This is a genomic window from Nostoc sp. UIC 10607 (assembly GCF_047228265.1).
Taxonomy (GTDB): Bacteria; Cyanobacteriota; Cyanobacteriia; order Cyanobacteriales; family Nostocaceae; genus Nostoc; species Nostoc foliaceum_A.
This window is the reverse complement of sequence record NZ_JBIQNW010000001.1, coordinates 246,168-361,510: the sequence shown is the minus strand read 5'-3', so window position 1 is coordinate 361,510 and position 115,343 is coordinate 246,168. Positions and strand designations below refer to the sequence as shown.

The window sequence follows — 115,343 nt, the reverse complement described above, 5'->3', positions numbered from 1 at the left end:
CCCAGATGATGCAGCTTTTTGTGAAACTACACCTTACGCTCCCAATAGTCCCTATTCAGCCTCGAAAGCCAGTAGCGATCACTTAGTGCGTGCTTATTACCATACTTACAACCTCCCAACTATTATCACAAATTGCTCTAATAATTACGGCCCTTATCAGTTTCCTGAAAAGCTAATTCCTTTGATGTGCATCAACACTTTGATAGGTAAGCCATTACCTGTTTATGGTGATGGTAAAAATGTGCGCGATTGGCTTTATGTGGGTGATCATTGTCGTGCTTTAGATGTGGTAATTAATCATGGTCAACCAGGAGAAACATACAATATTGGTGGTAACAATGAGGTAGAAAATCTCAATCTGGTGCAACTTTTATGTCAGATGATGGACGAATTAGCGCCTGATTTACCAGTGCGTCCGGCAAAAGAATTGATTACTTTTGTCAAGGATAGACAGGGACATGATCGGAGATATGCAATTAATGCGAACAAGATTAAAACTCAGCTTGGTTGGACACCTTCAGTAACGATTGCTGAGGGTTTACGTTTAACAGTTGAATGGTATCTCAATCATCGTGATTGGTGGGAACCTCTGCTGTCTGCGGAATATCAAGCTTACTATCGCAAAAATTATTTTTAACCCACATTCTGCACCCAATAGTGTCACAATCGGTAATTACTGTTGTGATTCACTCTGAGATACTCCTTTTAGTAAGCTTTTGCGTCCTCAATGTCCTCAACCTGTGTGCTTTTGTCGCCTCCACACAGTATGACAACAACATTTTCAGCATCTTCGCCGAAATAGACACGATAACCGGAACCAAAGGAAATTCGCACCAATCTTCTAGGGAACCTCAAAGTTGAAATTCTCAACTGCTTTCAAAAAATTATCTGGCTCCCACAGTTTCTCTAGATAATGACTATCCTTGAATAGTAAGGGAATCAGAGTAAATTGCCAGCAGGTGTAAGATGCTGCAACCAGAACAGATATTACAAGATCGTTATCAAATCCAACGCCAACTAGGCAACAATGGAATTCGTCAAACTTGGCTAGCATTGGATTTACAAGCCTCTAATGACGAAAATTCGACCGTTGTGGTCAAACTTTTGGCCTTTGGCGGTACTGTACAGTGGGATGATTTGAAACTTTTTGAGAGGGAAGCACAAATTCTTAAACAGCTAAATCATCCCCGAATTCCCCGGTATATTGATTATTTTTGTATTGACGATCGCACACTCTGGTTTGCCTTAATACAAGAATATATCCCTGGTGAATCACTCAAGGATAAACTTGCTGTTGGCAAAAGATTTAGTGAAAAGCGAGCTAGAAAAATTGCTGTTGAGGTTTTAAATATTCTCACGTATTTACATGAGTTGAATCCAGGGGTGTTACATAGAGATATTAAACCGAGTAATTTAATCTGGGGCGAAGATAACCGGATTTATTTAGTCGATTTTGGCGCAGTTCAGGATAAAGCGGCAAAAGAAGGCGTTACTTTTACTGTTGTGGGTACTTATGGTTATGCCCCAATGGAACAATTCGGTGGTCGAGCGGTCGCGGCTTCAGACCTCTATGCACTGGGTGCAACCTTAATCCATTTGTTAACTGGAACTTGCCCTTCTGATTTACCGCAGCAGGATTTACGACTGCAATTTACAGACCGAGTTAACCTGAGTCCCAGTTTTGTCAGTTGGCTACAAAAGCTGATAGAACCCGCTCCAGAACAACGATTTACTAGTGCCCGCGAAGCGCTGAATGTTCTCAAATCTGGTCTGGCTGTCAAATCTGCAAACAGAAATCGACTTTTACCCCTAAAAGAAATAATCAACAATTCTGGATGCGGGATCAATAATTACAATGAAACAGTTCCAGAGGAAATTCTCGGTTGGAATTGGGGGGCATTTTTGATGCCTTGGTTGTGGATGTGGCCTAATCAAGTGTGGTATGGGCTATTCTGTTTTATACCCCACGGATGGTGGTTAATGGCGATCGCACTTGGTGCTAAAGGCAATGAATGGGCTTGGAAAAGTAGGCCGTGGCGCAGTATTGAACAATTCAGAGCGCATCAAAGAGGTTGGGCGATCGCTGGTATTCTACTGGGAGCGCCTATTAGTATTATGTTGTGGATTCGCGCGATCGCTGTACTCAAATCTGTATTTTAAGGTAGGAAGCGCACAGATGTGCGCCCTACTCTATTTTTAACTACTAACTTGCGATTCAATTACACCCACGGGACAAGATACGTTTGTCCCTCCTAAACCACAATATCCATTGGGATTTTTAGCTAGGTATTGCTGATGGTAAGCTTCTGCGTAGTAGAATTCCGGCGCATCCAAGATTTCCGTAGTAATCTTGCCATAACCTGCATCGTTGAGAGCTTGCTGATAAGCTTCCCGCGATGCTTCTGCTAACTGCTTTTGACTTTCGGAATATACATAAATTCCCGAACGATACTGAGTGCCAGCATCATTACCTTGGCGCATCCCTTGGGTAGGATTGTGGCTTTCCCAGAAGACTTTGAGCAGTTCAGAATAACTAATTACTTTGGGATCAAACACAACCAATACCACTTCATTGTGACCAGTTCTCCCACTACATACCTCTTCATAGGTTGGGTTAGGTGTGAACCCAGCAGCGTAACCTACTGCGGTGGTGTAAACTCCTTTAAGTTGCCAAAATTTGCGTTCTGCACCCCAAAAACAGCCCAAGCCAAAGATTACCTTTTCTAATCCATCGGGATAAGGAGGTTTTAAAGGATTCTTGTTGACATAATGAGCAGCGGGTACTGACATAGATTGTGCCCTTCCTGACAAAGCTTCCTCAGGCGTGGGCATAACTGCCTTTTTGCCAAATCCGAATAGTCCCATTGATTTTGACTCTGATATATATCTTTACCTTATTTACTATTGTAAAGATTCTAGCGATCGCTTGGGGTTTTCTCAGAGTCCTCACTGGACTGTGTTGACCTTATGGCGGTAGTCCATGCTATTCATCAATGTTATGAATACTTTTCAAGGGTAAATTGCCGTCAGAAGATACTCATGGATAAAATACCAAAAATTGATCGTCAAAGGGAGCATCAAGCGAACGAACGTACCTTTCTGGCTTGGCTACGCAGTTCTATTTCATTGATTGGCTTTGGTTTTGCTATTGCGCGGTTTGGTATATTTCTGCGCCAGCTTAATATTGCTATTACTCAACAAGAAACTCCGGTAAATCCATTATCCAACTCTGAAAATTTGGGTCTTGCTTTGGTGATTTTTGGAATTTTGGCTGTTGCGTTAGCTGCGTGGCGATACAACCAAGTTTTCTGGCAAATTGAACGAGCAGATTATAAACCAAATAGGTTAATGGTTTGGATAATGACCGGAGTAGTAATTATTTTGGGACTTCTCAGTATTCCTTTGCTCTTAACGCGTGATAAAGTCCCTTTTGGTTTTCCTGTTCCAACTCAACCACAGTCCCGAAATTTGCAAAGATTAATCCCAAAACCCAATGCAAAAAAGGGGACAATTACTACTTTATACAAACAAATATTTTATAATATCCCCGGCTTCTTAAAGAAGTCGCGGATCTGAGCTTTGCCAAAGTAGAAGAGACTCAATTAACAGTAGTCTCAGAAATAACAGTTACACAAGCATTTACTAAGGGTAACAGCGGTCCTAGTTGCTCTTGTCCATTTACGGCTAAATCGCTGTGACACAAATAAACTCTCTCGGATACACGAGACAGTAAATCTGTCAAAATCCTTCGCAGTCTTTGTTCTTCTGCCAATTTCTCATCTTCTGCTGTCCAAGGTTCACCTAACCTGTCTTGCAGGAAAAACGGCGCACCGAACAAAGTCGCCGCACCACCTTTTGCCCATAGAGGTGAACCAGCATCTAGCCAAAAATGCCAGCGGTGCGATCGCCTACTAGATCGGTATTGAAATATAGTTGCTAGTGTGACGGACTTTCTCGCTCCACCGATGGGGCGCACAGGGTAAGGGTTGGCGGTAATCGTACCACGTCGTAGTAATTGAATGAATTCGATAATAGTTGTGTGAGGCGTTGTCTCCACTGGGGCAATTTGTCGTAATCTGGTGTCAATTTCCCAGTAGTGTTGGGCGGTTTCTAATAATTCCCGCAGTGCGGCTAGTTGTTCGTAGGGGAGATTGCTACCATTCCACAAAAAGCGCTGAATTGCTCTGTCTAACAGGGAAATGGGACTAGGAATTAACCGCAGTTCTTGTTGCGATCGCTGCTGTTCTAACCACTGTAATATGTCATTATAGGCTGTAGTAGCCGCATAGCCGATTCTATCCCAGCGCTCGAAGGCTGATACTGGTAGCAAGTTGGGGCGATCGGGATGGGGTACAAAGCAGTAATCTGCAATCAAACCAGCACGTACCGGGTCAATATCAGTAGAGACGCGATTAATCGCGTCTGTATAGTTTTCTGGTGGTTGTTGCTTTCTACTCAATACAACCAGCATTTCTGCGACGGCATCCCGGTCTACGAGTCGTCCCAAGCCGGGATAAACTAGTGCCAGCATGGTGAGTAATGCGCGAATGACGGGTGAACTAACTAAGGGACGTTGGTCATTCAGCGATTCTACTTGGATATTTTGCTTAACGAGGATTTCTACTAGAGTATAACGAGCGATCGCATCTAAACCTGGTGCAATAATCGCCACTTGTTCTGGTTGTACTTGCTGTGATTGGATAGCATTAGCAATTACCTCTGCTGTTTGTCGCAATAGTTGAGCGCGGGAGGTGGTTTGAATTGAATGCACAATTTCAGGTAAACTTGACAGCACCATCGGTTCTGTGACTAATTCCACCATCTGTTTAGCTTGCTCTCCAAGGGACTCTGGAGGTGGCCCGGTCAAGATTTCTACCCGACAACGTTCTGCTAACCCTTCTAGATAGTTGGGGTCTGCTCCCAATCCCAATCGCACTGCACCATCGGGATTGTAACTAAACGCCCCGATTGCGCCTTGATCTAATAGCAAGTCAAACAAAAGACGCGCTACGCTGGGATAATCATCTACATCATCAGCTAGTACCGCCTGATAGCGTTTAGTTAGGTGCTGTTGGTAATTGCGATCGCTTAACAAGTGCTGACTATAAAGTTCAGTAATAATGCCATAAGTTAGTAACCCCCTTTCTAAACACCAGTTACGCCAATCTAGCAACAAAGATGCCAAAAATTCCGGCTCTAAAGTTGTAGTATTTTCCCCAAGACCCCTTGCCAAAATCGGGGCAATATCTTCGCAAGGTACACCACTGTAAGCTGCTAATTGCAATAAATCTAGGATGCGACGCACCAAGCGAGACTCATTCACTCCCGCAATCCGTAAAATTTCTTCGTCTAATTGGGGATGCCAGAGTTTGCTTGCTAACTCTTGTTCGGTTTCTGGTCGCAATCTTACCGGAAACTGTGCCTTCAAGTTCAACGAGTTAATTAGCAACGGCCAAAATAAAATAACTTCATCCTGGAAAAAACCTAGCGGCGTCTTGGCACGCACGGGATATTTTCCTAAGGTAGATGTAACAATTATATCTCCCAATTCTCGCCGATTATCATCATTGGCAGCTAAGACTAAAACTCCTGGCTCTGTTTGTTTAAGATATAAAAATTCGGGTATATGAATGCCTTTTTTACGTCCTGGTATTTTAGTATAAAATGATTCAGTATATTGCTTTTCAGGTTGTACCCAACTACAAAATTGCTCTACCAAGCGAGCCGTTTTACCAGTGCGGCTAGTGCCAACAATCCAAACCGAATGAGAAATCACAAACTTTCTCCTTATAGATTTGCTAGTATACTTCGTGCGTTAACTTAAGGTTAAGAATCACCAAATAATGCTGGATGATTGTCTCCAATGAAAAACTCTGTTTTTAGCCAAAAAATCTATTCTTTCTTACTTGATACTTACCGATGGTACTTACAGACTCCTGAACGTTCTTTACATCAAGCTTACGATGCAGCATTAAAGATTAAGGAAATAGAAGATAAGCATTTCAATGGTAATAAAATAGACATTGACTCAGCCATATACAGTAACAGCGTGATGGATTATTTTGAGTCAGACCTAAATAAGCTATTAAAAACTGCCAAAATGCGGCTGACAGAGTTTAGAGCAAGCCGTTGGTTTCTAAATGAAGAGAATCAAAAAGCTGCTCAGAAAGCAGGTATAGAGCATCCCAGTCCTTCTTTGGTTTTGGAAAAGCTAAACTTTATTGATCAAGTTATATCCAAATACACAACAATTCCTGATCAAATAACTTCTAAAGCTTTAGTAGTAAAACCTCAAAATCCGCCAGTTAACTCTGCGATATCTGATGAAAAGTCGCTGCTTGTAAATACTCCAACAGTACCACCAAAAATACCAACTCAAGACTCGGATAACAAACCAAAACTAAAACGTAAAGCTGATACAATGGGCGTTTTACCCCGCTCTATTTTAAGTACTATCAATCGTTTGCAAGTTGAATTAGACCCTAATTCTGAACAAGAGGTAATTCATAGTTTTCGTCAAGCTCAAAGAAGAACAATAATATCTATCAGGTTTATTTTACTATTAATTATAGTACCATTACTAACACATCAGATAGCAAAAGCTTTCGTAGTAGGGCCGCTTGTTGAGAACTTTAGAGACAATCAGCAAATGCAGATATTCCTCAATTCAGAAATGGAAGAAGAAGCCCTTGTAGAATTACAAAGATTTGAAGAAAAGCTCAAGTTTGAAAATCTTCTTAGAAATGCCCCCCCACTCTTGCCTGAGCGGATGGAAATTGAAATGAAAAAGAGAGCTATTGAACTTGCTGAAGAATTTCGTCACGAAAGTTCTAATGCTATCAAAAATGTTTTTGCAGATATTTTTTCAGTCGCTGCGTTTATATGGCTTTTAGTCGTTAGCAAGACTTCTATTGCTGTGATTAAAGATTTCTTTGATCATATTGTCTATGGACTTAGTGATAGTGCCAAGGCATTTATCATCATTTTGTTTACCGATATATTTGTAGGTTTCCACTCTCCTCATGGTTGGGAAGTTCTCCTAGAAGGAGTATCCCGGCATTGGGGATTACCAGCAAATCGAGATTTTATCTTCTTATTTATTGCTACATTTCCAGTGATTTTAGATACCATTTTCAAATACTGGATATTCAGATATTTGAACCGAATATCACCTTCAGCAGTTGCTACTTATCGTAATATGAATGAATAAGGATTGGGGGCTGGGTATTAGTAAAAATTTTTGTGTTGAGAAATTAAATTATTTTTGTTTTTTGAATTTGAGGAAAATGGGATAATATCAAAGATTTTAAATTTTGATGAACAAGACACTTGCTAGGTTAGCAAAGTTTAATAAAGTTATCGCTATTAGCTTACCTGTGGTTTTGTCGATTTTGCTGGTGCGGATGCAATCTTTGACGCATCAGGAACTTAGTCCGCCAGAATGTCGCGTAAAAAAGTGGAATATACCAGTTTCGTTGACTGCTGAAAATCAAGATGCATTTACACAAAAGCAAAAAACACCATTGATTCAGAGGCTACCAGTTACTTGTTGTCAGGATGATGCTTCTTGTTTAGATGAGGTTCTATATGGAGAAATAGCAGACAAAAAGGCGCTAGTGAGTGCGATCGCTCGCAGTCTCCAATACCTGCAAACGGCTAATGCTGTGGCTACTTATCAAAACTATCAGGTGGCTGGGATTAAGCGCGATCGCGTCATCAAAAGCTTGAAAAGATTCCGCGAACTTTTATTAAAAACTAATTCTGCAACAGAATTACATCAAGCCATCGAGCGGGAATTTGTTCTTTACCAGTCAGTTGGTAACGATACCAAAGGTTCTGTTTTATTCACCGCCTATTATGAACCGCTTTATGCAGCCAGTCGTGTTCCCACAGCAGAATATCGTTATCCTGTTTATCGATTACCTCCTGATTTAAACTCCTGGAGTAAGCCTCATCCTACACGCGAAGAATTAGAAGGAGCAGATGGTTTACAAGGCGCAAAAGGGAAATTACGAGGATTAGAGTTGTTTTGGTTTCGCGATCGCCTCGAACCATATTTAGCTCAAATTCAAGGTTCAGCGAAACTTCAGCTTCCCGATGGGACTCAGACAACAATCGGCTATGCGGGTAATATCGCTTATAACTAAAAAAGCATTGGCCGAGAATTAGCGAATGATGGCAAATTACCGCTAGAAGGGATGACTATGCCAATTATCCTCGACTATTTTCAAAAGCATCCCCAAGAATTAAATATTTATATTCCGCGCGATCGCAGCTTTGTCTTTTTTCAAGAAAACCATGGTGAACCAGCCCAAGGTTCTATCAACGTACCATTAACAGCAGAGCGTTCGATCGCTACAGATAAATCTCTCATGCCTCCTGGTGCTTTAGCGTTGATTCGCGCTTCTATTCCCTTTGCTAATCCTACCGGAAAAATGGAGGAGCGCATCGTTAGTCGCTATGTTCTTGACCAAGATGCTGGAGGCGCAATTAAAGGTGCAGGTAGGGTAGATTATTTTTTAGGTACTGGGAAATTAGCAGGCGATCGCGCTGGTGTCACAGTCAGCAATGGACAATTATTTTATCTATTACTCAAGTCCAAAAATTAAACACACTCACATTTTAATACTAAGAATCCCGACTTATCTAAAAAGTCGGGATTCTTAGCCTTTCAGCGTAAATTAAGTACAGATTCCAAATCAATGAAACCCTTCAGGTAAGTAATTACGAATTACGAATTACAAATTACGAATTACGCTACTAGGCTTCTATATCCATGTCAGAATCGTCATCGTCATGATCGTAAGGAATATCGTCAAGGTCTATCATTTCTGAAATTTCTTCTACTTCATTTAGATACTCAGATTCTTGATGTTCCCGCTCTATCAGACGACCAGTTGACTTTAACCATTCTAAAAGAATAAATTCATTACTTGTACGAATTACAGGCGCTCGCTGGTTACGAGGTTCTTCACGCAAAGGACTTGTAGGCATAAAAAAAACTCACTTTGAATTATGGATCACTGTGCAAAAAGGGTTAAAAGTCTTGTTATACACGACTTTTTTCAACAGATGAAGTATGAAGCATTGAGTTTTTAATCTCAAGTCCGTCTAGTTACTTACCATTAAAATCTCTTTGTGTCAGTCCTAAATAATAAATATTCAAGCGGACGCAATATTACAAGGCATTTGGTAGCTTGGCGAGAGTTTCATACATATTAGAGGGTAATGCAGACAATCTGTTTGCTACAGCGACTGCATCAGCTAAGTTGCTAAATTGACACCGGACAATCTCTTGTCCGTTTCCTGAGGGGAATCGCTTCCTAGCTTTGTTAGATACAGCACAAATAATCGCTAAAGCTTTGGCGAAGCCATCTTTTGTCAATATTGTTTCTTTAGCGAACCCTTCAACTGGGATCAGGCAAACCTCAAACCGATAGCCAGGTCTGGGAGAAACAGCTATATCGATATAGGGTTTATCTTCTTTCCTGATTCTGCGTAAATATTGGGCTGTCGAATTAGTATCGTGCAAATCAGTCCCAAGGGCATAAGTAAAGAAGCAATCTTCTGTAAGTGACTCAGGACGGGTAATTATATCCGTTGGCATAAGTTCAAGTAGTAACCGTATATTATCTGGGCTTGTGACACACTAAACTTGTCCGTTCCAATAGCACATCTTGGGACAGTTAGATGTATCAGTTTTACACTAAATATTCCAATACAGTTTGGCTAACTAAAAATTTCAATTTTTGCAATGCTGAAGACTCTCATCTCTAAAGGATAGATTGGCAATATAAACTGACATAAAACACCCCCAGAATCAAAGGGTGTAGAGATTTAGATTCGGAGAGGTGTCTATAATAGTCAGTTACATGACCGAAAATATTTCTCAACTATCTAATTATAACATAGTTGACGGGTGAACTTTTTTTAACTATTCTGACCCATAGATATTAGGGATATTAGACCAGCAACAACAGCAAGGTTGTATTGAATTCCGACTTTTAGACAACTAAATACGCTTATTAACTAGTTTTAATTTTTACCAATTCTAGGTAAAAGAAGAGAATAAATACTTAATTTGATAGCATTATGTAATAGTGTTCATATAACTTAAGATATGTCAGGATGAGATATAACTATCTTGGCGCAAATTTCTGTATTAATTCTGTATGAATAATGCTGCTAACCTTGCTAGGACTTACTTACATGGTCTTCTGAAGGTTAAATATAAAACTCACACTTTAATATGCTCCCAAACATTATCTCCCGTTTTTACTGCATTCCCTAACCTCTAAGTGAGGCTAAATCGCTAGCAGGGCAAAACTTGAGGAGGACTGTAGGAGCGAGTTCTGGTTTGAGGCTCACAACCTAGCTTCTCAAATGACGCATACTTGCTTTTAAATAAATATTAATATTTATTTAACTTAATAATAGTTGTATATAATGTAAGACTTTACTGCAAGTTCAGAAATTTGGTTAAAAATAAATGTTAAATCATGTTAAATTGATTTAAACATTGTAAATTTTTAGACAACCAACACTCAAGTACATCATAGGAAAATTAGCAAATGTCTAGACAAAGTTCTCATGGGAGAAACTTTTTCAAAGCTTTAACTGGTAGCACAGTCAAAGGATCTCATAAGTTAAGACTGGGGCTGAAATCCAGCTTGATGATTCTGGTTGAATCTATACCCTTTTTAATTGCTTGTGCTGTACTTGTAAGCGTTATCAGCCTAAAAAGTCCTATCCTGCTTTTTTGTTTACTAGTTGGTAGTTTAATTACAGTCATCACCCAGCAAATTGGGCAGCAGGTGAATTTACCAAGGCGATCGCTAATATTATTACAAATTTTAGCAGCAGCCATCATTCTGAGTTTATATTGGTTAGACTGTTTTGCAGCCCCTGCACAAGCACAGTTTTTTGGGGAAGCTGAAAAGTTTTTCAAAAAAACCTTACAAGATGGCTCGTCAACAAATGCTGGTGGTAGCGACACAGCAGTAAGTTTGATATTTAATGTGTTACGGGCAATTTACTTACTCTATATTGCAATTTCTTTGGTTGGTGTGATTAACGCAGTGCGTAAAGATGAAGATTGGCAAAGCATTGCCAGAACACCCTTATTAGTGGTTGTTGCTGTTACCATTGCTGATGTACTCACACGCTTTGTAATTGGCGATAGCAGTAAATAATTCAGATATTTCAAATGTCTCAAGAGCGGGAACAAGAATTTCGTCCAGTCAACCAAGTTCTGGGAAGCCAACCCTCACTAGGCCCAATTCCGGCCGATCAAATTCTTCCTTGGACAGTAATTGCCTTAGCCTCCTACTTTATTATCAATGGAATTTTTGGGGGTCTTTTTGAAGAAGAGTTTCAAAAATGGTTGTGGACAGTACTAATGACTGGTTGGGGAATAGGAACTTGGTGGATATTAACTGGTGGTAGGAGTTGGAGTTTTTTAAGTAAATTTATTGGTGTTCCCGCTTGGACAAGAGGCTTTGCTCGTTATCAAAGCTTACTGGAAGTTAACCATGAAGCAAAAAATCGGAAAACAAAGCGTCGGCGTCGTCGGAAATGAAAGTAGATTAACGCCATTTGAAGATGCCTTACACTTGGCGACAATGCTACGTGTAGCAATGAATGGGCGTGATATTGGTGCTTACCTTTTAGCAAAAGGCACTCAAAAAGATCGGTTCTGCTTTGTTTTTGGTTTTGACTGTAAGGGAATTCATACCACTTTAAGACCCGAACAAATCGATACACTCTTTAATAACATTGAAGCCGGATTGAAAGACATCCCTAGCGGTGAAAGAATGACGCTGCATTTGGGATCTTTTAGTTCCGACAAAGAGCGCCAAAAAGAATTAGCATCGCTAATCAAGAATGCGCCATCACGAGATATCAAATATTTGTTGATGGCAGAGAGAGCTAGAATCAAAGAACTGACTATTTCTGGTGTTCGGAAGCCAAAATTCTTGCGGATTTATGTCACTTACACCGTTGAATCTAACTCCGCAAATGCAGATGATTGGATAGAGAAGCTTTTAGTCAAAGCTGAATCATGGTGGTTGAAATTTAAAGGTGAACTCTCTGAAGTAGAAAACCAACGCATCGAAACCCTGATTACAAATGCTTACAAACAGGGTTTCCTCCGCTGGGAACAAATTTTATCTAATCAAATGGGATTGGATGTAAAGCCTTTGACAGCTGATGAACTCTGGGAGGACATCTGGAAAAGGTTTAATGATACACAGCCAATAGAGATTCCCCAGTTAATGACTTTAGATGAACAAGGACTGCACGAGCAAGTTAATTCAGATTTAGCTAGTAGTAAATTGCTGATAGACAATATCCACGGCACAACTTTGCTGATGGAGTCTAGCGTACCTTGTGCCGATCGCCGCTGGGTTAATGTTAACAATCGTTATATTGGCGCACTCTCATTTCTCGAAAAACCCGGAGGTTGGCCAAATAAATCTGCTCAACTGCGCTATTTATGGGAACTGTTGGCTAGAGAAACAGTAGTAGATACAGAAATTTTTTGTGAGTTGACTGCGGCAAATCCAGCATTGGTGAAAACTACTTTGCAACGAGTGCTGAAACAGTCAAACATGACGACAATCATGGCTCAAGAAAAAAGCAAAACTATTGATGTCAACGCTCAATTAAAGTTGAAGAAATCGGTAGCAGCACAAGAACAATTATTTGAAGGTGCAGTCCCGATTTATACGAGTATAGCTATTTTGGTACATCGTCCAACTGTCGATAAATTAGATGAGGCAACAAGATATATTGAAAACTGTTTTCAACGTCCAGCAAGGGTAATTAGGGAAACCGAGTATGCGTGGAAAATCTGGCTGCAAACTCTACCGATAGTTTGGGAAGGTTTGTTAGCAACACCCTTTAATCGTCGCCAGCTATATTTAACAAGTGAAGTTCCCGGATTGATGCCTTTAGTCTTAACTAAACGGGGTGATAAACAAGGCTTTGAGTTGATTGCTGAAGAAGGCGGAACACCCATACATTTAGATTTGTTTAATCAACACAAAAATTTGGCTTTGTTTGCTACAACTCGTGCTGGTAAATCGGTGTTGGTATCAGGGATTTTGACTCAGGCGTTGGCGCATGGTATTCCTGTAGTGGCGTTAGATTTCCCTAAACCTGATGGTACATCTACTTTCACAGACTATACAGAGTTTATGGAGGGGAATGGAGCTTATTTCGATATCTCCAAACAATCGAATAACTTATTTGAACAGCCAGATTTACGATCGCTAGATCCAGAACAACAGCGCGATCGCTTTAACGACTATACCGCCTTCCTAGAATCAGCATTGATGACAATGGTTTTAGGATCATCGACTGAAAGTCAAATTTTATCGCAAACCGTGCGATCGCTGCTCAACTTAGCATTAGAAGCCTTCTTTGCTGATGAGGGTATACAAGAGCGATATCGACAGGCGATGGCGGGAGGATTTGGTACTCAGGCTTGGCAAAAAACCCCTACTTTAAAAGATTTTCTCTATTTTTGTTCCCCAGAACACTTGCAGCTAAGTACTTTAACTGGCAGAGTAGAAGACGCTCTCAGTCAAATTCAACTCCGGTTGCGGTTTTGGCTTTCTAGCCGTGTGGGACAAGCTATTTCTGCACCATCCAGCTTTCCTACCGATGCACAACTTTTAGTTTTTGCTCTCAGAAACCTATCAGATAGTGAAGATGCAGCCGTACTATCTTTGAGTGCCTATTCAGCAGCACTACGACGCGCATTAAGTAGTCCAGCTTCTATATTCTTCATTGACGAAGCACCAATTCTATTTGAATTCGAGCAAATTTCCGACTTAGTTGGGAGAATTTGCGCGAACGGTGCTAAAGCCGGCATCAGAGTCATCTTATCAGGGCAAGATCCTGATACCATTGCCAAATCTAAAGCTGCATCTAAAATTTTGCAAAACCTGACAACGCGATTGATTGGACGCATTCAGCCAGTTGCAGTGGATAGTTTTGCAGATATCTTAAAGTATCCCCGCAACATTATTGCTCGTAATGCCTCAGAAAGCTTTTTTCCTCGGAAAGAAAGTGTTTATAGCCAATGGCTATTAGATGATAACGGTATTTATACATTCTGCCGTTACTACCCAGGTTACGAACAATTGGCAGCAGTTGCTAATAACCCTTATGAACAAACTGCACGCAGCAAAATGATGGAACTTCACAGCGATAAATATGAAGCAATTTCTGCATTTGCACGTCAGTTAGTGGCTACCCTACGTAGTAGTTGATCGTGTATTTTAAGCAGTTAACAATGGGTTAAAAAGTTATAAATCATAGTTAAAAAGCTAAATTTACGACTCAATAACTTAATTTAGTCTACCTTTTTCAGGCATAGATGTATGAGAAAAACAACCATTTTTACTTTTACGCTGCTATCCCTGGCAATCTTACCAGCAATGGCACAAGTTCAGACGGGATTAGGCCAGGTTTGGACTGATTTTCAATCATATTCCACAGATTTACAAAACTATCTTCAATATAATCTGAGCGACAACTTAAAGCCTGTAGAAGTACAGAGTCAAAATGCTCTGAGTAATTCTAGGGGAGAATTGAATATACCTAACCCTGTTGATGCTGGACAAAAGGTTCGTGATAATTTGATTCTCTATTCTAAATCAGACCGCTTTGAAAATAATTCCGCTGTGCATGGAAATTTAGTTAGTAATGAACTCAATCGTGTAATCACCCGTGGAGCAGCGGAAGGCGTACTCGGTGAGAATGGACAAGTTCGGACAAAAGTAAAACTAGAAAATATTCAACAAGCTCTTGAGAGCGTTACAGATGTAAATCAGGACAATGAATTAATCAACGAAATTGAGAAATTTAGGCAAAGTGTTCTAGGTGGTGTTAAGGATAAAAATGGTATTGTTGACACTGTAGCAACAGTCCTTTCTCAGGGTTTAGCACCATTGTTAATTACCAACCAAGAATCACTGAAAATCCAAAAAGAGCAGATAAAAATTGTTGGAGAATCATATGCAAAGTCTACGCAATTAGAGCAGTCTTTGCAATATTCCAACTTAAACTTGGCAAACATTTCTCAACAGGCAGAAGAGGCGAATCGCGCTCGGAGAGTAGAAACATCTACAGAAGCTGCGGGACTTTTACGCGCTACTTCTCAACTAGATTTGTTTGGGAGAAAAGTTGATAAATAAGATTTCATGATTAGCCAGAGGCTTGGAACGAGACAAAGCTTTTTTGCTTACTGACTTTCACCTGAAGTTGAACAATTTTGTCTCTTTGTGAAAGCAAAAAAATCTAAACAATATTCAAAAACGCAAAATGCAACTTGCTATTCAACTAATTTTTGCCCAAGTAGGTATTCAAGTAGGCATTGATGAGATTCTCGATAATGGTACTGCAACTTCCCAAAGTATTGCTGAAGGTTGGGACAAACAATGGCTGGATTTATTACAAAACAACACCAGTGATAACTTGTATGGAGCGCTGACAAATCTGGGTATTTTTTTTGCGGTAGGTACCCTGTTATTTTTTATGTTACAATTCCTCAAAGACTTAATATCCTACGAATATACCCGTCCCATATCAGCTTTAATCTGGCCTTTTCTAGTGGTGATCCTGTTAAGTAATTCAGGTAATGGAAGTATACTTTCTAATTTGACATTGGGAATGCGGAATTTTTTAAACAGTGTGAATCAGCAAGTAGTGGTATCAGCAGATGCAGATAAAATGTACCAGCAAGCACTGAATATGAGTGTTGCTGAAGAAGTAGCTGGTTCTTTGCTGCGCCCTTGTCAATCACTTACTGGTGAACAACAAAATCAATGTTTTGCCAAAGCTGCCGAAAAAGTTAACACTCTCTGGCAGAAATATAGAGATACATACGGAAATAAAAGCTGGATAATTAGACTACAAACGAAGGTAGATAGTATCAGATATGGCACTGGTTTTGTATCAGAAACCTCATTTAATTCTTTGTTAGGTTCTACAGTCCAAACGAGCATCAAAAACTTTTTAGTTTCCTTACAATATGCCTTCCAGAATTTGATAGAAGCTACTATGTTGCTGATAGCAGCTTTAGGGCCAATAGCTGTAGGTGGATCTTTACTACCTGTAGCTGGTAAACCAATTTTTGCATGGCTGACCGGATTTTTATCTATTGGAATCGCCAAGATTTCATTCAATATTATCGCTGTACTAACTGCCGCAGTTATTGTAAATGGGCCAGGTCAAGATGCTAATGTTGATCCAGACTTAATGTGGTTTATAATTTTTCTGGGAATTTTAGCACCAATTTTATCCTTACTTGTGGCTGCTGCTGGCGGTTTTGCGGTCTTCAGTGCTATCAGCAATACGGCTTCTTTAGTAAAGGAAAGGATATAAGTAATTCAAAATTCCCTAAGAAGAATCTAGTATTGGCTAGTTTCCTGACTGCTGAGTATATGCAAATCATCATATATAATAGCTGAATTTTTTTGCAGGAGGAGATGAGTAAATGGTGCGTTTACTAGAAAAAAGACAAAGAACAGGAAGTGTTTTGACAATTTTTGCGATCGCTACCTTTAGTTTACATATCTTAGTTTTACTTTTATTCATATTCCAAGGGATAAATATTCGCCAACTTAGTCTGAGAAAGCCTCCCAACTTTGTGCAATTAATAGATGGGAAACCAGTAGCTGATATTGATGATTTAGAAAGAGAACCGGAAGCAATTCGCCGATTCATCAGCAAAACGATGATATCAATGTTTAGTTGGTCTGGAACCTTGCCAGCACAAACTATTGAAGAAGTTGCAAACCCCAAATCAGATTTAGGAATTCTTATTAGAACACCTCAAGGTAGTAGCCAAAAAATTAGTACCAGCAGTTGGATAGCGAGTTTTGCCTTATCAGAAGACTTTCGCAAAGGTTTCTTAAGCACAGTTGCAGAAATGACACCGCCAGAAGTTTTCTCTGAAAATGCCAACCAAGTTATGACATCACAATTAGTTATTAAGCGGGTTTATCCACCAAAACAAATTGCCCCAGGTAAGTGGCGAGTGGGTATGGTAGCTGACTTAATTCAAAAAAACCGAGTTGGTGGTGCAGAACTCATAACTCCTTTTAATAAAGATTTACTTGTTCGTGCAACAGATTATTTTGCTAATTCACAAGCAGGCAATGGTACTACCCTGCAAAAAGCAATTTATAGTATCCGTGCTGACAAATTAGAAATTTATGAAATTCGTAATCTATGTTTGCTAGATGACTACAACAATCTGAACGAAGATAAATTAAAAGAATGCGGAAGTAGAACATCTGATAACTTTATAAGATAAACGATTTCTAATTTATTTGATGATAGTTCAATCTATATACTTAATAAAATATTAATGCAGTTACTTAAACCAGAAAATAAGAAAAATAACCCCTTACCACTGTTGGCAGTAGGAACATTTGGTTTAAATGTGTTTACCTTACTGTTATTGATATTTCACGGGTCTATGCTACAACAGTTAGGTCGGCAACTCACACCTCAAAGTTTAGTACAACTTGTTGATGGTCGTGTTATAACCGTAGACCCCCAGCAAAATTTAGAGCGACAACCAGAGACTATTCGGCGCTTTGTTGGTGAAAGTATGAGCTTAATGCTTACCTGGTCACCGCAGCAGCCACCAACAACAGTCTGGGAAATTAGTTCCCAACTTGTAGCTGCTGATTTTCAGCCAAAACTTAAGTCACAACTGATTAACTTAAATCCAGATAGTCAATTTGAAAATGTTAATAGAGGAACTGAAAATGTATTAGTCATACAAAAAGTTTCACAACCTACAAAAGTAGGCGATGGAAAGTGGAAAGTGGAGATGCTTGCCAATCAATTAGTTTTTAGCGGTTATGATAAGTTGGGAAAATCAATTTCGTTTAATAAACAAATTTTAGTTAGAGCAATAGATGAACCAGCAACTTCACTACCAAATGCAGCACTCCCATCGCACTTCGCAGCTTACCGCCTCGGTGAAGCCAGGTTAGAAATTTATAATGTCTGTGAAATCCAAGATAAAAATTGTTCTGGAAATCCAAACCAAGGTCTACCATGACTCGATATTCAATTCCCACAGAAACTCCTCCACAAAATCTATTGACTCTAACTACCGACGATCGCCAACAAGATGTAGAATCTTTTGATTGGGAATCGCGGATGGCAAGGTTGGTCGGCTTTGAAGAAGAATCTTCTACCGATACCCAAGCATCAGAAGACTCTGCAACACCGCAAGAGTCGCTATCTCTTCCACAAGAAGTTCAGACTAAGCAACCCCTATCATCTAACCCCTTTGCAAAATTAGGCTTGGTAGGGGCTGCTACCTTAGCCATAGTTTTGGTTGGTGGTGTGTTTTTGTCCCAGTTGATGAACACCAGCAGTCAAAAGCCAAAAAATATTGTTTCTGAGCAAGTGCGATCGCAGCCAATTAATCAATCTAGCTCTCAACAGCTAGAAGGTGAAATAGATACTCTAAAAACGAAATTAGCCCTAACAGAACAAGCAGAGTTGGTGAAAGCCGCCCAACAAAAGCTCAGAATTGCAAAATCAACACCGACAGTAGCCGTACAACCAGAACCGTCAGTTTCTTCTAGAGGTAGACAGAGAGTGATACCAACACCCCCACCAACAGCTTACGTGCCTCGAACAGTTACAGTTGAGCGCATCGTTAAAGTTCCTGCTTCTCAACCTTTGCCAATAGCCCAGCTACCAGTTGTGAAGCCAGACACTCAACCCGTAGTCAGTACAACTCCACCACCTCCACCAAGTCCACTTGAAGAGTGGGCAAGGTTAGCAAAGCTAGGTAGCTACGGTCAAGTAAATGTCGATGATAAAGCTAATACCGTTGCAGGTAGTTATCCACCTCCAAGTGATACCCAGGTGCAACAACAAACACCAAACCCCAATCCTGAACAAACACCAAACCCCAATCCTGAACAAACCCCGCAACCTGAAACTCCTGCCCCTGCGGTCAATCAAGTGCAACAGCAGGGAGAGAAATCCGTAGCAGTAGGAACTAGTGCCAAAGCTGTGTTGGCAACAGCGATATTTGGGGAAACTTCTAGAGGAAAGAATGGCGAAGGAGACGAAGAGAAAAACATATTTGTTATCCGGTTGAAAGAACCTCTAAAATCTACGGATGGTGAGATCGCTGTACCTGCGAACACCGAATTTCTCACTGAAATTCGTTCACTTTCCGAACAAGGTCTTTTGCAGATGAGCGTAGTTAAAGTTATCTCGCAAAATGATGGCAACCTTACAGAACGAAGCTTACCCAACAATACAATTCTTGTTCGTGCTTCCCAAGGTAAACCTTTAATAGCAAATAGATTTCCTAGTCAAAGTTCCTCCATAGCATCAATGGATGCAGGACTATTTGTTTTGGGAGGTATTAGTAAAGCCGCAGAGTTAATAAATCGTAGTGATACTGAACTCCAACCACTTACTTCACAAACTACCGTTGACGGCAATACCAGTAGCAGCACAACTCTTACTACTGTCACCAAGAACAGACGCAACCTTGCAGCCGGGATTGTGGAAGGTGGTTTGAACTCTGTAGTACCCCAAATTGCCCAACGTAATCAACAGGCGATCGCCCAAATGTCACAACAAACTAATGTTTGGTTTTTGCCAGCAGGCACAAATATTGAAATATACGTTAATCAAGCAATGCAATTTTAGGAGGTAGTATTTACACCAATTTTTGATTTTTGATTTAGTAATGGTAATTGGTAACTAGTTTGATCGCCATTTTTTGCATCTCCCCTTGTTTTCTCTACCAATCTCCCCATTTGCAACCATGAAAAAGAATACTAACTTGTCAGGAAATACCCCAGATAATTATTATTTCCTACCGATAGCTTCCTTTGTTTTCTCGGTTGCTATGTTGTTTTTGGCAGGTCGCGCTGTAGCTAATAACGCCGTTCTGCGTTCCATGTTTTCCTGCCAAGCGCAAGGCTTAGGGGGGCTAATACCTACGATCAATGTTTCCTATCAGCAAGGAACAAACTTAAGCTTTATTCAGGCTGGAGAAGTAATTAAAAAAGTTTGGTTAAACGATCCATCACAAGTAACTATGGATTTTGATGGACCAGTATGTATGCAGTTTGGCCCAAAACCTAATACTAGTACAGGAGATTGCAAAAACTCAGCAGCCAATGTAATTCAACTCAGACGAATTAAAAAACTGAATATTCCTGGACTTCCTAACACTAGTAATACACTTTTAACAGTTGTTACCGAAGGGCAAGGTAAAAATAAGTTGTATACTTTTCGAGTGATATATGGAACAGATAACCCCGGATATCACACTTTAGCAATTTTTCCCGATCCTTCTGGACAAGAAGCGTCTTGTGTAATACGTTCAAAATAAACTTCTATAGCAATCCGAATTGAAACTTGAGAAAATACGGAGAGAAAAATTACGTATTTATTAAGCATGACAACGATTTTGTCTCTCACGAATGATTTAGGATTGCTATAGTAAAAGTACTCAATAGTAAAAACGACTGAAGGTTGATTCCACAAAAAGCGCTGATTGACGTATGTCTGCATTGTGGTTTTTCAAAAGCCTTGTTCTAATTCTCTTCTTGTGAAGGCTACGGTATACACACAAGTCCTAAAAACCTAGCTTGATAAGGCTTGACTCGTTCCCAGTCGGAGACTGGGAATGCATTCATTGAGTCAGAGACTCAATGTCTGACTGGAGGCGGCAGCCCCTAATAACCCATTCCCATGCAGAGCATGGGAACAAAAGAAATCCACCTTTTTCGCCTGGAAACTAGCTCTGGGTCTACTTGCAATACTTTTCGGTTAAACCCAATAATCTCTCTTTTAGTCTGGGGAAAGGTTAAGGGGGAAAGGGGAAAGGGAAATTCAAACCCTTTCCCTTTCCCCTTTCTCCCTTAACCGAAAAGTATTGGGTCTACTTGTGTGTACACCGTAGCCTTGTGAAGGAGAGTTGGAGAGGATAATAATGTCTGACAGCAATTTTCTTTCTTTATAGACCACAGGCAGGGAATGGGGAGTGTTGTATTTCAATCAATTGAAAAACCGCCATAACTTAACTGTATTGGCTTACTCAGGCATTTTTAGCTTACATCTTTATAAATCTTCAGATAAAAACTAACCACAAATTCCAAATCTGTGTAAATATAAAGAAAAGCTTAAGAGGTTACAGACTCATGGTCACTGCCAAAATGATGCAACAGCTTTGGGCTGTAATCGAGTCTACCCAGGTCAACACCCTGCTCCAATTTGACGATGCTGCTTTAGTACAATTGCTCCTCCAGCAGTTAAAAGCGAAGCAGGGGATTGATGCCCAGGCAGATAGCACGCTTAATACTTATATAAAATCTAAACTACCCCTCATTCGTGATACGGCCGAAGGTAGGTTATCGTTCGGGCAAGGCGGCAATCATTAGCACGATAAATAAAATGATTGCTCATTGCCAAGTATACGCTCAGAGTTCAAACAGTTGAATATTATGAATAACTGGCTAGTAATTGCCCTAGTAGCTTATCTAATTGGAGCAGCGATTGAAGGGGTGAGTACAGCCAGTCAGCTATCTCATTCAGTGCCAGAATTAGCTAAAAGTACAGAAGCTCATCCTTCAGAGTCTGCTAGCGAGACTAGTTCGACTTGGCGAGTTGTGGCCGCCATCGCCTCAGTAAGTATTTGTGGAGCTTTTTTATGGCCTTGCCGCCTTTTCCACCGTTTAATGAAAGGCAAAGTTAGTTCGTAAGCTTAACCCCCGCTGAAGCAGACGGGCAAAAAAATATCTATTTGCAGTTAGTCAATTATGCCGTTTGTTCTGGTTCCGTCGCTACATTTTGCCCAATTTTTGGCTCAGTACCAGCAAACAGCCGTTCAATATTAGTGCGATGGCGCAAAATTACATATAGTCCACCAGCAATACCAAACAGAATATAGGGTAACGGTTGATGTAAAAGTACCATGAAAATGGGAACAGCGATCGCACCTGCAATTGAACTCAAAGAGACAATCCGCGATATTGCCACGACTACGGCAAACACACCGACTGTTGCTAAACCTACTTGCCAACTCATGGCCAACAAAATCCCTAAGCTTATAGCAACTGATTTCCCACCGGTAAAGCCCAAAAAAATCGATTTACTGTGTCCCAGAATGGCGGCTAACCCAGATATTGTTACGAGCCACGGTTGCCAAAGTTGTGCATCTACCCTTGGTGGGATATAATTTTGAATTGGGTCAAAATTGAATAACCAGTAAACTAGAGCGATCGCTAATACTCCCTTTAAAGAATCAAGTACTAAAACGAATGCTCCTGGCCCTTTCCCCAAGGTTCTTAGTACATTAGTTGCTCCAGTGGAACCTGAACCAACTTCCCGAATATCAATACCTTTTAACTGCTTTACAGCGATGTACCCAGTGGGAAAAGAACCCAGCAGGTAAGCTATAACAACAATTACGCCGCACAGAGTTAACCAAATAGCCATAATACAATTCAAAATTCAAAATTTAAAAAAGTCAAGAGTAATACCTCTTGACCAATGACCAATGACTAATGACTCATTTAAAAGTCATCATCATAGTTTCTCACGGTTTTGGGGTCAGGAGCAAAGGCTAACCACAAGGGAAATTGCAGCAGTGATAGACTGATTTGCTCCTCTGAATCGTCAATGATAATTAAGGGCAATTGATTGGCTTTGGTCAATCGCTCTGCTTTCTGAGCCAGAGCATCAGACGCCTCAAATAATACCACGCCTCGGTCTGGCCCGAAATCTGGGCGACCGATTCCCAGGCAGTCTTGCAAGCCGCGCCGCCATTCACCCAATCGCTCCGGTGTATTAGCTAAGACTAAAGTACGGACGCGATCGCCATACAGCTTGTGTAATATCGAAATTGCAGCTGAGGCAATCAAAATATTCTGTAAGCGGCTACCCATTGTCCGCAAACCACCCCGTCCCCCTTGGGTAAAAAACCAGTTAGAGACTCGTTCCGCGTGGATTGGTTCAAAGGTACGGCGTAGTTGCCACGCTGGCCCGTAATAATCTGGTTTATTCCGGTATTGGTCAATTAGGCGGCGAATTTGCTTTGTAGTATCTTGAAACTGCTGTTGGGCAAATTGCGGTATTCCAGGTTGGGTTTCAACTGGTTTAACCTCTTTTACAGATGGTTTTTCTCGTTCCACCACAGTTGGCGTCAGTTGCAACTGTTCAGCGGCAACGGCCAAATCCTGTAAGCTACCCGTGAGATAGTCTTTAAAACCCTGCACCCGAATTGCCAAGTCTTGGGATGTACCAGCAAAAGTGGTTCGCATCTCGTTGCGGATACGTTCTTGACGGCGTTCTAGTTGTTCTACAGAAATTTGCAGGGTTTGTTTGCGTTGTTCTAACTGCACTAGCGATTCTTGCACAAGTCGTCCCAGTGAGGTTTGAGTTTCACTCACTTGTGCCTGAAGGTTTTTGTATGAAGCTTGCAGCTTGGCTATTTCTTCCTTGAGAGCAGCTTCAGCGCTCTGCAACTCTGCTACTCGTTGCTGTGCTTCTGCATATAATAAATGGTTTTCTGATCCCAGTGCGGTATTTTCCGCTTCCGACTGCGCTACAAACTCGCCATTTGAATTTTCTGTTAGCTCTACTGTAGAATCTACCACTTCTGCATTGGAAATGAGTGGCTCAATAGTTGTGTAGTCTTCTGATGAGCTAATGGCTCCTGTTTCTACCACTGACTCAACAGATGGATTGACTGGATGTTCAACTGCATTGTTCTGTTCTTGTTTTTCTGCCAACCGCTCATCAATTGGTTCTGGGGTTTGAGATGCCTCTGGGTTCATAAACAATAGTGTAATTCCTATGACGCGAATAAATAGCTTTCAGAAATATTACAATTGACCTGCCATAAAATTCTTGAGTTACAAGTGCTGAGTTATGAGTTTAGATCAAAACGGACTCAGCACAGATGGAACTCAGCACTAAATACGCGGACAACGTTGTTCCAAGCAACTTTTCAAGGTGTTGGGGTCAAATAAAATTGGCAAAAAGTGAATACTTTTAATTTCTTTAAAGTAAAACAGTATGGGGACTCCATTCCAGAAGATCCGCCAGTTTTGCCATTCCTGGTAGGGAAAGCGCCGAATCAATTTTTCGCCTCTGTAAATATCTAAGTCGGTGGCGGTAAATTGCAAACGCAGCGTTAACGCCTGAAACATAAGAAACAAACCAAACAGTGTGAAAACGGAGCCTACCCACGGTTGTACCAACAGTAGTGGAATAGCGGCAATCACCAACACTATAGGTATATTGTAGCTAGGCTTGAGTTCCACAGTTGATGTGGAGTTAGGAGCAAATGAACTGGTCACAGTCTTAAATCCTGCTTTATTAGTAGGCATCTCTCCTATTTTAGGAGTCAGGAGTTATGAGTTATGAGTTATAAGTTAAAACTCCTCACTTATAACCGGAACCGGAGACGCTTTGCCTCCGCTCTTTACTCCTAAATCATCAGTTTTAGAAGCCTAAGAAGGCATTGCCAGTCCCTTGAAACATTAACCAAGAAAGGAAGAAGTTGCTAACAAATATAATCAGCAAGGCAGTCACAACAGCAGTTGTCGTTGACTGTCCTACACCTTTGGCTCCTCCTGTTGTCGTTAACCCCCAACTGCAACCAATTACGGCAATTAAAATGCCAAAGCAACACGCCTTAATCATGGCGCTAACAATATCCCAGATACCAAGAAAGTTACGGGCTGAGTCTAGAAATACCGTATCAGACAGGTTGTAGATATTTGTCGCAATTATTAATCCCCCGAACATCCCTGTTACCAAAGACAGGAGGGTTAAAATTGGTAGCATTAAACAGCAAGCAAGGACGCGCGGGATAACTAAGTAATCGATTGGATCTGTTCTTAACATCAACATGGCATCGATTTGTTCTGTGACCCTCATGGTACCGATTTCGGCTGCAAAGGCAGAACCGACTCGCCCCGCCAAAATCACTGCTGTCAACACGGGAGAGAGTTCTCGTGTCAACGCTACAGAAAGCACTCCGCCGATAATGTTTCCTGCGCCAAAGTTGATAAATTCCCGCGCCACCTGAATGGTAAACACCGCGCCGACGAAAATAGCCGTCAGTAGGGCAATAAATAGGGAATCTGGCCCAACTGCTGCCATTTGTTCTAAGGTGTTGCGCCGATGGATTTTGCCCCTCAATAGGTGAACTAGTACTTGCCCACCCAGAAAAATCGCCGCCAGCAACCGCTGACTCCATTCTCCTAAACTGGATTTGGATGTAGTCTGGTTCAATGTTCTGTAGCTAACTCGGTAACTGCCTTAAGAATAGCGGAAGTCATTGGGATAGGGAATGGGGAATGGGGAATAGGGCATTGGGCAGAAGAGAAAGATTTGCTGTAACCTTTCTCCCCTGCTACTTTGCTCCTCATCTCGCCCACTCCCAATGACGCTGAATATTAACTTAGATTAAAGATGCTCTCAGAAAATGAAGCTGTTATTAAACGTGCTGTAAACCAATAAGGAGGTGCTAATCTAGGCTATAACCTTTATTTTGCAAGGGTTTTGTAGATGAAAATTCTTTCTGATATCACCAGCATGTGCTGTAACTGGTAGCCGTTTATTTTAATGAAAACTTAAGATTTTTGACAGATTGGTTGGTCAGGAGCGATCGCACGTATTGTAGAAATTGACAAACTGCTATCCAGCTATTGTCATCTCTACTCACGGAGTTTGTCCTAAATGACTATTTTTACTAACTTTCTCCGCTCTTTACTACTTACAATCATTTTTAGTTTTGTCGCTCCCATATTCCTAGTTGGTGGCGGACTGCTCCTTCTATCCCTCATCGGTCACTTCCCTGGCTTACAAGAGTTACCTGAGGCGATCGCTACTCAGATTATCCATTTTCTCGCCACCTTTGGCAGTGGGACTCCCCTGCGTGGATTATTTGTGATTAGCTTGACCTGTAGTTTCGTAGGGGCACTGTTTGATATGTACGCTTATTATCGGTGTCAAATTTTACGAATAGATTCATAACTAGTGGAAATAGCTTCCTCAGGTTTTCTATAGGCTGCACAAGAGAAGAAAAAGTAATATTTCCAAAAGCGAAAGTACTACTGGTCTTAACCTAAATAAAGATTAGTATTGCGGAATGAAATTTTATTAATTAAATTGATGACCGAAGTTATCGATTAAATACTTAATTGTAAATTAGTTATTAGTTATTAATGACTGACAACTAGCGCAGGTGTATTACTGTAATAAAGCAATCCTAAAAAATCCAAAAAGGTTAAATAACCAAGGCTTTTAGAATTTTGAATTATCCAAAACAGCTAAAATAATCTGTGCTAAGTCATCACATTGGGCGCTAGACTAGAGTTTGGCATTTTGTGTTGGATGCAATATTCAAGGGATTGATTAGTATCCATTGAGAATATCAAAAAAAACTCTCTGCAAAATATAAAAATTTCCTTAAAATCCTGATTAGCACCATGCCTGCTCATGTTTCTTAACAGAGCAAAGCAGGTCTTCTGACCGCTGGGCATCTTATATTAAGTTTATTACGAGGTATGTTGACAGATCATGGTTTGGCCGTTTAAGCCCAAGTTTAGAAAACAAATTGCGCGGATTGAAATTACTGGTGCGATCGCGGGTGCTACTCGCAAACGCGTCCTAGAAGCCCTGAAAACTGTAGAAGAAAAAAAGTTTCCGGCATTATTGCTACGGATCGATAGCCCTGGCGGTACAGTCGGAGATTCCCAAGAAATCTACAGCGCTCTGAAGCGTCTGCGCGAAAAAATTAAAATCGTCGCTAGCTTTGGCAATATATCGGCTTCTGGAGGCGTCTACATCGGCATGGGAGCCGAACACATCGTAGCTAACCCAGGTACTATTACGGGTAGTATTGGTGTGATTCTGCGTGGGAATAACTTGGAACGCTTGCTAGAAAAAATCGGTGTTTCCTTCAAGGTAATTAAGTCTGGTCCTTACAAAGATATATTGTCTTTCGACCGGGAACTGACTCAACCAGAAGAAAGCATCCTGCAAGAGTTGATTGACACAAGTTATCAGCAGTTTGTCCAAACGGTAGCTGATGGTCGTTCTTTAACAGTAGAAGCTGTGAAAAGTTTCGCCGATGGCCGGATTTTTACTGGACAGCAAGCCCTAGAATTAGGTGTTGTAGATCGCCTGGGCACAGAAGAAGATGCCCGCCGCTGGACAGCCGAACTAGTCGGACTTGATCCAGAAAAAACTCTCTGCTATACCCTAGAAGAACGTAAACCCTTATTGAGTCGCCTTCTACCAGGGAGTCGTCAGTTTTCATCAGGAATTGGGGCTGGTATTGATTGGCTCGAATTTGAAATGTCTACTAGTGGTTTACCGTTGTGGTTATATCGACCTTAATATGAGTTAGGAGGAGCCAGTGCGGTCTTCTCCCTTGGCGCTAGCCTCTCCCTTTGGGAGAAGGGGAGACGCTAAAAGCGATGGGGTTTCCCCAAGTGGAGCAACTGGCGTTTAGGAGTGAGGAGTTAGGAGTTAAAACTCTCAATTTCTTACTCTTAACTCCTAATTCCTAACTTTTATGTTTTAAGGAGGATTTGGGCGTGGAGTGGCAAATGCGGGCTATTCGCGGGGCAACAACCGTTTCAGAAAATACTGTTGAGGCAATGCAAGAGGTAGTGACAGAACTACTAGATGAACTAGAAAACCGGAATCAATTCCAGCCGACGGACATGATTAGTGTGACTTTCTCAGTTACACGCGATTTGGATGCTATTTTTCCAGCTGCGATCGCTAGAGCGCGTCCTGGTTGGGATAATGTGGCCATGTTGGATGTGCAGCAAATGCATGTCGAAGGCAGCTTACAGCGCTGCATTCGGTTCCTAATCCACGCCTATTTGCCAGCCTCCGCCTCAATTCATCATATCTATTTACGCAAAGCCGCTAGCTTGCGTCCCGACTGGAGTTTGCCCCAGCCGTTACAAGCATCACAGCAAGCTGTTAAGTCAAAAGTGTAAATTACTTGAATTAAATATATGTAATAAACAGCACAAAACTATTATTGTGTGCTGATGCGGCTGCTCAACCTGTTGCTGGTGGGAGAATATTACTAGTTTGTCATAGTGATTTGAGGTCATTGGTGAGGCGATCGCACCCAAAATCAAGATGTTGAATTGTGAAGGTAGTTTGCAATGAATCATCAAAAACAACTCACTGCAATGCTTGTTCTGTTCTACTTAGGGGAGCAAAGAGATTCAGAAGGTCGCATGATTCAAGATATTTGGACTTGGAATTTTGAAGAATTAGAGTGCGTCCACAATTACATTCAGTGGTTGTTCCCTTTACCTGAGCGAAGTGCATTCAATCGTGATGCACCCATTGTTGATGAGGAAGTAATTCAAGCATTTCAAAGCAACCCACACCTACGTCAAAATTTGCTGCACTCCTTCACTGTCATGCTTGAGTTTTATGGATTGCAACGCCACAATAATAATGACGGAAAAATATTTGTCAGCGAGTCAGAAGACTATCCAAATCGGAAACGCGAATGGGTCTGTATATTTGACCACAATTATCTTCGGATCACTCACATCTTAAAGTGTTTAATGACATTTGGATTGGAGAATGAAGCCCAAGCCTTTTATGAATGCTTGCGGCAAATCTACCGTGAGGATAGCGATAAGATTGGAGGTGAAACATTTCAGTATTGGACAAATGCAGTCAAACCCAATCTGACAAGGTAGCGAAACATCTGGGTATTATATATGCTGAAAATAATTATTCAAATTTGGAATATACAGAATAAAATTACTTAATATTTGACAATCTAATTTATATGTCTCAATAAGAAATTAATTAATTCTATGAGGCTGTTTTAGAAGCAATTACTAAGTTTGTTATAGAATTAATTCTAAAAAATCATAGAATATAAACTTTTTTAATTTAATATTTAACAAGACTCACCCGTAAAATTGAATTTTAACAAATAGTTGATTTAGTTAAACATTTGATTGACAATGATTAAAAAATCTCAAGTATTCTATGTTTAAACTAGTCAGATATATTACTATTTTTTTCATTACTGCCTGTTTGCTATTTGCTTGTCATGCTTGGGCACCGACCGAATTAAAACGCCCTCCCTTGAAAGTGATATTTGGATCTTTTATTGGGGAGTATCCAGGCATCATTGCTCAAGAAAAAGGATTCTTCAAAGCCCAAGGAGTAGATGTGGAACTAATTTATAAACTATCCCCCCAATTGGAACAAGCAAATTTCAGTGCGGGTAAGTATGATGGTATGACATCGGCCTTGGGAAGTTTTATAATCTTGAGTGCCACAAATCCAGATATACAAGGCGTGATTGTTATAGATGAATCAACAGGAGCAGATGTAGTAGTCGCCCAATCACAAATTAAAACCGTTGCTGAATTGAAAGGGAAAAAGCTGGGTGCAAATCTAGGCGGTTTTAGCGAATTTTTCGTGACTGAAATGTTGAAAACTGCTAACTTAACCAGCGATGATGTGAACTTAGTTAAATTAGAGGCTTTAGAAATTCCTCAACACCTGAAAAATAATGTTATTCAAGCTGGACATACTTGGGAACCTCATGTTTCTAAAGCTCTTAAATTAGGGGGACATGTCCTATTTACCAGCAAACAAACCCCTGACTTGATTTTAGATATCATTGTTTTTCGCGGTGAGACAATCCGCGATCGCCCCGAAGATATTCGTGGATTTGTGCGGGGATGGCTGGAAGCTGCAAGCTACTGGAAAGAAAATATTCAGGAAGGAAACGCGATCGTCAGCAAAGTATTAAAAATTCCTAGCAATACACTCTCTCTGGAGGGAGTAAACCTAACTGATTTAGGTGAAAATAAAAAATTATTTCAATCTAGCAACCCTAACTCCATCTACAAAACTGCCAAGATATATGCAGACTTTTTTATTCGTTCTGGAAACGTGACGCGCATTCCTGAGCTAAAAAGTTTGTTCAATTCTTCCTTCTTGAACCCTCCGTCCTAGTTTAAAGCCATGCAGCACAATCTTTTGGGCAGCATCCGTACAAGATTGATCGCTTCGTTTCTCATTGTTACTTTGATTCCTTTGCTGTTATTGGCATTTATCAACAAACAGACAACTGAAAAAGCGCTAACTGACAACGCGAAACAAGCGCTATCTGCGGCGGCTAACGAAACCGCTAACAGAATAGATGCCTTTATTGATGGAAATCTCAATGCCGTGCGCGTAGAGGCGATTTTACCAGGTTTGGCACGCTATCTCAGCCTCACTCCAAAACAGCGAGATGACAGTCCCGAAATGCAATTAGCGATAGAAACATTAATCCGTCTCAGTCGCAAAGATATGCTCAATGTTCTCTCATACGCTTTGCTCGACTTAAACGGGAAAAATGTATTGGATACACATACATCGAATATTGGCAAAGATGAATCAGTTCAAGATTATTTTAAAAACCCACCGCAAACTGAGTTATCCTTTGTTTCTAGCATGAAGCGATCGCCGACAATTCCTGACCTTGTTACCCTCTTTTTTAGCAGTCCGGTTCGCAATGCCAAGGGTGATATATTGGGTGTGTTGCGTGTTTCATACAATGCTACTGTTGTCCAACAGTTAGTAACTCGACAAACTGAACGAGCCGGGGCAAAATCCTTTGCTATTCTTTTAGATGAAAATAATATTTATCTGGCACATAGCACTGCACCAAATCTACTTTTTAAATCAATTGTGCCTCTGCCTTTGGATGTTGTAACTCAACTGCAACGTGAAGGAAGTTTGCCTAATTATCCTGTCAAAGAATTGGTAACTAATGAGTCAAAGCTTAAGCAAGCATTGGATCAGAAACAGTCAGATTTAATTGCATCTTTAAAAGCAACAGGTAATCAGGTTAATCTGATTGCGATCGCTCGTTTAAAATATAAACCTTGGTCTGTGTTGTTCGCACAACCTCTTGCTGTTGCCCTAGCACCTGTAGAAAAGCAAATTCGTGACGCAATGTTTCTATTTGCAATTATCGCTTCAGTAGTGACAATCATCGCTTTTGCTATTGGGCAATTGCTAACAAAGCCAATAATTTCCCTTACCAATATAGTTTTCCAGTTTACCGCAGGTAACTTAGATAGCCGCGCCAAAATTAGCTCAAAAGACGAAATAGGTCAACTGGCAAAATCATTTAACAATATGGCACTTCAGTTACAAACATCTTTGGAAACTTTGGAACAACAGGTACAGGAGAGAACAGCAGAGTTACTAATTGCTAAAGAAAAAGCAGAAGATGCAAATCAGAAACTAGAACAACTGGTAAATCTAGATGGTTTAACTCAGGTGGCTAACCGTCGCTGCTTTGATGGACGACTGCAAGCAGAATGGAAACGCCTTGCACAAGAACAACAACCCCTGTCACTGATTTTATTGGATGTTGATAAATTCAAATCTTACAACGACTACTATGGTCATCTTGGAGGCGATCATTGTCTAATCATAATAGCGCAAACAGTGCAACAGACAGTTCATCGTCCTGCTGATCTAGTAGCGCGTTACGGAGGAGAAGAATTTTCGATACTCCTTCCCAATACTGACTTAGTAGGAGCGATCAAAGTGGCACAAAGGATTCAACAAGCAATTCACGATCAGGCAATTCCCCATGCACAGTCTGATATCAAGGATATCGTCACACTTAGTTTCGGTATTACTTCTGTCATACCCACTTGCGACATCAAGCCAAATGCACTCATCGCTTCAGCCGATAAAGCACTGTACAAGGCTAAAGAAAAGGGGCGCGATCGCTATTGTACGTTTGGCTGATTTACTTCCAATTGATACCCTGTCTTAGGAGTGTTCTAGCAGCGATCGCTCCAGGTGTGGTTATTGAAATCAAAGATTTTTGACGCGTTGGCGCAGCCAAACCTAGACATCGCTTCATACAACAACTCTATTCTTTGTCTACGACGGGCTACGCCTACGCCGCTCTCGAATTAGCAAAGGAAATGCTGCAATAACTCTATTCTTTTTGATGATGAAACCGAATTCCTAAAAATATGTCGTAAACAAACTCAAAAAAGTCCTTTTTCTGCAATAATCCTGAAGTTTGGTAACAGCCTTTTTCATCTAACAGGGGCTTCATGACATAGTATGCAGGCTGGTAATTATACCAAGGAATAGAAGGCCACAAATGATGAATTAAGTGGTAATTCTGTCCCATAATTAGGATATTGAGAATCGGGTTAGGATAGACACGAGCATTTTTCCAGCGATCGCGCTCCGCAAAAGGACGATGGGGCAGATAGTCAAAAAATAATCCCAGTGCTATCCCCACCACAAAAGCAGGTATAAACCAAAAATTCAGAATGTAACCCAAAAAGTGGTATTGCACTGATATATAAACAATTACACCGACAATTAAGCGGCTGATGAACCATTCTAATAGCTCATATTTACGCCACAACCGCCGTTGAAAGAAAAACACCTCATGGTACAAAAACCGTACCGCAATCAGCCACAGCGGGCCACCCGTAGAGACATAATGATCTGGGTCGTCCTTGGGATGATTGACATGTCCATGATGCTGTAAATGCACCCGCGTAAATACAGGAAAAGCAAAAGCTAGCATCAACGCACTACCATGCCCTAACATCGCATTCATTACCCGGTTGCGATGGGCTGATTGGTGACAAGCGTCATGAATTACCGTCCCAGCACAATGTAAGGCAATAGTATTAACGCAAAAGCATAGCCAGTGCGGCCATTCCCAAAGCCAGTAACCAAAGTTGGATAACACCAGCATTGCCACAGCTACAGAAAACAGCAGCAGCGTGGGATTAAAATCACCAGGAGGCGCTAAAAATTCCTTAGGCGGGATTGTCAGTGGCTTTTGTGCCTCCGATGTGATCATCTCTAACATTGACTCCTTCTTAATCAAACATTACGAATATACGATAAAGATTAGGGAAGAATAAAGTTTTGCAAACTTTTGTATAGCAAGATTTATCCACAGCTTTGCATATCAGTAGATGAATAACGCTATGATTCCAGACGTAGCCTAGTCTTTACTGATAAGTGGGATATGACAATTGGCAAGAAGTGATGGGATAAACTCCTTCGTGGGGAGGATGGATACAAGATTGATGTACTATATCTAGTCTATCCCACAGCCCCCACTCTCCCATAAACCCTCTCTAACTGCTTATATCTTTGATTGATATAGCAGTGACTGAAAAGGAGATGCCACTTAAGTTACGATGACTTCCCAGATAGCTCCCTAACTTCAGCCCCTATGCAATTAAGAGATTCTCTGCGCCGGACAAAAATTGTCGCTACTATTGGCCCCGCCACTAGCAGTCCTGAAATGCTCAAGGCGATTATTGAAGCGGGAGCCACGACGCTGCGGCTAAACTTCTCCCACGGAACTCATGCCGACCATCAGCGTAGTATTCGCTTAATTCGGCAAACCGCTTTTGAATTAAATCAGCCAGTGGCTATTCTCCAAGACTTGCAGGGCCCAAAAATTCGCTTGGGGAAGTTTGACAACGGGTCTATAGTTGTGGCAAAAGGCGATCGCTTCACCTTGACAAATCGTCCGGTGGTCGGTACTCAGGAAATTAGCTGCGTCACCTACGATTATTTAGCCGAAGAAGTCCCAGTTGGTGCAAAAATCCTCCTCGATGATGGACGAGTAGAAATGGTTGTGGAGGAGATTAACCGGGACAAAGGTGATTTGCATTGTCGCATTACTGTACCGGGTAAACTTTCTAACAACAAAGGCGTAAACTTTCCCGGCGTTTACCTATCAATTAAGGCAATGACCGACAAAGACCGAGAGGATCTGATGTTTGGTCTAGATCAAGGTGTCGATTGGGTGGCACTTTCCTTTGTTCGCAATCCGCAGGATTTGATCGAAATTAAAGAGCTAATTTCCAGTACAGGCAAGCAAGTGCCAGTGGTTGCCAAAATTGAAAAGCACGAAGCCATCGAACAAATGGAGGCAGTTCTGGCTTTGTGTGATGGCGTGATGGTTGCCAGAGGCGACTTAGGGGTGGAATTGCCAGCAGAAGATGTTCCGGTACTCCAAAAGCGGCTAATTGCCACAGCAAATCGCTTGGGGATTCCCATCATCACTGCTACTCAGATGTTAGACAGTATGGTGAGCAATCCCCGTCCCACTCGCGCTGAAGTGTCGGATGTGGCAAATGCGATTTTAGACGGCACAGACGCGGTGATGCTTTCCAATGAAACCGCTGTCGGTAGCTACCCTGTAGAAGCAGTGGCGACGATGGCACGAATTGCCGAGCGCATGGAGCAGGAAGAAGCTCAACACTTAAATTTACGTTCTTTGAGAGATTCCCGACGCTCAATTCCCAATGCGATTAGTCAAGCTGTCGGTCAAATTGCCGAACAACTAGGCGCAGCGGCAATCATGACCCTAACGCAAACTGGGGCCACAGCTCGCAATGTCTCTAAGTTCCGTCCCCAGACACCAATTTTGGCAGTGACACCCCATGTGAATGTGGCGCGCCAGCTACAAATGGTGTGGGGAGTAAAACCCCTGTTGGTGCTAGGATTACCTTCTACTGGTCAGACATTTCAAGCTGCGATCAACGTGGCTCAAGAGTTGAAATTACTGTCTGAGGGAGATTTAGTAGTAATGACCGCTGGCACACTCCAGGGAATTTCCGGCTCCACAGATTTGATTAAGGTAGAGGTGGTAACGGCGGTACTAGGGCACGGAATTGGATTAGGACAAGGTTCAGTAAGTGGTCGCGCTCGGGTGGCTAATACTGGCATGGATGTTAGTAACTTTAATCCTGGAGACATATTAGTTGCACCTCGCACTAGTGCCGATTTTGTTGAGGCAATTCGCAAATCTGCCGGGATTATTACGGAAGAAGAAAGTCTTACAAGTCATGCAGCAGTGATTGGCTTGCGTCTCGGTGTGCCAGTGATTGTCGGCGTGAAGCAGGCAACGCAGGTGATTCGGGATGGGGCGATTATAACGCTGGATCTGCAACGGGGTTTGATTTACTCTGGGGCGGTGAGAACATCTTAGGATTGTAGACACGGGGAAGAGTTTTCCCCATGCCCACTCCCAATCCCTTTATTAAACAGTTGCGATCGCTACCCCAAGCCATCCAGCAAAGTTTTGCTGCTGTGTGGAGTCAGGATGCTCAACAGGTTTTACCTGATACCGAGTGGGACGTGGTGACGCGAGGGTGATGGAATAGGTACGCAGTTCGTCTTGGTGGAAAACTACGAATTTGATTGTATCGTTTGGTTGGTAATCTTTAAGGCGATCGCTTAAACTATTCCCCGTTACCTTAATCCCATCAATTGCTAACAACTCATCACCTGCATCAATTCCCCCTACTTGTGCAGGTGAACCAGTCTCCACAAATTTAATGATCTCCCGCCCATTCTCTGTATTTATTCTCACGCCCAAGTAGGGTTCTTCCTGCTGTTCAGCTACCAACTGCAAGCCAAAGGGTTGTAAGTACTGATTCAAGGGCAAATCATCAGTGCCATCAATGTAGCGTTTAAAGAAATCAGTCAAATCGATTTCTGCGACAGATTCTATAACTTCCTGTAACTGTTCTGGGGTATAACCAATTTCAGCTTGACCAAATTGCTGCCACATTTTCAGCATCACGTCATCGAGGGATCGCTGATTGTTGTGAGTAGAGCGAATCAGTAAATCCAGCAATAACGATACCATTTCTCCCTTTAAATAGTAGGAAATTTGGGAATTACCGCTATTGACATCCGGGCGATATAGTTTAATCCAGGCATCAAAACTTGACTCAGAAACGGGTTGTACCTTGCGCCCCGGTGTCATTTCATATCTGGTAATTTCTTTGCCCAAATTATTCAAATACGATTGAACATCATAAATTCCCGCCCGCAAAGGAATTAACAAGTCATAGTAACTAGTAGTGCCTTCGCAAAACCACAATGATGGTGTGTAGTTTTCTTGGTCGTAATCAAAAACTTCTAATGCTTTGGGGCGAATTCGCTTGACATTCCACAAGTGAAAGAACTCGTGTGCTACCAATTGGATAAAGCGATCGTACTTTTCCTGAGCGCGAAATCCAAAACGTTGGTAAATTAAGGAGCAAGAGTTTTTATGCTCCAAACCGCCAAAAGCTTGGCTAAATAAATGTAGCAGAAATACGTATCGTTCGTAGGGCAAACCGCCGAACATCTGCGCTTCTACCTGGATAATTTTCTGGATATCAGCAATCATCTGCTGGGCTTGGAAATTTCCCTGTCCCCAAATTGCTAGTTCATGAGGTTTTCCCAAAACCTCAAATTTATACAATTGGTGGCGACCAATCTCAAACGGAGTATCCACCAGAGTATCAAAATCGCCAGCCAAGAAAATATTCGTTTCCTCATCAACGGGTGGTAGGGCAGTAGTTACCTGCCATTCCGGGCGTGGTGGTACGATGGTGACGCGAATGGGTTGCTTCTCCCAGCCCGGTATTCTAAAAAATAGTGCCGCACCATTGAAATAACCGTGGGTAGTATCCAAGTGATTTGTCCGTACCGATAGCTCATTCGCAAAAATGCGGTAACGTACAGTTAATTCCGAAACACCCGTTTTGTCTACCTGCCAGTGATTTTTACTTATCTTCCGCCACAGTAAAGGCTTATCCTCTGCAAAAGCCACAAAATCCTGTAAATTCTTGGCGTATTCCCGAACTAAGTAGGAACCGGGTGTCCACACCGGTAGTTTTAAATCGAGAATCGGCGAGTGGTAATTCACAACGCGTAAAGTCACCTCAAACAGATGGGTTTCTGGTTGGGACATTGCCACTAGGTAATGAATCGTTGGCCCGGTTTCCTGGACGTAGGTATTGGGACGAGTTGCTGTTGCTTCAGTCATCTTGTGTGCTGAGTTAATAGTCTATAGGTAATTTCTCCCATCATGACAAATTTGCCTTTTAACTTTTGACTTTTATTTGCTGTGGCTGGTTGGCTGTTTGCTCCCATAAATTCTCATCTTAATTCCTCGGCTCAGAGTTATCCCCGCAAGGCTCTTTGAAGTAATACCAATTTTGGATGTAAATTTATATCAGATAAAGCAATCAGACTTTGCCAGCCAAGTTCATCAACTGTTTGAAGTTCACAAGGTAAATGATGTTGTTGGTGCTATCAATGTTTATCCACCCTTTTTCATGCAGCTTTTCCATGATTTTGGTGGTTTCTTCAACCCCGATTTCTGTCACCTCTGCTAAATCTTTAAAGGGAATGTTAAAAATTTCTCTTCCTAAGTCTGATTCCTGCCCATAACTTTCGCCTAAAGTCACTAAGGTATGGGCGAGTTTAACCGCCGGTGGTGAAGACCGCATTTGTAAACGCAGGTTAATTTGCCGCAATCGCCGCACCATCAGTTGCAACATGCGGTGATGTAACTGCGGGTCTTTAAACAATATTTGAATAAAACGCTCCCTGGAGATACTAAGCAATTTCACGGGTGAAAGGGCAATGACATCAGTTGAGCGGGGAGATTCATCCAAAATTGCCATTTCTCCAAAAAAATCGCCACGGCCAAAAATTGCCAGAGCTACTGAATCTTCTCCGACAGTACGCCGGACTTTGACCCAACCAGAAACCACGAAGTAAACGGCGTTACCCCAGGCATCTTCCATCACAACAGCTCGCCCAGATGGGTATTCATGTTCAATTGCAACGTTGAGCAGCCATTCCAAAGTCTGTGGATTGGCTGTACTCATCAAGGGGAAAAGTTCACTAAAAACCTCAGTTAGCATGAAATATTTGCAAGAAATGGATTCAAGAGCGGGAAAGTAACTTTGCTACTATAAGTTTGTTTAAACCGTAATCTTACTCAGAATACGATCGCAAAATTTGTATTTATTTGAGATGAAGCTCTAAGGTTTATCAGTCTAGAGTTCCATTACAACATAACAATTATGTATGTGATCGAAATCAGCGGTTTCACTGACAGACCTATGATTTGCTGTTTGTTGGTGGATTGCTATCTAGTGCCAGTATTTTGACCTGTTGGTCTAAATTTTTCACTAGTTGATTCAGGGTAACTAAAGCCTCTAATTGCTGAGAGTCAAGGCTGGGATTCAGGAAAAGCCGTTCTTGTAGTTCATGTAATTTGAAGCTGAGTTGCTGAGAAATTCCTAAGGCATCGCGGCCCAGACGCGCTAACTGTTGTTGCTGATAGAACTTTAATGCTGCTCCCCGCAAGACTTGGAGTGTTGCCTCTTCACCGTAGATCCCCGGCATGACTCGCAAGCGTAATAATAAGCGGTTTTTTTGATATACGTATTCTTTTTCTACCTGTTTTGGTTCTGCAATCGTGGTGACGGGCAGGGAAGCAAACCGCTTTAATTCATTCAGTACTCCTTGGAAAACTGAGAGCGGTAGTTTGTCTAATACAGACTGTAAAACTCCATTGTCACTCCACAATATTCTGCCTTCGTAAGCTTGTCTTTCTAAGTACAGCCTACCAATTCCCCCAGCCAGGATTCGCCCTAGTAATTCTTCTAGTAATTTTTTGGGTGGTAGCGTTGGCAGCACCTCAATAGGACTAAATAATTCGGGAACTTGCGTGGGCAAAATAGGTAAATTTTTTGGTGGTGCGGCTTCGGAAGTGTCTCCCTCTTGACCTTTGGAAATAGGGGTCAAGAATGTCGTACTTTGAGATGACTGATCTAGCTCTGGGATAGGAGGCAAGTCTACCCGCTGCCCAGAATGTTGACGCTTTTGTGTCTGAAACACCATCAATATTGGTTGCTGATTTGATTCTGAGCCGGCATCTATGGAGGCAAAAGGTTTGTCAGCAATGCTAGCTGGGCTATTTGGAGGAGAGTCCGCTGTTGGCTGATGCACTTGTTGGGCATCTAGCTGGGATGTATTCTTATGGTTGAGGTAGGCTGATAGTATTCTGCGGTGAGCGTCGGCTGCGATCGCTTCAATCACCATTGTGCAATTGATATAAGACAAAATGCGACCAGCATAATCTAGTGCCTCGCCCTCTTGTGGATGAACCATACCTAGCAAGAGGTTTTTGTCTTCTAATCCTAAGGGCAAAATCTGGTGGTAGAGGCAAGCTTCAAAAGACAAAAGACTATCAATCAGTTGGAATATTTGCTCGCGATCGCTTTCTTCCTCCCACTTTATTTGAGCGGCAGTTAGCATTTGCTGTCTATTTGCTGCGGTATTATTTAGTTCGCCCTCTGAAGACAACATAGGTTTGATTGCTTGGTGTTTACTTATATAATATTTTGCCTTTAATATAGTAGGTAGTTAATAAAGATACTTTGTTGGATTGTTAAAATTTAAATTATATATACCTAAGTAGACGTAAGTAGAAGATTAATTTCAGATGTAGATTAAGTATAATACTGAGTTACCTTCTACTTTAGTAACTCAGGCATGAGGGTATAAAAAGGCAAAGGGGGAGAGGGGAGGAACTTGTTATGAATTCTCCCCTGCTCCCCATCTCCTACTTTCGCACACCATCTGAATTGATCAACTATATGTCTCACAGCCTACTCCTGGGTTCTTAACGCTTGGGCAGCAAGATAGACTTTTGTCCATTCGCCTAGCACTTGATGAGTTTTAAGTTTTAACTGTTGGGCTATTACTTCTATTGAGTTACCCGCTCTCCGCAAATCTAGAATCTGCCGCCCCAGAGGAGTCAATTTTTCATAAAGTTGCTGCCATTGATTTTGTGTTAATCCCAAGTTATGTTCTTGCAAGGAAATTGAGAGCCAGCTGTCTACGAGTTCTGGTTTCCCTTTGAGGGCAAAGACACGCACGGCGTGGTAACTAATTTTTTCTCGCAGACGGTATACTTCTTTAGTCTGTTTATTTAATCTGTGGGCGATCTCTTCCTGGGACTTACCCTGCAAATACAGTCGTAGCCACTCTACTGCGTCTGTCCCCAAATTTTCTTGTAAATAATTTTCAAATTCTTTTTGTACTGACTGACGCAGCGCTTGTTGTTCTTCTAGCTGTTGTGCTTCTTGATATTCTGCGATCGCCTGACTATCTACTAAGTTAACTCGATTGTCACTGTCGTCTGTGAGAACTTCTTCTGACACTAGCCTAATTAAGTCACGGCCTGGCACTTGGGTTAAGCCACCGCGCTGAGTGCGACGCAAGTAATTTACAAACCGATAAGCTAATAGGGGTTGATTGCGGACTGGTCGCAAACAATATTCTTCCACACAGGCAAATAGCAGAGCATCCCCTAATCGTCTATCGGTTGTATATTTGGCAATATCAGCCATTTGTTGTTGCATATAGGCATCGGTTTGCAGTAACTCTTGGAGTACTTCTTGCAATACATCCATGACACTACGCTGGCGATCGCGGCTAAGGGCAACCCAAGTCTGAATTTTATTCCGTAATGTCACTAAACTCCCCAGTCGCGTTATCAAGTTGCGATAAGCACGTTCTCGCCCTAGTCCCAAATAGCGTTGACGTAAAATCCTCCAGCGATATTCCATCGCTTGCTTGGCGATATCTAGTTCTTTAGGGTTCAACAGATCAAATCGTTTTGAGTCAGATCCCAACAGCCAGAGAATAATACTTTGCCTAGCAGCTTCATTTTGATCTGGACATTCCTCAGCCAAGCGCTTCTGCCAATCTAGAGCTAGTTTTTCCACATCCTTTGTCATAGCGAGATTGCGCTCCTCGAAACTCAATTTAGAAGTTTGCATCACAACCCCCATTTGTCCCACCTAATTGTTTAACTGGCAGCTGCCCCGGATTTCATGAAAATCATGAAAATATCCCAGTGATTCCACTTTTATTACGTCTTAATTCACTAGAATTATGCAGAAATTTCTACATTGATGTTTTATTTTCAATTTCAAAATCCCCCAAAACCATGCCTATGAGGCGTTTGAGCCAATTCTGTTAATTTAAACTTTTTGTAAAGTTATGTTTTTGAACTGAGAACAGAAATCTACCTAGAGTGGTGACCATACACCTTTGCAGGAGATGGGTTGGGGAAACCTAATATTGTGTAACCGAGCCGAGGAACGAATCTAATTTAACTCAATATTGAGACGTTATTTCAGCCGTATAAGTTTCAACGCTATACAATCCCTTACGTAGTAGGATACTTAGTTAAATCTCAACACGCTTAGTACTAGTGATCTTTTTTACCAAAAATATCCCCCAACCCAATCCACTTACTTATGGAGTAAACCTCCAGACATTCGGTTACGTAGCGTGTTGTAGACAAGACTATGCGCTAGAGCGTTTCCCCTGTTCTCAAAGGGAGAAGACCGCGCTGGCTCCCCTTAAAATGGGTTTAATTCCCTACTTTTTAAGGAGGGTTAGGTAAGATCAAGCATTAACTGTATTGTATTAAGTTAAACTTCTTAATGTTTTATTATTTTATTTAAGTGTATATACGTAATTTAAGCATAAATATTAAATAAATAAATTTTTGGATAAATACTATAGCTATGGCGTGGAATCAACCTCAGTATTCCACATGGCGTTCACTATTTTCAATAATAGGGATTGATGGCAAATTTATCCTTTCTAAAGTAGCTTTATCCACAACTATGTCTCTAAGATTGGCAAGTTATTCTTAAAAGTTTTATCTTTCCAAAAATGAATAGTCAACAGTCAATATTGATTTTGACTATTGACTTTGACTGTTGCTTTCCCTCTGCTTCAAAATTCAACTTATGCAAAATATAAAAACAGAAAGAATGCAACCTTCAAAAGCTTTAATGGTAAGAAGCCTTACAAGAGACTTCTCTTTAAATTAATTTATGGGGAGGGGATTCTTCGTTTTTAATTTTGAATTCTCCCGCAGAGTGTTGACTCTATAGACCATTCGATGATCTCACAATGGGATTTTCTACAGATTCTCGATACTGTTGGACTTGTTCTGTGTAAGCAATTGGCAGAATAGCTTCAACGTTTTCATGGGGACGAGCAATAATTACCCAGGATTCTAGTGTACCGCCATAGACATTTTCTGCGGCTTCAACACCAGCAGCCATAGCGGCTTTTACTTCAGAAACATCACCACGAATATTAACTGTAAAGCGGGCGCTACCCACTCTGATATAACCAACGAGGGTGACTCGACCAGCTTTTACCATAGCATCTGCTGCTGCTAGCACCGCAGGGAAACCTTTTGTTTCAAGTGCTCCAATTGCCTGTAATGACATAATTAATCTCCTGTATGAATAAACACCGAGGCTACAAATTAATTGTACGAAGCTTCGCTACAGATTTTGATAGCAAAATTGCTTAGAACATGCGGAAAGGTTCTGATTTTTCAGTGAAATGGATTGGTAATATAGTTTCCACATTTTCCGGTGGATTGGGAACTATGTAGTGGGTGATTACTGTACCAACTTTTACTTGCTCTCCAGCGGCGATTCCGGCTTCAACAGCTCTATTTACTTCAGAAACGTGTCCCCGAACAGCGACTAACAAGCGAGCGCTTTCGGCTTGACCATAATACACAATTGTAACTGCGGCAGCTTTGACCATTGCATCAGCTGCTGCTAAGACACTAGGAAAACCTAAAGTTTCAATTACGCCAACGGCCATTGGCATGGCATTAGCTCCTGGATTAAGGGATAGGCGATATTAATTGTACGTGGCTTTAGTCCCAATTTTGACATTTTGGAAAACTTTCTTTGATGCTAAAAATTCTAAAAGAGTGGGGATTTGCCGATTCACCACTCACAACTCCCTGTTCTAGAGGTAGTCTGTAGTCTATGGACTAAAATATTGATGTATGTTTCCGAATTTTCTTCCTGAAGCAGTTGGGCAACTGACAGAATCTGCCTCGATCGCACTAGCTCAAAGTATTCAAACAACTGCGATCGCTACTCCTTTAATTAATCAACCAGTTACTACGACCTATGTCAAGCAAGGGAGTGGTGGAACTCCTATTTTATTAATTCATGGCTTTGATAGTTCTGTATTAGAATTTCGGCGGCTTTTGCCACTACTCTCTGGAGATAATGAAACATGGGCAGTCGATTTGTTGGGTTTTGGTTTTACAGATAGACTCTCAGGAATTGCTTATAGCCCAACTGCGATTAAAACCCATCTTTATTATTTCTGGAAAAGCCTGATTAACCAACCTGTAATTTTGGTAGGCGCTTCGATGGGGGGTGCGACTGCAATTGATTTTACGCTGACTTACCCAGAAGTGGTAAAAAAGCTGGTGTTAATTGACAGTGCGGGGTTGGCGGGTGGTTCACCATTAAGTAAATTAATGTTTCCCCCATTGGATTATTTAGCAACTCAATTTTTGAGTAATCTGAAAGTGCGCGATCGCGTTTCCCGCATTGGATATAAAAATCAAAGTCTTGCCTCTGTAGATGCGCTATGTTGTGGCGCATTACACCTACAAATGCCCAGTTGGCATCAAGCTTTGATTACTTTCACTAAAAGTGGTGGTTACAGTGCTTTTAGATTTAAAAAATTATCAGAAATTTTGCAACAGACGCTAATTTTATGGGGTGATTCCGATAAAATTTTGGGTACTAGGGATGCCATGAGGTTTAAAAGGGCAATTCCACACAGTACTCTCGTTTGGATTCAAGATTGTGGTCATCTCCCACACCTAGAACAACCACAAATTACTGCGCAGCATATTTTAGGCTTTCGATAATTGTAGTTGAAACCCAAGAAATCTGATGTAGCTGTTGCAATTTGTTGGGTGTAAACGGGAACGCGCTACAACAGTATAGTTGAGTATCAAGCTAGCGCAAATCTCAACAAGTTTTCTGTAACGCTTATCTGTAAAATTTTTAACCTACTGCTAATGGCTTTTGTCAGAGCCACTATTTTTCTCTTTGATAGTGTTACTTTCACAGAATTTTAGGGAACTCTGTAGCTAGAGCGATCGCAAACCTATCTCTAAAACAGACAACAGATTATTAGGGTAAATTTGAGAATTTGCTAGAGAGCTAGTTTATAGAGAAATAGCTATGAGAACAGAAAGAAATAATAGTCTAGATGCCTTAAAAGCATTAAGCATTGCTTTTGTTTTTATCTGGCATTTACGACCATTTCAATTTATTATAAATGATTCTACTGATGTTACTGTACTTGTTATTGCTAAAATTCTGAGGGATTTGGAATTACAATTATCTTTAACAGCCGTTCCGATATTTTATATTGTTTCTCTTTACTTATTTTTTCAAAAATCAGGTGGGGTAAAATACTTAAAAAAAAGAATTACTAAGCTAATTAAAATTTATTTGTTTTGGGTAATTGTTCAGAATATATTTTTTATTATAGCTACGAGACAAATCCCTAATTTTTCATGGCAACTCATTAGAGGTTTAGAACCAAGCTTACCACTTGTAGGTGATTCTGTTTTCTATTTTCTATTTAATCTTTTTTGCTTAACAATTTTGGCCTTTTTATATCAACTCATAAAATCAGATTCTCTAAAAATAATTGGAGCTTGTACAGTCCTAATATTTTGTTTATTTTATTTTGAAGCCAGTTGCGTAAGTCCTATATTTTTTACTATTTTATCTGTTTATTTATTGAGGTTAAGTTCTTTAAAGCAGTTTATCTCTTAGTAAGTAGGCTTTATTTGATTGGCTGACTCTAGTATACTGTAGCGGAAGTTAGCCTAACTTTAACAAGGGGCAAAATCCCCTTGTTAAGTGTGGTTAATTGTAGTTAGCTGGATTTTGACCAAGCTGTACTAGTCAAGTAACCACATCTCATTAGAACTCTCAGGATACACATTTGGTTGATTTTGTGGTTGATTTTGAGCTAGTGTTTCTGAAGAGCGATGTGATTTTTTGTAGTTAAGTGGATTGTAGTGTTCTTTTACGGGTTTTATAGCACTAGTTTCTTTTACAGCTACAGCAAGTTTAGAATTATCTTCTGCTGTTTGTTTTAAAGCATTAATTTCTTCTATAAGCTTGGAATTCGCTTCTGCTAGTTGCAGTGCTGTTTTTTTGGTTGCGTCAAGTTCTTTTGTTAGCTGTTCTGCTAGGGTTTTTTGTTCCGATGCTAATGTTTTTTGTTTAGTTAATTTTGATTGCAAATCAGCAATTTCTTGTCCAAGAGATGCTTCTTTTTTGTGGCTTGTTTCTAGATTAATTGTCAACTCTTTAACAGTTGCTTCTAAATCAGCTTTAGTTGGGCTTGTGCGCTTAGTAGAATTTGGCTCAGGTGTTTGTGTTGAGGATTCCTCATCAGATGAAGCCTGTTCTTCAACAATTTTTTCTGCTGTAACTTCAATTGCAGATTCACCTTCTTGGGGTGTAAATTTTTGCGCCTCTTCTTGTAGTAAGTCAGAGAGACTTTGTTTCCTAGCCATTATTATTTTCTCCAATCACGCTGTAATTCATCAGCTGCACGGCGGTAGTCTAACTCCGCCTCCCGTGCATTACTTCCTCGCCATTGACTAATCGCTACACCCTCAAGTGCTGCTCGTTCATGAGCCTTATAGGCACGGATAAAGGTATTACAAGTAGGAATACCTAATCGAGTCAGAGTGTTTTTTGCTTCTACTGCTTCCCCAATACTGCGCGTATCGACTTTGGTAAGCAGTACCCGATGGAGGGTTCCCACGGGGATGACGGCTTCCTTGACTGTTTCCACGAGGATAGCTAAATCCATTGCGGCTGGGGGTGTAGGCAAAACTAGATAATCTGCGATCGCAACTACCGCCACTAATGCTTCAGAGCGCAGCGCGGGAGGCGTATCCACCACTACTAAATCGTAACCTGTTATCTTTCCTAAATCACCTAAAAGTGCGGGATCTGTTTCTTGAGATAAATCAAATCCCATTCCCTGCTGACTGCGCCCAAACCACCAACTGGCAGAACCTTGAATATCTGCGTCAATCAGCAGTACCTTCTTTTTCTTCGCAAAATTTGCAGCCAGATTGACTGCGGTAGTCGTTTTACCGACTCCTCCTTTACCGTTGAGAATAGCGATGATTTTTGGCACTGCTTGGTTCCGATGCGGCCTTATACCATTTTAGATTTTGGATTTTGGATTATGAAAGAGCTAGTGGTTATCGGTTTGGGCGCTCCATTTGTCGAAATCATTTTTTAAATTGCTATTACAAGAATATACCGCTTTGTGTACCCCTAAATAACATGAAAACTCGTAACAATAAAATTCAGAAGCTATCAACTCCACAAACTCCTATGACACCAACTTACAATCTGCCTGATGGGCCTCAAATGCCGCGCTGGTTGCGGATGATCAAGTTTATTGGTCAGCCTGTAAAATATGTGGATGATTTTGCCAAAATCTATGGTGACACTTTCACGATCAGGAGTAGTCGGTCTGATAACCATATTGTGTATTTTAGTCAACCCCAAGCCCTTGAGCAGATTTTTACTGCTGATTCCAGCCATTTTGAGGCTGGTAGGGGGAACATAGGACTAAAATTTTTGCTTGGCGATCGCTCCTTTATGTTATCAGATGGCGATCGCCACCAACGCCAACGCCAATTACTAGCTCCTCCCTTTCATGGCGAAAGGATGCGGGCTTATGGTCAGGATATCCAAAAAATAACCCGACAGGTCAGTAATGAATGGCAAATTGGCAAGCCTTTTAATATCCGTGAGTCGATGCAAGAAATCACCTTGCGTGTTATCCTGCGGGTTGTATTTGGTTTAAATGAAGGAGAGCTTTTTGACGAACTGAGGCGATCGCTAAGTGATTTACTAGACTTCATCAGTTCACCCGTAATGTCTAGCGCCTTCTTTCTCCGGTTTATGCAAAAAGATTTCGGTGCGTGGAGTCCGTGGGGTTGGATTCTGCAACAACGGCAAAAAATTGATCAACTTATTTATGCTTTGCTTCGAGAACGTCGGGCAGAATCTGAGCAAAATCGCCAAGATATCCTGAGTTTGATGATGACTGCTCGTTATGATGATGGTCAAGGGATGTCAGATGAAGAATTACACGACGAGTTGATGACACTGCTAGTTGCGGGACATGAAACGACGGCTTCCGCATTAACATGGGCTTTTTACTGGATTGACCAATTACCAGAGGTGCGTGAGAAGTTGCTACAGGAAATCACCACCATTGAAGTTAACGCCGATTTGAGTAGTGTAGCTAAATTGCCCTATTTGACAGCAGTGTGCCAAGAAACATTGCGAATTTACCCAATTGCCATGACTGCTTTCCTGCGGATTGTGAAGACCCCAATTAAAATTATGGGCTACGAACTGCGAGAGGGAACGGCAATAGTCCCCAGTATTTATTTAGCGCACCACCGAGAAGAAGTCTACCCACAATCCAAGCAGTTCAAACCAGAACGCTTTTTAGAAAGACAATATTCACCATACGAATATTTACCCTTTGGTGGCGGTAATCGTCGCTGTATTGGGATGGCATTTGCCCAGTATGAAATGAAAATTGTCTTGGCAACTGTTTTGTCGGATTTTCAAGTATCGCTAGTGAATAAACGTCCTGTGCGCCCTGTACGCCGTGGGTTAACTATAGCCGCACCGCCCGGAATGCGAATGATTGCAACACCTCAAGTGAAGCGTGCAAATACACCAGCCCTAGTTTAGGCAAGTAGGGTGGGTATTTTAATCCCCACCCTACTATCGCGCAATAATTACGAATTACGAATTACGAATTACGAATTACGAATTACGAATTACGTTAGCGTAGCGGTAGCGAGTCCTCGAGCGTCCTTACGAATTACGAATTATCCTGACTTTCTTGCTTATCGGCGAGTTTTTGATAATGTTCTTTATCGCGGTATTTAATTGTTCTCATCGGTTGATTTCCAACAATTGCTAAAGGTTCAACATTAGTATTTACAACCGTACCAGCCGCCACAATTGCACCATCTCCAATGGAAACTCCCGGAATAATTAGGACATTTCCGCCAATCCAAACATTGCGGCCAATGACAACAGGTTTATGAATGTAGACATTATATTCATAGGGTAAATCATTACTTTGATAGTCATGGTTAGCGGAGAGGATAACAACATTAAAACCAAGAGTTGTGTTATCGCCAATTGTGATTCCACCACGACCATCTAATACAACATTAGGGCCAATGTAGACTTTGTTCCCCAGAGATACATTTTGCGGATGGTCAATTTTAATATCTCGTTTAAATCGTAGACCAGAGCCACAAAATTTTAATTGACTCTTCAGTTCTTGATGTTTGTAGCGCCTGATTTTGGTTTCTATGTATTCTCCCCAGCTTACCAGACGAGGCACTAACCATTGTTCCAATAATCGCTCTAATTTATTTGTAATTTTATTTTTGATCTCTTTCATAACACCTCACGGAAGTTTAGGAACCCTCTGGCTTTCAAGCAGTGAGGAAAAACGACGCGGGTACTTTAGCACCCTGCGCATTTATTAGGTTTCCCCGATTAAAGTTCTTTCTCTTCCTTAGCGTTCCTCTGCGTTAAAAAACAATCTCCTCACTCATCCGCTGTTCCAGCACATCTAATAACCCATCCACATCCTTACCAACTTGCTCAAAACAAATCGGTGGTGCTGGTTCCGGTGCAAACTGAATTAACTTAATTTCGCCCTTACCAATACCAATCATCACAACTTCCATTTCTGGCTTGTGATTCTCGACAATTCCCAAAATTTCTTGCAGCCGATTTTCAACTTTAATATTTAAATTCTCTATCTGCTCTTTCGGACAATAAACAAAATGCGGCGTTGGTTGCAAATCAATACCAACAGTACCCTGACTGTCACCATTTGCTAACCACAATCCCCAAAACAGCGCCGCCAACTCTTGCTGATTTGCTTTGACAAACTTATCCAACTGGCGACGCCACTTGGTATCACCTGATTCTGGTTGACTATTACCAAAAAACATAAATAATTCGTAATTCGTAAGGACGCTCGAGGACTCGCTACCGCTACGCTAACGTAATTCGTAATTGAGAGACAAAGAAGGCACGAAAGTTATCTTAAGCCTGATTGTACACGCCAGAGACTAGAATAAATGCCATCTTTCTCCAACAGTTGCTCATGGGTTCCCGATTCTACTAATTTTCCATGTTCCATGACACAAATGCAATCGGCATTGCACATGGTGGAAGGACGATGATCGATTACCTACGGGAAGCTACGCGATCGCTGGATTGCCACTTCTGTCTCATTATCCATCGCCGAGGTAGCTTCATCTAAAACCTAGGGCGGATTTTTCAAGACTGGACGCTACAAGCTAATGACAATATAATATTGACTGTTTTCGGAGATGTCTATAATAAGGGAGTTTTTGCCCGCAGGCTCTTTGAGGTTCCGGGTATTATGGTGAATTGCCTGCATACCACATCTATGTATGCATCGAAAAATTGTGTATAAGAGTTAAAACTGAATATGGCAATATCTGATATTCTCGAAGAACCACAGCGTCTGAGTCGCTTGTTTAGTGGACTGCGTGGCGATTTTACGGGAGGGCTGACAGCAGCCGTGGTAGCCTTGCCTTTGGCTTTAGCCTTTGCGGTGGCAAGTGGAGTAGAACCAAAAGCTGGACTTTACACCGCTATTGTGGCGGGAATTGTAGCGGCAATTTTTGGTGGTTCGTCAGTACAGATTACAGGGCCAACAGGTGCAATGGCTGTGGTTTTGGTGGGAATTGTCGCCAAGTACGGCATTGAGAAAGTTTGGATTGCTGGGGTGATGGCTGGGATTATCCAAATTGCCTTGGGGGTTGCCAAACTTGGACAACTAGTGAAGTTTATTCCCTATCCAGTGACGGCAGGCTTTACCAATGGTATTGCCGTGATTATATTTTGTGGTCAATTAAATAATTTCTTCGGTTTACAACTACCGCGTAGTGAACATTTTCTGCCCGGACTTTGGCAAAGTCTCACTCATGTAGAAGCTTTAAACTTGGCTGCTGTTGGGTTGGCAATAGTGGTGATTGCAACCACGGTTTTGTGGCCCAGGATTAATTCTACAATACCGGGTTCTTTAATGGGGTTGGTGTTGGCAACAGCGATCGCTTCTTATTTCCATTTGAATGTACCCACAATTGGCAGCATTCCACAATCTTTACCGATGCCCCAAGGTATTCCCCACTGGAATGATTTTAGTGTGATTCGGGAACTGATTAATCCAGCTTTGGCTTTAGCAGCACTGGGAAGTATTGAATCGTTGCTGTCGGCGGTGGTGGCTGATGGGATGACGGTGAGCGAAAAACACAATAGCGATCGCGAATTAATTGGTCAAGGGTTAGCAAATATTATTATCCCATTTTTTGGTGGCATACCCGCAACAGGTGCGATCGCTCGGACTGTTGTCAATGTCCGTTCTGGCGGCAAAACCCGACTATCTGGAGTAATTCACGGCGTTGCCTTAGCCATTATTGTTTTAGCTTTAGCACCCCTAGCTGCACAGATTCCTTTAGCAGCACTTGCTGGCATTCTGATGGTAGTTAGCGTGCGGATGATTGAGTGGGAAGCCATTGGTTTATTGATGCGTGCTACCTACTCTGACTTTGCAGTGATGATTCTCACCTGGCTAGTAACAATCTTGTTTGACTTAGTTCTCGCTGTCGAAGTGGGATTGATTGCAGCTGGAGCATTGTTTATCAAACGGATGAGCGATTTAAGCCTAGTCAAAATACCTGAAACCGAAGTATTTCCCCCTGGTACTCCTCTGGAATTAGGTAAAGAAATTGCTGTTTATCGGGTAGATGGCCCTGTGTTTTTTGGTGCTGCTGAACGGTTTGCTACTTTTCTCCGCGATGAACCGGAAGTGAAGTATTTAATTCTTCGGTTGCGGTTTGTACCAAATATGGACACAACTGGGTTAGTAGCTTTAGAGGATATTTACCACGATTTGGAACGGCACAATTGCCGCTTAATTCTCACAGGTTTACAACCCGAAGTCCAACAACTACTAGAACGCACAGGATTGTTAAAAACAATTGGATTATCAAATTGTTTTGAAACAACGACAGATGCAATTTGCTCTATCTCTCCTCAGATTCAAGGATGTTCTCTACCTGTAGCGGCTGATTTGAAAACAAAAGAATTGATGGAATTAAATGAATGAATTACGATCTTTTGCCAAAAGGGAGATACCCGGAAATTGGCGTTTGCGTAGCGTGTCCTAAAGGACAAGGTATTGTTATTTATAGATATTTAGTTGTTTGAACCGTTGCGATCGCTTCCTGTAGTATTAGGCTGAATGACTTTAAGATCAACAAAAATACCTATCATGAGTATTATCGTCTTCGGCAGCATAAATATAGACTTGGTAGCAACAGCACCCAGGTTACCAGTCGCAGGAGAAACGTTACTAGGAGAAAAATTTTTTAAAGTTTCGGGAGGTAAAGGAGCTAATCAAGCCGTAGCATTAGCAAAATTGGGAATTCCTACCCAAATGGTGGGGCGTGTAGGTGCAGACGGTTTTGGGGGAGAACTTGTCAACAATTTGCAATCATCTGGTGTGCAGATTGACAATATTTTCGTGGATGAGACTGTTAGTTCTGGAGTCGCCATCATCGCCGTAAATCATGCTGGGGAAAATCAAATTATTGTCATTCCTGGTGCAAATGGGTGTGTCAATCAAGAAGATGTCGAGCGATTGTCCCATTTATTACCAGAAGCGACAGCACTGCTTTTACAATTAGAAATTCCAATTAATGCCGTGGTTGCAGCCACTAAAGCCGCCAGAAAAACCAATACAAGGGTAATTCTCGATCCTGCACCTGCACAATCTGATTTTCCAGATGAACTTTACCCGTTAGTGGACATTATTACACCGAATGAAGTTGAAGCCGCGCAGTTAGTGGGTTTTCCTGTGGATGGAGAAGAACTTGCAGCCAAAGCAGCTGGAGTTTTATTACAACGGGGTGTGAAATGTGCGATCGTCAAACTGGGTGCTAAAGGTGTTTTTTGTGCCACTGCTGAGGAGAAGTTTTTTGTACCCGCGTTTTCAGTTCATGCAGTTGACACAGTTGCTGCTGGCGATGCTTTTAATGGTGGCTTAACGGCGGCACTTTTTGAAGGACTTTCTTTACATCAAGCAGTTGTTTGGGGTGCAGCAGCTGGTGCTTTGGCGACGACAAAAGCCGGCGCACAAACTTCGCTACCAGATAGGTTTACATTTGATGCGTTTCTGAGGGAAAGGTTTTAGCTGCGATGTCTACGGCGGGCTACGCCTACGCAAATTTGATACGATTAGCTTAAAGAACTCCCAAAACAAGATTGTCACCATGAGCAACTCAACTCCAATGGATGACGAGAAAAATCTTCCCAAGAAAAAGGGCAGAACACTACCACTACCTCCTAAGCTGATTATCTGGCTGGGAAAGTTTGTCTGGACGACTATGTGGAAGATTATGATGTCAAAGCTTGCTCCTAGCAATCAGTCGGGAGCGTATATTCGTCCTAATAGCCAGTTTCGGAAGTTCATCGGAAAAGAAGAGGGAAATCCCCACCCACCAGCAGCGGGACGCTACAAACTCTATGTTGGGCTGGGCTGTCCTTGGGCGCACCGAACCCTAGTTGTGCGATCGCTCAAAAAACTCGAAGCGGTAATATCAGTATGTATCGTCTCTCCATCTCCCATTGAAGGCGGTTGGATATTCAACGAGGAAGAAGAAGGTTGTCGCACAGTGGCTGAATTTTATCAGCTGGCACAACCTGGTTACAGTGGACGCTCTACAGTTCCAATTTTATGGGATAACCAAACTAAAACTATCGTCAACAATGAGAGTTCAGAAATTATCGTCATGCTGAACTCTGAGTTTAACGAGTTCGCCAACAATCCCACGTTGAATCTTTACCCAGAAGCACTTAAAGAAAAAATTGACTGGTGGAATGAGAAGATTTATCACGCAGTAAATAACGGTGTGTATCGCTGCGGCTTTGCCCAAAGCCAAGAAGCATACAATCAAGCTTGCAACGAACTGTTTGCAACTCTTGATGAGATTGACATTGCATTGCAAACTAGTCGATATCTGTGTGGGGATAATCTCACACTCGCAGATGTCCGTTTATTTACGACGTTATTTCGGTTTGATAGTGCCTACTATGGGTTGTTTAAGTGCAATAGGCAGCGAATTCGAGACTATCAAAACCTGGGAGCTTACTTACGTGATTTATATCAGCTTCCTGGTGTAGCTGACACCTGCGATGTAGAAAGTGTGAAGCGGGACTACTACGGGAACCTATTCCCACTCAATCCGGGCGGGATAATTCCCGATGGGCCTGATATGTCTTATCTTTATCAACCACATGGGCGCGATCGCATCAGCACAGTGAATGCTTCATAAGGTACATTGAGAACTGATACCTCGATGGCTTCATTCTGGAGTAGATGTAATTGTGAACCAGATTAATCGAGTTGCAATTGTCGGTGGAACTCATGGCAATGAATTTACCGGGGCCTACTTAACCCAAAAATTTGCCCAGTTTCCCGATTTAATTAATAGACGAAGTTTTAAAACAGTCACCCTGCTAGCAAATCCTAATGCTTTTGCAGCAGGGAGGCGATATGTAGAGAAAGATTTAAATCGCTGTTTTCTCAAGCAAGATTTACAAGATCCGACTTTAAACAGTTATGAAGAATTGCAAGCTAAATCAATTCAGAACACCCTAGTATCAAACAGGGATAACCAAGCAGATTTTATCTTAGACTTGCATAGTACTACAGCTAATATGGGTTTGACAATTATTTTGGTAAACAGTCATCCCTTAAACTTAAAATTGGCTGCTTATCTAAGCCAGATTAATCCTTTGGTTAGGGTTTATCGCTGCTCTTTTAAATCAATTGAACAAAACCCATTTGTAAATTCCCTGTGCGAATTAGGCTTTGCGATCGAGGTTGGCCCTATTGCCCAAGGACTCTTAAAAGCAACGCTGTTCCAACAAACAGAGGAACTTGTTTATGCAATTCTCGACTATCTAGAACAGTTTAACCAGGGTGAAATTCTATCAAATAACGAAACATTGATTTTCTATGAGCACTTATCAGTTGTGGACTATCCCAAAAAACCGGATGGGAAAATCTTTGGAATGATTCATCCAGAGCTTCAGGACAAGGATTATCAAGCCTTAAACCCAGGAGATCCAATTTTTATAACCTTTGATAATAAAACAATTATTTATGAGGGAGTATCTACCGTTTGGCCGATTTTCATTAATGAGGCAGCTTACTACGAAAAGGGAATTGCAATGTGTTTGACTCAGAGGCAGCAAATCAATATCTAAGATGTAAAGAATATTTTTTGTAAAATCGCTTTTTATTGGAAGTGAGAATAGAAATTGAGCATCTAAATTATCAATAACTTCATATATCTAGCTCCATCGCTAAAACTTATTTATATACGTTTAAATGCGTCTTTGTTATGATATATTGATGACCAGTAATTAAATATCAGGGTAAAAAGTTGTCTAAAGGGTCGATCAAGTTGAGAGCAAAGAAGCGCTGAAAACCCATTATCTAATTCACCGGAAATATCTTTTAGACCAGTAGAATTTGACAAATATGGGAAGCTTGTTAGTGTCAATCTAAGCTATGTCTACGATGGGCTACGCTTACAGAATGCTGCTCTTAAAGTCACTCTTGAATTTGAAAATTAGGAACTGCAAATCTTATGGCTTGAGATTTCTTATAAAAATAGCCCTGAGTCAAAGAGCAAAACTTGACCGATAAAGCCCAAACCTAACATTATATTTACGTTTAAAATTGTCCAAATACTTGAACTCATAATGAAAAGCAAGCGACAACAAAACAAACCAATAGCCAGCCTTTCTTTAGACTTGGATAATATTTGGTCTTATCTAAAAAATCAGGGTGCTCCGGGTTGGGAGGCTTTCCCCTCTTACCTGGATATTGCAGTCCCTCGTTTCTTAGAGATTCTCCAGCAATGGGATTTGACAATCACAGTATTTATTGTGGGTCAGGATGCAGCGTTAGAAAAGAACACCAAGGCATTACAAGCGATCGCCAGCGCCGGTCACGAAATTGGCAATCATTCATTTTATCATGATCCTTGGCTACATCTGTATTCAGAGGATGAGATTGAACAAGAGGTGGCCTTAGCCGAACAACATATCAAGCGCGTCACTCATCAACATCCTATCGGCTTTCGGGGGCCTGGATACAGTTTTTCTCCTGCGGTATTGAAAGTCTTAGCACGACGGGGATACGAATATGATGCTTCGACTTTTCCCACATTTTTGGGGCCCATCGCACGAGCATATTATTTGATGACCTGTAAACTGAGTAAGGAAGAACGCAAAAAACGGGAAGCCTTGTTTGGCGGTTTCAAAGAGGGTTTGCAGCCTCTAAAACCTTATCAGTGGCACATGGGTAAGGATAGACTCACTGAAATTCCCGTTACCACCATGCCAATTTTTAAGGTGCCAATTCACTTTAGTTACATCATGTATCTGAGTACATTTTCTTCGGAAGTGGCGTTACTCTACCTGCGAATTGCCCTGTGGCTATGTAAACTGACTCATGTGCAGCCTTCTTTGCTACTGCACCCTACAGACTTTGTAAGTCAAGAGGATGTACCAGAACTATCATTCTTCCCTGGAATGAGTGTTCCCACTTACAAAAAGCTGGCAATAGTGAACAAAAGTTTGGAACTTATATCCAGTCAGTTTAATGTTTTGACTGTTGGACAACACGCCAAATCCGTAGCCGATGCCCGTCAACTGCCTGTATTAGTGCCTCAAAAGAGGTGAAAATATGATCTATGCGATTGATAAGTCCAATTTGTATCCTTAATTACAGGAAAATTTAACTTTGTTCTGTCTTTGAGAAGGAGGAAATAGTGTTGTAAAAACAATAATTTTATGTTTAAAATAGTTCACTATTCCAATGTCTTTATTAAAAACTTCTGGTGATATCCCTTCCCCAGAGGTTATTTTTTAAAGATGGCATGTATATAGTGGTTCTCGTTTACGTAAGTTACACCCGTAGGGGCACGGTATGTTGCCTACACCTTGGGATACTGATGTTGTACCGCATCTGAATAGGAACCGTTATAATCATATTTTTTAACAATTCTCTAAGTTTTGAATAGCAGCCACTTATCTTGAAACCAGCTGACATTTGCTAGCAAGAATGTGTAAAGTAATTGAGAGCCAATCACTATCTCTAATCTTTGACACATCTATCTATGGTTAGAAAAACCCAACGTCTTTTGCTGCTAGTTGTTTCCTGTAGTATAACTGGTGTAATTTTAGGAGGTACTGCTGCTTGGGCAGAAAGTAATCTCTGCTTGGAAGACAGCAAGATTACAAGTGAGTGTCTAACTCAAGATCCAATCCAAAAAACTATTCAAGGAATGAGTGGCGGATTGTTAGCTGGGGCTGGGGCCGCTTGCGGCGCAGCATGGCAGTTACGGCATGAAGATTGAGTTAGGAGTAGCCCTGTCAAGGTGGTGGTAGCCATGCCAAAACTATTTATTTTAGGTTAAATCATTTTGTGCGTAGGCGTAGCCCGCTGTAGGCAGCGCCTCCTTAATTTCCCCAAACGACCGTTAGATTATCAATTGCATTGTTGATGCCATATAGAGAATAATCACAGATAAAGCAGCTTTGGCCTCTTCGTGCGAGAGAATAAATATAAAATATGGCGATCGCAATCGATTTTGGTACTAGCAACACAGTCATTGCTCGTTGGAATCCTGTAACCCAGCAGCCAGAAACCCTGACTCTGCGAGGTTTATCAATTAAACAAAATCTCAATCCGCCACTGATTCCCAGCTTGGTTTATGTTGAAGACGCAACCCAAAATAAAGTTTTAGTAGGGCAACAAGTACGCGATCGCGGTCTTGACCTCAAAGGCGAAACTAGATTTTTTCGCAGCTTTAAGCGGGGTATTGGTGCAGATATCCAAGGTTTTTTACCCGAACTAGATGGGCAAATTGTCACCTTTGAACAAGTAGGGCAATGGTTCCTCACCCAAGTAATTGAAGAACTAGCACCCCTGGAAGGTGGCTTAGATTCTCTTGTATTAACCGTACCCGTAGACAGTTTTGAAGCTTATCGTCACTGGTTGGGGAAAGTTTGTCAAGCTCTGCCTGTCGAACAGGTGCGAATGCTAGATGAACCCACAGCCGCCGCCTTGGGTTATGGCTTGGCAGATCAAGAAATTCTCTTAGTGATTGACTTTGGTGGTGGCACTTTGGACTTGTCCCTTGTCCGGCTGGATCAAGGCGGGCAAGCAACCACAAAACCCCTGGGATTTATCCTCAAGTGGGGTAATAAGTCCTTAGCTGAAGATTCAAAACAAAAAGTCAAAACTGCCCGTGTCCTGGCGAAAGCTGGGCAAAATTTGGGTGGTACTGATATTGATAATTGGTTAGTAGATTACTTTGCCAAAACTCAAGAGTTGGCGGTAAGTCCGTTGACAACAAGATTGGCAGAACGGGTGAAAATTCAGCTATCAACTCAAAACCAAGCGAGTGAAGTTTATTTTGATGATGAGACATTTGAAAGCTATGAACTGGAATTAAACCGTGATACTTTTGAAAATATCCTCAAAGAACATGCATTTTTTGAGTTACTGGATGAGTCAATGACGACGCTGTTGCAGCAAGCAAGACGGCAAGGAATAGAACTTCCAGATATTAATGCAGTTTTGTTAGTTGGTGGGACAGTGCAATTGCCGGCAGTGCAGACATGGATAAAACAGTATTTTGAACCAGAAAAAATCCGTTGCGAACGTCCCTTTGAAGCGATCGCTCAAGGTGCATTACAGCTAGCTCAAGGGATACAAATCAAAGACTTTTTGTATCATAGTTATGGTATCCGCTACTGGGATCGTCGCAATCAGCGTCACAAATGGCATTCTCTGATTAAAGCTGGACAGGCATACCCAATGAGTCAGCCAGTGGAATTAGTCTTAGGCGCTTCAGTGGAAAATCAGCCCAGCATTGAACTAATTATGGGAGAATTGGGAGCAGATACGGGTAGTACTGAAGTTTATTTTGATGGCGATCACTTAATTACTCGCCGTATGGACAATACTGAAACCAGCGTCAAACCCCTCAACGATCAAGAAGGTGCCAGGACAATTGCCCAACTGACACCAGCCGGATATCCTGGAAGCGATCGCATCAAAATTCTCTTTCAAGTTGATGAGCAACGCTTTTTGCGAATCACCGTTGAAGACTTGTTGACAAATGATACGCTGTTGGAAAATCAACTTGTTGCACAGTTGAGTTAATTAACTAAAAGGATTTAAAAGTGGGATACCGCAGCCATCGGCATCCAATATGTTGCACCTTACTAAGGTCAATTGATGAATTTGAGCAGTAGTAGCAATCATCATATCTGCTTGGGTGTGTGTTTTCCCACTTAATCTTAGTTGACCTCGCCATTCCCCGGAGCGCTTGGCAATTTCAATGGTGATGGGCAGTACTTGACAGTAATTTTCCAAAAAGCTCTCGAACCATATTTGAATTCTAGGGTTGGGCTTGGATGTCAGTCCGTAAAATATTTCTTCAACTGCGATGTCTACGACGGGCTACGCCTACGCACTCAGAACTATTGAGGAAACTCTTTCTGCCCATTTCAGTACACAAGAGTTAGGTTATTCAATCCAGTTTCTCAAACTATAAAGTTGATCAACGTTGATTTTAGCCCCGCTGTTTTAGCTATTTCTGGCAGAGATTTTCGTAACATTTCTGAAAGCATTCCCTTCAGGTAAAAATTTGAAGCCTTCAAACAAAAAGCTTGTTTTCTCTTTGCCTCTGCCTATCGCGCTTACGCTGCGCTTCTCTGCGAGACGCTTCTCTTCGAGAGGCTTCTCTTCGAGAGGCTTCGCCAACGCCAACGCCAACGCGCACCACGCAAATAAATTCTCCAAATCAAAGCGGATTACTATATCTGATAGTTATCATTGCATCAAATATATGAATTTCTTGGTTGTACTAATTAATTAAGTCAAAAAAGACATAACCATAATTTAAATATAATAGTTATCATAAATATAAATCTATAGAGTAGAGAAGTCAGGCATAATTTAAGCAGATATATAAGCTTTTACTTATATGTCTAATCTAATATTTATTTAATAATTCCGCTTCATATTTGACAACTTTCACAAAAAAACCTGTAAACTAATTTCAATTAGTTAAGTGATGTCCCTTCGTCACACCACATCAAGAAATTAAACCAGGGTTCCAGGTATACAAGCAAGCCTTTTTTGCAGAAAAATGGCTGATTTTTAATACCTAGATAGAAATGGATAATTTCAGTTAAAGAGCGAGAAAACACGTTGTTATCTTGCCTGATTCTTCATGGTTAAAAAATAAAATTTTTAGTTAAGGAGATGTTATGACAGAATTTTTTAATCAAGTTTCTCGTCGTAAATTTATTGCCACAGCAGCAGCTTCAGCAAGTGCTGTATTCCTGAAAGGTTGTTTAGGAAATCCACCTGAACCTGGTGGTAATGCTGGCGCTTCTACAACATCGTCCGTTCAAGCAGTAGTTAATATTAGCCCAGAACAAAAACCAGAAACCACAAAAGCCAAGCTTGGATATATCCCCATTGTTGAAGCTGCACCACTAATTATTGCTAAAGAAAAAGGCTTTTTTGCCAAGTATGGAATGACAGATGTAGAACTTTCTAAGCAAGCTTCTTGGGGTTCAGCAAGAGATAACGTAGAAATTGGTTCTGTTGGAGGTGGTATTGATGGCGGTCAATGGCAAATGCCCATGCCACATTTAATTACAGAAGGTAAAATTACCAAGGGTAATCAACCAATTCCGATGTATGTCTTGGCGCAGTTAATTACACATGGTAACGGAATTGCGATCGCTAATAAGCATTTAGACAAAGGTATTAGCTTAAAACTCGATACTGCTAAACCCTTATTAGCGCAACTCAAATCTTCCACACCCTTCACCGCCGCCTTTACCTTCCCCCACGTTAACCAAGACTTGTGGATTCGTTACTGGTTAGCAGCAAGTGGAATCGACCCAGATGCAGACGTCAAATTGCTGACCGTACCGGCGGCGCAAACCGTCGCCAACATGAAAACCGGTACAATGGATGCTTTCAGCACCGGCGACCCCTGGCCATTTCGCCTCGTCAACGACAAAATTGGCTTCATGGCTGCATTAACCGCCGAAATTTGGAAAAATCACCCCGAAGAATATTTTGCCATGAGAGGTGATTGGGTTGACCAAAATCCCAAAGCCACAAAAGCTTTACTCAAAGGCATCATGGAAGCCCAGCAATGGTTAGATAAGTTTGAAAACCGTAAAGAAGCAGCGCAAATTCTTGCTGTTAAAAAGTATTTTGGTTTATCTTCACCAGAAGTTCTTGCTGACCCATTCCAAGGTAAATATGACATGGGTGATGGTCGCAAAATTGATGATAAATCAATGGCTGCTTATTATTGGAAAGATGAAAAAGGCAGTGTTTCTTATCCTTACCAAAGTCATGATTTGTGGTTCATCACAGAAAACGTGCGTTGGGGATTTTTGCCCAAAGATTATATAGACAACGGTGCAGCCAAAGCCAAAGAATTAATCAAAAAAGTTAATCGCGAAGATATTTGGAGAGAAGCTGCTAAAGAATTAGGTGTGCCTGCTGCTGACATTCCCACCAGTACGTCTCGTGGAGTAGAAGAATTTTTTGATGGCGTGAAATTCGACCCAGAGAAGCCAGAAGAATATCTCAAAAGTCTGAAAATAAAAAAAGCCAGCGTTTAATCATTAGTCATTAATAAATTTGAGGAAACATCCATGATCTTAGCCCAAAAACGTTCCACAAGTCCTAAATTTGATAATAGCTTTTTATCAAGTTTGCAAAAGCAATTTCCTAATCTTGTTCCTCCTGCGACTGCGTTACTTATCTTTCTAGTTATTTGGCAATTATTTTCTTGGACTCCAGGTGCTACATTACCTGGGCCAATCCAAGTTATTCAAGACACCTGGATCTTGATTTTGTATCCCTTCTATGACAAAGGAGGGACTGATAAAGGTCTTTTTTGGCAAATTTTTGCTAGTCTGCAACGGGTTGCTATTAGTTATACCTTAGCGGCGATTGTTGGTATTGGATTGGGTGTTTTGATTGGTGTGAATAAAACCATGTCCAAGGCTTTAGACCCTCTGTTTCAGTTGCTAAGAACTGTACCGCCTTTAGCTTGGGTTCCTATTTCATTAGCAGCTTTACGCCAAAACGAACCAGCAGCGTTATTCGTGATTTTCATCACTGCAATTTGGCCGATTCTAATTAATACTGCGGTGGGTGTAACTCAAATCCCCCAAGATTACAACAACGTTGCCAAAGTTCTGCAATTAAGCCGCAAAGAATACTTTCTCAACATTCTTATTCCCTCAGCACTACCCTACATTTTTACTGGTTTAAGAATTGCCATTGGTTTGGCTTGGTTAGCGATTATCGCAGCAGAAATCGTCATGTCCGGTATTGTGGGAATTGGCTTTTTTATCTGGGATGCTTATCAAAATAACAACGTCAGCGAAGTTATTTTAGCTCTAGTTTATATCGGTGTTGTTGGTCTAATACTAGATAAACTAATGGCTGCGCTACAAAACTGGATTTTACCTACTGAACAAAAGTAGGAATCGGGGGCTGGGGACTGGTCAAACTATTAGCAATCAACCATCCCCAATATTTAATTTTGAACTTTGAATTTTGATTTTGAATCTTGAATTGAAACCTATGTCTATATTTGTTGCAGTTGACCGAATTGATAAAGTTTTTGAATTAAGCGGTGGTGGACAATATATTGCCCTCAAAGGTATTGATTTACAAATTAGAAAAGGCGAATTTGTTTCTCTTATCGGTCACTCCGGTTGCGGGAAATCCACTCTTTTAAATATGATTGCCGGGTTGGATTTACCAACAGAAGGTCTTGTGACTTTGGAAGGGCAAAGAATCACCAAACCAGGACCCGATCGCATGGTGGTTTTCCAAAATTATTCTCTCTTACCTTGGCGGACAGTCAGAGAAAATATTGCCTTAGCTGTAGATTCAGTCTTAAATGGAATGCCAGCAGCCGAACGCAAAGCCATAGTCGAAAAACATATAGATATGGTGGGTTTGCGTCCCCATGCTGATAAACAACCGGGAATGTTATCGGGTGGACAAAAACAACGGGTAGCGATCGCTCGCGCTTTAGCGATTCGTCCTAAACTACTACTATTAGACGAACCCTTCGGTGCATTAGACGCGCTGACTCGCGGTAACTTGCAAGAACAATTAATGCAAATTTGCGAAGAAAACCAAGTTACCGCAGTTATGGTGACACACGACGTAGACGAAGCCGTGTTGTTATCTGACAGAATTGTGATGTTAACCAACGGGCCACAATCGAAAATTGGTGACATTTTAGAAGTCGATATTCCCAGACCCCGCAAACGCATGGAAGTAGTAGAACATCCCAGTTACTACAGCTTGCGGAGTGAAATGATTTACTTCCTTAACCAACAAAAACGCATCAAAAAAATTCGGGCGAGAAAAACCACCGCGATCGCTCGTCATGGTTTAGAAAAAGTTAATTTAGATATTGGCTTCTTACCTCTGACCGCTTGCGCCCCCTTAGCTATAGCCAAAGAAAAAGGCTTTTTCGTCAAACATGGCTTAGATGAAGTCAACTTAGTCCGAGAAAGCAGTTGGCGGGGAATCGTGGATGGGATGACAGGCGGCTATTTAGATGCAGCACAAATGCCATCAGGGATGCCAATGTGGTTAAGTTTGGGAGGGCATAAAAATGAACCCTTACCCGTTGTCACCGCCCTGACCATGACCCGCAACGGTAACGCCATCACCTTAGCCAAACGCTTTTACGATCAAGGTGTACACAGCTTATCCGACTTCAAAAACTACCTTCTCAAAACCCGCGAACAACAACACAGAATGGGCGTAGTCCATCCTGCATCCATGCACAACTTATTGCTACGTTATTGGTTAGCAGCAGGTGGAATTGACCCCGACAATGATGTGGCTATGAAAAATATCCCGCCCGCCCAGATGGTAGTAGACTTAAAAGGTGCAACCATTGACGGTTATTGCGTCGGCGAACCTTGGAATTATCGCGCGGCGGTAGAAGGTTCAGGCTTTACCATTGCTACCGACTTAGAAGTTTGGTTAGGGCACCCCGGTAAAGTTCTGGGTGTGCGAGAAGATTGGGCAGAAACTTATCCTAATACGCATATTGCTTTAACCAAAGCCTTACTAGAAGCTTGCCAATATTGTGCAAATCCTGCCAATGCCCAAGAAATTCGGCAAATTTTAGCAAGTCGGGAATATGTCAGCACAGATATTCAGTATATCCAACTTGAAGATGTCAATGGCGCTACCTGTGACTTAGACCATCCGATGCGCGAGTATGCCCATCACCAATTTTATTCTGAGTCTGCCATTAACCGTCCCAGTCGGACTGAACAAATTTGGATTATGACTCAATTGGCGCGTTGGGGTGACACTCCTTTCCCCAGAAATTGGGTAGAAATTGTTGAACGAGTTTGTCGAGTTCGTGTTTTCAGTACCGCTGCTAGAGAATTGGGTTTAGATATTAGTTACACCCGGCAACCTATTCAACTATTTGATGGTAAACCCTTCAACGCCGACGATCCAATTAGTTATCTTAACGGGTTAGAAATTAAACGCGATTTTTCCATAGCCGAAGTTGTTCTAGATGCACCCAGAAGAACAGCAGCTTAATCAATTCAAAACTCACAATTCATAATTCAAAATGCAAAACCGCAACTTAAGAAATACCAACACCGCTACAAGCATAATTAGCCGTCAGCCGTTCCTAGAAATTAAGGATGTTTCCAAAGTCTATCCCACCAAGAAAGGGCCATTCACCGTCCTTGATGGTGTTAACCTCAACGTTGAACAAGGTGAATTTCTTTGCGTTATCGGCCACTCTGGCTGCGGTAAATCGACGCTGTTAAATATGGTTTCTGGTTTTAACTTTCCCACATCTGGACAAGTGCTATTAGAAGGAGAACCAATTACCAAGCCTGGCCCAGATAGAATGGTTGTGTTTCAAAACTATGCCTTGTTACCTTGGCGGACTGCGTTTGAAAATATTTATCTGGCTGTAAATGCAGTTTACCCCACCAAGCCAGAAGCAGAAAAGCGGGCAATTGTCCGGGAACATTTGGCAATGGTGGGATTAGGTGACGCAATGGAAAAGAAGCCCATGCAAATGTCTGGAGGGATGAGACAGCGGGTTTCTATCGCCCGTGCTTTGGCTATTCGTCCGAAAGTGCTGATTTTAGATGAACCTTTTGGGGCGCTAGATGCGATTACCAAGGAAGAATTACAGGAAGAATTGCTGAAAATCTGGGGTGATAATCGTTGTACTGTGCTGATGATTACCCATGATATTGATGAGGCGCTATTTTTGGCAGATAAATTGGTGATGATGACTAATGGGCCTCATGCGAAAATTGGGGAAGTGATGGAAATTCCCTTTGCAAGACCACGCGATCGCGCCCGCATCATGGAAGATCCTCAATATTACCAACTCCGTAACTATGCGTTAGACTTCTTATTTAATCGCTTTGCCCATGATGATGTAGGTTAAAATACCTGGCGCGTACAGATGTTATTGGTGTCAACTTAACGTGAAAGCCAGTCTAAAACCAGCTTTTAAAGATTATCTCTTACCTCGTTCCCAGTCTGCGACTGGGAATACCCATCGTTGGGGCTGCCGCCAGGAGCTGCATTTCCAGCCCAGAGGCTGGAAACGAGATTTGAAAAGGCTTTTAGCTTAAGTTGACAGTGAACGCACCCGTCCGTACATCACAGGCAGAATTGCAACTCTTAATTACGAATTACGAATTATTTCCGTACCACTACTAAAGTTCCATTCCTAGCCCAGTTGTAAAGATTGCGAGCTTGCTTAACAGGTAAATTTACGCAACCGTGGCTAACTGGAGTCCCAAAACGATTATGCCAGTAAGCGCCGTGGATGGCGTAGCCTCTGTAGAAATACATTGTGTAAGGAACGTCAGGAATATTGTAGCCCCTGCCTCGCATCCGGTGAGTGCGATACTTAGAATTAATCCGAAATCTACCTATGGGTGTAGGGGTCGATCGCTTGCCTCCAGAAATGCGGTATGAATAAACAAGCCTTTTACCTTCCCATGCACGTAAGCGTTGCTCTGACAAGTCAATTTCGATCCAGCGAGGTTGGGATGTTTGCCTAATATTAGATGCAGTGATGCTGTTTTCATTAACTGACGCGGCTGTTGCTGTAGTAAAGTTGGGTGTACCTGCTAAAGGTGATGACCAAGAAAATAAAGTTGTCACCATCAGGGCCACGCCTGTACAAAAAGTTCCTGAAGAACGAATCTTACCACTGCGAATCCAAGATTGCATTATGCCTCACCTTCTAAACTACGCAAAAATTATGAAGTGAAGTAATTTTCTAGAAAACTACACATTTCCAGATCGATTACTCGCTTCCTGTCAAGGATTTACGCAATTCATCCGCTAATGCTTTTCAAAACAAGTCCTAAGCTAATCTGCATCCAATTTGCACATTTGTCATTTGTCTTTGATTAAATGATGAGTTGAACTAATGACCAATGACTAATTACAAAGGACACCTTTACAAAAAATCTGTCATTTAAATGCCTAAATACAAACTTTCCCCAAATTTATATTTGCATTTTTAATTTCACACAGGAATTGTCAGGATTTACGGTTATTTTTTGGGCAAATTGTTAAATGCCCTCTTCTATATTTTATTTCAAATTCAGTAATTCCGACTCCGAAGATTCCCAGCAATATTTTATGCTGGGAATCACCCAATTGTCTTGATTCGTTGTTATTAATGATTTTGCCTAAATTGCCTTTTGGCTGCTTCACTTACTATTTCTGGATGACTACTGGTGTCCCTACTGATGCCCACTCAAATATCCATTTAGCATGTTTAGGCGCGAGATTTACACAGCCGTGACTGACTGGAGTACCAAACCTTTTATGCCAATAAGCACCGTGAATACCGTAGTTACCTTGGTAAAACATCGCATGAGGAACGTTTGGAACGTCGTAGCCCCTTCCCCGCATCCGTGTAGTTTTGAGCTTGGATTGAATATTAAAAGTACCAATAAGAGTGGGAGTAGACTTTTTGCCAGAGGAAATAGCACTTCCATAAACCACTCTGTCACCTTCCCAAGCTATTAACCGTTGCTTTGAAAGATCAATTTGAATCCAGCGCTTCTCCGATTTTTGTAATGTCTGGATTGTTTGTGCAATTACTTGATTTTTAGAATTCGCCCAAACTTCACTCGTTCCAGTAGTAGTAAAAACACTTAAGGACAGCGCTGTACCACTGAGGAGTATTTGTAAGCGACGCACCCAGTCAGGATTAATCAGTTTGTTCATTTTAGATACACTCACACTTAAATCATGAAGCCTTGAGAAACTTATCAGTTTTCACCTTTATTTCCCTATCTATTACTTTAATAGACGTGAACTTTTGATGATTTGATTCTAAGTTAACCTAACTGTTGTATCAGCTTTCTTGCCCCAGATGCGATCGCTTCCCAATTTCGCTCTGTGACAAGCTTTTTGGGAAATAATTCACCGCTCAAACCGACAGCGATCGCTCCCGCTTGCAAAAATTCTTTAGCATTTTCGAGAGTCACGCCACCAGTAGGAATTAAAGGAATCTGACCCAGCGGCCCTTGCAAACTTTTGATATACTCAGCTCCTCCCACTGCTTGCACGGGAAACACTTTTACACAACTAGCCCCCTGACTCCAGGCGGTAACAATTTCTGTAGGAGTCAGCGCTCCTGGGATAATGGGCACATCTTTTTCTTGTGCTGCTTGAATCATTGCGGGGTCAACGTGGGGTGTGAAGAGGAATTGCGCCCCAGATGCGATCGCTTCTTGTAGCTGTTGCACATTGAATAGCGTACCAGTCCCAATAGTACAGGCTGGTAATTCTGAGCGTAGTTGACTGATCAATTCCCCAGCGCGCGAGCTATTCCAGGTAATCTCAATTAACTGCATTCCCCCAGATGCTACAGCCATTGCCATTTGCTGTCCCGCTTCGACTTGAGAGGCGCGGATGACTGCGATCGCACGATGTTTTTGCAATTGTGATAACCAAATTTGATTAAGCATTTTGACTGGGAATTAGGGATAGGGGATTAGGGATCATGGATTGGGCTAATATCAAGCAAATTTTCCCACTCAATAGTCCCTATTCCCCAATACAAGCGTGACATAGTAGCAGTCATCGGCTCTTAAACTTGCTTCTTGTATCAAGTTATGAGATTTTGCATATAAACAACAAAAAGTCTATTCAGTTACCGTTACATTACTTTAGAGACAGTCTTTGAAAACTCAGCTTAATTCTTCTAGTAGAGGAGAGAGCTAATTAAAAATGCATATACTGCAATTACCAAGCAATAGTTTGATAAGCCCCTAGTTGAAGACCGACTAGGAGCTTTTTTTTATTAATCATCTAACTCAATGGGGCCACATATGAAAAAACCTAGTTGCAATTAAACTATTCCTTATGGATATAAATGATTAATTCTGATGGTAGATGGAATCAAAAGATTAAGAATAGTAATATGCATTTGTGAGTGAAAAACGTTTACCAAATTAATAACAATGAATATTCTTGCTTGGATTGTTTTAGGTCTAATTGCTGGTGCGATCGCAAAAGCTATCTACCCCGGTCATCAAGGTGGCGGAATTCTAGGAACAATCTTACTAGGAATCATCGGTGCTTTTGTTGGCGGTAGCTTAGGCGTATTCTTCAGTACAGGAACGTTAAGTTTAGCAGCTCCAAGTCTTAGTATTCCTGGTATTGCAGTAGCAGTTCTTGGTGCAATTGTTGCAGTTTTCCTGTGGAACTTATTAACTCGCCGCAGTGCTGTATAAAAGCAAGTTGCATATAATGAATGAGGGGAATTTAGGAAATTCATTTAACTATTGTGAATTAAATCAAAAAAATAGCGCCACCTTTATAAGAGGCTGGTGCTATTTTTTTGATTATTGATAATAATCTAATATATATCGTGCGATCGCTAAGTGTAAATTTTTCTTAAAATTCTTAATTAGTTCTAAGAATTCCTATACCAGCTTCTCTTTCAATGTAATCTACTAAGCTAATAAAATCTTCACGCGGGTAACATCTTCCGCCAACCAGATCAAATGCTAATCTACTGGCAGGATTTTCTGGATTTTCGAGTATATCTATACCCCAGTGGTAAAGGAGTTCTCATTAATGCCAATGCTGTTTAATCCAGTAGTATGTAATACAGTATACTCTACCAAAATCAGTCCTAAGTGTATAGTTGATTTATAGATGTAACATGAATTACTAACTCCCGTCTTTTAAAGAAATAGAATCTACAGTTTTCATGAAATTTTCAATAAGTTGCACTGGTCGCTACACACAAAGCGATGATGTTTCGTTAAGCTGTAAGCGCTATGATTAAAGTTTATTGAACGTCTTATGCATTGGTTGTTATCTGGGCCGTTGAGTATAGAGAAATTGACGGTTAACATTGCAGGATTGCCTGCATCGTTACAAGGTAAGAAACTGGTGCAGTTGTCAGATTTCCACTACGATGGTTTGCGGCTGTCGGAAGATATGTTAGAAAAAGCGATCGCAGTTACTAACGAAGCTAAACCAGATTTAATTTTATTAACTGGTGACTACGTAACTGACGATCCTACGCCGATTCACCAATTGGTACTTCGACTGAAATATCTGCAAAGTCACAGTGGTATCTATGCTGTTCTTGGCAATCACGATATACATTACAAACCCGCAAAAGCAGAAGTTACAGATGCCCTTACTAGCATTGGAATTCACGTCCTTTGGAACGAAATTGCCTATCCACTAGGTAAAGAATTGCCACTTGTTGGACTGGCGGATAGTTGGTCACGGGAATTTCAACCCGCACCAGTCATGAATCAACTAAACCCCGACACACCCTGCATCGTTTTATCCCACAACCCAGATACTGCGGAGATACTGCAAGCATGGCGAGTTGATTTACAATTATCTGGTCATACTCACGGTGGTCAAATTGTGATTCCCGGACTTGGCCCGGCGGCATTGGTTTATAGCAAGATTGCAAAAAAAATGCCCCTAGCAATGCGCCGTCGAGTGCCATTTTTGGAAGTAAATGTTTCTGTAGTCAACCATTGGGAATGGGCACAGGGTTTTCATCTGGTAGGAAAAAATCAGCTATATGTCAATCGTGGTTTGGGAACTTACCTCCCAGGACGCTTATTTTGCCGCCCAGAAGTTACTATAATCACCCTACAAGGTGAGTAAGTAATTCAAATTTCAAAATTAAAGAACGCCATCACAGCAGGTTTTCTAGCTAAAGAATCCCTGCAAATTAAAGCAAGGTTTTTTAGTTTAGCTTTCATATTTCAGCTAATTAGTTAATTATATTTGGAGTATATGACATAAATTATTGCAGTTTATCCAGTTACATTTTGATTTTTGGTAAGCTGTAAGCGCTGGTATGAGGAGTATCGGTTGCCTTATGCATTGGTTATTTACGGGACATTTAAGAGTAGATAAAATAACGGTTAAGATTGCGGAACTTCCAGCATCTTTACAAGGTACAACGTTAGTGCAGTTGTCGGATTTTCACTACGATGGCTTGCGGCTGTCGGAAGATATGTTAGAAAAAGCGATCGCACTTACTAACGAAGCTGAACCAGATTTAATTTTATTAACTGGTGACTACGTAACTGACGATCCGACACCAATTCACCAATTGGTGCTTCGACTCAAACATCTGCAAAGCCGCTGTGGTATCTACGCCGTACTTGGTAATCACGATATCTATTACAGCCACTCAAAAGCAGAAGTGACACAGGCGTTAACTAGCATTGGTGTGCATGTGCTTTGGAACGAAATCGCCTATCCACTAGGAACAGAATTACCATTGGTAGGACTAGCTGATTATTGGTCACGGGAATTTCAACCCGCACCAGTCATGAATCAACTAGATTCTGTTACACCCCGCATTGTTTTATCCCATAACCCAGATACGGCCAAGATATTGCAACAATGGCGCGTAGATTTGCAACTATCTGGTCATACTCACGGTGGTCACATCGTAATTCCTGGTATTGGCCCTTTAGTACTCTATTATAAAAAACTACTCAAACAAATTCCCAAAAAATTGCGGCGTTGGGTAACATTTTTCCTGGGAGACTGTTCTAAAGTGGTGCGATATTGGGAGTGGGCGCAAGGCTTTCACCAAGTAGAAGAAAATCAACTATATGTCAATCGGGGTTTAGGAACTTATAAACCAGGACGTTTATTTTGTCCGCCAGAAGTGACTGTAATTACTTTAGTTAGGAATAAGAATTAAATAACATACAATTTATGCCCCTCACTTACCTCACCCTCAATCCCTCTCCTTTACAAGGAGAGGGAAGCTAGAGACAGAATGAAGTTTTGCATTTTATTTAATCCACGTTCTTTAGTCATTAACAATTCTAAATTTTTTTATTTACTCAAAGCAGAAACCGCCGGAAGCTACGATGGATAAATATCAGCAGCTTGGGGCGGTTTCTTGAAGATTGGAGAATTCAGAAGTAAGTAACTCGACTAAGGTGGACAGTATTCGCGATCGCTATACTCAGAATTGCACATCCTAACATTCCAACTAGGCAGGCATTTTCTGGCAGTGCGTTTTAAAACCTCCAAAACAACTCATTGAACTTAAGGCGAAACACATTCAATGGATGCCACAACTTCAGAGCGATCGCAAGAATATTAGAGCAGGAGGTACAGGCTCTAACTTGAAAGTTTTTGGTAACTTTTAACCTGTTTGTACCCTGCTCTTAATCTAGCATCATGTTTGTTTAGCTACAAGATATGTTTACCAAACTTGAATACCATTAATTTATCGCAACAATTCAGAAATATTGCTTAAGAATATTCCCACTTGGTAGATGTTGGCGTTAATGCCAGCATTATCAAGTGGGCTGAAAGTCCAGAAGCCGTTATTGAGCAGAACCCCCTGTAGTAGTATCATCTGCGGTGGAAGAACCACTATTAGATGTACTGTTTGGCTGATCTACTCCTTGAGGTGGAGTGGTTTTAGAGGTATCACTTTTCGTACCTGGAGCGACAGTATTAGAAGTCTCGTTCTGCGAACTAGGAGTAATACTAGTTGGACTCGTCGCCGGACTTTGTGTTGCTTTCGGGCTTGGCTGGATTGCAGAAGGCGCTTTTTCTGCCGCAGGCTGCTGGGGTGGAATAGTAATGTTAATATCCGGTTGGCGAGGTGCAGATGGAGGTATAACCTGCTGTTGTGGAACAGGGACAGGAACAGGTACTTCCCTGATTGTTTCGATTATCTTCGTTTGTGGTTGAGGAGAAGCACTAGGAGTTGGAATACTATTATTCGGTACAGGAACCACGACCGGCACAGTCGTTTTAACCGCAGCGTTATTCTGCTGGTTGAAGTACCAGACTCCACCTACAACCAAACTAAGCAGGGAAGTAATAATAATACCTAACAGCAAACCACCACTAGCATTGTTATTGTCACGCTCGGCTAAATCAGCTTGCTGATTGCTACGCTCAGTATTTCGACCTTGTACGTAACCGTTAGTGTAAGAGTTAGGATTAGCTGTGCTGTTCTTTACTGTTTCAGTGGTTCGCGTTAAGTCAGTGTGAGTATTACCATTAATATCAGTGTAAGATTCTTGCTTAACTTCACTGTTTTTGCTTTCGTGTTCATTGGGAATAGACATAGCTGTTGATTTCACTCCTCGATATAATGTTGACAAACTAAAGCTTTGTAAAAACAAGAGGTTTTACTCAGTTGAAAAATATATGTTGCTGATAAATGTTGAGTTTTATTTGCTACGCGACTGTTGGTGATTCTCAAGATAACCTCTGAGATCATAAAGTGGCTCTATCTGTAGGAAGTTAATACCTAATCAAGAGAAAGAGTGTCCCAAAGATGGATGCTATTAAACTGTTAGGTAATGTGTAGATGAAAAATCTAGTAATTTGCTTCAGTTATTTAAATTTTTAATAAACAAGAATAAATTATATTTAAAGGTCATTTATAAAAGAGTGACAGCTTTACTGATGGGGAATATGGTAATAGTTTTATCCCCACTGCCACTAGCCAGCGTCTTACCATCTGGGCTAAAGGAAACGGAATAAACTACATCTTCATCTGCTGAAAAAGTACAGAGTTCATTGCCTGTATCCACCTGCCATAACTTGCATTACCTTATTTGAATGACCTTTGAGAGTGCGTACAGAAATTAAATCTTGTATATTTAAGAATATTAAATAAATCAGCAGCAAATCTTCCTATATTTAGTATTCCCTAATATAAGTATTATCTAACTCAAGATATGGTGTCGCTGTCTGAAGCGTCTTAAACTATATTTGCTTTTTATCTCCAACGCCGATTTAGCCGTAATATCTTTTTAATCCTCTGACAAAATCTTTCTACTAGAGGTCTAGGTTTGGATACATATCTAGGCGATCGCGATTTACGTGCAGCGCCCGGATTTCTTAACTCTTCTTCTATTTGTGCAGCTTTATTTAAATCGGAAGCGGCTCTATATTCGTATCCCAGTTGAGAGCAAACTAGCCCACGGTATTTATATGCGTCAACATAGTGAGGATTGAGACGAATTGCGTGGGTAAAATCTGCGATCGCATCCTCATACCTTCCCTCCGTGGCATTCTCTACTCCTAAAGTATAGAAAGTTTCTGCATCCCACCGATTGACAGATATTTTTGTGGGATTTTTAGGCGAAGATGAAGATGGATTTTCAGGAATTGGAGGTTCGGATAGACTTTCAGATTTGAGCTTATTGTAAGCTGCGTTAATTGATTTGATTTTTTCCTCAGCTTCCTGTTTTTGCTTTTGCTCAAAAAAGCGATCGGGATGCCAAATTTTCACCAGTTGACGGTAAGCTCGCTTTACTTGTGCTTGTGATGCACCGGGTTCCAGCCCAAGAATTTCATAAGCATGATTAATATCGAGGTCATCGCGCATACTGAAAAAATCGGCAACTATATAGATATATGTTAACTATTCCCCTAAATCTCCTCCAATCAACCCAAACGCCCCATTCTGGTTATCACTGGGATGGTAGTAGTCGCCGCTTTTTTGAAGGCTGGTATTACCGCATCACATTGCCAGAAATTGGGCAAACATTCGCCTTTATGTACTCCATTGAAGATCCCATCGGCGGTAAACCCCACAGTGGTGGTGCAGCCCAAATCCTCGGCCCAGATGATGAGTATTTATGTCGTACTTTTCCTGATGTGAAGAAATTTTGGGGTAGTCGAGATGTCCTGGGTTTAGGCCATTGGGGTAAAACAGATTTGCAAATTTCTCCTCTATACCTGCTTCCAGCAGAGTTTGAGCATCATGTTCAAGAGGGTTATCAAGCTACAGCAACCTTGAATCAGGGGATAATTTGCGATCGCGCCACCAATAATTATTGCCGTTGGGAGTATGAAATTCAACCAGTATACGGTTGGGGTAATCAAAATAGCATTCAGCAATCAACCGCAGGTTGGCTGTCATTCTCGCAGATATTTGAACCTGGATGGCAAATTTTGATGGCTCACGGTTTAGCCAGTGGGAAGATTGACTGGAATGGCAAAATTTACGAATTCACCAACGCCCCAGCCTACGGCGAGAAAAATTGGGGTGGTGCTTTTCCCCAAAAATGGTTTTGGATAAATTGTAATTGCTTTGAAGGCGAACCCGACTTAGCGCTAACTGCTGGCGGTGGGCGGCGGGGTGTGCTGTGGTGGATGGAATCTGTAGCGATGATTGGGTTGCACTATCAAGGTAAGTTTTATGAATTCGTTCCCTGGAATTCCCAAGTAGATTGGGAAATTCAGCCTTGGGGTAAATGGCAAATGAAAGCGACCAACTTTAATTATGAAATTGAATTGACAGGAACCACAGATTTACCTGGTACACCTCTGCGTGCGCCCACAGCAGAAGGTTTAAGATACTGTTGCCGAGACACCATGCAAGGAAAGTTAAATTTAGAGTTACGAGAAGTAAATGGGAGAAACTCTAAAATAATCTTGAAAGCAGAAAGTTTTCTTTGTGGTTTAGAAATAGGTGGTGGCTCTTGGGATGATTGTTGGCAGTCTCGCTAAAACTACTGCTATAATTATATATGCTTCGTAATTGGGGTTGTAGCTCAGTTGGATAGAGCGGACGCCTCCTAAGCGTCAGGTCGTGCGTTCGAGCCGCACCAGTCCCGTAATCAAAAAAATCCCTAAGACCTTGAGCAATAGGAGGTTATAGGGATTTTATTTTTACCGTAGTCGCTGGAAAACAGTACTGCATAAAAATTCTGCTCAGTCATGTCTCCAAAAAATCCCTATTGGCACCATATCAATAGTACGTAAAATTATACGTATATACATAATTCATCATAAGTGAATTTTATTGAATCGGCGTTTCTTGAAAACGCATATTTTATGTCTATCGGGAATTTTGGCAATATTTACTCAGATGAGCTAATTACAGCCACTGCAAATGCCAAAGCTGCTTTAATCCCTTCATCGGTAAGTCGCGGATGCGCTTCGAGTATTTGCTCAGGTGTTTCACCCGCAGCAAGTTTTTCAAGAATTAACTCAACTGTAATACGAGTTCCTGAAATGACAGGTTTGCCCATTATTATTTTTGGATCGGATACGATTTTTTGCATGAATATCGTCAAACGCTACGATACCGATACTTACAGGGCAGTTTATGGGGTAAAGATTGGAGAGAAAATCTATGTCCTGCACGCTTTTCAGAAGAAATCAAAGCAGAGTATTAAAACCCCACAGGCTGATGTTGACCTGATTAAACAACGCTATGAGGACGCAGTGGTAAGGGAGAAACAACAATGACACAGGAACCCGTTTTTGAAGAAAGCAGTGGCAATGTATTCGCTGATCTCGGTTTAGAGGATGCTTCGGAACTTTTTATGCGAGGAAAGATAGGGATTCAGGTACTGCGCCTCCTTTCTCAACGCAACCTGAAACAGCGCGAAATCAGCGAACTTCTTGGCATTCCCCAGCCAGAAGTATCTCATTTGATGAAAGGAGAGTTTCAACGGTTCAGCGAGGGCAAACTCCTCATTTTCCTCAAGCGGCTCGATACGGAAATCACCTTACATCTTCGCCCTCGTAATGCGTCGAGCCAATCTGCTGAAACTGTTATATCGCTATAGGAAAGGATGGAAGCCTGTTGGATCTTAATTTAGAGCAAAACAAGATTTATTTAAAAGCAGCTTACAGATAAATCTATTTCAAACACAGAGACTTTACTCCTGTAAAAAGTCTATTGAGTTGAGCCAGCGATCGCTCTATCTACAAACTGTGTAAATCACGCAGCTAGTACACTACATTTGATTACTGTTACACGATTCTGGCAATAAAACGAATTACTAGAAAATAAAGACAAATAGTAACTTGCGATCAAATAGATTCAATAGAATATTATAGTCTTCGCTTATCCTAGATATTTCGTTCAGTCTTTGTGCTGTATCGGATTGAGTTTTTTTTTGGTATTTTTTTTTAATTGTATTATCTACTATTTCTTGAATTCCAGACCAAATTATATGATCCACCATAAAAAAAACAATTTTTTGGGGTTCATAAAGATATTTTAAATCTTTATCAAATTCTGGGTTGTTTTTTTCAAATTCGGAGTATGTAATATCTATGGAATCTAGTTGGACATTTTCAAAATATTCTTCCTTCATTTCTGATGAAATATGTTCACTGCCTTTGAACAAAGCTTTTATGGATTCATAAACATTATTTTCGGCAAAACCTTGAGTTGTTTTTTCTGAAAATACTTGTAATTTATAGAATTGAAACTTCTGTGACATTATATTCCACCAGCTTGTCTAATGTAATCAACAAGTGATTGCATATCACTTAACTTTGCTAGACTATGTATAAGTCTTTGAACTTGTTGATAATCATAATAATTAATATCAACTTCTCCTCTATATTGGAACTTTAATTCATCTAAATACTTTCTACATTCATTACTAATTAAATTAGCAGGGAAAACATAATAGTATGCTTTTGGTGTCCCTTCTCTTGACCAACGTCTTTTTAGCTTTTCAACTTCTGGTTTTAGAGATGATAATTCTATTGAACCACCAATGTCACCTGTAGCTGATTTACATTCATATATATAGTTGTCTGATTTAAAAACTTTAGATTGCATAATTATCTTTAATAGTTTATTTACCTGAAACTTTTACAAAATGAGCATTAACCGTATATTGATTTCCATGCTTACTGATTCTAGTATGTTCTTTACGAACTACTATTCTGCCATTTAACAAATCTTGAATTAAATCATTAGCTTCTTTAGACTTGATAACAAAATCTGAAGCTGGTTCTTTATCACGCAATTCATCTTCATAATCTATACCTGGCTTAAGCCCAAATTGATTCATCAAATCTCTCATAAGAGATTTGAAATTTTTATCTATCACATCTCCCTTTTTAAGAATTCCCAATTTGCAAAACTCAGGGATTTCTTGTAAAGCTTTTGCGAAAGCTCTTTTTGTAGACTCAATTAAATCATTAGTTAGAAGCATAATTTATCCAATCTCTATGAATAATCATATTTTTTTTGAAAGAATATGAGAGCGACTATCTTTTACTACGATTAATTATGTTTAGAATAATCGGAGAAAAAAGGTAAAAAAACAAATTATATATTATTGACAATGCTTTGCTTGATTAAGCTTGCAATAGCAGCAAATATCTTTATTTACATACTTAATAATTAAAATCTAGCTTAACCGAAGAACTAAATAGTGTCCACATTTGTATAAACTAATAAATTTTTTATTTAAATCAAATAAAATCGACTATCCCTCCCACTCCTTCAAGAAGTGAGAGGGAACGATTTGAATGGGAACACAATCTCAATCACCTACTAGAACACAAGGCGCGATCGCCCCTGGCGTTGGCGGAGCCATCACTTTTTATTACCTTCTGATTAGTCTGCAAATAATCTTGCAGCAAATCGCAACCCCGTGCTAGTAATTTTTCCAGTTGGATATCTGCCAAATTCTGGAAAATCACTGTACCATTACCACTACCCGCAGCCAGAGTCTTACCATCAGGACTGAAACTCACGCTGGTTAACTCTTGCTTATCACCTTTTAAAGCAATCAGTAACGTCCCTTCTCGGTTCCAAATCCTTATTTTGTCATCACTGCTAGCTGCTAGAGTCTTGCCATCGGGGCTAAAACTGACACTGATGAAACTATCGCCATCGCCCGCGAGATTGTTTAACAGTTTCCCATCCCGGCTCCAAATCTTCACCGTGCTATCAATGCTAACTGAGGCAATGCTTTGACTATCAGGCGACCAAGCAACCCCATTTACCCGGCGACTATGACCAGTTAAGGTGTATAGTAATTTACCCTCTACACTCCAGAGTTTCACGTTTTTATCATCACTGGCTGAGGCTAATAACTTACCATCGGGGCTAAAACTTACCCAATTCACTGCATCTTGATGTCCTTGCAAAGTGTTAAGTAGTATACCGTCTCGACTCCAAAGTTTTACCGTTTTATCTTTACTAGCTGAGGCAATTACTTGACCATTAGGCGACCAAGCTACACCCAAGACGGTATCATTATGACCTTGTAAGGTGTTGAGCAGTTTACCGTTGCGGCTCCAAAGCTTCACTGTTTTATCTTTACTAGCCGAAGCGATCGCTTTACCATCAGGGCTGAAACTAACTCCCCAAACTTGACCTTGATGCCCCGTAAGACTGCGGATAAGCTTACCCTCTCGATTGAAAAGTTTTACAGTTTTGTCTCGACTGGCTGCGGCTAAGGTACGACCTCCAGGGCTAAAACTGATGCTAGTCACCCAGTCATTATTATCAGCTTTGGGCTTTCGCAGTAACACATCGTCCCAATGCCAAAGTTTAATAGTTTTGTCCCGACTTGCAGAAGCAAGGGTACGGCCGTCTGGGCTAAAACTGACGCTATTAACCCAATTATTATGTCCCTTCAGAGTGCCGAGTGACACACCTTCAGAACTCCAAAGTTTGATTGTCTCGTCGGTACTTGCTGAAGCGATCGTTTTACTGTCGAAGCTAAAACTGACGCTGGTAACTCCAGCACTATGCCCTGATAAGGTTCGCAGTAGCTTACCTTCCAAATTCCACAGTTTGATTGTCTGATCTAAACTAGCAGAAGCAATAATTTTCCCATCGGGCGACCAAGCTACACTTTTAACTGCATCATCATGTTCCTGCAAGGTTTTGAGCAGCTTACCATCCCGATTCCAAAATTTCACCTTCTTGTCAGCACTCCCGGAAGCAATGGTTTGTCCATCAGGTGACCAAGCGACACTTAAAACTGCACCATCATGTCCCTGCAAAGTTTTGAGCAGTTTGTTATCTCGACTCCACAGTTTCACTGTCTTGTCGCTACTCGCGGAGGCAATAATCTGACCATCTGGGCTGAAACTGGCACTATTCACTACACCTTGATGCCCTAATAGGGTAGCAATCAGTTGACCCTCTCGACTCCAAAGTTTTACCGTCTTGTCTTGGCTGGCGGAGGTAATAATCTGACCATCTGGGCTGAAACTGGCGCTATTAACTACATCTTCATGCCCAGATAACGTTTTGACCGAGCTACCATCAGGATGCCAAAGTTTAATTGTAGTGTCCGCACTAGCTGAGGCAATTAAAGAGCGATGGCTCTGCCAACCCCAAGGGGGAACGCTGCTAAATGTAGCACTATTTACCCCAGATAGATGCCCGTCGAAACGATTATATTCTCTCAACCCAGAAACTGCTTGATAGAGAGCCGTCTGTACTTGCTCTCTTGTATAGGAATCTACCCAGATTGCTTGTTGTAATTTTCTCCCCGCTTTTAAACCTTCTTTTAAAGAATCAATACCTTTTTGCGAGGCAAAGAGGGCTTCACTGGATGCACTGAGGGTTTTAATTTCGCTGTCTACTGCTGTCACGATGGAAATACTTAAACCCAATATGGCGAGAACAGAAGCAGTAAGTGCAATTTTCAACGAACGATTTAATTGAGCTTCACTGAGTCTTTGTTTCTTTTGACTTTCTGCGAGTTTTGCTGTTAATTCTTTTTCTTTGAGTTCAGCTCGTAATTGCTCAATTTCTAACTGACTCAATTCTTCGCGCTTGTGTAACTCCCGCAATTCTGTTAATAAGTCCAAACCCTGCTGGGGATGAGGATCTACCAATTTGAAATGCTGCTTATTTTGGCTAAGTTCACTCTTGAGTCGCTCAATCTCTGCTTGACTCTGTTCTACTTTGTAGCGCAGCTGGTTAAGTTGTACCTGTAAGCTCGATTCTTGTTGTTGCAAATAGCGAATCAAGTCTACTAAATAATCATGAATCAGTTGATAGCGTTCTGGGACATCAGGGAATAGTACCACTAAACCGGAGCGCACTAAAATGTCTAATACTAACTCTAATCTGTCAACATCTTCTAACTCTGCTAGTTGCGCCGCTAATTCAGCACGAGTTTTAAAAGGTCGGTTGTTACTTTCATCTGTTAATAAGTATAAGACGAGTAACGCGGCTCGTTCATTTTCTGGGCCGCAGTCTTTGATCAGTTCTTTAAGATATCGCTCGATAAGTTTGTTGGGCCTATATGGTTGATATTCTTCTAGTGTAGTAATTCGTTCATCTTGAATTTGCGCTCCCACAACTTGCAATTCAATGGGACGGACTTCTCCAAATTCTGTGGATAAATCTTCGATTAAGGCATCGATTAAAGCAGGTTCTAAATGAAACTGCGATCGCTCGGTCAATTTTTTGATAATTGCTTTAGCATATTCTGGCGAAAAATTATTTAACTGGTAGCGGATATGCTTGTCAAGAATATTATTATTAATCGCTTCCAGTGCTGAAACATGTTTAAAGTCTAATAAACGATGTAAATAATCTTCTCGCAAAGAAAGGATAACTTTGACAAAGGGGATATTGAGGCAGTCGCTAATAAATTTATCAAATTCTTGCTTTTGATTGCGATCGCTATAACCAAAGAAAAATTCTTCAAACTGGTCAAAAATTAAGACTGTGATCAGGTGGTTATCAGCATTTTCTTTTAGTTGCTGTAAAATTCTAACGATGGTGATGGGTGTGTCACAGTAGGGCAAAGCTTCCGGTTCAATGACTGCTTCTAGCTTGATATCAGCGTAGATGGCAAGGGACGCATCACTAGACATCGCCTCACTTAAAGATTTCCCTAATTCCCGTGCCCAATCGGTGTAAACTTGCAGCACCACAGGCACGGCTATTTGATCGCCAATGGCTCGGTTTTGCAGTGCTGGAACTAAGCCCGCAGTTACAATAGAACTCTTACCTACCCCTGATTGACCGTGAATCACCGTCAATTTTTGATCAGCGCGGCTAATTCTGCCAATTAAGTTATTAATATCACGCTCTCGACCAGAAGCCGCAATTTCTAAAGCAACGCTGCTGCTACCAGAAGGTGACATCAATGCTGGGTTTGTCGCCTGTCTTTGCGGTTGCAAGCGCCCTGCACCGATAAAAGCCCGAAAACCGTACTGTTGCTCAACAGAACGCCGTTTCTGCCGAATGTAATAGGCTTCCAGATAGCAACCTTCTTCAAAGTAGAGCGATCGCAGTCTCCGCAATAAGCGAATATAACGATGGGCATCATATTGATGGGCACTACTTTCTAAGGCTACTGGCAGTTCTTTTGTCGCCTTTTCTAGGTATTCACGAGCAACTTCTAGCTCACCTAAATTTCGCTGTGCTTTCGCTAAAACTAAATAGTAAATTTGCCCTAACAGTAATGGAAATAAGCAGTTACAAGGGTCATTGTGCTTTTGTGCCTCACCTAATTTCAGCAGTGATACGTGTGCTAATATACTCGCCTGTACCCACCGCGACTGCTGCACAGCCACTTGCGCCAGAAAACCGTAGTCACAAGCTAATTGGATTTGACTACCATAAGTTTGATGCAATTCTAGAGACTTTTGAGCAACAGTCTGCAATTCTTCCCACTCTTGCAGATATTGCAAAACCTCTGCAAGTTGACCAATAAATCCAGCAACTATGTCTGAACGCCCAGCCACCTGTAAAATATTCAAGCACTGCTGAAAATAAGATTTAGCTGTGTACCAATGGCGGCGGTTTTCTGTTTGATTTTGTTCTGCTAAACGGCAATAACACAGCCCAATATAAAACAGTAAGACTCCCTGCCGTAGAAGCAATGGAGATGGGCGAGATGGAGGAGATGGGGAAGAAAATACTTCCTTATCTCCCTCATCTCCTTTATTCTCTATCTCCACTAACTTTTGCCAAACTTGCAAGCTTTGCTGAAAATGGTTTAAAGCTGGATTAATGCGATCGCTAATATAATTATCTAGACCAAAAACAAACTCTAAACTAGCGTGTAATTTTGGCTCTAGGGTAATACCACGATTGTGTAACTCTCTAATGGCAAAGTGGAGTTCATAGCTATGTTCCCAGACTTGCTCCACAGTGAAATAATGCTTTGCAACTTGAGGAGGTTGGTGTTGTGCAGTATCGGTTGGTAACACCGTAGCAAATAAAGAGTCAGTTTCATGTTGCAAAAATTGCAACAATGATTGACTTGTCATCTCAAACCGAATCGGTGTAGCCGCCCAACTAGCGAAATCTGGTGCTAAACGGACTACTTTTTGCAACACTTCCTCATTCACCCACAAAATCATCGGAAATGGATGGCGTTTGCGAAATTCATCACGAATATGATTGATAGACCTAAGTAGATCATCGAGTCCATCTACTGACTCTAAACCCAAAATCATCAATGCCGATGGCGGATTATCTTCGGTTAGCAGTTGTAAATGAATACTTGTGTAAAGGCTTCTAGCATTATGCGGCAGAACTACCTTTTGAATGTGGTGTACTCCTGAAGAGAGTTCTTCGAGTCGTTGCAGCATTCGCTCTTGCAAAACTCGATAATTGCAGCACACCAATACCAGGGAGAATTGACCGCTAGAAAGGGCAATTGCTCTCCCCAAACTTCGCAAGGCCCGCTCGTTAGCTGCTCTTATATCTGCTTGTGGGTGTCGTTCAACCATGATTTAAATTTTTCCGTCTCTGCTAAAACTGGGTTGACGGCAAACCAAGCTCCCTGATGATCGCGGTATTCAAATACAAATAAACTTCGCAATAGAGTGTGGTATTCTATATCACCTCTAACCCTCTGCTGTTGCACCACCTGAAAGATTAGTTCCCACTCATGAGGGTCGATGGCGTTGGCTCGGTAATCCCGCTGTCTTTGAATCACCAATTCGACACAATCCCGCTCAAAGGGTGGATCTTGTTCTCGCAGACAGTCAAATAGCAAACCTAGCAAGTCGCGTACATGACCACCACTAATCAGGCACAATCGATCTAAGGTTTCTAGAGTATCAAACACTTCTGTAATTAAGCCTAACCGATCGCTAGGCAGAATGTCTGGGAAAGCTCTAGCCAGAACCATTTGTTGCATCATTGCTAGCCCTTGGGTGAAAATCTCCCCAGAGCGCAAACGTACAGGTATCATCGGTAACATTTTTGGTGCGACTCCTCCCCCCAAACGATGTTGAAGTTCGGCGCTATCGTTAGAGAAAGTCAGGGCTAGGGGAATAGTGTAGACTACATGACAATTCAGTTTGCGTAACTGTTCACCTCGCTGAATAAATAAGTATTCTGGTAGCGATCGCCCCGATGGTAAAGGTCGAATTGCGACTCTATCCAAGTTATCAACAATGACCACCAGTCCTTTTTTACCCCTGGCTTTAAGTTCCTTATTGGCAGGTTCTAGCAATTCTTGATTAATTGACTGTAAAATATTTGCTGTTCGCGGTTCTAGATAATCTCTTAACCGCCGCCGCAATTGTGGACTTTCTTTAGCTTTAGTTGTAATTTTGGCAATCCCCACAGATAATTCTGCTTCTACTCCAAGTTCAATTGGCGTTTGCAAAAAATCCACAAGTTCACCAAACAACTTGGTAAAGTAGGTAGGTTTGAGCCTAATTTTCATAGCTTCTAGGCTTTGACTAACCTGGCCTGCGATCGCCAACAAAATATCAGTCACATCCACATCTGCCATTTCTAAGACATGGGTAGACTCAAAGTAAACCACATGAAATTGCTGTACTTCCAGTTCAGCTTTCAGCCGCAACAACTCCGTTGATTTTCCACAGCCAAGATGTCCTGTAAATAGTTGACAGGTTGGGACATCCGGCGAGATTCGAGCGATCGTGCGCTGCAAAGCTTCAATGATTTTACCACCCCGCACCGCAGCAAAATCGATATAGTACCTGCGATCGCTGGCATTTCCTATGATTAGAGGTCTGCTCGGATTGCAAGCCTGATAAAATCTTTCTAAATCTAGGAGCATAACTAATCGAGTTCACTCAGGAATAGAGATGATCAAATCTGCTGAATAAATATATTTGATTTTAAGGAATTTATCCCTTAATTTAAGTACATCTCACTCAAAATACTAACTAAATTAGCAGCATTCCGGTTAATTGCTCATCATATATAAGTTAGATGTAGCACATTACAATACTAATATTTAATTTTAAGTAAGCAGAAATACTTCTATAAGTATAACTAGCAAAAATATCTAATATTTAATAAGGTACTCTTATGAATATTAAAAATATCTAACACAAAAAAAGGTACTGTTGAGTACAATTTTGGAGTGTTTTTGAATATAGAGTTCTGTCACAGCAATTTTCAAAGAGTTAAACCATATTCTCTGGATTCACAGTTGTGTATTGGTGTCAATTTAAGGTGAAAGCCAGTAAGCGAAAAAGCTTTCTCTCGTTCCCAGCCTCTGGCTGGGAATGCCCACTGTGAGGCAAAGCCTCGTTTCTTAGCGGTAGTAACGCAATGGCAATGAGGTGGATTTCTAGGTAGGGGTTTTCCAAGAAATGAAGAAGTAATCTACAAACCCATTGAGTATAAAATTACACGATCGTGCAGCTTATCGGGCAAAATATGCTTTAGGATAGCTCCAATTTTGGCATCTTGTCCAACAAGATAGCGTGTCTTTGGTTGCTTCGCAGTAAGCGCATGGACAACAGCCTGAGCGACAATATCCGCAGAAATTCCCTTAGAGGCGATAATCTGCATTTTCTTGCGGACAATATTCATCGCCTGTCCGTAGAGATTGTGTGCCGTTTGGGGTAAATCGTGCTGTGCTATTTCAGATTGACTTAGGGACTTTTCCCAGATTGGGGTAGCGATGGAACCAGGTTCAATAATTGAAACCGAGATTCCCCAAGGTCGTAACTCCATGCGCATTACATCAGTGAGTGCTTCCAAGGCAAATTTTGATGCATTGTAAGCGCCCAGGAATGGCGTAGGACTTCTACCAGCAATGGAACCCATATTGACAATTCGACCCCGACTTTGGCGTAATAGACCAAGAAATGCTTGTGTCACTGCTAATTGTCCAGTGACATTAACCTGCATCTGGTGTTGAAATTCTGCGATCGCTAATAATTCTAAGGGGCCTGGGATAGCAATTCCGGCATTATTCACTAAACCTAAAATTCCAGCCCCACCGACTGCATTTGTTACCTTATCAACGGCAGATGCGATCGAATCAGCATCAGTAACATCTAAAAAAATCGGAACGAGCCTTTGTGATCCTTTCTGTTTAAGTGTTTGAGCATCAATATCTTGACGCACGCCCGCAAAAACAGAGAAGCCCAACTGGTCTAAAAGCAAAGCACATGCTTGACCAATTCCTGTTGATGCTCCTGTAACCACTACTATACGTTGATTCCCTGCTACCATTAACTCTCTCCGTATTATGATGGAATTACTGTAATTACGAATTACGAATTAGTATCAATCTCTGCAAGTACCAGCGCGAAGGCAATCTTCGGTTTGGTCATCTCTAGCCGATATTTGCCACGGAAATTTGTGTGACAGAGTATTTGTGTTGTAAACAATTAGAGCAGTTATTATGGGAAGCTGGTTTTCGACAATTGACACGCCACTACTACAAGTATTGCCTAGTTGAGCATTGTATAAATAAACAGGCAATGCCATCAGTCCAATGCAAATTGTCCGATTCATAAAACCTCAGCTAAAAATTTCCGATTGCGCTATGTATAGATGCCACCTTGATGAACCGGATTTTCAAAACTGAGTATTGGATGTTGATGTTGTGTCAATTTACTCAGCGCTACTAGCCGCAGAGACGTGATTTCTAAATTATCGGTTCCACTCTTTTTTTAGGTTAGGAATTGCCTACAAGATGGCTTACTACTAATTTATGCAGATGCAACCCGAAAAAACAGGACAAAAAACCCACAGCACCCAAAAACATATCTTGCTAGCTCCATTCCCCGGATAAAATAGTTAACAAATGTTGCCTACTAGCTGACTCATGACGCCCTCACAAGACGTAGATACTGTAAACGTTCCCAACATCGACCCAGAAGGATATGGCAACTCAGACACCGATCCTCTTGATGAGTTGCCAGGTGAAGTCGAAATGTCCCTTTTCGACCACCTAGAAGAGTTGCGGCAGCGCATTTTCTATTCGCTGATTGCCGTAGCGGTGGGTATTATTGGTTGTTTCTTTGCCGTTAAGCCGATTGTCCAGCTACTTGAGGTTCCAGCACAAGGAGTAAAATTTCTCCAACTTGCACCCGGAGAATATTTCTTTGTCTCCCTCAAAGTTGCAGCCTACACTGGCTTTGTACTAACTAGTCCTTTTATTCTTTACCAGATTATCCAGTTTGTACTTCCAGGACTGACTCGCCGTGAACGCCGTTTACTGGGGCCTGTGGTTTTGGGTTCGAGTGTGCTGTTTGGGGCGGGGTTGGTATTTGCCTATTTACTCCTTATCCCCGCAGCGTTGAAATTTTTCATTAGCTACGGAGCAGATGTAGTCGAACAACTTTGGTCAATTGATAAGTATTTTGAATTTGTGCTGCTACTGTTATTCAGCACTGGTTTAGCATTTCAAATCCCCATCATCCAACTGTTGCTCGGTAATTTGAACATTGTCTCATCTGAACAGATGGTTTCTGGTTGGCGTTACGTGATTATGGGAGCAGTGGTTTTAGGAGCCGTCCTTACACCTTCCACTGACCCCTTGACTCAAAGTCTTTTAGCTGGGGCAGTTTTAGGACTTTATTTCGGTGGTGTTGGACTAGTGAAGCTCACAGGTAAATGATCGTCGCATTTCTCCAATTCAAAATTAAAAAATCTCATCTTGAAACTAAATGAGAAAAGTTAGTTATGATGACTTTGAAAAAGTTGAGATTCATGTTGGCAAAGTCATCAAAGTTGAAGAGTTTCCTAAAGCTAAAAAACCAGCTTATAAATTGTGGATAGATTTTGGTGATTTGGGCATTAAAAAATCTAGTGCCCAAATTACTAAACTTTATGAACAAGAGGAATTAATCAACAGATTAATATTAGCTGTTACTAACTTTCCACCCCGTCAAATATCCGATTTTATCTCGGAAGTTTTAGTATTAGGAGTGGTTTTAGACGATGGAGAAGTTGTATTAATTCAGCCAGATAGAGATGTAGCGGTGGGCAAAAGAATTCTATAGCATGTTATGGTACTTTTGGAGAAAAAATCCTGTAATTACTGAGAAATTTATTCATTTTAATGTCATAGCGGGTCATAAGATCCATTCCGAAGAGCGTTCACCCAAATCTAAAGGAATGCTAACAGCTTTGCCGAGCCGGGGGCGATCGCGTGTTTGGGCAATAAAAGTTTGTACTTGTGTTGACCCACCCAAGGCATGAAGATAATTAGCAATGCTATCAAGATGCTCCTGGTACTCCGCCTCGCTCAAGGGAAAAGAAGCTTGCTCCAAGTATTTCCACATTACTTGCAAAAATATCTTTCCCTGTGCCCGCCGGAACTGCACATCGTAAGAGTATCCCCACTTATCAAGCAATATCTGACGTAATTCCTGTCCTGTCATAGCTTTTCTCAATCAGATTTTACATTTAGTTATGATGTTAAGTTCCGTGACTCCAGTATGATAAGGATATAAAGAAATGTAATGCTAACAGAAAAGATGCTAAACATATCTTGAAACAAAGAAGTATGGCATCGTTGTGAGCGCTAGCATTTCGACTTAGACAAGAGTTCCTCAAGTACAAGTACTTTTGTCAAAATGCTTAACAAAATACACAAAGAGCGCGTAGATTATGGCTCAATTTTCTGAATCAGCAGACGTGCCCGATATGGGGCGTCGTCAGTTCATGAATCTGCTCACTTTTGGGACTGTCACTGGAGTGGCTCTGGGTGCATTGTATCCCGTTGTCAAGTACTTTATTCCACCCGCAGCTGGTGGTGCTGGTGGCGGTACAACGGCAAAAGACGAGCTAGGTAACGATGTTAGCGTCGCTAAATTTCTAGAAAACCGGAATGCAGGCGATCGCAACCTAGTCCAAGGACTAAAGGGAGATCCCACGTATATTGTGGTAGATAGCAAAGAAGCGATCAAAGATTATGGCATTAATGCCATCTGCACCCACTTAGGTTGTGTCGTCCCCTGGAACGTTGCTGAGAACAAATTTAAATGTCCTTGTCATGGTTCCCAGTATGACGAAACTGGTAAGGTTGTTCGCGGCCCAGCACCTCTGTCTTTGGCTTTGGCTCATACCAAAGTAAACGACGACAAAATTGTTTTGACCCCTTGGACTGAAACCGACTTCCGCACCGGTGATGCACCTTGGTGGAGTTAATAATTTTGTCCTTAGTCTTTAGTCATTCGTCCTTTGTTCAGGGCTTAATGACTAATGACTAATGACCAATGACTAATGACTAATTCAATCGTTGCCCTTATTAGAGATGAGAAATGTTTTCATGACAGCGAGGTTAACTCGCAGTGCTAGAGCGATTGTAAAAACATTGCTCATAGCGATCGCTACCGTGACATTTTACTTTACCAGCGATCTAGCCCTTCCCCAATCTGCTGCCGCCTATCCATTTTGGGCACAGCAAACCTATCCCGAAACCCCCCGCGAACCAACCGGGCGGATTGTTTGTGCCAACTGTCACTTAGCGGCCAAGCCTACAGAAGTGGAAGTTCCCCAATCGGTACTACCTGACACTGTATTCAAAGCTGTGGTGAAAATCCCCTACGATATCAGCGCCCAGCAAGTTGGTGCCGATGGTTCTAAGGTTGGCTTGAACGTCGGCGCTGTGCTGATGTTACCTGAAGGCTTTAAGATTGCTCCTGAAGACCGGATTTCTGAAGAACTTAAAGAAGAAGTTGGCGACACTCCCTTCCAACCCTACAGCGAAGACAAAGAAAACGTCGTCATCGTCGGCCCCTTACCAGGTGAACAGTATCAGGAAATCGTCTTCCCAGTTCTTTCTCCTAACCCCGCAACCGACAAAAACATCCACTTCGGTAAATATTCAGTTCACGTAGGTGGTAATCGGGGACGCGGACAAGTTTATCCCACTGGCGAAAAGAGCAACAACGCTGTTTACAATGCTTCCGCTACTGGCACAATTACCAAGATTGCCAAAGAGGAAGATGGTGACGGTAATGTGAAATATCTAGTCAACATCCAACCTGAATCTGGTGATGTTGTCGTTGATACGATTCCTTTAGGGCCAGAATTGGTTGTTTCCGAAGGGCAAGCAGTTAAGACTGGTGATGCTTTAACCAGCAACCCGAATGTCGGTGGATTCGGTCAAACAGATGCAGAAATCGTACTGCAAGACGCTTCTAGAGTCAAATGGATGATTGCGTTCATCGCTCTTGTGATGTTGGCTCAAGTTATGCTGGTGCTGAAGAAGAAGCAGGTTGAAAAAGTTCAAGCTGCTGAGATGAATTTCTAAATTCTCTGCTAAATCATTACTTAAGAGACAGGCAACAAGCCTGTCTTTTTTAACTTTATAAGAAAGAATTCAGGAGGCAGAATTGGGCATGAATAAAAGGCGTTTTTACACCCCCAATAAATGCCGTTCTCACTTCAGCGCGTGCAATCCAGTCTGAACATCACCCCGTATTTGATCTGAATTTTCACATCATGTGGAAAAGCCTACGAAAACCTAACCCTTCCCGACCTCTCCCTAACCCTCTCCTACAAGGAGAGGGAAGGGGAAAATTCAAAGTCTTTCGCTTAAAAGGAGAGAGAAATAGAAGTGAGGTTTTCCAGATACTCTGAAAAGTCAAGTATTTAAATCTCATGCAAACAAGAACCGCTATATTTAGTAGTCTGGATTCTGAATTAGCTTGAGTAGAATTATCTTATGAGAATTTTCATGCTTTATTCTCAACGGTTGCGACTGCCATCAAAATATTTCTATATTCTCATTGCAGTACTAACTTTTGTTTTACTTCTCTGGTTAACTCCTGTCTTTGCTCAAACATTAACTAAAGCTCCGGTTATTTTGGATGGGCAAAAGCTTTTTCAAATCAGCAATTCTGGTCAGTATAGCGCTCAAGATCGGGCAAATTTAATCAATTTACAACTAAAAAATGTGATTCAAACTTCTGAATCTATTCAAGTTAAAATTGAAAAGCGCAACCAGCTACCTACTATTTTGCTGAATGACCGCTATCTGTTAACTGTTACAGAACAAGATTCTGTTCCAGGTAGCACAGTTGATGAGCAGGCAACGATGTGGGCGCAGCAACTTGAAGAGGAATTACAGCAAGCCCACTTAGAGCGAACTAGAACGTATCTCCAACAAACAACTTTTGTCGCAGTAGCAATTTTATTCATAACTGCCGGATTTAGTTGGCTATTGGGATGGATTAAGCATCACTTTTTCCGAGTAGCATCACAACGCTTAACTACTACCAACGCCATACCTAATTCTGAACCACTTAAAGTATTAGAATTATTTTTAAAATTAGTCTTAGCAAGTATACGTCTCGGACTTTGGGTAAGTGCTGTTCTTTATATCACTAATCTCTTTCCTTTCACTCGGCAATGGAGCTACCAAATTTCAAATATTCTGATTACTAGTTTCACCTCACCTCTTCTGACTTTAGGTAAAAATCCTTATTCTATTACTGAATTAATAATTTTGATTGGTTTGTTGTTCGGCTTAGTTATCTTTGCTGGAACTCTAACCAATTTTTTACGTTCTCGCATTCTATATTTTACTGGAATCAATCGTGGTGCTCAAGAAGCGATTGTAATACTTTTCAAATATGGTGTAATTTTTATTGGCACACTGGTACTGCTACAAGTTTGGGGGCTTGACATTAGCTCTTTGACAATCTTAGCAAGTGCTTTAAGCGTTGGAATTGGCTTTGGCTTACAGGATATTGCTAAGAATTTTGGCAGTGGTTTAGTATTAGTATTTGAGCGCCCGATTCAGGTTGGAGATTTTGTGGAAGTTGGGGAATATACAGGCATTGTCGAGCGAATGGGCGCAAGAAGTACCGAGATTCGTACTCTTGACCACGTTTCAATCATTGTACCCAACTCTCGCTTTTTGGAAAAAGAAGTAATCAACTGGAGCCACCGCAACCCGATTTCTCGGCTTCATCTCCCCGTTGGCGTTGCTTATAGTTCAGATCCCAACACGGTGCAAGCTGCTCTTTTAGAGGTAGCGTCTAAGCATCCCAATGTATTGCAGGCTCCTTCTCCTCTAGTGTTATTTAAAGAGTTTGGTAACAACACCTTAAATTTTGAGTTATTGGTATGGACTGCGGAACCTAATAAACAATTCTTGCTCAAGAGTGATTTATACTACAAAATTTATGAAGTATTACAACAAAGACAAATTGAAATTCCTTTTGCTCAGTTAGATTTACATATGCGTTCTGGCACCTTGGAATTTACACCAGAAATGCAGTTAGCTTTAATACAAATGATGAAACGATTGTCAAACAATGAACAACGCATAGATCCAATCAATCAAAGTAAAAATCAAACGTAAGTTCAGAATTGCCTCGGAATCTATTTGGGAAACTACTATTTTTTGACGATGGCTACGCCCCGCAGTACCCTTCCCTATGGCGAACCGGAAGCAAGCTACTAAATTTGCACTTTTCTGCATAGGTCTAAAATTCATCTCCAATTAAAATAGGCAGATACTTCAACTGATAAGCCTCAAAATAAACACCGTAGAGTCAGGGATTTTTCAGTAAAGCTTAAACAAACTTATAATTTAGATGAATTTCGGTGAAAATATGGTAAGGATAAGTTTGAAAGAACATCAAGTTTATGGGTATTTACCAGTGGAAAAAAAGCTGGGGATTCTTGTTGTCGATGATCATCAATTAATTTTGACTGGTACCCTCGATGTCTTAAATCGTGAGTATCCCAAAGCTTCTATCATTAAAGCTCAGACGGGAAAAGATACACTTTCTCACGTTCAATGTTACCAGTTTGACCTGATTATGATGGATTTATCAATTCCCGATCGCCAAGGGGAGACAGCAGAAATTGATACCGGAATTAAGCTGTTACAAACTTTGCTCAAAGAATATCCCCATCAGAATTTCATGGTGCAAACTAGTTATGTCAAGGCCTTGATCCGAATCAAACACGAGATTGATAATCATCAAGGTGGGTTTGCGATCGCAGATAAAGGATTACCCGAAAATGAAATGCTGATGCGGGTTAATTTGGCACTTCAGGGTGCAACTCACACGAAAGATATTAAAACCGGGATTGAACTTAAACCCGAATGGTTGGATGTGTTGCGGTTAGCTTTTGAAGAGAGTTTGACAGATAAAGCGATCGCCGAAAGAATGTATAAATCGGAACGTGCAGTACGCACTTACTGGACGAAGATTCAGGATGTTTTGGGGGTGTATCCTGAAGACTGTAGGCAAAGTGGTAAGAATATGCGAATCCTCACCGAAATTCGTTCCCGTGAAGAAGGCTTAATTGATTAATAGGCAAAAAATTAATCTGGAAGCTAGATGAAAAGGAGAATCTGGAATCGCATTTGGAAAGAATTCGGGTTATGGTCGCTGGCTGCACGTCCAGGGTTCATGGTGCTGTTGTTGGTAATGTTGATCCGAATAGCTGGAGGAATGCAATCTTGGGAATGGATGCTTCTCGATACGATGTTACGTCTGCGTCCGGTAGAAAAACCTGATGAACGTGTAGTAATTGTGGGTATCGACGAAAAGGATATTGAATGGGTTAAGCAATATCCAATTCCAGATGAGAAGATTGCAGAGTTACTCACCAAGCTGGAAACTTATAAACCGCTAGCTATTGGGTTGGATATCTTCAAAAATGTTCCTGTGGAACCTGGTGGGGAAAAACTAGCGCAGATATTAAAAGCAAATTCTAATATTATTGGTATTGAAAAAATTTTCCCACCCGGAGAAACTTCACCACCCCAGAGTTTGCCAACTGAACGAGTTGGATTTGTTGATTTATTTAATGATGAGGATAGCAAAAATCGACGCTATTTGTTGTATACAAAAAAACGGAATAAGAGTAACAATATCAATGAAGATAAATATTCTTTAGCGCTCCAGTTAGTTACTAAGTATTTAAAGAGGCAAAAAATTGAGTTAGAAACTGGAAAAAATGACCCTTATACAATAATGGTTCGTGGGATTGAATTACCCCGAATTACCGAGAATTTTGGTGGATACGTTAAGGTTGATGATGGGGGATTGCCAATTTTAATGAACTTCCGCAACAGTGAGCGACCTTTTAATGTTGTGTCGCTGCGCGATATTGTCAATGGTCAAGTTGATGCACGATTACTGCGCGATCGCATTGTCTTAGTTGGCAACCGCAACATGAGTGCAGGTGATATTTTTTATACTTCTGCTTTGCCTAATTTAAAATTAAGTGGTCAAATTTATGGCATTGACTACCACGCTCATGTCATCAGTCAAATTCTTAGTAGTGTAATAGATAGTCGCACGATGTTGCACAGTTGGGGAGAGTTTGGAGAGTACACATGGATATTTCTTTGGGGTTTTTTGCCGATTATTATCGGACGGCTGACCCAATCTGTGTGGAGAAATTTACTTAGTGTAGGTGTAGCAATATTTTGCCTGTTTAGCTGCGGGTATATGATACTGTGGGTGTGGGGTGTATGGATTCCTGTAGCACCTAGTTTTCTGATATTAGCCGTGAATGGGGTAGGTTTGAGTGCTTTTGCATTTTACCAGCATGATAAATTCTTGCGATCGCAAATTAACGAACGTCAAAGCACGATTCAACACACTTTTACCGTAATTCATAATGGCCCTTTGCAAACTCTTGCCTATGGATTAAAGCATCTACGTGCTAAAGATATCCCTTACGAACAACTAGTTGAGCAATTTGAAAAGCTGGATCGGGAAATTCGGGAAATTGGCGAATTTCTCAAACTCGAAGCATTAACCACAGAAGAGAGTTTGCGTTTAGGTAGCGGATTAATACTCGAATTGAACCGACCACTTCACGATTTATTATATGAAGTTTATTCCAGTACGTTAGAACGTAAAGATTTTGAACATTTTAAAACATTAAAAGTAAAAATTCGCAATTTTGACCCAATTGATGATAAATACTTAAGTATAGAAGATAAACGCGGAATATGTCTGTTTTTGGAAGAAGCTTTATGTAATGTTGGTAAACATGCTCAAGGAGTCAAGCGCATTCAAGCATCAGGTGTTTATAGTGCAAGTAAATACAACTTGTGGGTCAAAGATAACGGTTCAGGAATTAAATCAAAGCTAGAAAACAAAGGTACAAAATATTTTAAAATCCTTGCCAAACAATTAGGAGGAGAGTTTCGCCGCGAATCAGTTTCCCCTTGCGGAACTATATGCGAACTTAGTTGGAAACCCATGAAATAATGGCTCTTCAGTTCCTTTTATGGTTAATAAACATTAAATACAATGTGATTAATGACTACATCACTCGTTTAGAGAGCTTTTTAACGCTTTAATGTCCTTGTAAAACTGAATTTTCACTAACTTAGTAAGAATTAAGGGCTAAAAAACCTGGCTTTTAATGCTTCTAGCTAGTTAAATTTATTTTTTACCATAAAAGTAGCGGAAGAACCGAAATAATTTCAGCTTTAAGATTTTGATTGATGATTCGTTTCATGCAAAAGTGCAAAAAGTAAGGCATTTAAAAGTTTTAGATAACCATACAATCAACAACATCACCATGAATCATCAACATTTTGCATTTTGGCAAAATCAGTGCAGACTTACAAGCTTGGTTGTGGGAGCGGTTTTCGTCATGACTACAGTCCCAGCATTTGCCCAGTTTAAACCACGCGATCGCAAACCAGCTAGCGGACATTCCCGTGCGGGTGGTTCTCGTGGATGTCCAAGTAACGGCGGTATCCCTGTGACACAGCTTGCACCTCAGACATTTATCGGTAAAACCACTTCCACCCGTCCAATGTTAGCTTGGTATATGTCAAGTTCCCAAAATGTGCGATTCCGATTGGCTGAATTTGATTCAACCAACACCCCTAAACAAATTGGCACAGTTAAAGAAATACCCACAAGAGTCGGGATTAACAAGCTAGAACTTCCCCTCGATTACCCCGAACTCACAGTGGGTAAAACATATTTATGGCAAATTGCAATTGACTGCGGAAACGACCCGATTGTTAGACGTGCAGAATTTACCGTCATCCCTCCTCAATCACTTGCAAAAAAACAATTTACTAGCATTCCTGAAAGCGTAAATTATTATGCTGAAAATGATTTGTGGTATGAAGCACTCGAAGAAGCATTGAAAGCAACCGATAATGGTAAACTGGGTCAAACTGGAGCGACTTTAGTTAAAGAACTTGCACAGTTTGAAATGCTGACGGGTAACAACGTAGATAAAAAAAATATTCAGCAAAGAATCGAATACCTCCAGAAAATTGCCAGCGAAAGAATATAGCAGTTTTCATACCCTGCGGGAAGCCGCTACGCGTCTATGGATGTAAAACATTTTGACCTCTCTCCAAACCTCTCTCCTTTTAGGAAAGAGGTTTGAATCTTAATCCCCTTCCAGCAACAAAAGTTTTTCCGCTTCCCTCTCCCCGTAGGAGAGGGTTAGGGAGAGGTAGGGAAGGGGCTGGAGGTTAGGTTTGTATTAAACAACTAAGAACCACTATAGAAATAGTAGGCAAAATAGAAATGGTGAAAATTTGGTGGTTTGCTGTCACGGGATGGCTGGGATGCGTGGGAGCAGTTGCAGTTTCTATTCATCCTAGTTTTGCTCAGTTAACTCCCGATAGCAGCCTGGGAAAAGAGCGATCGCAAGTCATTCCTTTTAATCAAAATAATGACATTATCGATGGCGGTGCGGCTCGTGGTACTAACCTATTCCACAGTTTTCAAGATTTTAACGTCGGTGTTGGTCGAGGTGTTTATTTCGCCAATCCAGAAGGGATAACAAATATCTTTTCTCGCGTTACTGGTGGTAACTCATCAAATATTTTCGGGAATTTGGGGGTATTAGGTGATGCAAATTTGACTTTGCTCAATCCTAATGGCATTTTGTTTGGTCAAAATGCCCAGTTAGATATCCAGGGATCGTTTCTGGGGACGACAGCAAATAGTTTAGTCTTTACAAATGGGGTAGAGTTTAGCGCCACAAATCCCCAAGCACCGCCGTTGTTGGCTATCAATGTACCAGTTGGCTTACAGTTTGGTTCGCAACCAGGAGGCATTACTAGTCAAGCAGTTGGTACGTTGGGTGTTGGCTCTGGTAGCACCCTAGCCCTTATGGGCGGTGAAATCACCTTGGATGGTAGTTTTTTGTTTACTCAAAATGGACAAGTGAAATTGGGCGCAGTCAGTGGAGATACAACCGTTGGGCTGAATGTCAATGGCTCCTCATTGGGTTTTAAGTTCCTAGAAAATTTCGGACGCGCACCCATTAACTTAACGAATGGTAGCTTCATCGTTGCGAGTGGTAATAGTGCAATTGAACTATTTGGGGGGGAGATTGGGTTAAACGATGTGTTTATTTACGGTAACAATGGTGGCTCAATTGTGGTTGATGCGACTCAATTGAATTTAGGCAATGACTCTAGCATTGTGAGCGCTACTTTTGGTGCAGCGAAGGGTGGTGATATTCAAATTCAAGCCAGCGATGCAGTAACTCTCGCTAGCAGCAGTTCCATTTTTTCCAGCAGCGATGATACCGGTGCGGGTGGTGATGTTACCATCAATGCCGGAAAAATCACAATTACCGGAGATGGAACACCGGAAAATATTGTTGGAATCTCTACATCTAGCAATGGGAAAGGCAATGGAGGGAATCTTACCTTAAATGCTACGGAGTCGGTTAACATCAATGGCGGCTTTATCCAGGTTTACAACGGTGCAGGTAATGGAGGAAACTTGACTGTGCGAGCTACAGATGCTGTCAATATAACTGATAACGGCTCTTTAGGGCTATTCAGTGATGGCTCTGGTTCAACTGGCAATATACAAATTGAAACGGGCACTTTGCGAGTTCAAAATAATTTCTTAGGGGGGGGAGTGACAGCACTTGCATCTGATGGTGGAAGTGTCGGTTCTATTTCTATTCAGGCTCGGAATGCGGTTGAGGTGACTCAAAGTAATATATATACACTTATTTTTCTTCCGCTCGGAAATACAACTCAAGCAACAGCAGGGGATATCACCATTGAAACCCAGCGACTCAATCTCAAAGATGGGAGTGATATCAGAACGAATACTTATAGCAGCGCAAATGCGGCTAACATTTTGATTAAAGCAAGTGAATATGTAAGAATTAGCGGCAAAAGTTATGTATCAAGCAATACTTATACTGGCTCAGGAAATGGTGGCAATATAACGATAGAAACGCCTCAACTCTCCCTAACTCAAGGAGGACATATAAACACCTCATCTACTAGGAGCAGTGGTAATGCCGGGAATATTACCATCCGCGCCAAAGATGTAGAATTGGATGGGTTTGTTTTCGTACCTAAAGAACAGTTTTTGGCTGGACTAAATCAAGGTGCTGCGGAAGAATTTTTGTCTGATCCTCTAACACAAGAAATTCTGTCTCGGTTCGGGGGTATTTCTGATATGAGTGACTTATCCTCGGATGTTACTGGAAGTAATGCCGATGTCCGAGGCGGCACAATAACTATTGACACGGAACGGTTGCGGTTGAGTAATGGTGGAAACATATCAACCTCAGTGTTAGCAGGACGAGGACAAGGGGGTAATTTGGTGGTTCGTGCCACTGATTCTATTGATATTACTGGGGTTGGTGCAGAACGACTAGATGGTTCATTTGCACCATCAGGTTTATTTGCAGAATTGCAAACGCGAGGAATTGGTTCTGGGGGCAGCATTGACGTGACAACAGAACGCTTAAACCTCAGCAATAACGGACAAATTTCTGCCACCACATTCAATCAAGGTAATGCAGGAAATATTGGGATTAATGCTAATCTTATTGATTTACGTGGAAGTAGTGCTATCATCACTCAGGTTGACGATAAAGCTAAAGGCAATGCAGGCAATATCAGCATCCAAACTCAACTATTAAATGTACAAGAAGAATCGGGGATATCATCAGCAACTTACGGAAATGGAAACGCGGGTAATTTAACAGTACAAGCTGATAACATTATCCTGACTGGTTCAAACGATGGGTTATTCACTGGTATAACATCATCAGTTTACGAAGGGGCTAATGGTAAAGGTGGTGATATAGATATTACTACCAATAATATTGATATACGTGATAATGCTCAAATTATCTCCGGTAGCCTCGGTACGGGTGAAGCTGGAGATATTAGAATTAATGCTAATTTTATCGAAATTATTGGTAAACTCAGTGCGATCGCTTCTTCAACGAACGCAGGTAATGGTGGTGACATCAACCTCAATATCGCTGATTTATTGCTGTTGCGCAATGGCGCTTTCATTTCAACTACCGCAGGTAGGGCACAAGCCGGCGGTGATGGCGGGAACATCAATATCAACTCTAAATTTATCGTTGCCATCCCTGAAGAAAACTCCGACATTAGGGCTAACGCATACACTGGTTCCGGTGGAAGAATCCAAATCAACTCCCAAGGTATCTTCGGTATTGAGTCGCGTCCACAGCTAACGGAAAAAAGCGATATTACTGCAAGTTCCGAATTAGGCGTTTCAGGCATAACCGATATTAACGCACCCGATACCACTTCCATTCAAAACAGCTTCACTGGAGCATTTCCAAACGTCATCGACACCAATGCACTCATCGCTAATAGTTGCGTTTCGCGCAGTTCCAAGCAAGAGGGTACATTCTTCATTACTGGTTCTGGCGCTTTACGTAATAGCCCGGGGAATGGATTAATTTCAATCTATTCCACTGGTGAGGTGCGTAATGTTGAACCAACATCGCGGACTTGGAAAAAAGGCGATGCAATAGTTGAACCACAAGGGCTTTATCGACTTGCCGATGGACGCTTGGTACTCAGTCGAGAATGTCAGAATAATTCGTAATGACGCTCCTGCGTCGCTAACGCTGCGCTAACGTAATTCGTAATTCGTAATTTTTTGCTGGGGTGTACACACAAACCGATTTATTTTATATAGCAATACGCTTGGGATAAGGTTTATTGGTGTAGATTATTGGTCTTTCAAGACGCGATAAATCGCGTCTCTACATCTGGATTTTGGGCTTTTTGAAGTTTGAAATAACCTATCTTCGTTCCAAATTTCTCCGCCTTGAAAGGGGTAGCCCTATTAATTACGAATTAGCATCAAAGCCAATTACCGATCGCAATCATTGGTGCCCAATACGCAGGATTGCCATAGCGGGGATTTATACCTTCAGCTTGCGGTAATTTATTAGCATGAATCATTCTAATTTGAGCTTGTTGCAATGCTTCTGCAATACTCATGCCTGCGTTGTGGTAGTTGGTGTAAAATGTTTTGACTAGTTCGGATGTTGATTCATCTGTGACACTCCACAAAGATGCGATCGCACTTTTAACCCCAACTTGCAATGCAACTCCAGCTAATCCTAGTGTGGCACGGTCGTCGCCAACTGCGGTTTCACATGCAGTCAAGGTGAGTAGTTCGACGCTATCTGATTTACTGTTGAGGTTTCGCAGTGAGTTTTCTAATTGGCTGATGGTAAGTTTTTGGTTTTTGCCTGTGACAATAAAGGTGTCTTCAGGAATGATGCCAAATTGAGCGTGACTAGCTATGTGGACAATGGGATATGTGCTTTTGTCAAGTGTTTGCTGAAAACTTTCGGGGAAAAAGTCTTTATCGATGAGGTCGGTATGATTAGGAAATATACCTTTAACTGCACTAACTTCATCGGGAACAGCAAAAAGTTGATCAAAAGTCTTCCCGTCGATTGTGGCTTTTTCCGTTAAACCCAAAATTAACGCTTTTTGTGTACTGCCATCGCGCGCTTTGGGTGTGGTAAGTCGTAAACTGGGGGTTGTAGCAACTGCGTAGGTTTCAACTAAATATTTCTGTTGTTGATTGTCATAAAGTGCTGCCATTGGAACGCTACGCAAAAACCCATCCTGAATAAATACCAGGGTTTTGACTTTCTCCGGTTTGATATCCGATAGCATTGGGCGAATTATCCAATCATAAAGCTGTGCCGCAGTTGTTGTATCGTAGCTAAATTCTTCTTTGCCTTTAATTAATCCTGTGCGAAACTCGGCAATTTTTTTCTGTAGCTTGTCACTGCTCACTATTTTGTTTGTACCTTCTTGATTGGGGTCTTCAATCCACTTAAATTTAGTTGCCTGATTGGGTAACTGCAATAATATTCCGGTTTTGTCCTTTAAAATTATCGAACTCAAAAACCCAGTATTCTGAAACGCTACACTATTATCCTTAAGGAGTTCGCCCACCTGTTTGGGATTCAAGGCACTTAAAATGCAATCATTACCAAAATAATTCTGTAATTCTGCTAATTTCAAAGCATCGATGGTTTTAACTACTGCCGATAATTCATTGGCGCGTCGTTCATCGGCAATTGCCCCAACTCCTAGCAAATCAAGCCGCGATTGTGCCAATGTCTGATATAGTGGTCGCACAACATCGCGGAAGTCAAACTGGACATCGCGTTCGGCGGTCAAAATATCGCTGCGGATATCTTCCAGGGTATCAAATGCTCGTTGATAAGATGCGATCGCTTCTTCTTTTCGCTTCTCTTTATCTAAAATGCGTCCGGCTTGCCACTCCCACAAATACAAGCCATCTTTTGCACTCAACTTGTTGTCTGCTGCAACGATCGCAGCTTGGGTATATTTTAATGCTTTTTCATTCTTTAATGCTTTTTCATTATCTGGGCTGCATTCCCAGAAATGGCCCAAAGCACCATTAGAATAAGAAATTAGGCGATTATCTTGTAATTTTTTACTTGTTAATACTGAGTTTTCGAGCAACTTTAATGCTTCGTTGTTAGATAAAACTGGCTGATTTGCACAGTCGGTAAAGGGTAAAGTTCGTTTAGCATCGGGCTGCAAGTATGCTAAATCAATTGCCCCATAGACTTTTGTTGCTGAATCGGGCAAAACTTCGAGAACTTTTAAAGCATTTTTAACGGTTGTGTTAAACTCCTCATCATTAATCAATTTGCTCTTATTTGTCTGGGAATCCAACTGAATTAAATTTAATAATCCCCGCATCTCTGCTAAAGGTTGTTTTTCATTGCGGGCGAACTTTATACTATCCTGAAAATATTGATAAGCTTTGTCGTAGTCTTCTACAGATTGTTTACTAAATTCTTGTTCTTTACTAAAAATACCAGTCTTATTGGCAGAATCAGCTTGTAACTCTCGCAATTGACCGCGACTTTTGTAAGCATTGCCCAAACTATTAAACACCAAAAATTTATATTCTGGTGCAACTTCTTGTGCTGCATCTAAATACTGAATTGCTTGGTCGTAACTTCCGATTAAGCGATATGCTTCACCGAGAATACCCAAAGCCGCAACCTGACCGCGTTTATCGTTATATTTGGTGGCGATTTGTGCAGCACTTTCTGGAGTGCATTTTATTTGCTGACTTGGTTGATTTTCGTAACTTTTCGGCTTCTCTACTAGTTGACCACACAACAGTGCGATCGCTTTGCGGGGTTGTCCCAAATTGCTGTAAACTTGGGCTAGTTCTGATTGCATTCGTCCTACTTGCTGGATATTTGCTATAGCTCCATAGTCACGAATTGCTGCTGATAGGGATGTAATTGCTGCTTTATTTTCTCCTACTTGTTGATAGGCACGCGCCAAATTTTCATTTACAACCGCCGTAACTGACGGATTATTATCTTGAGTTAATGCCTCTTGCCAATTTTTTATGGCATTAAAGAAATTTCCAGCATTATAGTCTTTAATACCTTGCTCAACTAGTGCAGTGACATTTGGAGTTTGTGCAGATACGACTTGTCCAAACGCAAGACATGTTAGTAATGTTGCCAAAAATAATACTTGAATAAATCTGTGATGTAGGTTTGGTTTTTGGTGTTGCTGAGTAGAGAAATAAATTAGCCTCTTGCAGAGGTTTCCGACCTTAAGCAAGATTTGCATCCAGCAACGCATAGAGAGTAATGTTTTGAGATATTTATGTTTGGTTTTCATATTTCTAAACATAGAAAAAATAGGTATTTAGCTTTTATTGTTTAAATTACCAGAAATCAGCAAAAAAAACTGAAGTTTTCCAAAGTGTGCAGTTTTATGCAATTTATCTCAAACAGCAATCAAACTGACACTGTAGCCAATACAGTTCAGATAAGACCAAAACACTTGTAGAGACGGCGATTTATCGCGTATCGAAAAACTAGCATCACAACAAAACCCAACAATATCAAGTCTTTATTGAGTCGAGAGATCGCAAAATCCAAGCTACTATTGCTATTAATTCGTTAAGCAAATTGAATGTTGTGGAATGTATATAATAAAGCCCTCTGCTGATATTATTAAATGATGTTGTAAACTCGACTCCTCATAACAGAAAAAATATTCATATCAGCAATATTGTGGATTGTCTTTGAATTTCTCCAAGGTAAACTACTTATGAATCAAGCACATCATCCCCAAAAAGCCAGTATTAAAAGTATTATTCCTTTATGCCTAATAACTGCATTCAGCCTTTCCTCGCCAGCCCAGGCACAAATCACACCTGACAACACCCTGGGTACAGAAGCTTCTCAACTCGATCCAAATGTGTTAATTAATGACACACTGGGTGACAAAATTAACGGTGGTGCAACACGCGGTGGCAATCTTTTTCATAGTTTCAGCGAGTTTAATATCGAAGATGGGCAACGTGTGTATTTTGCCAACCCAACTGGAGTAGAAAATATATTAACGCGGGTAACAGGTGGGAATGCATCGAATATTTTCGGGACTTTGGGAGTTGATGGTGCAGCAAATTTGTTTTTGATTAATCCCAATGGGATTTTGTTTGGGGAGAATGCACAGTTAGATGTGCAAGGGAGTTTTGTCGGGACAACAGCCAATGGAGTGCAGTTTGGAAATCAGGGAAATTTTAGTGCAACCAATCCCCAAGCACCACCCTTATTAACCATCAATCCTTCAGCGTTGCTGTTTAACCAACTAAATCAGGGGGGAATCACCAATCAATCTCAAGCACCAGCAGGTATTAATCCCTCTGGTCAAAATGTCACAGGCTTAAGAGTAGCAGATGGTCAGAACTTATTGCTGGTTGGTGGAAATATCAACATCAATGGCGGAGCAATTCGGGCTTACGGTGGGAATATTGAATTGGCGGCTTTAGCTGCACCAGGAACAGTTGGACTGAATATTACAGATAAAAATTCGGCTAATTTAGTGATACCCGATGATGTGGAACGTGCAGATGTTTCTTTAAGCAATGGTGCAGAAATCAACGTCCGGGGTGCAGATGGCGGTAACATCAAAATTAATGCGCGAAATGTGAATTTAACAGAGCAAAGCAAACTCAGAGCAGGGATAGATATAGGCTTGGGAACGCCAAACAGTCAAGGTGGAGATGTTGTAATTAATGCTACAGCGACAACAACTCTAACTGAATTGAGCTTTATTGCTAATGTGATAGAAGAAAGAGCTTTTGGTAAATCTGGTGATATTAACATCACTACGGGGTCACTAAACTTAGTCAATAACAGTACATTAAACGCTAGCACTTATGGTCAAGGTAATGCTGGTAGTGTTTTCATCCAAGCAAAGGACGGCGTTTCACTTACAGGTGGCGCTGATATTAAAAATTCTGTTGAACAAGGCGCTGTGGGTAATGGCAGTAGCATCGAAATTCAAACTGGTTCCCTCTCGCTAACAGAAGCTTCGGAAATCAATACCACAATTTTCGGACAAGGTAACGGAGGTAATATTACTATCAACGCCCGCGAAAAAATTTCTCTAGATGGGTTTGGTAACCTTAGCAATATATTTAGCCGCATAATTAGTTCTGTCAGCCCTTCAGGTGTAGGTAATGGGGGAGACATTCAGTTAACAACTGGGTCACTTGCAGTTACTAATAGGGCTTTTATCACTAGCAGCACCTTGGGCAAAGGAGATGCAGGCAATATTATAATTGATGCCCGCGACATTATCAGCTTTGATAGAGATGCTTTTGCTGACAGTAATGTTTCTCCTAGAGCAGTTGGCAATGCTGGAGACATTCAAATTACAACGGGGTCACTTGCATTTACTAATGGCGCTCTTATCGATAGCGGTACTTATGGGCAGGGAAATGCAGGTAACATCACTATTAATGCCCGCGATACAGTTACTTTTGATGGTGTAGGCAGGAATGGTTATTATAGCAGCGCCAATAGTATAGCTTTCTTTAATACGATCACTAAAGGCGGCGATATCCGCATCAACGCTAGAGCATTATTTTTAACCAATGGTGGTCAACTTAATGTGTTTAGTGCTGGGCAAGGTAACGCTGGTAGTATCTTTCTTAACACACGTGATACAGTGATTGTTGATGGTATTGGTAGTAACGGACTTTCCAGTGGTGTAAATTCCTTTGCAATAGAAAGCGGTAATGGCGGGGAAATTCAGGTAAACACTGGAACGCTGTCATTGACAAATGGGGGCAATTTATTCTCTTCTGCGCTGAGAAATGCAGGAAATATCACTATCAATGCCCGTGATGCTGTTATTTTGGATGGTGTAGCTGAGAATGAAATTCCCAGTGGTGTTATTAGTTATCTGAATAGTGGAGGTATCGGCAAGGGAGGAAATATCCAGATAACAACCAACTCTTTAACGGCACGCAATGGCGGAGTAATCGTTTCTAGCACTTTTGCTAAAGGGAATGCAGGCAACATCACAATTAATGCTCGTGATACTGTCACCTTAGATGGCGTTGGTAGTAATGGACTCTTTAGTGGTGTGATAACTAATGTCCCAAATCAAGGTGAGGGTAATGGTGGCAATATTGACATCAATGCTACTTCAGTTTCACTTACTAATGGTGCTACACTTGCTGCCTCAACTTCTGGACGGGGAGATGCAGGTAATGTCAATATTCAGGTGACAGGTGCTGTTGATATTGCTGGGGAGAAAAACGGTTTTGCCAGTGGAATTCGTAGTTCTGTTGACACTGGAGCAGTAGGTAATGGAGGTAACATTTTCATCGATTCTGGTTCTTTCTCATTACGAGATGGCGCTCAACTTACTACCTCAACTTTTGGGCAGGGGAATTCAGGAAATGTAACAGTGCGCGCATCAGATTTTGTTTCCCTTACATATGGGAACATCTTCAGCACGGTAGAACCGGGAGGTGTAGGTCAGGGTGGCAATATCAATATTAATGCTACTTCACTTTCACTCACTGATGGCTCTCAACTTATTACCCCAACTTATGGACAGGGAAATGCGGGAAATATTCGCGTCAATGCAAAAGATGCGGTAACTGTTTCTGGAACTAGTCAAGAAAACGGAGTTTCTACTGCTTTATTTACATTTACTAATTCCACTTCCACAGGCGAAGGCGGCAATATCACCGTAAACACTAATATCTTTCGTGTATCAGACGGCGCTTTACTAGATGCACGCACTAGAAATAATCAAAAGAGTGGTGATGTTACGGTAAATGCAAATGTCTTTGAAGCACTCAACGGCGGACAACTCACCACCACTACCTCAAGCAATGGACGTGCAGGTAAAATTACTGTCAACGCTGACGATAAACTAATAATTAGCGGTATTGACTCTAATTACAATGACAGAAGTACTAAATTTCCTGGTGGCAGAGTAGCAAATATCGGTGCTAACAGTGGCTTATTTGTCAGTTCCACAGGTTCAGGAATCACAGGCGATATCGAAATCAACTCACCTGAAATTACCTTAGACAACCAAGGCAAACTCAACGCCGAATCTGCATCTGGTAACGGTGGTAACATCAATGTCAACAGCGATTTACTTTTACTTCGTCGTGGCGCTCAAATCTCTACCAACGCAGGTACAGAAGAATTAGGCGGCGATGGCGGTGATATCAATATCAACTCCAAATTTATCGTTGCAATTACCGACGAAAACAGCGATATCAGTGCTAACGCCTTTACGGGAACAGGTGGAAAGGTCGAAATTAACTCCCAAGGTATCTTTGGTATCGAGTCGCAGACAAAACCAACTGAAAAAAGTGATATTACAGCCAGTTCGGAACAAGGCGTTTCAGGTGTAATCAACATTAACGCACCCGACACCAGTTCCATTCAAAACAGCTTCACCGAATTACCTCCAGTCATCGACACCAACGCACTTATTGCCAATAGCTGCATTTCACGCGGCATCAAGCGACAAGAAAACTCTTTTACCATCACAGGTTCTGGTGCTATAACCACTAATCGTCCTGGGGTTTTGGTTTCTACCTACACAACTGGTGAGGTTAGAGGTATCGAAACTACATCCCGTCCTTGGAAAAAAGGCGACCCGATTATTGAACCACAAGGATTGTATCGATTACCCAATGGGCAATTAATCTTGAGTCGAAGTTGTTAAACAGAAATATTGCACACATGGGAAAATCTGCCTTTGCAGTTTTGTGTAAATTGGGACGCACCATCATGCGATCGCACCATACAATTCATGCAACTATATATGCATAAATGGTGAATGCATTACCTAGTCATCTCCCTTAATCTGAGTATTAAAGAAACGGTTGATGTATCGCAAAACAGCAAAAATCATCAATTTATCACCGTTGCTGATGAAATTATCGTTATTTTTTTAACTCAGATTCAGAGGTTGATTATGTTTTATAAACTAGTTCGCAACACAGTTTTAGCAACATCTTTGGCATTCCCGAATTTCAAGCAAACCACTTCGATGGCAATTTTAGTCGCTGGAATTGGATTATTTGGTATCAAGTCAGTAGATGCGAGACAGGCTTTAGTACAAACACCAGATGTTTCTCAATCTTCATCTTATGCGATCGCGCAACTGGTTGATGCCAATTCTCCGATTTACGGAACTTGGAAGCTAAGATATAGCATTGATGGAATCGTCCATCAAAGCGTCCTGGTGATGACGGGGTATTCTGGAGTGATGAGAACTAGTAATTTTGACTCTAGGATAAATCAGAAGCAGGTTGTAGACCAGGAAATTAGCCTCAAATCTTCTTCTCAAGGATTAGTTTTATTGGGCTATAACCCAGTTTATCCTGGAACTTCCAGAAGACACCCTACTTATGCTGCTGATAACTTTCTGTTTTCTGTTGAGCCTGATGGTTCAGTAATAGCGTATACTTGCGATGATCTACGACAATGTTCAACTGTAGATGTAGAAAGGATAGTGTCCCAATCTTAAATAAACATAGCGTAAACTATCTGTCTTTCAAGTTCCCTGGTGATTAGCGAACTGAGAAGTCAGCGCTTGCGCTACCGCGTATTTTTTTCTGACTGCATTTATTGTCTTATTTATCAAGATTAAAATGACCGAATTGGATCTTGATGATTGCATAAAGGTGTAATCATCAAGCAAACTATTATGGTATTTTAATTAAGTGATAATACTTGTTACATATAGGACTATATTTTGATTGTTGAAAACATACTGAGGCGGAAAACCCTGTTTTATCATGGTTCCATCTTAAATGCTGTTCAGAAATCAGATAGTATTCCTGTATCTATTTATTGATGCTATCGCTAAGTTAGTTGGTAGGAATAAACAGAACTATATTACTAAGTATAAATATACCTAAAACCCCTACAAATGACGAATCTTACAAACAGTAGATAAACAATGGGTTCCTACCTCCGGTTTCAACAGCTTTTTTTCATCTTATTTTCCTGCATCAGCATCACTCCACTCGCAGTATTTGCACAATCTACACCCCCATCTGGAGTAACAATTCCCCCTGATATTCCAGGGAAAGTGGAAGAAACTATTCCTCAACCATCACCATCACCAACTATTCCTTCCACACCATCTGCACCAACTGACCGCATACTTCCATCACCCCCACAGGAAAATCTACCCGATACCACCTTTCCTAGTGGTGAAACTTTCTTTGTTAAAGAAATCCAAGTTATAGGCAATTCTGTTTTAGAAGATGAAATCATCAAGTTAAAACAACCCTTAGAAAATAAAGACATCACATTTGAGCAGTTATTGCAACTGCGATCGCAAATCACCCAACTCTATGTTGATAATGGCTATATCACCAGTGGTGCATTTATTTCCAACAATCAAAATGTCGCTAGCGGTGTCGTGCAAATCCAAGTTGTGGAAGGCGAACTTGAAGGAATTTCAATTTTAGGGTTAGAAAGATTGCAAGCTGCATACGTGCGTTCTCGGATTGCCCGCTTGGCAGGTAAGCCTTTAAACCAAAAACGCCTTGAACAAGCGCTGCAATTATTACAACTTGACCCCGTGATTGAACGAGTCAATGCTGAGTTAACCGCAGGTAGCACTCCCGGAAGCAATATTTTACAGGTGACAATTACCGAATCGCCACCATTCCACGCTGGGGTTGTCTTTGCAAATAACCAATCACCTAGCGTTGGTTCAGAACAAGGGACTGTTTTTATTGCTCACGATAATTTCTTAGGGTTTGGGGATAAATTCAATGCTGAATATGCTGGTAGTGAAGGTTTAGACATTTACAATATCGGTTATTCTATTCCCTTTAACGCCCTAGATGGAACCATTGGTGTCCGCTACAGCAACAGCGCTAGCCGCATTATTGAAAGCGAATTTCGTGACTTGGATATCCGTAGCGAAGCCGAAACCCTTTCTTTTAATGTCCGTCAACCGTTAATCCACACACCAAATAGCGAATTTGCTTTAGGTTTGGCATTCGATTTACGGCGCAGTCAAACCTTCATCCTCAATGATATCCCCTTCTCCTTTACCGAAGGGCCCGAAGATGGGAAATCAAGAGTTACAGTAATCCGCTTTTCCCAAGATTGGTTACAACGTAATGCTAACAGTGTTTTAGCGGCGCGATCGCAATTTAGTTTTGGGATTGATGCTTTTGACGCAACCGTTAACGATAGTGGTACTGATGGGCGTTTTTTCTCTTGGGTGGGACAATTTCAATGGGTACAACGGCTATCTCCCCGCATCTTGATGCTGGCTAAAGTTAACACTCAACTTACTCCTGATTCCTTACTTTCGCTGGAAAAAATTAGCATTGGAGGAGTTGATACAGTGCGCGGCTATAATCAAAATCAACTTGTTGCTGACAATGGGGTAGTTGGAGGTGTGGAAGTTCGTATTCCCCTAGCATCGAATGTGGAAACATTACAGCTAATACCATTTTTTGACATTGGTACAGCTTGGAACAATCGCAGTGTTAATGCCGACCCACAAACCATTGCTAGTCTGGGGTTGGGTTTGAACTGGCAACCTTTTAACGGTTTGGTATTGCGTGCAGACTATGGTATACCATTGATGGGCACAAGCGATCGCGGTAATTCACTGCAAGATAATGGCTTTACTTTTTCAGTGCGATATCAGCCGTTTTAAAAAGCTGCATTTTAGCTCTTATTACCCAAACACAAGCCGAACCAAAAATATTGACTTTCGATGAATTTATCGAATGGTATCCAGAGAATTCAGAATTGCGCTACGAATTACATCATGGGGTAATTGTTGAAATGCCTATAGCGGTTCCCATTCAGATGCGGTACAACGTTATATGGCAAGGTGTAGGGGCACGGCATGCCCATTGGTGTGCCCTGACGATAGATATAGTTCAAATACATGAAAGCTGCTATAGGCAAAAGTTGCAACCCATTGCAACCTATATTCCAGACTTTTTGTCTAGCATCTAAATCTATACATTAATTAGAACATTCTCGACTCAATAGTAGCTGCCCATTATTTAGCCGATATAAACCTTGCGGTTCAATAATCGGATCGCCTTTCTTCCAAGGACGGGATGTAATTTCGATACCTCTAACTTCACCAGTTGTGTAGTTAGAAACCAAAACACCAGGACGATTAGTGGTTATTGCACCAGAACCTGTGATAGTAAAAGAGTTTTCTTGTCGCTTTGTGCCGCGTGAAATGCAACTATTGGCGATTAATGTATTGGTGTCAATGGCTGGGGGTAATTCGGTGAAGCTGTTTTGAAGGGAACTGGTATCGGGTGCGTTAATGTTGATGGCACCTGCAATACCTAGTTCTGAACTGGCTGTAATATCACTTTTTTCGGTTGGTTTTGGGCGTGACTCAATACCAAAGATACCTTGCGAGTTGATTTGGACTCTTCCACCGGAACCAGTGTATGCATTGGCGCTGATATCGCTATCTTCTTCGGGGCTGGCGACGATGAATTTAGAGTTGATGTTGATATTACCGCCATCGCCACCAGCTTGTGCCCTACCTGCGGTGGTTGAAATTAAACCGCGATCGCGCAAAAATAATAAATCAGCGATATCCAGGGTGATATTACCACCATTACCTGCATTCGTGAAAGAAGCGATCGCACTGCCTTTACCAAGAACTTCCAGAAAATTAGCCTTAATTCTAATATTTCCAGCTTCACCTGTACCTATGCTGCCGGAGACAATTTCAGCATTATCACGTACAATCAGGCGATTGGTAGTAATATCTATATCACCGCCTTGACCATTAGCCTCTTCATCAACTGATGATAGAAAACCAGTTGCAAACTCACTGTCTGAACCAGTGAGGATAATGCTATCAGCTTTTACCGTTAAATTACCTGCATTTCCATTTCCCTGAGTTGCCGATGATATCTGCGATTCTTCTTGTACATTTAATAGTTGAGTTTTGATGCTGATATTGCCTGCGTTCCCCTGAGCTTCGTCGTCAACCTGAGTTATAACTTTGCTATTTCCACGTAAATCAATTTGATTGGTATTAATCGTAATATTTCCCGCATTACCTTGATTGAATGTAGAGGCAGAAATTTCTCCGTTATTGCTGAGGTTTAAGCGCCCTGTTGTAACATCAATGTTTCCCCCAGAACCAATTCCCCCCGTTTGTAATTCTGCAAATAAACCTGATGGCGCAAATGAACCATCTAGTCGTTCTGCACCAACCCCAGTAATATCAATAGAATCAGTGGCATGAATTACCAAATTACCCCCTTGTCCGCGTCCCCCTCCGAATACTGAGGTTGAGATGTTTCCACCATTACTCAACCGCAAGCGCTCTGTGTCAATAGTTATCGTGCCGCCCCGCACATCGGCATTACTTCCAATCACATCCGAGGTTAACTCACTGAGATAATAAAAACCCCCGAATCGAGACAGAACTTCTTGTGCAAGAGGCTCAGACAAAATTTCTTCCGCAGCAGGGTTATTTAGTGTGAACTGTTCCTTGGGTACGAAAACAAACCCGTCCAATTCTACATCTTTGGCGCGGATGGTAATATCCCCGGCATTACCGCTGCTTGTAGTAGATGTGGTGCTTATATTTCCTCCTTGAGTTAAGGAGAGTCGAGGTGTTTCAATCGTTACATTACCCCCATTTCCTGAGCCAAAGATCGTGCGGCTGAATACCCCGCTAGAGGAACCGCGAGAGAAACCGCTAATTTCTACGTAATCAGTAGCTTTAATAAAAATATTAGCTGCATTTGCACTGCTAGAAGTATCCGTACTGACATAACCCCCATCTTTGAGATTGAGTCGCTGGGTTTCAATAGTAATATCCCCTGCTGTTGCTTGAGTTTTACTTCCAAGTGGTGTAACAATACCTGTAGATATATTACTTTGAGTCACCTCAACCGCATTCCGAGCCTGAATGGAAATAGAACCGACACTTCCACCACCAGATGAAAGTGCTGTCACTCCCCCCCCTGGAAAATTGTTTTGAACTCGCAAAGTGCCCGTTTCAATCCGCAGATTACCTGTTGAACCCGAACTCAAGCTTCCGAGTCTTAAAGAAGCTTGGTTAGTGATATTGACAGCATCTGTAGCTCGCACTGTCAAGTTTCCTGCATTACCTGCACCTCCTGATATAACAGAGACAAAGCCGCCATTGATATTAACAGACTCGGTAGCATTAAGGGTGAGGTTTCCACCATTACCTGCACTAATGGTATTTACCAAGATACCACTGCTATTTTGTGTATTTCCATCTCCGGTAATTGTGATTTTCTCGGCATTGATAGTAACATCACCACTCGAACCTGTGGCTGGAGCGCCGCTACTAGAAAAAATCCGACTGCTATTAGTGAGAGTCACTGCATCGCTGGCTTGAATTTGAATATCACCACCTTTCGCTGCACCAAAAGTCCCGCTTTGAATTGCAGAGTTGTTATCCAAACTAAGTTGAGTTGCATCAACTACAATCGAGCCACCATTGTTACCGAGAAGAAATGAACCGTTTAGCCCAATATCCCCCCCAAATAGTTCAATTGCACTATTTCCAATTGCAAGAATGAAGCTACCATTCGTTAAGTTGATGGGTGCGCGTCCGAAATTTTCTGGTAAATTAAAACCCAAGGAGGAGCCATTAACATTCAGCCCAACGGTTGTATTTCCTCCGACTACTCCCAATTTCACTTGTCCATTTTCAGTAGACAAAAAACTATCATTCAAGGTGATTTCACCGCCTATCAATGCTAAGGTGCTGCCAGAACCAACATCCAAACCACCAATAATATTTCCCCGCGAATTCCGAATCACTGCTTGACTAGTAATACTTCCGGGTTGCGAACCAAACTGCAAGCCAATTGGGACATTGATAGCCAACAACGGCGGTGCTTGTGGATTTGTGGCGCTAAATTCTACCCCATTGTCAAAGACTAAGCTATTTGCTGTCGTTCCCAAAAAAGAACCATCCACATCTAAACTGGCATTTTTTCCAAACACAATGCCATTGGGATTTATCAAGAATAAATTTGGACTAGAATTACCAAATGTGCCCAGTCTCCCCAAAATTTCTGAAGGGTTATTACCTGTCACCCGTGCCAAAATATTCTGAATATCTGCGTTAGGACTGAAAAAATAAGCCCCACGTCCCTCACTGATATTAAATTCTTGAAAGCTGTGAAAAAGATTGATTTGGCGAGTTGCACCACCAGTAATGACTTCAATTGGTTGCCCCCGAAAGTTGTCTATAACTTGAGATGACTCAGCCCCAAGTGTGTTATCAGGCACGATATTGCTTTGCTGTGCCTGGGTTTCGCTAGTGACAAGACTTACACTTAAGCAGCCCAGCAACCCTGCCAATCCGAACTGCAAACACCTGTTTAAACCGTATTTGATCGTCATTGGGTGCGATTTTATATAGATTATTTGAGTATCTAATAGAACTGCACCTTTAGATAATAAATCAGCGAATCTTCGTTAATTATGCAGTTTTCTGCAATGGTGCGATCGCTATTTTTCAATAACTAAAAACTCATCGCTTCACAATACAACAGCCTAAATTGCAATACAGTTTTCTGCACTATTACATACATGATGATGCTGGTGTCGATACTCAAACTTGCATCGTGATTTGCATAAAAGCTGAAGGATTAATTTCTGTAATTTCTTTACTGTGTGAATTAACAAAGATTTTAAGCGTCAAAAAATAGCAATCAAGTCTGAGTCATCAAAAATCAAGCACTCCAGCTTATTTGACTAATTTATCAACATCTAAATAATTTCTACAATTCAAGAGACAAACTTATGCCTACTTTTCCTACCGATCCCTTATTTCCGTATCAATGGTATCTCTACAACAACGGTCAACTCGGTGGTACTCCTGGTATGGATCTTAACGTAGTTAATGTTTGGGATGACTATACAGGGCGCGGTGTTGTTGTCGGTGTTTTCGAGGGGGGTGGAGTTGAATACAACCATCCTGATTTAGCTCTAAATTACAATACTTCCATCGACTATGATGGCGTTACCAACAGTGGTAATCCTTACCCTCTACCTGGAGAAAGCGGTCATGCTACTTCTGTTGCAGGCGTTATTGGTGCAACTGCTGGAAATGGCATTGGTGGTGTGGGTGTAGCCTATGGCTCTACCTTAGCTTCCTTCCGGTTTAATTACGGAAATCTTGATAGCCAGATTAGAGCATTGCAGCGCTTACGCAATGTTGATGTCGCCAATAATAGCTGGGGTAGCACGTCAATCTTTGGGGCTAATTTTCTCAATCCTGCATTGGCTCCAGTAGCCCAAGCTATTCAGGATGCTGCCCAGTTTGGGCGTAATGGATTAGGAACTGCAATAGTTTGGTCAGCTGGAAATAGTCGCCAAGAAGGTTTGAATACCAATTACTCTAACTATTCCAATTCCCGTCACGTCATTACTGTAGCGGCACTCGAAGATGATGGTACAGCATCTTTTTACAGCACTCCTGGAGCTTCTATTCTGGTGTCAGCTTTTGGCAGTGGGGTTCCTGGCAGTATTGTGACTACAGATCGCCAAGGATATGAAGGCGATGCTATTGGAGACTATACTGGGGAGTTTAATGGTACTTCTGCTGCTGCACCTGAAATTTCTGGGGTAGTTGCTCTGATGCTAGAAGCCAATCGCAACTTAGGTTATCGAGATATCCAAGAAATCCTTGCCTATTCTGCTCGTCAAAACGATCCTAATAATTACGGGGGGTACCCATACATTTGGCAATACAACGGCGCTAAAAACTGGAATGGCGGAGGTTTACACGTCAGTCACAACTATGGATTTGGCTTGGTAGATGCTCATGCTGCTGTGCGTTTGGCAGAAACCTGGCAGAAACAGAGTCGATTTGACAATGAGCAGCGTCTTTCTTTTAGTTCAGGTAATTTAGGCTGGGTGATCCCGGATAATAATAACACAGGAATTAGCAGTACTTTTACTGTAGGCGGGGGTTTAGAGATTGACTTTGTTGAAGTAGAACTCAATGTCACTCATCCCTATCGAGGGGATTTGGTTGTTTCCCTCATTTCTCCAAGTGGAGTTGAGAGTCTTCTGGTTTATCAACCAGGCAATAAGGAGGATGAGGGAGATAATATTGTGTTTAAACTTTCCAGTACACAACACTGGGGAGAAAGCAGTGCTGGCAACTGGACTCTCAGAATCAAGGATCTAGGCCCTACAGATATCGGCATTTTAAACAGTTGGAAATTAAATTTATATGGGGATGCAGATACAGCTAATGACACTTATTTCTACACTAATGAGTATGGCATCTATGGCGCAACTACGTTAAGTGACAGTTCTGGTACTGATACAATTAATGCTGCGGCAATTACTTCTAATTCTTACCTCAACCTGAATCCAGGTTCTACAAGTATTCTCGAAGGAACTAACTTAATTATTAGTACAGGAACTACCATCGAAAATGCCTTTACTGGCGATGGTAACGACACAATTATTGGAAATAGTGCTGCTAACGTTTTGTCTGCTGGTAGGGGCAATGATACTCTTGATGGTGGCGCGGGTAATGATACTCTCAAAGGTGGTAGAGGGAATGATACTTATATAGTTAATAGCTCTGGAGATGTCGTTATCGAAAACGCTAATGAAGGTACAGACACGCTTCGGTCATCTGTTACTTCTACTCTAGGCGCTAATGTAGAGAATCTAACTCTCACAGGCACAGCCGCAATCAATGGTACTGGTAATAGTCTCAATAATGTGATTACAGGTAACAGCGGCAACAATAACCTCAATGGTGGCGCTGGCAATGACACTTTAAATGGTGGTGCTGGCAATAACACGCTCTACGGTGGTACTGGCAACGATCGCTATATATTCAACAGTGATAATTATATAAGTATCACTGAATACGTTGGTGAAGGTGTAGACACAGTTGAGTCTGCCTACACCTTTAACTTAGGTGCTGCTGATCTAGAAAACCTTGTTCTCACAGGCACAGCTGCTATTAACGGCACTGGCAATAGTCTCAATAATGTGATTACGGGTAACAGCGGCAACAATAACCTCAATGGTGGCGCTGGCAATGACACACTCAATGGTGGTGCTGGTAATGATACGCTCTACGGTGGTACTGGCAATGACACTTTAAATGGTGGTGCTGGCAATAACACGCTCTACGGTGGTACTGGCAACGATCGCTATATATTCA

The 115,343-nt window shown here is 41.4% G+C and carries 91 protein-coding genes, 1 tRNA gene and 4 pseudogenes (1 of these 96 only partly in view); 58 read left to right on the top strand and 38 right to left on the bottom strand.

Annotated elements, in window-relative coordinates:
- On the top strand, positions 1 to 637 hold the 3' portion of the coding sequence (gene rfbB / locus ACEYW6_RS01455; protein WP_412978349.1) for a dTDP-glucose 4,6-dehydratase. It extends 425 nt beyond the left edge of the window; the window shows 637 of its 1,062 coding nt (coding positions 426–1,062); its start codon lies off the left edge, out of view; it ends in the stop codon at positions 635 to 637.
- A gap of 329 nt (positions 638 to 966) precedes the next feature.
- Positions 967 to 2,160, top strand: a complete 1,194-nt coding sequence (locus ACEYW6_RS01450; RefSeq protein ID WP_412978348.1) for a serine/threonine protein kinase — start codon at positions 967 to 969, stop codon at positions 2,158 to 2,160.
- Between the two features lie 36 nt (positions 2,161 to 2,196).
- Here the strand turns inward: ACEYW6_RS01450 and msrA are convergent, their stop codons facing one another.
- The gene (gene msrA, locus ACEYW6_RS01445; protein WP_412978347.1) at positions 2,197 to 2,865 is read right to left on the bottom strand and encodes a peptide-methionine (S)-S-oxide reductase MsrA; all 669 of its coding nucleotides are present in this window, start codon (positions 2,863 to 2,865) and stop codon (positions 2,197 to 2,199) included.
- 174 nt (positions 2,866 to 3,039) lie between these two features.
- On the opposite strand from msrA, the pseudogene ACEYW6_RS01440 reads away from it, so the two are divergent.
- Positions 3,040 to 3,474: pseudogene (locus ACEYW6_RS01440) on the top strand (YidH family protein); the annotation flags it as partial.
- Between the two features lie 124 nt (positions 3,475 to 3,598).
- On the opposite strand, the gene ACEYW6_RS01435 reads toward ACEYW6_RS01440, so the two are convergent.
- Positions 3,599 to 5,776, bottom strand: a complete 2,178-nt coding sequence (locus ACEYW6_RS01435; protein ID WP_412978346.1) for a recombinase family protein — start codon at positions 5,774 to 5,776, stop codon at positions 3,599 to 3,601.
- 78 nt (positions 5,777 to 5,854) lie between these two features.
- On the opposite strand from ACEYW6_RS01435, the gene ACEYW6_RS01430 reads away from it, so the two are divergent.
- Complete coding sequence (locus ACEYW6_RS01430; RefSeq protein ID WP_412978345.1) at positions 5,855 to 7,210, top strand: proton extrusion protein PcxA; 1,356 nt, start codon at positions 5,855 to 5,857, stop codon at positions 7,208 to 7,210.
- Positions 7,211 to 7,316: 106 nt separating this feature from the next.
- A pseudogene (locus ACEYW6_RS01425) lies at positions 7,317 to 8,609 on the top strand (murein transglycosylase A).
- A 151-nt stretch (positions 8,610 to 8,760) separates the two neighbouring features.
- Here the strand turns inward: ACEYW6_RS01425 and ACEYW6_RS01420 are convergent.
- Both ACEYW6_RS01420 and ACEYW6_RS01415 read right to left on the bottom strand, forming a co-directional pair.
- Positions 8,761 to 8,994: a DUF3134 domain-containing protein gene (locus ACEYW6_RS01420; RefSeq protein ID WP_190890926.1), complete on the bottom strand. Its 234-nt coding sequence runs from the start codon at positions 8,992 to 8,994 to the stop codon at positions 8,761 to 8,763.
- Between the two features lie 184 nt (positions 8,995 to 9,178).
- On the bottom strand, positions 9,179 to 9,607 hold the full coding sequence (locus ACEYW6_RS01415; protein WP_190890924.1) for a hypothetical protein: 429 nt from the start codon (positions 9,605 to 9,607) through the stop codon (positions 9,179 to 9,181).
- Between the two features lie 964 nt (positions 9,608 to 10,571).
- Between ACEYW6_RS01415 and ACEYW6_RS01410 the strand changes: the two genes are divergently transcribed.
- The 11 genes from ACEYW6_RS01410 to ACEYW6_RS01360 all read left to right on the top strand — a co-directional run bounded on the left by ACEYW6_RS01410 (position 10,572) and on the right by ACEYW6_RS01360 (position 21,773).
- Positions 10,572 to 11,192 carry a hypothetical protein gene (locus ACEYW6_RS01410; RefSeq protein ID WP_190890921.1) on the top strand — a complete coding sequence of 207 codons (621 nt, stop codon included), beginning with the start codon at positions 10,572 to 10,574 and terminating at the stop codon, positions 11,190 to 11,192.
- A gap of 14 nt (positions 11,193 to 11,206) precedes the next feature.
- On the top strand, positions 11,207 to 11,578 hold the full coding sequence (locus ACEYW6_RS01405) for a hypothetical protein (protein ID WP_190890919.1): 372 nt from the start codon (positions 11,207 to 11,209) through the stop codon (positions 11,576 to 11,578).
- Complete coding sequence (locus tag ACEYW6_RS01400; protein ID WP_412978344.1) at positions 11,532 to 14,279, top strand: hypothetical protein; 2,748 nt, start codon at positions 11,532 to 11,534, stop codon at positions 14,277 to 14,279. The genes ACEYW6_RS01405 and ACEYW6_RS01400 overlap by 47 nt, the downstream gene beginning before the upstream one ends.
- 111 nt (positions 14,280 to 14,390) lie before the next feature.
- Positions 14,391 to 15,206, top strand: coding sequence for a hypothetical protein (locus ACEYW6_RS01395; protein ID WP_412978343.1), 816 nt, complete (start codon positions 14,391 to 14,393; stop codon positions 15,204 to 15,206).
- Between the two features lie 127 nt (positions 15,207 to 15,333).
- Positions 15,334 to 16,395 (top strand): hypothetical protein, encoded by a 1,062-nt coding sequence (locus ACEYW6_RS01390; RefSeq protein WP_412978342.1) that lies wholly within the window; start codon positions 15,334 to 15,336, stop codon positions 16,393 to 16,395.
- A 112-nt stretch (positions 16,396 to 16,507) separates the two neighbouring features.
- The gene (locus tag ACEYW6_RS01385; protein ID WP_196512826.1) at positions 16,508 to 17,329 is read left to right on the top strand and encodes a hypothetical protein; all 822 of its coding nucleotides are present in this window, start codon (positions 16,508 to 16,510) and stop codon (positions 17,327 to 17,329) included.
- Positions 17,330 to 17,383: 54 nt separating this feature from the next.
- Positions 17,384 to 18,088: a hypothetical protein gene (locus ACEYW6_RS01380; RefSeq protein ID WP_412978341.1), complete on the top strand. Its 705-nt coding sequence runs from the start codon at positions 17,384 to 17,386 to the stop codon at positions 18,086 to 18,088.
- On the top strand, positions 18,085 to 19,710 hold the full coding sequence (locus ACEYW6_RS01375; RefSeq protein ID WP_412978340.1) for a hypothetical protein: 1,626 nt from the start codon (positions 18,085 to 18,087) through the stop codon (positions 19,708 to 19,710). Before ACEYW6_RS01380 ends, ACEYW6_RS01375 begins: the two co-directional genes overlap by 4 nt.
- 118 nt (positions 19,711 to 19,828) lie before the next feature.
- Positions 19,829 to 20,401 carry a hypothetical protein gene (locus ACEYW6_RS01370; protein ID WP_412978339.1) on the top strand — a complete coding sequence of 191 codons (573 nt, stop codon included), beginning with the start codon at positions 19,829 to 19,831 and terminating at the stop codon, positions 20,399 to 20,401.
- An 811-nt stretch (positions 20,402 to 21,212) separates the two neighbouring features.
- Positions 21,213 to 21,452: a hypothetical protein gene (locus ACEYW6_RS01365; RefSeq protein WP_190890903.1), complete on the top strand. Its 240-nt coding sequence runs from the start codon at positions 21,213 to 21,215 to the stop codon at positions 21,450 to 21,452.
- A gap of 63 nt (positions 21,453 to 21,515) precedes the next feature.
- Positions 21,516 to 21,773, top strand: a complete 258-nt coding sequence (locus ACEYW6_RS01360; RefSeq protein ID WP_412978338.1) for a hypothetical protein — start codon at positions 21,516 to 21,518, stop codon at positions 21,771 to 21,773.
- A gap of 55 nt (positions 21,774 to 21,828) precedes the next feature.
- Here the strand turns inward: ACEYW6_RS01360 and plsY are convergent, their stop codons facing one another.
- The 4 genes from plsY to ACEYW6_RS01340 all read right to left on the bottom strand — a co-directional run bounded on the left by plsY (position 21,829) and on the right by ACEYW6_RS01340 (position 25,314).
- Positions 21,829 to 22,509: a glycerol-3-phosphate 1-O-acyltransferase PlsY gene (gene plsY, locus ACEYW6_RS01355; RefSeq protein ID WP_412978337.1), complete on the bottom strand. Its 681-nt coding sequence runs from the start codon at positions 22,507 to 22,509 to the stop codon at positions 21,829 to 21,831.
- Positions 22,510 to 22,586: 77 nt separating this feature from the next.
- Entirely contained in the window at positions 22,587 to 23,849 is a 1,263-nt protein-coding gene (locus ACEYW6_RS01350) for a DUF3086 domain-containing protein (RefSeq protein WP_412978336.1), read from the bottom strand.
- Positions 23,850 to 23,987: 138 nt separating this feature from the next.
- Complete coding sequence (locus ACEYW6_RS01345) at positions 23,988 to 24,404, bottom strand: DUF3119 family protein (RefSeq protein ID WP_190890895.1); 417 nt, start codon at positions 24,402 to 24,404, stop codon at positions 23,988 to 23,990.
- A gap of 115 nt (positions 24,405 to 24,519) precedes the next feature.
- Positions 24,520 to 25,314, bottom strand: coding sequence for an MlaE family lipid ABC transporter permease subunit (locus ACEYW6_RS01340; RefSeq protein WP_190890893.1), 795 nt, complete (start codon positions 25,312 to 25,314; stop codon positions 24,520 to 24,522).
- 447 nt (positions 25,315 to 25,761) lie between these two features.
- On the opposite strand from ACEYW6_RS01340, the gene ACEYW6_RS01335 reads away from it, so the two are divergent.
- The 6 genes from ACEYW6_RS01335 to ACEYW6_RS01310 all read left to right on the top strand — a co-directional run bounded on the left by ACEYW6_RS01335 (position 25,762) and on the right by ACEYW6_RS01310 (position 31,842).
- Positions 25,762 to 26,058, top strand: coding sequence for a hypothetical protein (locus tag ACEYW6_RS01335; RefSeq protein WP_190890891.1), 297 nt, complete (start codon positions 25,762 to 25,764; stop codon positions 26,056 to 26,058).
- Positions 26,059 to 26,604: 546 nt separating this feature from the next.
- The gene (gene sppA, locus ACEYW6_RS01330; RefSeq protein ID WP_412978335.1) at positions 26,605 to 27,426 is read left to right on the top strand and encodes a signal peptide peptidase SppA; all 822 of its coding nucleotides are present in this window, start codon (positions 26,605 to 26,607) and stop codon (positions 27,424 to 27,426) included.
- A gap of 212 nt (positions 27,427 to 27,638) precedes the next feature.
- A complete protein-coding gene (aroH, locus tag ACEYW6_RS01325) occupies positions 27,639 to 28,040 on the top strand; it encodes a chorismate mutase (protein WP_412978334.1) in 402 nt (133 codons plus the stop codon).
- Positions 28,041 to 28,214: 174 nt separating this feature from the next.
- Entirely contained in the window at positions 28,215 to 28,766 is a 552-nt protein-coding gene (locus tag ACEYW6_RS01320) for an opioid growth factor receptor-related protein (protein WP_412978333.1), read from the top strand.
- Between the two features lie 298 nt (positions 28,767 to 29,064).
- Complete coding sequence (locus tag ACEYW6_RS01315; RefSeq protein ID WP_412978332.1) at positions 29,065 to 30,045, top strand: ABC transporter substrate-binding protein; 981 nt, start codon at positions 29,065 to 29,067, stop codon at positions 30,043 to 30,045.
- 9 nt (positions 30,046 to 30,054) lie between these two features.
- On the top strand, positions 30,055 to 31,842 hold the full coding sequence (locus ACEYW6_RS01310; protein WP_412978331.1) for a diguanylate cyclase domain-containing protein: 1,788 nt from the start codon (positions 30,055 to 30,057) through the stop codon (positions 31,840 to 31,842).
- A 196-nt stretch (positions 31,843 to 32,038) separates the two neighbouring features.
- Here ACEYW6_RS01310 and crtR read toward each other — a convergent pair whose 3' ends face one another.
- Positions 32,039 to 32,929 (bottom strand): beta-carotene hydroxylase, encoded by an 891-nt coding sequence (gene crtR, locus ACEYW6_RS01305; RefSeq protein ID WP_190891462.1) that lies wholly within the window; start codon positions 32,927 to 32,929, stop codon positions 32,039 to 32,041.
- Positions 32,930 to 33,310: 381 nt separating this feature from the next.
- Between crtR and pyk the strand changes: the two genes are divergently transcribed.
- Positions 33,311 to 35,080 carry a pyruvate kinase gene (gene pyk / locus ACEYW6_RS01300; protein WP_196511155.1) on the top strand — a complete coding sequence of 590 codons (1,770 nt, stop codon included), beginning with the start codon at positions 33,311 to 33,313 and terminating at the stop codon, positions 35,078 to 35,080.
- Between the two features lie 51 nt (positions 35,081 to 35,131).
- Here pyk and ACEYW6_RS01295 read toward each other — a convergent pair whose 3' ends face one another.
- The 6 genes from ACEYW6_RS01295 to ACEYW6_RS01270 all read right to left on the bottom strand — a co-directional run bounded on the left by ACEYW6_RS01295 (position 35,132) and on the right by ACEYW6_RS01270 (position 42,600).
- The gene (locus ACEYW6_RS01295; RefSeq protein ID WP_412978330.1) at positions 35,132 to 36,913 is read right to left on the bottom strand and encodes a M61 family metallopeptidase; all 1,782 of its coding nucleotides are present in this window, start codon (positions 36,911 to 36,913) and stop codon (positions 35,132 to 35,134) included.
- A 202-nt stretch (positions 36,914 to 37,115) separates the two neighbouring features.
- The gene (locus ACEYW6_RS01290) at positions 37,116 to 37,799 is read right to left on the bottom strand and encodes a Crp/Fnr family transcriptional regulator (protein ID WP_412978329.1); all 684 of its coding nucleotides are present in this window, start codon (positions 37,797 to 37,799) and stop codon (positions 37,116 to 37,118) included.
- 199 nt (positions 37,800 to 37,998) lie between these two features.
- Complete coding sequence (locus ACEYW6_RS01285) at positions 37,999 to 39,252, bottom strand: pilus assembly protein PilB (protein WP_412978441.1); 1,254 nt, start codon at positions 39,250 to 39,252, stop codon at positions 37,999 to 38,001.
- A 302-nt stretch (positions 39,253 to 39,554) separates the two neighbouring features.
- Positions 39,555 to 40,742: a HetZ-related protein 2 gene (locus tag ACEYW6_RS01280; protein WP_196511159.1), complete on the bottom strand. Its 1,188-nt coding sequence runs from the start codon at positions 40,740 to 40,742 to the stop codon at positions 39,555 to 39,557.
- Between the two features lie 1,113 nt (positions 40,743 to 41,855).
- The gene (locus tag ACEYW6_RS01275; protein WP_100899978.1) at positions 41,856 to 42,206 is read right to left on the bottom strand and encodes a carbon dioxide-concentrating mechanism protein CcmK; all 351 of its coding nucleotides are present in this window, start codon (positions 42,204 to 42,206) and stop codon (positions 41,856 to 41,858) included.
- 82 nt (positions 42,207 to 42,288) lie between these two features.
- Positions 42,289 to 42,600: a BMC domain-containing protein gene (locus ACEYW6_RS01270; protein ID WP_100899977.1), complete on the bottom strand. Its 312-nt coding sequence runs from the start codon at positions 42,598 to 42,600 to the stop codon at positions 42,289 to 42,291.
- 184 nt (positions 42,601 to 42,784) lie between these two features.
- Here ACEYW6_RS01270 and ACEYW6_RS01265 point away from each other — a divergent pair, with 184 nt between their 5' ends.
- Positions 42,785 to 43,669, top strand: a complete 885-nt coding sequence (locus tag ACEYW6_RS01265) for an alpha/beta fold hydrolase (protein WP_412978328.1) — start codon at positions 42,785 to 42,787, stop codon at positions 43,667 to 43,669.
- Positions 43,670 to 43,988: 319 nt separating this feature from the next.
- A complete protein-coding gene (locus ACEYW6_RS01260; protein ID WP_412978327.1) occupies positions 43,989 to 44,591 on the top strand; it encodes an acyltransferase family protein in 603 nt (200 codons plus the stop codon).
- Between the two features lie 128 nt (positions 44,592 to 44,719).
- Here ACEYW6_RS01260 and ACEYW6_RS01255 read toward each other — a convergent pair whose 3' ends face one another.
- Positions 44,720 to 45,343, bottom strand: a complete 624-nt coding sequence (locus ACEYW6_RS01255; RefSeq protein ID WP_412978326.1) for a hypothetical protein — start codon at positions 45,341 to 45,343, stop codon at positions 44,720 to 44,722.
- A gap of 2 nt (positions 45,344 to 45,345) precedes the next feature.
- Positions 45,346 to 45,978, bottom strand: a complete 633-nt coding sequence (locus tag ACEYW6_RS01250; protein ID WP_190890864.1) for a ParA family protein — start codon at positions 45,976 to 45,978, stop codon at positions 45,346 to 45,348.
- Positions 45,979 to 46,181: 203 nt separating this feature from the next.
- Between ACEYW6_RS01250 and ACEYW6_RS01245 the strand changes: the two genes are divergently transcribed.
- The gene (locus tag ACEYW6_RS01245) at positions 46,182 to 47,564 is read left to right on the top strand and encodes a cytochrome P450 (protein WP_412978436.1); all 1,383 of its coding nucleotides are present in this window, start codon (positions 46,182 to 46,184) and stop codon (positions 47,562 to 47,564) included.
- A gap of 133 nt (positions 47,565 to 47,697) precedes the next feature.
- Here the strand turns inward: ACEYW6_RS01245 and ACEYW6_RS01240 are convergent, their stop codons facing one another.
- From ACEYW6_RS01240 to ACEYW6_RS01230, 3 genes and pseudogenes are all read right to left on the bottom strand, one after another.
- Positions 47,698 to 48,291, bottom strand: coding sequence for an acyltransferase (locus tag ACEYW6_RS01240; RefSeq protein ID WP_412978325.1), 594 nt, complete (start codon positions 48,289 to 48,291; stop codon positions 47,698 to 47,700).
- A 133-nt stretch (positions 48,292 to 48,424) separates the two neighbouring features.
- Entirely contained in the window at positions 48,425 to 48,853 is a 429-nt protein-coding gene (locus ACEYW6_RS01235; protein WP_190890860.1) for a hypothetical protein, read from the bottom strand.
- An 89-nt stretch (positions 48,854 to 48,942) separates the two neighbouring features.
- Positions 48,943 to 49,197, bottom strand: a pseudogene (locus ACEYW6_RS01230) (ABC transporter); the annotation flags it as partial.
- A 162-nt stretch (positions 49,198 to 49,359) separates the two neighbouring features.
- On the opposite strand from ACEYW6_RS01230, the gene ACEYW6_RS01225 reads away from it, so the two are divergent.
- The 7 genes from ACEYW6_RS01225 to ACEYW6_RS01195 all read left to right on the top strand — a co-directional run bounded on the left by ACEYW6_RS01225 (position 49,360) and on the right by ACEYW6_RS01195 (position 58,182).
- On the top strand, positions 49,360 to 51,042 hold the full coding sequence (locus ACEYW6_RS01225; protein ID WP_412978324.1) for a SulP family inorganic anion transporter: 1,683 nt from the start codon (positions 49,360 to 49,362) through the stop codon (positions 51,040 to 51,042).
- Positions 51,043 to 51,207: 165 nt separating this feature from the next.
- The gene (gene rbsK / locus ACEYW6_RS01220; protein WP_412978323.1) at positions 51,208 to 52,128 is read left to right on the top strand and encodes a ribokinase; all 921 of its coding nucleotides are present in this window, start codon (positions 51,208 to 51,210) and stop codon (positions 52,126 to 52,128) included.
- A gap of 79 nt (positions 52,129 to 52,207) precedes the next feature.
- Entirely contained in the window at positions 52,208 to 53,269 is a 1,062-nt protein-coding gene (locus ACEYW6_RS01215) for a glutathione S-transferase family protein (RefSeq protein ID WP_412978322.1), read from the top strand.
- Between the two features lie 52 nt (positions 53,270 to 53,321).
- Positions 53,322 to 54,206 (top strand): aspartoacylase, encoded by an 885-nt coding sequence (locus ACEYW6_RS01210; RefSeq protein WP_412978321.1) that lies wholly within the window; start codon positions 53,322 to 53,324, stop codon positions 54,204 to 54,206.
- Between the two features lie 501 nt (positions 54,207 to 54,707).
- Positions 54,708 to 55,691: a polysaccharide deacetylase family protein gene (locus ACEYW6_RS01205; RefSeq protein ID WP_412978320.1), complete on the top strand. Its 984-nt coding sequence runs from the start codon at positions 54,708 to 54,710 to the stop codon at positions 55,689 to 55,691.
- Between the two features lie 437 nt (positions 55,692 to 56,128).
- A complete protein-coding gene (locus ACEYW6_RS01200) occupies positions 56,129 to 56,368 on the top strand; it encodes a hypothetical protein (RefSeq protein ID WP_412978319.1) in 240 nt (79 codons plus the stop codon).
- Positions 56,369 to 56,583: 215 nt separating this feature from the next.
- Positions 56,584 to 58,182, top strand: a complete 1,599-nt coding sequence (locus tag ACEYW6_RS01195) for an Hsp70 family protein (protein ID WP_412978318.1) — start codon at positions 56,584 to 56,586, stop codon at positions 58,180 to 58,182.
- Here ACEYW6_RS01195 and ACEYW6_RS01190 read toward each other — a convergent pair whose 3' ends face one another.
- Positions 58,183 to 58,470, bottom strand: coding sequence for a PIN domain-containing protein (locus tag ACEYW6_RS01190; RefSeq protein ID WP_412978435.1), 288 nt, complete (start codon positions 58,468 to 58,470; stop codon positions 58,183 to 58,185). It lies immediately after the preceding gene.
- Positions 58,471 to 59,294: 824 nt separating this feature from the next.
- Between ACEYW6_RS01190 and ACEYW6_RS01185 the strand changes: the two genes are divergently transcribed.
- From ACEYW6_RS01185 to ACEYW6_RS01170, 4 genes are all read left to right on the top strand, one after another.
- On the top strand, positions 59,295 to 60,677 hold the full coding sequence (locus ACEYW6_RS01185) for a CmpA/NrtA family ABC transporter substrate-binding protein (protein WP_412978317.1): 1,383 nt from the start codon (positions 59,295 to 59,297) through the stop codon (positions 60,675 to 60,677).
- 33 nt (positions 60,678 to 60,710) lie between these two features.
- Positions 60,711 to 61,550 carry a nitrate ABC transporter permease gene (ntrB, locus tag ACEYW6_RS01180; RefSeq protein WP_412978316.1) on the top strand — a complete coding sequence of 280 codons (840 nt, stop codon included), beginning with the start codon at positions 60,711 to 60,713 and terminating at the stop codon, positions 61,548 to 61,550.
- Positions 61,551 to 61,650: 100 nt separating this feature from the next.
- Positions 61,651 to 63,654 carry a nitrate ABC transporter ATP-binding protein gene (locus ACEYW6_RS01175; RefSeq protein ID WP_412978315.1) on the top strand — a complete coding sequence of 668 codons (2,004 nt, stop codon included), beginning with the start codon at positions 61,651 to 61,653 and terminating at the stop codon, positions 63,652 to 63,654.
- Positions 63,655 to 63,685: 31 nt separating this feature from the next.
- Entirely contained in the window at positions 63,686 to 64,528 is an 843-nt protein-coding gene (locus ACEYW6_RS01170) for a nitrate ABC transporter ATP-binding protein (protein WP_412978314.1), read from the top strand.
- A gap of 257 nt (positions 64,529 to 64,785) precedes the next feature.
- Here the strand turns inward: ACEYW6_RS01170 and ACEYW6_RS01165 are convergent, their stop codons facing one another.
- From ACEYW6_RS01165 to ACEYW6_RS01155, 3 genes are all read right to left on the bottom strand, one after another.
- On the bottom strand, positions 64,786 to 65,325 hold the full coding sequence (locus tag ACEYW6_RS01165; RefSeq protein ID WP_190890837.1) for a L,D-transpeptidase: 540 nt from the start codon (positions 65,323 to 65,325) through the stop codon (positions 64,786 to 64,788).
- 495 nt (positions 65,326 to 65,820) lie between these two features.
- A complete protein-coding gene (locus ACEYW6_RS01160; protein WP_412978313.1) occupies positions 65,821 to 66,336 on the bottom strand; it encodes a L,D-transpeptidase in 516 nt (171 codons plus the stop codon).
- 113 nt (positions 66,337 to 66,449) lie between these two features.
- A complete protein-coding gene (locus tag ACEYW6_RS01155; protein ID WP_412978312.1) occupies positions 66,450 to 67,082 on the bottom strand; it encodes a bifunctional 4-hydroxy-2-oxoglutarate aldolase/2-dehydro-3-deoxy-phosphogluconate aldolase in 633 nt (210 codons plus the stop codon).
- A 495-nt stretch (positions 67,083 to 67,577) separates the two neighbouring features.
- Between ACEYW6_RS01155 and ACEYW6_RS01150 the strand changes: the two genes are divergently transcribed.
- The 3 genes from ACEYW6_RS01150 to ACEYW6_RS01140 all read left to right on the top strand — a co-directional run bounded on the left by ACEYW6_RS01150 (position 67,578) and on the right by ACEYW6_RS01140 (position 70,315).
- Positions 67,578 to 67,850 carry a GlsB/YeaQ/YmgE family stress response membrane protein gene (locus ACEYW6_RS01150; protein ID WP_412978311.1) on the top strand — a complete coding sequence of 91 codons (273 nt, stop codon included), beginning with the start codon at positions 67,578 to 67,580 and terminating at the stop codon, positions 67,848 to 67,850.
- Positions 67,851 to 68,427: 577 nt separating this feature from the next.
- A complete protein-coding gene (locus ACEYW6_RS01145; protein WP_412978310.1) occupies positions 68,428 to 69,258 on the top strand; it encodes a metallophosphoesterase in 831 nt (276 codons plus the stop codon).
- 217 nt (positions 69,259 to 69,475) lie between these two features.
- On the top strand, positions 69,476 to 70,315 hold the full coding sequence (locus ACEYW6_RS01140; RefSeq protein WP_412978309.1) for a metallophosphoesterase: 840 nt from the start codon (positions 69,476 to 69,478) through the stop codon (positions 70,313 to 70,315).
- A gap of 637 nt (positions 70,316 to 70,952) precedes the next feature.
- On the opposite strand, the gene ACEYW6_RS01135 is transcribed toward ACEYW6_RS01140, so the two are convergent.
- From ACEYW6_RS01135 to ACEYW6_RS01125, 3 genes are all read right to left on the bottom strand, one after another.
- Complete coding sequence (locus ACEYW6_RS01135) at positions 70,953 to 71,708, bottom strand: hypothetical protein (protein WP_412978308.1); 756 nt, start codon at positions 71,706 to 71,708, stop codon at positions 70,953 to 70,955.
- A gap of 318 nt (positions 71,709 to 72,026) precedes the next feature.
- On the bottom strand, positions 72,027 to 72,179 hold the full coding sequence (locus ACEYW6_RS01130) for a WD40 repeat domain-containing protein (protein WP_412978307.1): 153 nt from the start codon (positions 72,177 to 72,179) through the stop codon (positions 72,027 to 72,029).
- Between the two features lie 188 nt (positions 72,180 to 72,367).
- Entirely contained in the window at positions 72,368 to 72,979 is a 612-nt protein-coding gene (locus ACEYW6_RS01125) for a J domain-containing protein (protein ID WP_412978306.1), read from the bottom strand.
- A 29-nt stretch (positions 72,980 to 73,008) separates the two neighbouring features.
- Between ACEYW6_RS01125 and ACEYW6_RS01120 the strand changes: the two genes are divergently transcribed.
- Together ACEYW6_RS01120 and ACEYW6_RS01115 are read left to right on the top strand one after the other, a co-directional pair.
- A complete protein-coding gene (locus ACEYW6_RS01120) occupies positions 73,009 to 74,106 on the top strand; it encodes a tocopherol cyclase family protein (RefSeq protein ID WP_412978305.1) in 1,098 nt (365 codons plus the stop codon).
- Between the two features lie 33 nt (positions 74,107 to 74,139).
- Positions 74,140 to 74,213: transfer RNA gene (locus ACEYW6_RS01115), tRNA-Arg, on the top strand.
- A 246-nt stretch (positions 74,214 to 74,459) separates the two neighbouring features.
- Here the strand turns inward: ACEYW6_RS01115 and ACEYW6_RS01110 are convergent.
- On the bottom strand, positions 74,460 to 74,663 hold the full coding sequence (locus ACEYW6_RS01110) for a DUF433 domain-containing protein (protein WP_412978304.1): 204 nt from the start codon (positions 74,661 to 74,663) through the stop codon (positions 74,460 to 74,462).
- Here ACEYW6_RS01110 and ACEYW6_RS01105 point away from each other — a divergent pair.
- Together ACEYW6_RS01105 and ACEYW6_RS01100 are read left to right on the top strand one after the other, a co-directional pair.
- Positions 74,662 to 74,850 (top strand): type II toxin-antitoxin system RelE/ParE family toxin, encoded by a 189-nt coding sequence (locus ACEYW6_RS01105; RefSeq protein WP_412978303.1) that lies wholly within the window; start codon positions 74,662 to 74,664, stop codon positions 74,848 to 74,850. The genes ACEYW6_RS01110 and ACEYW6_RS01105 overlap by 2 nt on opposite strands.
- Positions 74,847 to 75,173: a helix-turn-helix domain-containing protein gene (locus tag ACEYW6_RS01100; RefSeq protein ID WP_190940210.1), complete on the top strand. Its 327-nt coding sequence runs from the start codon at positions 74,847 to 74,849 to the stop codon at positions 75,171 to 75,173. Before ACEYW6_RS01105 ends, ACEYW6_RS01100 begins: the two co-directional genes overlap by 4 nt.
- Before the next feature lie 216 nt (positions 75,174 to 75,389).
- Here ACEYW6_RS01100 and ACEYW6_RS01095 read toward each other — a convergent pair whose 3' ends face one another.
- The 7 genes from ACEYW6_RS01095 to ACEYW6_RS01065 form a co-directional block, all read right to left on the bottom strand.
- Positions 75,390 to 75,836, bottom strand: a complete 447-nt coding sequence (locus ACEYW6_RS01095; protein ID WP_412978302.1) for a hypothetical protein — start codon at positions 75,834 to 75,836, stop codon at positions 75,390 to 75,392.
- Positions 75,836 to 76,183 carry a hypothetical protein gene (locus ACEYW6_RS01090; RefSeq protein WP_412978301.1) on the bottom strand — a complete coding sequence of 116 codons (348 nt, stop codon included), beginning with the start codon at positions 76,181 to 76,183 and terminating at the stop codon, positions 75,836 to 75,838. Before ACEYW6_RS01090 ends, ACEYW6_RS01095 begins: the two co-directional genes overlap by 1 nt.
- 16 nt (positions 76,184 to 76,199) lie before the next feature.
- Entirely contained in the window at positions 76,200 to 76,562 is a 363-nt protein-coding gene (locus ACEYW6_RS01085; protein WP_412978300.1) for a hypothetical protein, read from the bottom strand.
- A gap of 337 nt (positions 76,563 to 76,899) precedes the next feature.
- Positions 76,900 to 82,071: an eIF2A-related protein gene (locus ACEYW6_RS01080; protein ID WP_412978299.1), complete on the bottom strand. Its 5,172-nt coding sequence runs from the start codon at positions 82,069 to 82,071 to the stop codon at positions 76,900 to 76,902.
- The gene (locus ACEYW6_RS01075) at positions 82,041 to 83,378 is read right to left on the bottom strand and encodes a P-loop NTPase fold protein (RefSeq protein WP_190899438.1); all 1,338 of its coding nucleotides are present in this window, start codon (positions 83,376 to 83,378) and stop codon (positions 82,041 to 82,043) included. Before ACEYW6_RS01075 ends, ACEYW6_RS01080 begins: the two co-directional genes overlap by 31 nt.
- A gap of 554 nt (positions 83,379 to 83,932) precedes the next feature.
- Positions 83,933 to 84,790 carry an SDR family NAD(P)-dependent oxidoreductase gene (locus tag ACEYW6_RS01070; RefSeq protein WP_412978298.1) on the bottom strand — a complete coding sequence of 286 codons (858 nt, stop codon included), beginning with the start codon at positions 84,788 to 84,790 and terminating at the stop codon, positions 83,933 to 83,935.
- Positions 84,791 to 84,844: 54 nt separating this feature from the next.
- Positions 84,845 to 85,075 (bottom strand): hypothetical protein, encoded by a 231-nt coding sequence (locus ACEYW6_RS01065; protein ID WP_412978297.1) that lies wholly within the window; start codon positions 85,073 to 85,075, stop codon positions 84,845 to 84,847.
- Between the two features lie 313 nt (positions 85,076 to 85,388).
- Here ACEYW6_RS01065 and tatC point away from each other — a divergent pair, with 313 nt between their 5' ends.
- Both tatC and ACEYW6_RS01055 read left to right on the top strand, forming a co-directional pair.
- Positions 85,389 to 86,183, top strand: coding sequence for a twin-arginine translocase subunit TatC (gene tatC, locus ACEYW6_RS01060; protein WP_190890788.1), 795 nt, complete (start codon positions 85,389 to 85,391; stop codon positions 86,181 to 86,183).
- Between the two features lie 49 nt (positions 86,184 to 86,232).
- Positions 86,233 to 86,568 carry a tRNA-binding protein gene (locus ACEYW6_RS01055; protein WP_412978296.1) on the top strand — a complete coding sequence of 112 codons (336 nt, stop codon included), beginning with the start codon at positions 86,233 to 86,235 and terminating at the stop codon, positions 86,566 to 86,568.
- Between the two features lie 72 nt (positions 86,569 to 86,640).
- Here ACEYW6_RS01055 and ACEYW6_RS01050 read toward each other — a convergent pair whose 3' ends face one another.
- On the bottom strand, positions 86,641 to 86,949 hold the full coding sequence (locus ACEYW6_RS01050) for a DUF3067 family protein (RefSeq protein ID WP_179063611.1): 309 nt from the start codon (positions 86,947 to 86,949) through the stop codon (positions 86,641 to 86,643).
- Between the two features lie 229 nt (positions 86,950 to 87,178).
- Here ACEYW6_RS01050 and petC point away from each other — a divergent pair, with 229 nt between their 5' ends.
- The 7 genes from petC (at position 87,179) to ACEYW6_RS01015 (ending at position 98,379) form a co-directional block, all read left to right on the top strand.
- Entirely contained in the window at positions 87,179 to 87,718 is a 540-nt protein-coding gene (gene petC, locus ACEYW6_RS01045) for a cytochrome b6-f complex iron-sulfur subunit (protein ID WP_190890793.1), read from the top strand.
- A 106-nt stretch (positions 87,719 to 87,824) separates the two neighbouring features.
- Complete coding sequence (petA, locus tag ACEYW6_RS01040) at positions 87,825 to 88,826, top strand: cytochrome f (RefSeq protein WP_412978295.1); 1,002 nt, start codon at positions 87,825 to 87,827, stop codon at positions 88,824 to 88,826.
- Between the two features lie 426 nt (positions 88,827 to 89,252).
- Positions 89,253 to 90,884, top strand: a complete 1,632-nt coding sequence (locus ACEYW6_RS01035) for a mechanosensitive ion channel family protein (RefSeq protein ID WP_412978294.1) — start codon at positions 89,253 to 89,255, stop codon at positions 90,882 to 90,884.
- 253 nt (positions 90,885 to 91,137) lie between these two features.
- Entirely contained in the window at positions 91,138 to 91,848 is a 711-nt protein-coding gene (locus ACEYW6_RS01030) for a response regulator (RefSeq protein ID WP_412978293.1), read from the top strand.
- A gap of 27 nt (positions 91,849 to 91,875) precedes the next feature.
- Entirely contained in the window at positions 91,876 to 93,765 is a 1,890-nt protein-coding gene (locus tag ACEYW6_RS01025) for a CHASE2 domain-containing protein (protein WP_412978292.1), read from the top strand.
- A gap of 391 nt (positions 93,766 to 94,156) precedes the next feature.
- Positions 94,157 to 94,816 (top strand): DUF928 domain-containing protein, encoded by a 660-nt coding sequence (locus tag ACEYW6_RS01020; protein ID WP_242059039.1) that lies wholly within the window; start codon positions 94,157 to 94,159, stop codon positions 94,814 to 94,816.
- A gap of 239 nt (positions 94,817 to 95,055) precedes the next feature.
- On the top strand, positions 95,056 to 98,379 hold the full coding sequence (locus tag ACEYW6_RS01015; RefSeq protein WP_412978291.1) for a filamentous hemagglutinin N-terminal domain-containing protein: 3,324 nt from the start codon (positions 95,056 to 95,058) through the stop codon (positions 98,377 to 98,379).
- Positions 98,380 to 98,639: 260 nt separating this feature from the next.
- Here ACEYW6_RS01015 and ACEYW6_RS01010 read toward each other — a convergent pair whose 3' ends face one another.
- Positions 98,640 to 101,324, bottom strand: coding sequence for a CHAT domain-containing protein (locus tag ACEYW6_RS01010; protein ID WP_412978290.1), 2,685 nt, complete (start codon positions 101,322 to 101,324; stop codon positions 98,640 to 98,642).
- A gap of 594 nt (positions 101,325 to 101,918) precedes the next feature.
- On the opposite strand from ACEYW6_RS01010, the gene ACEYW6_RS01005 reads away from it, so the two are divergent.
- The 4 genes and pseudogenes from ACEYW6_RS01005 to ACEYW6_RS00990 all read left to right on the top strand — a co-directional run.
- Positions 101,919 to 105,857, top strand: a complete 3,939-nt coding sequence (locus tag ACEYW6_RS01005; protein ID WP_412978289.1) for a beta strand repeat-containing protein — start codon at positions 101,919 to 101,921, stop codon at positions 105,855 to 105,857.
- A gap of 114 nt (positions 105,858 to 105,971) precedes the next feature.
- Entirely contained in the window at positions 105,972 to 106,664 is a 693-nt protein-coding gene (locus ACEYW6_RS01000) for a hypothetical protein (RefSeq protein ID WP_412978288.1), read from the top strand.
- 435 nt (positions 106,665 to 107,099) lie between these two features.
- Positions 107,100 to 108,827 (top strand): ShlB/FhaC/HecB family hemolysin secretion/activation protein, encoded by a 1,728-nt coding sequence (locus tag ACEYW6_RS00995; protein ID WP_412978287.1) that lies wholly within the window; start codon positions 107,100 to 107,102, stop codon positions 108,825 to 108,827.
- 20 nt (positions 108,828 to 108,847) lie between these two features.
- Positions 108,848 to 108,964, top strand: a pseudogene (locus ACEYW6_RS00990) (Uma2 family endonuclease); the annotation flags it as partial.
- Between the two features lie 180 nt (positions 108,965 to 109,144).
- Here the strand turns inward: ACEYW6_RS00990 and ACEYW6_RS00985 are convergent.
- The gene (locus ACEYW6_RS00985; RefSeq protein ID WP_412978286.1) at positions 109,145 to 112,549 is read right to left on the bottom strand and encodes a filamentous hemagglutinin N-terminal domain-containing protein; all 3,405 of its coding nucleotides are present in this window, start codon (positions 112,547 to 112,549) and stop codon (positions 109,145 to 109,147) included.
- A gap of 402 nt (positions 112,550 to 112,951) precedes the next feature.
- On the opposite strand from ACEYW6_RS00985, the gene ACEYW6_RS00980 reads away from it, so the two are divergent.
- On the top strand, positions 112,952 to 115,343 hold a 2,392-nt coding region (locus tag ACEYW6_RS00980; protein ID WP_412978285.1), incomplete at its 3' end, for a S8 family serine peptidase.

Excerpts from the sequence above, each read along its gene's own strand:
- ACEYW6_RS01450 (WP_412978348.1), top strand. The coding sequence starts at position 967 with ATGCTGCAACCAGAACAGATATTACAAGATCGTTATCAAATCCAACGC.
- msrA (WP_412978347.1), bottom strand. The coding sequence starts at position 2,865 with ATGGGACTATTCGGATTTGGCAAAAAGGCAGTTATGCCCACGCCTGAG.
- ACEYW6_RS01420 (WP_190890926.1), bottom strand. The coding sequence starts at position 8,994 with ATGCCTACAAGTCCTTTGCGTGAAGAACCTCGTAACCAGCGAGCGCCT.
- ACEYW6_RS01415 (WP_190890924.1), bottom strand. The coding sequence starts at position 9,607 with ATGCCAACGGATATAATTACCCGTCCTGAGTCACTTACAGAAGATTGC.
- ACEYW6_RS01410 (WP_190890921.1), top strand. The coding sequence starts at position 10,572 with ATGTCTAGACAAAGTTCTCATGGGAGAAACTTTTTCAAAGCTTTAACT.
- ACEYW6_RS01405 (WP_190890919.1), top strand. The coding sequence starts at position 11,207 with ATGTCTCAAGAGCGGGAACAAGAATTTCGTCCAGTCAACCAAGTTCTG.
- ACEYW6_RS01400 (WP_412978344.1), top strand. The coding sequence starts at position 11,532 with ATGAAGCAAAAAATCGGAAAACAAAGCGTCGGCGTCGTCGGAAATGAA.
- ACEYW6_RS01395 (WP_412978343.1), top strand. The coding sequence starts at position 14,391 with ATGAGAAAAACAACCATTTTTACTTTTACGCTGCTATCCCTGGCAATC.
- ACEYW6_RS01390 (WP_412978342.1), top strand. The coding sequence starts at position 15,334 with ATGCAACTTGCTATTCAACTAATTTTTGCCCAAGTAGGTATTCAAGTA.
- ACEYW6_RS01385 (WP_196512826.1), top strand. The coding sequence starts at position 16,508 with ATGGTGCGTTTACTAGAAAAAAGACAAAGAACAGGAAGTGTTTTGACA.
- ACEYW6_RS01380 (WP_412978341.1), top strand. The coding sequence starts at position 17,384 with ATGCAGTTACTTAAACCAGAAAATAAGAAAAATAACCCCTTACCACTG.
- ACEYW6_RS01375 (WP_412978340.1), top strand. The coding sequence starts at position 18,085 with ATGACTCGATATTCAATTCCCACAGAAACTCCTCCACAAAATCTATTG.
- ACEYW6_RS01370 (WP_412978339.1), top strand. The coding sequence starts at position 19,829 with ATGAAAAAGAATACTAACTTGTCAGGAAATACCCCAGATAATTATTAT.
- ACEYW6_RS01365 (WP_190890903.1), top strand. The coding sequence starts at position 21,213 with ATGGTCACTGCCAAAATGATGCAACAGCTTTGGGCTGTAATCGAGTCT.
- ACEYW6_RS01360 (WP_412978338.1), top strand. The coding sequence starts at position 21,516 with ATGAATAACTGGCTAGTAATTGCCCTAGTAGCTTATCTAATTGGAGCA.
- plsY (WP_412978337.1), bottom strand. The coding sequence starts at position 22,509 with ATGGCTATTTGGTTAACTCTGTGCGGCGTAATTGTTGTTATAGCTTAC.
- ACEYW6_RS01350 (WP_412978336.1), bottom strand. The coding sequence starts at position 23,849 with ATGAACCCAGAGGCATCTCAAACCCCAGAACCAATTGATGAGCGGTTG.
- ACEYW6_RS01345 (WP_190890895.1), bottom strand. The coding sequence starts at position 24,404 with ATGCCTACTAATAAAGCAGGATTTAAGACTGTGACCAGTTCATTTGCT.
- ACEYW6_RS01335 (WP_190890891.1), top strand. The coding sequence starts at position 25,762 with ATGACTATTTTTACTAACTTTCTCCGCTCTTTACTACTTACAATCATT.
- sppA (WP_412978335.1), top strand. The coding sequence starts at position 26,605 with ATGGTTTGGCCGTTTAAGCCCAAGTTTAGAAAACAAATTGCGCGGATT.
- aroH (WP_412978334.1), top strand. The coding sequence starts at position 27,639 with ATGCGGGCTATTCGCGGGGCAACAACCGTTTCAGAAAATACTGTTGAG.
- ACEYW6_RS01320 (WP_412978333.1), top strand. The coding sequence starts at position 28,215 with ATGAATCATCAAAAACAACTCACTGCAATGCTTGTTCTGTTCTACTTA.
- ACEYW6_RS01315 (WP_412978332.1), top strand. The coding sequence starts at position 29,065 with ATGTTTAAACTAGTCAGATATATTACTATTTTTTTCATTACTGCCTGT.
- ACEYW6_RS01310 (WP_412978331.1), top strand. The coding sequence starts at position 30,055 with ATGCAGCACAATCTTTTGGGCAGCATCCGTACAAGATTGATCGCTTCG.
- crtR (WP_190891462.1), bottom strand. The coding sequence starts at position 32,929 with ATGATCACATCGGAGGCACAAAAGCCACTGACAATCCCGCCTAAGGAA.
- pyk (WP_196511155.1), top strand. The coding sequence starts at position 33,311 with ATGCAATTAAGAGATTCTCTGCGCCGGACAAAAATTGTCGCTACTATT.
- ACEYW6_RS01295 (WP_412978330.1), bottom strand. The coding sequence starts at position 36,913 with ATGACTGAAGCAACAGCAACTCGTCCCAATACCTACGTCCAGGAAACC.
- ACEYW6_RS01290 (WP_412978329.1), bottom strand. The coding sequence starts at position 37,799 with ATGCTAACTGAGGTTTTTAGTGAACTTTTCCCCTTGATGAGTACAGCC.
- ACEYW6_RS01285 (WP_412978441.1), bottom strand. The coding sequence starts at position 39,252 with ATGTTGTCTTCAGAGGGCGAACTAAATAATACCGCAGCAAATAGACAG.
- ACEYW6_RS01280 (WP_196511159.1), bottom strand. The coding sequence starts at position 40,742 with ATGGGGGTTGTGATGCAAACTTCTAAATTGAGTTTCGAGGAGCGCAAT.
- ACEYW6_RS01275 (WP_100899978.1), bottom strand. The coding sequence starts at position 42,206 with ATGTCATTACAGGCAATTGGAGCACTTGAAACAAAAGGTTTCCCTGCG.
- ACEYW6_RS01270 (WP_100899977.1), bottom strand. The coding sequence starts at position 42,600 with ATGCCAATGGCCGTTGGCGTAATTGAAACTTTAGGTTTTCCTAGTGTC.
- ACEYW6_RS01265 (WP_412978328.1), top strand. The coding sequence starts at position 42,785 with ATGTTTCCGAATTTTCTTCCTGAAGCAGTTGGGCAACTGACAGAATCT.
- ACEYW6_RS01260 (WP_412978327.1), top strand. The coding sequence starts at position 43,989 with ATGAGAACAGAAAGAAATAATAGTCTAGATGCCTTAAAAGCATTAAGC.
- ACEYW6_RS01255 (WP_412978326.1), bottom strand. The coding sequence starts at position 45,343 with ATGGCTAGGAAACAAAGTCTCTCTGACTTACTACAAGAAGAGGCGCAA.
- ACEYW6_RS01245 (WP_412978436.1), top strand. The coding sequence starts at position 46,182 with ATGACACCAACTTACAATCTGCCTGATGGGCCTCAAATGCCGCGCTGG.
- ACEYW6_RS01240 (WP_412978325.1), bottom strand. The coding sequence starts at position 48,291 with ATGAAAGAGATCAAAAATAAAATTACAAATAAATTAGAGCGATTATTG.
- ACEYW6_RS01235 (WP_190890860.1), bottom strand. The coding sequence starts at position 48,853 with ATGTTTTTTGGTAATAGTCAACCAGAATCAGGTGATACCAAGTGGCGT.
- ACEYW6_RS01225 (WP_412978324.1), top strand. The coding sequence starts at position 49,360 with ATGGCAATATCTGATATTCTCGAAGAACCACAGCGTCTGAGTCGCTTG.
- rbsK (WP_412978323.1), top strand. The coding sequence starts at position 51,208 with ATGAGTATTATCGTCTTCGGCAGCATAAATATAGACTTGGTAGCAACA.
- ACEYW6_RS01215 (WP_412978322.1), top strand. The coding sequence starts at position 52,208 with ATGAGCAACTCAACTCCAATGGATGACGAGAAAAATCTTCCCAAGAAA.
- ACEYW6_RS01205 (WP_412978320.1), top strand. The coding sequence starts at position 54,708 with ATGAAAAGCAAGCGACAACAAAACAAACCAATAGCCAGCCTTTCTTTA.
- ACEYW6_RS01200 (WP_412978319.1), top strand. The coding sequence starts at position 56,129 with ATGGTTAGAAAAACCCAACGTCTTTTGCTGCTAGTTGTTTCCTGTAGT.
- ACEYW6_RS01195 (WP_412978318.1), top strand. The coding sequence starts at position 56,584 with ATGGCGATCGCAATCGATTTTGGTACTAGCAACACAGTCATTGCTCGT.
- ACEYW6_RS01185 (WP_412978317.1), top strand. The coding sequence starts at position 59,295 with ATGACAGAATTTTTTAATCAAGTTTCTCGTCGTAAATTTATTGCCACA.
- ntrB (WP_412978316.1), top strand. The coding sequence starts at position 60,711 with ATGATCTTAGCCCAAAAACGTTCCACAAGTCCTAAATTTGATAATAGC.
- ACEYW6_RS01175 (WP_412978315.1), top strand. The coding sequence starts at position 61,651 with ATGTCTATATTTGTTGCAGTTGACCGAATTGATAAAGTTTTTGAATTA.
- ACEYW6_RS01170 (WP_412978314.1), top strand. The coding sequence starts at position 63,686 with ATGCAAAACCGCAACTTAAGAAATACCAACACCGCTACAAGCATAATT.
- ACEYW6_RS01165 (WP_190890837.1), bottom strand. The coding sequence starts at position 65,325 with ATGCAATCTTGGATTCGCAGTGGTAAGATTCGTTCTTCAGGAACTTTT.
- ACEYW6_RS01160 (WP_412978313.1), bottom strand. The coding sequence starts at position 66,336 with ATGAACAAACTGATTAATCCTGACTGGGTGCGTCGCTTACAAATACTC.
- ACEYW6_RS01155 (WP_412978312.1), bottom strand. The coding sequence starts at position 67,082 with ATGCTTAATCAAATTTGGTTATCACAATTGCAAAAACATCGTGCGATC.
- ACEYW6_RS01150 (WP_412978311.1), top strand. The coding sequence starts at position 67,578 with ATGAATATTCTTGCTTGGATTGTTTTAGGTCTAATTGCTGGTGCGATC.
- ACEYW6_RS01145 (WP_412978310.1), top strand. The coding sequence starts at position 68,428 with ATGCATTGGTTGTTATCTGGGCCGTTGAGTATAGAGAAATTGACGGTT.
- ACEYW6_RS01140 (WP_412978309.1), top strand. The coding sequence starts at position 69,476 with ATGCATTGGTTATTTACGGGACATTTAAGAGTAGATAAAATAACGGTT.
- ACEYW6_RS01135 (WP_412978308.1), bottom strand. The coding sequence starts at position 71,708 with ATGTCTATTCCCAATGAACACGAAAGCAAAAACAGTGAAGTTAAGCAA.
- ACEYW6_RS01125 (WP_412978306.1), bottom strand. The coding sequence starts at position 72,979 with ATGCGCGATGACCTCGATATTAATCATGCTTATGAAATTCTTGGGCTG.
- ACEYW6_RS01120 (WP_412978305.1), top strand. The coding sequence starts at position 73,009 with ATGTTAACTATTCCCCTAAATCTCCTCCAATCAACCCAAACGCCCCAT.
- ACEYW6_RS01105 (WP_412978303.1), top strand. The coding sequence starts at position 74,662 with ATGAATATCGTCAAACGCTACGATACCGATACTTACAGGGCAGTTTAT.
- ACEYW6_RS01110 (WP_412978304.1), bottom strand. The coding sequence starts at position 74,663 with ATGCAAAAAATCGTATCCGATCCAAAAATAATAATGGGCAAACCTGTC.
- ACEYW6_RS01100 (WP_190940210.1), top strand. The coding sequence starts at position 74,847 with ATGACACAGGAACCCGTTTTTGAAGAAAGCAGTGGCAATGTATTCGCT.
- ACEYW6_RS01095 (WP_412978302.1), bottom strand. The coding sequence starts at position 75,836 with ATGTCACAGAAGTTTCAATTCTATAAATTACAAGTATTTTCAGAAAAA.
- ACEYW6_RS01090 (WP_412978301.1), bottom strand. The coding sequence starts at position 76,183 with ATGCAATCTAAAGTTTTTAAATCAGACAACTATATATATGAATGTAAA.
- ACEYW6_RS01085 (WP_412978300.1), bottom strand. The coding sequence starts at position 76,562 with ATGCTTCTAACTAATGATTTAATTGAGTCTACAAAAAGAGCTTTCGCA.
- ACEYW6_RS01080 (WP_412978299.1), bottom strand. The coding sequence starts at position 82,071 with ATGGTTGAACGACACCCACAAGCAGATATAAGAGCAGCTAACGAGCGG.
- ACEYW6_RS01075 (WP_190899438.1), bottom strand. The coding sequence starts at position 83,378 with ATGCTCCTAGATTTAGAAAGATTTTATCAGGCTTGCAATCCGAGCAGA.
- ACEYW6_RS01070 (WP_412978298.1), bottom strand. The coding sequence starts at position 84,790 with ATGGTAGCAGGGAATCAACGTATAGTAGTGGTTACAGGAGCATCAACA.
- ACEYW6_RS01065 (WP_412978297.1), bottom strand. The coding sequence starts at position 85,075 with ATGAATCGGACAATTTGCATTGGACTGATGGCATTGCCTGTTTATTTA.
- tatC (WP_190890788.1), top strand. The coding sequence starts at position 85,389 with ATGACGCCCTCACAAGACGTAGATACTGTAAACGTTCCCAACATCGAC.
- ACEYW6_RS01055 (WP_412978296.1), top strand. The coding sequence starts at position 86,233 with ATGAGAAAAGTTAGTTATGATGACTTTGAAAAAGTTGAGATTCATGTT.
- ACEYW6_RS01050 (WP_179063611.1), bottom strand. The coding sequence starts at position 86,949 with ATGACAGGACAGGAATTACGTCAGATATTGCTTGATAAGTGGGGATAC.
- petC (WP_190890793.1), top strand. The coding sequence starts at position 87,179 with ATGGCTCAATTTTCTGAATCAGCAGACGTGCCCGATATGGGGCGTCGT.
- petA (WP_412978295.1), top strand. The coding sequence starts at position 87,825 with ATGAGAAATGTTTTCATGACAGCGAGGTTAACTCGCAGTGCTAGAGCG.
- ACEYW6_RS01035 (WP_412978294.1), top strand. The coding sequence starts at position 89,253 with ATGCTTTATTCTCAACGGTTGCGACTGCCATCAAAATATTTCTATATT.
- ACEYW6_RS01030 (WP_412978293.1), top strand. The coding sequence starts at position 91,138 with ATGGTAAGGATAAGTTTGAAAGAACATCAAGTTTATGGGTATTTACCA.
- ACEYW6_RS01025 (WP_412978292.1), top strand. The coding sequence starts at position 91,876 with ATGAAAAGGAGAATCTGGAATCGCATTTGGAAAGAATTCGGGTTATGG.
- ACEYW6_RS01020 (WP_242059039.1), top strand. The coding sequence starts at position 94,157 with ATGACTACAGTCCCAGCATTTGCCCAGTTTAAACCACGCGATCGCAAA.
- ACEYW6_RS01015 (WP_412978291.1), top strand. The coding sequence starts at position 95,056 with ATGGTGAAAATTTGGTGGTTTGCTGTCACGGGATGGCTGGGATGCGTG.
- ACEYW6_RS01005 (WP_412978289.1), top strand. The coding sequence starts at position 101,919 with ATGAATCAAGCACATCATCCCCAAAAAGCCAGTATTAAAAGTATTATT.
- ACEYW6_RS01000 (WP_412978288.1), top strand. The coding sequence starts at position 105,972 with ATGCATTACCTAGTCATCTCCCTTAATCTGAGTATTAAAGAAACGGTT.
- ACEYW6_RS00995 (WP_412978287.1), top strand. The coding sequence starts at position 107,100 with ATGGGTTCCTACCTCCGGTTTCAACAGCTTTTTTTCATCTTATTTTCC.
- ACEYW6_RS00985 (WP_412978286.1), bottom strand. The coding sequence starts at position 112,549 with ATGACGATCAAATACGGTTTAAACAGGTGTTTGCAGTTCGGATTGGCA.